Origin of the sequence: Pseudoalteromonas aliena SW19, assembly GCF_014905615.1 — a bacterium.
GTDB lineage: Bacteria > Pseudomonadota > Gammaproteobacteria > Enterobacterales > Alteromonadaceae > Pseudoalteromonas > Pseudoalteromonas aliena.
On the sequence record NZ_AQGU01000025.1, the window covers coordinates 230,687 to 346,029 of the forward strand.

General features: G+C 38.6%; 108 protein-coding genes and 8 pseudogenes (1 of these 116 cut by a window edge). 74 read left to right on the top strand and 42 right to left on the bottom strand.

Features of this window, described 5'->3' with window-relative positions; translation table 11 throughout:
- Window positions 1-23: 23 nt before the first annotated feature.
- The 6 genes from PALI_RS06550 to PALI_RS06575 all read right to left on the bottom strand — a co-directional run bounded on the left by PALI_RS06550 (window position 24) and on the right by PALI_RS06575 (window position 7,540).
- Window positions 24-1,040: an ABC transporter ATP-binding protein gene (locus PALI_RS06550; RefSeq protein WP_193155320.1), complete on the bottom strand. Its 1,017-nt coding sequence runs from the start codon at window positions 1,038-1,040 to the stop codon at window positions 24-26.
- A gap of 14 nt (window positions 1,041-1,054) precedes the next feature.
- Window positions 1,055-2,554, bottom strand: a complete 1,500-nt coding sequence (locus PALI_RS06555) for an ABC transporter permease (protein ID WP_193155321.1) — start codon at window positions 2,552-2,554, stop codon at window positions 1,055-1,057.
- Complete coding sequence (locus PALI_RS06560) at window positions 2,554-3,594, bottom strand: extracellular solute-binding protein (protein WP_193155322.1); 1,041 nt, start codon at window positions 3,592-3,594, stop codon at window positions 2,554-2,556. The genes PALI_RS06555 and PALI_RS06560 overlap by 1 nt, the downstream gene beginning before the upstream one ends.
- The gene (locus tag PALI_RS06565) at window positions 3,595-4,407 is read right to left on the bottom strand and encodes a hypothetical protein (protein ID WP_193155323.1); all 813 of its coding nucleotides are present in this window, start codon (window positions 4,405-4,407) and stop codon (window positions 3,595-3,597) included. It lies immediately after the preceding gene.
- A gap of 603 nt (window positions 4,408-5,010) precedes the next feature.
- Window positions 5,011-6,228, bottom strand: a complete 1,218-nt coding sequence (locus PALI_RS06570) for a M24 family metallopeptidase (protein ID WP_193155324.1) — start codon at window positions 6,226-6,228, stop codon at window positions 5,011-5,013.
- A 64-nt stretch (window positions 6,229-6,292) separates the two neighbouring features.
- On the bottom strand, window positions 6,293-7,540 hold the full coding sequence (locus tag PALI_RS06575) for an NAD(P)/FAD-dependent oxidoreductase (protein WP_193155325.1): 1,248 nt from the start codon (window positions 7,538-7,540) through the stop codon (window positions 6,293-6,295).
- Between the two features lie 243 nt (window positions 7,541-7,783).
- Here PALI_RS06575 and PALI_RS06580 point away from each other — a divergent pair, with 243 nt between their 5' ends.
- The 4 genes from PALI_RS06580 (at window position 7,784) to PALI_RS06595 (ending at window position 11,333) form a co-directional block, all read left to right on the top strand.
- On the top strand, window positions 7,784-8,008 hold the full coding sequence (locus PALI_RS06580; protein WP_193155326.1) for a hypothetical protein: 225 nt from the start codon (window positions 7,784-7,786) through the stop codon (window positions 8,006-8,008).
- Between the two features lie 3 nt (window positions 8,009-8,011).
- Window positions 8,012-9,013: a 4-hydroxyproline epimerase gene (locus PALI_RS06585; protein ID WP_193155327.1), complete on the top strand. Its 1,002-nt coding sequence runs from the start codon at window positions 8,012-8,014 to the stop codon at window positions 9,011-9,013.
- Window positions 9,014-9,026: 13 nt separating this feature from the next.
- Entirely contained in the window at window positions 9,027-10,523 is a 1,497-nt protein-coding gene (locus tag PALI_RS06590) for an aldehyde dehydrogenase (NADP(+)) (RefSeq protein ID WP_193155328.1), read from the top strand.
- A 129-nt stretch (window positions 10,524-10,652) separates the two neighbouring features.
- Complete coding sequence (locus tag PALI_RS06595; protein ID WP_193155329.1) at window positions 10,653-11,333, top strand: GntR family transcriptional regulator; 681 nt, start codon at window positions 10,653-10,655, stop codon at window positions 11,331-11,333.
- Window positions 11,334-11,683: 350 nt separating this feature from the next.
- On the opposite strand, the gene PALI_RS06600 is transcribed toward PALI_RS06595, so the two are convergent.
- Window positions 11,684-12,652: a dihydrodipicolinate synthase family protein gene (locus PALI_RS06600; protein ID WP_193155330.1), complete on the bottom strand. Its 969-nt coding sequence runs from the start codon at window positions 12,650-12,652 to the stop codon at window positions 11,684-11,686.
- Between the two features lie 893 nt (window positions 12,653-13,545).
- Between PALI_RS06600 and PALI_RS20040 the strand changes: the two are divergent.
- The 3 genes and pseudogenes from PALI_RS20040 to PALI_RS06610 all read left to right on the top strand — a co-directional run.
- Window positions 13,546-13,732, top strand: a pseudogene (locus tag PALI_RS20040) (hypothetical protein); the annotation flags it as partial.
- 347 nt (window positions 13,733-14,079) lie between these two features.
- Window positions 14,080-15,024 (top strand): bifunctional Delta(1)-pyrroline-2-carboxylate/Delta(1)-piperideine-2-carboxylate reductase, encoded by a 945-nt coding sequence (gene lhpI, locus PALI_RS06605; protein WP_193155331.1) that lies wholly within the window; start codon window positions 14,080-14,082, stop codon window positions 15,022-15,024.
- Window positions 15,025-15,030: 6 nt separating this feature from the next.
- Window positions 15,031-15,429 carry a hypothetical protein gene (locus PALI_RS06610; RefSeq protein WP_193155332.1) on the top strand — a complete coding sequence of 133 codons (399 nt, stop codon included), beginning with the start codon at window positions 15,031-15,033 and terminating at the stop codon, window positions 15,427-15,429.
- A 57-nt stretch (window positions 15,430-15,486) separates the two neighbouring features.
- Here the strand turns inward: PALI_RS06610 and bioA are convergent, their stop codons facing one another.
- Window positions 15,487-16,785, bottom strand: coding sequence for an adenosylmethionine--8-amino-7-oxononanoate transaminase (gene bioA, locus PALI_RS06615; protein ID WP_193155333.1), 1,299 nt, complete (start codon window positions 16,783-16,785; stop codon window positions 15,487-15,489).
- 94 nt (window positions 16,786-16,879) lie between these two features.
- Here bioA and bioB point away from each other — a divergent pair, with 94 nt between their 5' ends.
- The 6 genes from bioB (at window position 16,880) to htpX (ending at window position 23,458) form a co-directional block, all read left to right on the top strand.
- Window positions 16,880-17,920, top strand: coding sequence for a biotin synthase BioB (gene bioB / locus PALI_RS06620; RefSeq protein WP_188160754.1), 1,041 nt, complete (start codon window positions 16,880-16,882; stop codon window positions 17,918-17,920).
- 14 nt (window positions 17,921-17,934) lie between these two features.
- On the top strand, window positions 17,935-19,092 hold the full coding sequence (locus PALI_RS06625; protein WP_193155334.1) for an aminotransferase class I/II-fold pyridoxal phosphate-dependent enzyme: 1,158 nt from the start codon (window positions 17,935-17,937) through the stop codon (window positions 19,090-19,092).
- Window positions 19,089-19,976 (top strand): methyltransferase domain-containing protein, encoded by an 888-nt coding sequence (locus PALI_RS06630; RefSeq protein ID WP_193155335.1) that lies wholly within the window; start codon window positions 19,089-19,091, stop codon window positions 19,974-19,976. The genes PALI_RS06625 and PALI_RS06630 overlap by 4 nt, the downstream gene beginning before the upstream one ends.
- Before the next feature lie 28 nt (window positions 19,977-20,004).
- Window positions 20,005-20,688 (top strand): dethiobiotin synthase, encoded by a 684-nt coding sequence (gene bioD / locus PALI_RS06635; protein ID WP_193155336.1) that lies wholly within the window; start codon window positions 20,005-20,007, stop codon window positions 20,686-20,688.
- Between the two features lie 121 nt (window positions 20,689-20,809).
- A complete protein-coding gene (locus PALI_RS06640) occupies window positions 20,810-22,381 on the top strand; it encodes an FAD-dependent oxidoreductase (RefSeq protein ID WP_193155337.1) in 1,572 nt (523 codons plus the stop codon).
- Between the two features lie 213 nt (window positions 22,382-22,594).
- The gene (htpX, locus tag PALI_RS06645; RefSeq protein ID WP_193155338.1) at window positions 22,595-23,458 is read left to right on the top strand and encodes a protease HtpX; all 864 of its coding nucleotides are present in this window, start codon (window positions 22,595-22,597) and stop codon (window positions 23,456-23,458) included.
- 88 nt (window positions 23,459-23,546) lie between these two features.
- Here htpX and gloA read toward each other — a convergent pair whose 3' ends face one another.
- Window positions 23,547-24,074, bottom strand: a complete 528-nt coding sequence (gene gloA / locus PALI_RS06650) for a lactoylglutathione lyase (protein ID WP_193155339.1) — start codon at window positions 24,072-24,074, stop codon at window positions 23,547-23,549.
- Between the two features lie 416 nt (window positions 24,075-24,490).
- Between gloA and PALI_RS06655 the strand changes: the two genes are divergently transcribed.
- The 7 genes and pseudogenes from PALI_RS06655 (at window position 24,491) to PALI_RS06680 (ending at window position 28,592) form a co-directional block, all read left to right on the top strand.
- The gene (locus PALI_RS06655) at window positions 24,491-25,363 is read left to right on the top strand and encodes a hypothetical protein (protein ID WP_193155340.1); all 873 of its coding nucleotides are present in this window, start codon (window positions 24,491-24,493) and stop codon (window positions 25,361-25,363) included.
- Window positions 25,364-25,475: 112 nt separating this feature from the next.
- Window positions 25,476-25,760: pseudogene (locus tag PALI_RS20395) on the top strand (hypothetical protein); the annotation flags it as partial.
- A 212-nt stretch (window positions 25,761-25,972) separates the two neighbouring features.
- On the top strand, window positions 25,973-26,323 hold the full coding sequence (locus tag PALI_RS06660; RefSeq protein ID WP_193155341.1) for a hypothetical protein: 351 nt from the start codon (window positions 25,973-25,975) through the stop codon (window positions 26,321-26,323).
- A 364-nt stretch (window positions 26,324-26,687) separates the two neighbouring features.
- A complete protein-coding gene (locus PALI_RS06665) occupies window positions 26,688-27,002 on the top strand; it encodes a CC0125/CC1285 family lipoprotein (protein WP_058548258.1) in 315 nt (104 codons plus the stop codon).
- Window positions 27,003-27,341: 339 nt separating this feature from the next.
- Window positions 27,342-27,788 carry a hypothetical protein gene (locus PALI_RS06670; RefSeq protein WP_193155342.1) on the top strand — a complete coding sequence of 149 codons (447 nt, stop codon included), beginning with the start codon at window positions 27,342-27,344 and terminating at the stop codon, window positions 27,786-27,788.
- Window positions 27,789-27,802: 14 nt separating this feature from the next.
- Window positions 27,803-28,143 (top strand): annotated as a pseudogene (locus tag PALI_RS20400) (transposase); the annotation flags it as partial.
- A gap of 98 nt (window positions 28,144-28,241) precedes the next feature.
- Window positions 28,242-28,592 (top strand): hypothetical protein, encoded by a 351-nt coding sequence (locus PALI_RS06680; protein ID WP_193155343.1) that lies wholly within the window; start codon window positions 28,242-28,244, stop codon window positions 28,590-28,592.
- Between the two features lie 597 nt (window positions 28,593-29,189).
- On the opposite strand, the pseudogene PALI_RS20405 reads toward PALI_RS06680, so the two are convergent.
- Window positions 29,190-30,210, bottom strand: a pseudogene (locus tag PALI_RS20405) (IS110 family RNA-guided transposase).
- A gap of 455 nt (window positions 30,211-30,665) precedes the next feature.
- Between PALI_RS20405 and PALI_RS06690 the strand changes: the two are divergent.
- On the top strand, window positions 30,666-30,938 hold the full coding sequence (locus PALI_RS06690) for a hypothetical protein (protein ID WP_193155344.1): 273 nt from the start codon (window positions 30,666-30,668) through the stop codon (window positions 30,936-30,938).
- 216 nt (window positions 30,939-31,154) lie between these two features.
- On the opposite strand, the gene PALI_RS06695 is transcribed toward PALI_RS06690, so the two are convergent.
- Entirely contained in the window at window positions 31,155-31,757 is a 603-nt protein-coding gene (locus PALI_RS06695) for a thiamine biosynthesis protein ThiC (RefSeq protein ID WP_193155345.1), read from the bottom strand.
- A gap of 352 nt (window positions 31,758-32,109) precedes the next feature.
- On the opposite strand from PALI_RS06695, the pseudogene PALI_RS20055 reads away from it, so the two are divergent.
- The 3 genes and pseudogenes from PALI_RS20055 to PALI_RS06705 form a co-directional block, all read left to right on the top strand.
- Window positions 32,110-32,259 (top strand): annotated as a pseudogene (locus tag PALI_RS20055) (transposase); the annotation flags it as partial.
- A 516-nt stretch (window positions 32,260-32,775) separates the two neighbouring features.
- Window positions 32,776-33,114, top strand: a complete 339-nt coding sequence (locus PALI_RS06700) for a YkvA family protein (protein WP_138586427.1) — start codon at window positions 32,776-32,778, stop codon at window positions 33,112-33,114.
- Window positions 33,115-33,274: 160 nt separating this feature from the next.
- Window positions 33,275-33,427 (top strand): hypothetical protein, encoded by a 153-nt coding sequence (locus tag PALI_RS06705; RefSeq protein WP_167368322.1) that lies wholly within the window; start codon window positions 33,275-33,277, stop codon window positions 33,425-33,427.
- 293 nt (window positions 33,428-33,720) lie between these two features.
- Here PALI_RS06705 and bktB read toward each other — a convergent pair whose 3' ends face one another.
- On the bottom strand, window positions 33,721-34,914 hold the full coding sequence (gene bktB, locus PALI_RS06710; protein WP_193155346.1) for a beta-ketothiolase BktB: 1,194 nt from the start codon (window positions 34,912-34,914) through the stop codon (window positions 33,721-33,723).
- A gap of 514 nt (window positions 34,915-35,428) precedes the next feature.
- Here bktB and PALI_RS06715 point away from each other — a divergent pair.
- The 13 genes from PALI_RS06715 (at window position 35,429) to PALI_RS06775 (ending at window position 48,244) form a co-directional block, all read left to right on the top strand.
- Complete coding sequence (locus tag PALI_RS06715; RefSeq protein WP_193155347.1) at window positions 35,429-36,118, top strand: aspartate/glutamate racemase family protein; 690 nt, start codon at window positions 35,429-35,431, stop codon at window positions 36,116-36,118.
- A 254-nt stretch (window positions 36,119-36,372) separates the two neighbouring features.
- Window positions 36,373-36,714, top strand: coding sequence for a MerR family transcriptional regulator (locus PALI_RS06720; protein WP_138585557.1), 342 nt, complete (start codon window positions 36,373-36,375; stop codon window positions 36,712-36,714).
- A gap of 57 nt (window positions 36,715-36,771) precedes the next feature.
- On the top strand, window positions 36,772-37,632 hold the full coding sequence (locus tag PALI_RS06725) for a PhzF family phenazine biosynthesis protein (RefSeq protein ID WP_193155348.1): 861 nt from the start codon (window positions 36,772-36,774) through the stop codon (window positions 37,630-37,632).
- Window positions 37,633-37,784: 152 nt separating this feature from the next.
- Window positions 37,785-38,321 (top strand): hypothetical protein, encoded by a 537-nt coding sequence (locus PALI_RS06730; protein ID WP_193155349.1) that lies wholly within the window; start codon window positions 37,785-37,787, stop codon window positions 38,319-38,321.
- A gap of 16 nt (window positions 38,322-38,337) precedes the next feature.
- The gene (locus PALI_RS06735) at window positions 38,338-38,586 is read left to right on the top strand and encodes a hypothetical protein (RefSeq protein WP_193155350.1); all 249 of its coding nucleotides are present in this window, start codon (window positions 38,338-38,340) and stop codon (window positions 38,584-38,586) included.
- Window positions 38,587-38,662: 76 nt separating this feature from the next.
- The gene (locus tag PALI_RS06740) at window positions 38,663-38,899 is read left to right on the top strand and encodes a hypothetical protein (RefSeq protein WP_193155351.1); all 237 of its coding nucleotides are present in this window, start codon (window positions 38,663-38,665) and stop codon (window positions 38,897-38,899) included.
- A 225-nt stretch (window positions 38,900-39,124) separates the two neighbouring features.
- Complete coding sequence (locus PALI_RS06745; protein WP_193155352.1) at window positions 39,125-39,784, top strand: NADPH-dependent FMN reductase; 660 nt, start codon at window positions 39,125-39,127, stop codon at window positions 39,782-39,784.
- A gap of 106 nt (window positions 39,785-39,890) precedes the next feature.
- The gene (locus PALI_RS06750; protein WP_193155353.1) at window positions 39,891-40,340 is read left to right on the top strand and encodes a hypothetical protein; all 450 of its coding nucleotides are present in this window, start codon (window positions 39,891-39,893) and stop codon (window positions 40,338-40,340) included.
- A gap of 227 nt (window positions 40,341-40,567) precedes the next feature.
- Window positions 40,568-42,379, top strand: coding sequence for a protein kinase domain-containing protein (locus PALI_RS06755; RefSeq protein WP_077537879.1), 1,812 nt, complete (start codon window positions 40,568-40,570; stop codon window positions 42,377-42,379).
- Between the two features lie 200 nt (window positions 42,380-42,579).
- Window positions 42,580-43,347 (top strand): ABC transporter ATP-binding protein, encoded by a 768-nt coding sequence (locus PALI_RS06760; protein ID WP_226894543.1) that lies wholly within the window; start codon window positions 42,580-42,582, stop codon window positions 43,345-43,347.
- Complete coding sequence (locus PALI_RS06765; RefSeq protein WP_077537880.1) at window positions 43,347-44,795, top strand: ABC transporter permease; 1,449 nt, start codon at window positions 43,347-43,349, stop codon at window positions 44,793-44,795. Before PALI_RS06760 ends, PALI_RS06765 begins: the two co-directional genes overlap by 1 nt.
- Window positions 44,792-46,114, top strand: a complete 1,323-nt coding sequence (locus tag PALI_RS06770) for a DUF3526 domain-containing protein (RefSeq protein ID WP_077537881.1) — start codon at window positions 44,792-44,794, stop codon at window positions 46,112-46,114. Before PALI_RS06765 ends, PALI_RS06770 begins: the two co-directional genes overlap by 4 nt.
- A 15-nt stretch (window positions 46,115-46,129) precedes the next feature.
- Window positions 46,130-48,244, top strand: a complete 2,115-nt coding sequence (locus PALI_RS06775; RefSeq protein ID WP_193155355.1) for a TonB-dependent siderophore receptor — start codon at window positions 46,130-46,132, stop codon at window positions 48,242-48,244.
- 86 nt (window positions 48,245-48,330) lie between these two features.
- Here PALI_RS06775 and msrA read toward each other — a convergent pair whose 3' ends face one another.
- Window positions 48,331-48,930, bottom strand: a complete 600-nt coding sequence (gene msrA / locus PALI_RS06780) for a peptide-methionine (S)-S-oxide reductase MsrA (protein WP_077539014.1) — start codon at window positions 48,928-48,930, stop codon at window positions 48,331-48,333.
- Between the two features lie 150 nt (window positions 48,931-49,080).
- A complete protein-coding gene (locus tag PALI_RS06785; RefSeq protein WP_077537883.1) occupies window positions 49,081-49,284 on the bottom strand; it encodes a hypothetical protein in 204 nt (67 codons plus the stop codon).
- 96 nt (window positions 49,285-49,380) lie between these two features.
- Between PALI_RS06785 and PALI_RS06790 the strand changes: the two genes are divergently transcribed.
- Together PALI_RS06790 and PALI_RS06795 are read left to right on the top strand one after the other, a co-directional pair.
- Window positions 49,381-49,929 carry a GNAT family N-acetyltransferase gene (locus PALI_RS06790; protein WP_193155356.1) on the top strand — a complete coding sequence of 183 codons (549 nt, stop codon included), beginning with the start codon at window positions 49,381-49,383 and terminating at the stop codon, window positions 49,927-49,929.
- A 176-nt stretch (window positions 49,930-50,105) separates the two neighbouring features.
- The gene (locus PALI_RS06795) at window positions 50,106-50,987 is read left to right on the top strand and encodes an alpha/beta hydrolase (protein ID WP_077537885.1); all 882 of its coding nucleotides are present in this window, start codon (window positions 50,106-50,108) and stop codon (window positions 50,985-50,987) included.
- A gap of 261 nt (window positions 50,988-51,248) precedes the next feature.
- On the opposite strand, the gene PALI_RS06800 is transcribed toward PALI_RS06795, so the two are convergent.
- Complete coding sequence (locus tag PALI_RS06800; protein WP_193155357.1) at window positions 51,249-52,457, bottom strand: porin; 1,209 nt, start codon at window positions 52,455-52,457, stop codon at window positions 51,249-51,251.
- A gap of 682 nt (window positions 52,458-53,139) precedes the next feature.
- On the opposite strand from PALI_RS06800, the gene PALI_RS06805 reads away from it, so the two are divergent.
- From PALI_RS06805 to PALI_RS06825, 5 genes are all read left to right on the top strand, one after another.
- Complete coding sequence (locus PALI_RS06805; protein ID WP_077539015.1) at window positions 53,140-54,729, top strand: ABC-F family ATPase; 1,590 nt, start codon at window positions 53,140-53,142, stop codon at window positions 54,727-54,729.
- Window positions 54,730-55,080: 351 nt separating this feature from the next.
- Window positions 55,081-55,563, top strand: a complete 483-nt coding sequence (purE, locus tag PALI_RS06810; protein ID WP_002962540.1) for a 5-(carboxyamino)imidazole ribonucleotide mutase — start codon at window positions 55,081-55,083, stop codon at window positions 55,561-55,563.
- Between the two features lie 2 nt (window positions 55,564-55,565).
- Window positions 55,566-56,714, top strand: a complete 1,149-nt coding sequence (locus tag PALI_RS06815) for a 5-(carboxyamino)imidazole ribonucleotide synthase (RefSeq protein WP_193155894.1) — start codon at window positions 55,566-55,568, stop codon at window positions 56,712-56,714.
- A gap of 145 nt (window positions 56,715-56,859) precedes the next feature.
- Entirely contained in the window at window positions 56,860-58,023 is a 1,164-nt protein-coding gene (locus tag PALI_RS06820; protein WP_193155358.1) for an endonuclease/exonuclease/phosphatase family protein, read from the top strand.
- Between the two features lie 114 nt (window positions 58,024-58,137).
- Window positions 58,138-60,642: a S9 family peptidase gene (locus PALI_RS06825; protein WP_193155359.1), complete on the top strand. Its 2,505-nt coding sequence runs from the start codon at window positions 58,138-58,140 to the stop codon at window positions 60,640-60,642.
- Window positions 60,643-60,726: 84 nt separating this feature from the next.
- Here PALI_RS06825 and rrtA read toward each other — a convergent pair whose 3' ends face one another.
- Window positions 60,727-61,344 (bottom strand): rhombosortase, encoded by a 618-nt coding sequence (gene rrtA, locus PALI_RS06830; protein WP_226894506.1) that lies wholly within the window; start codon window positions 61,342-61,344, stop codon window positions 60,727-60,729.
- Between the two features lie 64 nt (window positions 61,345-61,408).
- Between rrtA and ggt the strand changes: the two genes are divergently transcribed.
- The 3 genes from ggt to PALI_RS06845 all read left to right on the top strand — a co-directional run bounded on the left by ggt (window position 61,409) and on the right by PALI_RS06845 (window position 65,894).
- On the top strand, window positions 61,409-63,181 hold the full coding sequence (ggt, locus tag PALI_RS06835) for a gamma-glutamyltransferase (protein ID WP_193155360.1): 1,773 nt from the start codon (window positions 61,409-61,411) through the stop codon (window positions 63,179-63,181).
- A gap of 139 nt (window positions 63,182-63,320) precedes the next feature.
- A complete protein-coding gene (locus tag PALI_RS06840) occupies window positions 63,321-65,015 on the top strand; it encodes an NAD-dependent malic enzyme (protein WP_193155361.1) in 1,695 nt (564 codons plus the stop codon).
- A 153-nt stretch (window positions 65,016-65,168) separates the two neighbouring features.
- Window positions 65,169-65,894 (top strand): SIMPL domain-containing protein, encoded by a 726-nt coding sequence (locus PALI_RS06845; RefSeq protein WP_138585780.1) that lies wholly within the window; start codon window positions 65,169-65,171, stop codon window positions 65,892-65,894.
- A 2-nt stretch (window positions 65,895-65,896) separates the two neighbouring features.
- Here the strand turns inward: PALI_RS06845 and PALI_RS06850 are convergent, their stop codons facing one another.
- Window positions 65,897-67,249, bottom strand: a complete 1,353-nt coding sequence (locus PALI_RS06850) for a DUF2254 domain-containing protein (protein ID WP_138585779.1) — start codon at window positions 67,247-67,249, stop codon at window positions 65,897-65,899.
- Between the two features lie 153 nt (window positions 67,250-67,402).
- Between PALI_RS06850 and PALI_RS06855 the strand changes: the two genes are divergently transcribed.
- The 4 genes from PALI_RS06855 to PALI_RS06870 all read left to right on the top strand — a co-directional run bounded on the left by PALI_RS06855 (window position 67,403) and on the right by PALI_RS06870 (window position 69,879).
- Entirely contained in the window at window positions 67,403-67,774 is a 372-nt protein-coding gene (locus PALI_RS06855) for an MAPEG family protein (RefSeq protein ID WP_193155362.1), read from the top strand.
- A gap of 14 nt (window positions 67,775-67,788) precedes the next feature.
- Window positions 67,789-68,421 carry a sulfotransferase gene (locus PALI_RS06860; RefSeq protein WP_193155363.1) on the top strand — a complete coding sequence of 211 codons (633 nt, stop codon included), beginning with the start codon at window positions 67,789-67,791 and terminating at the stop codon, window positions 68,419-68,421.
- Between the two features lie 47 nt (window positions 68,422-68,468).
- Window positions 68,469-69,041, top strand: coding sequence for a tRNA-(ms[2]io[6]A)-hydroxylase (gene miaE / locus PALI_RS06865; RefSeq protein WP_193155364.1), 573 nt, complete (start codon window positions 68,469-68,471; stop codon window positions 69,039-69,041).
- A gap of 346 nt (window positions 69,042-69,387) precedes the next feature.
- Window positions 69,388-69,879: a response regulator gene (locus PALI_RS06870; RefSeq protein WP_226894507.1), complete on the top strand. Its 492-nt coding sequence runs from the start codon at window positions 69,388-69,390 to the stop codon at window positions 69,877-69,879.
- A gap of 387 nt (window positions 69,880-70,266) precedes the next feature.
- On the opposite strand, the gene PALI_RS06875 is transcribed toward PALI_RS06870, so the two are convergent.
- Both PALI_RS06875 and PALI_RS06880 read right to left on the bottom strand, forming a co-directional pair.
- Complete coding sequence (locus PALI_RS06875) at window positions 70,267-72,960, bottom strand: ATP-binding protein (RefSeq protein WP_193155365.1); 2,694 nt, start codon at window positions 72,958-72,960, stop codon at window positions 70,267-70,269.
- A gap of 55 nt (window positions 72,961-73,015) precedes the next feature.
- On the bottom strand, window positions 73,016-73,528 hold the full coding sequence (locus PALI_RS06880; RefSeq protein WP_226894508.1) for a hypothetical protein: 513 nt from the start codon (window positions 73,526-73,528) through the stop codon (window positions 73,016-73,018).
- 531 nt (window positions 73,529-74,059) lie between these two features.
- On the opposite strand from PALI_RS06880, the gene PALI_RS06885 reads away from it, so the two are divergent.
- The 7 genes from PALI_RS06885 (at window position 74,060) to PALI_RS06915 (ending at window position 78,408) form a co-directional block, all read left to right on the top strand.
- Complete coding sequence (locus PALI_RS06885) at window positions 74,060-74,398, top strand: hypothetical protein (RefSeq protein WP_193155366.1); 339 nt, start codon at window positions 74,060-74,062, stop codon at window positions 74,396-74,398.
- Between the two features lie 96 nt (window positions 74,399-74,494).
- Window positions 74,495-74,896, top strand: a complete 402-nt coding sequence (locus PALI_RS06890; protein ID WP_193155367.1) for a hypothetical protein — start codon at window positions 74,495-74,497, stop codon at window positions 74,894-74,896.
- An 11-nt stretch (window positions 74,897-74,907) separates the two neighbouring features.
- On the top strand, window positions 74,908-75,096 hold the full coding sequence (locus PALI_RS06895) for a hypothetical protein (protein ID WP_193155368.1): 189 nt from the start codon (window positions 74,908-74,910) through the stop codon (window positions 75,094-75,096).
- 261 nt (window positions 75,097-75,357) lie between these two features.
- Window positions 75,358-75,852 carry a hypothetical protein gene (locus PALI_RS06900; protein WP_193155369.1) on the top strand — a complete coding sequence of 165 codons (495 nt, stop codon included), beginning with the start codon at window positions 75,358-75,360 and terminating at the stop codon, window positions 75,850-75,852.
- A complete protein-coding gene (locus PALI_RS06905) occupies window positions 75,849-76,187 on the top strand; it encodes a hypothetical protein (RefSeq protein ID WP_193155370.1) in 339 nt (112 codons plus the stop codon). The genes PALI_RS06900 and PALI_RS06905 overlap by 4 nt, the downstream gene beginning before the upstream one ends.
- A 288-nt stretch (window positions 76,188-76,475) precedes the next feature.
- Complete coding sequence (locus PALI_RS06910) at window positions 76,476-76,664, top strand: hypothetical protein (protein WP_077537901.1); 189 nt, start codon at window positions 76,476-76,478, stop codon at window positions 76,662-76,664.
- Between the two features lie 274 nt (window positions 76,665-76,938).
- Window positions 76,939-78,408: a DNA/RNA helicase domain-containing protein gene (locus PALI_RS06915; RefSeq protein ID WP_193155371.1), complete on the top strand. Its 1,470-nt coding sequence runs from the start codon at window positions 76,939-76,941 to the stop codon at window positions 78,406-78,408.
- Between the two features lie 128 nt (window positions 78,409-78,536).
- On the opposite strand, the gene PALI_RS06920 is transcribed toward PALI_RS06915, so the two are convergent.
- The gene (locus tag PALI_RS06920; protein ID WP_193155372.1) at window positions 78,537-79,010 is read right to left on the bottom strand and encodes a DUF3653 domain-containing protein; all 474 of its coding nucleotides are present in this window, start codon (window positions 79,008-79,010) and stop codon (window positions 78,537-78,539) included.
- A 407-nt stretch (window positions 79,011-79,417) separates the two neighbouring features.
- On the bottom strand, window positions 79,418-80,377 hold the full coding sequence (locus PALI_RS06925) for a sugar-binding transcriptional regulator (protein ID WP_193155373.1): 960 nt from the start codon (window positions 80,375-80,377) through the stop codon (window positions 79,418-79,420).
- Between the two features lie 374 nt (window positions 80,378-80,751).
- Between PALI_RS06925 and PALI_RS06930 the strand changes: the two genes are divergently transcribed.
- The 5 genes from PALI_RS06930 to PALI_RS06950 are packed head-to-tail and all read left to right on the top strand — an operon-like array spanning window position 80,752 to window position 86,362.
- Window positions 80,752-81,135 (top strand): response regulator, encoded by a 384-nt coding sequence (locus PALI_RS06930; RefSeq protein WP_077537908.1) that lies wholly within the window; start codon window positions 80,752-80,754, stop codon window positions 81,133-81,135.
- Window positions 81,136-81,156: 21 nt separating this feature from the next.
- Window positions 81,157-82,062 carry an AAA family ATPase gene (locus PALI_RS06935; RefSeq protein ID WP_077537909.1) on the top strand — a complete coding sequence of 302 codons (906 nt, stop codon included), beginning with the start codon at window positions 81,157-81,159 and terminating at the stop codon, window positions 82,060-82,062.
- 6 nt (window positions 82,063-82,068) lie between these two features.
- On the top strand, window positions 82,069-83,058 hold the full coding sequence (locus tag PALI_RS06940; protein WP_193155374.1) for a DUF58 domain-containing protein: 990 nt from the start codon (window positions 82,069-82,071) through the stop codon (window positions 83,056-83,058).
- On the top strand, window positions 83,055-85,043 hold the full coding sequence (locus PALI_RS06945; protein ID WP_193155375.1) for a transglutaminase family protein: 1,989 nt from the start codon (window positions 83,055-83,057) through the stop codon (window positions 85,041-85,043). The genes PALI_RS06940 and PALI_RS06945 overlap by 4 nt, the downstream gene beginning before the upstream one ends.
- Window positions 85,040-86,362, top strand: coding sequence for a Na+/H+ antiporter family protein (locus tag PALI_RS06950; protein WP_077537912.1), 1,323 nt, complete (start codon window positions 85,040-85,042; stop codon window positions 86,360-86,362). The genes PALI_RS06945 and PALI_RS06950 overlap by 4 nt, the downstream gene beginning before the upstream one ends.
- 266 nt (window positions 86,363-86,628) lie before the next feature.
- Here the strand turns inward: PALI_RS06950 and PALI_RS06955 are convergent, their stop codons facing one another.
- The 3 genes from PALI_RS06955 to PALI_RS06965 are packed head-to-tail and all read right to left on the bottom strand — an operon-like array spanning window position 86,629 to window position 88,767.
- Window positions 86,629-87,060: an acyl-CoA thioesterase gene (locus tag PALI_RS06955; protein WP_138585269.1), complete on the bottom strand. Its 432-nt coding sequence runs from the start codon at window positions 87,058-87,060 to the stop codon at window positions 86,629-86,631.
- A 5-nt stretch (window positions 87,061-87,065) separates the two neighbouring features.
- Window positions 87,066-87,917 carry a M23 family metallopeptidase gene (locus PALI_RS06960; protein WP_193155376.1) on the bottom strand — a complete coding sequence of 284 codons (852 nt, stop codon included), beginning with the start codon at window positions 87,915-87,917 and terminating at the stop codon, window positions 87,066-87,068.
- Entirely contained in the window at window positions 87,910-88,767 is an 858-nt protein-coding gene (locus PALI_RS06965; RefSeq protein WP_077537915.1) for a 6-carboxytetrahydropterin synthase, read from the bottom strand. Before PALI_RS06965 ends, PALI_RS06960 begins: the two co-directional genes overlap by 8 nt.
- Window positions 88,768-88,970: 203 nt before the next feature.
- Between PALI_RS06965 and fabA the strand changes: the two genes are divergently transcribed.
- Window positions 88,971-89,486, top strand: a complete 516-nt coding sequence (fabA, locus tag PALI_RS06970) for a bifunctional 3-hydroxydecanoyl-ACP dehydratase/trans-2-decenoyl-ACP isomerase (RefSeq protein WP_193155377.1) — start codon at window positions 88,971-88,973, stop codon at window positions 89,484-89,486.
- 96 nt (window positions 89,487-89,582) lie between these two features.
- Here the strand turns inward: fabA and rmf are convergent, their stop codons facing one another.
- Complete coding sequence (gene rmf / locus PALI_RS06975; protein WP_002960897.1) at window positions 89,583-89,753, bottom strand: ribosome modulation factor; 171 nt, start codon at window positions 89,751-89,753, stop codon at window positions 89,583-89,585.
- A 408-nt stretch (window positions 89,754-90,161) separates the two neighbouring features.
- Between rmf and acuR the strand changes: the two genes are divergently transcribed.
- From acuR to PALI_RS06990, 3 genes are all read left to right on the top strand, one after another.
- On the top strand, window positions 90,162-90,797 hold the full coding sequence (acuR, locus tag PALI_RS06980; RefSeq protein ID WP_193155378.1) for an acrylate utilization transcriptional regulator AcuR: 636 nt from the start codon (window positions 90,162-90,164) through the stop codon (window positions 90,795-90,797).
- Between the two features lie 49 nt (window positions 90,798-90,846).
- Complete coding sequence (gene acuI, locus PALI_RS06985; protein ID WP_193155379.1) at window positions 90,847-91,839, top strand: acrylyl-CoA reductase (NADPH); 993 nt, start codon at window positions 90,847-90,849, stop codon at window positions 91,837-91,839.
- A 72-nt stretch (window positions 91,840-91,911) separates the two neighbouring features.
- A complete protein-coding gene (locus PALI_RS06990) occupies window positions 91,912-92,328 on the top strand; it encodes a VF530 family protein (RefSeq protein WP_193155380.1) in 417 nt (138 codons plus the stop codon).
- Window positions 92,329-92,443: 115 nt separating this feature from the next.
- Here the strand turns inward: PALI_RS06990 and PALI_RS06995 are convergent, their stop codons facing one another.
- The 5 genes from PALI_RS06995 to PALI_RS07015 all read right to left on the bottom strand — a co-directional run bounded on the left by PALI_RS06995 (window position 92,444) and on the right by PALI_RS07015 (window position 95,609).
- Window positions 92,444-92,938, bottom strand: coding sequence for a DUF5071 domain-containing protein (locus PALI_RS06995; protein ID WP_193155381.1), 495 nt, complete (start codon window positions 92,936-92,938; stop codon window positions 92,444-92,446).
- A 162-nt stretch (window positions 92,939-93,100) separates the two neighbouring features.
- Complete coding sequence (locus PALI_RS07000) at window positions 93,101-93,667, bottom strand: hemerythrin domain-containing protein (RefSeq protein ID WP_193155382.1); 567 nt, start codon at window positions 93,665-93,667, stop codon at window positions 93,101-93,103.
- Between the two features lie 39 nt (window positions 93,668-93,706).
- Window positions 93,707-94,258, bottom strand: coding sequence for a hypothetical protein (locus PALI_RS07005; protein ID WP_193155383.1), 552 nt, complete (start codon window positions 94,256-94,258; stop codon window positions 93,707-93,709).
- The gene (locus PALI_RS07010) at window positions 94,255-94,932 is read right to left on the bottom strand and encodes a pirin family protein (protein WP_193155384.1); all 678 of its coding nucleotides are present in this window, start codon (window positions 94,930-94,932) and stop codon (window positions 94,255-94,257) included. The genes PALI_RS07005 and PALI_RS07010 overlap by 4 nt, the downstream gene beginning before the upstream one ends.
- 77 nt (window positions 94,933-95,009) lie before the next feature.
- Window positions 95,010-95,609 carry an isochorismatase family protein gene (locus PALI_RS07015; RefSeq protein ID WP_193155385.1) on the bottom strand — a complete coding sequence of 200 codons (600 nt, stop codon included), beginning with the start codon at window positions 95,607-95,609 and terminating at the stop codon, window positions 95,010-95,012.
- Between the two features lie 287 nt (window positions 95,610-95,896).
- Here PALI_RS07015 and PALI_RS07020 point away from each other — a divergent pair, with 287 nt between their 5' ends.
- Both PALI_RS07020 and PALI_RS07025 read left to right on the top strand, forming a co-directional pair.
- A complete protein-coding gene (locus PALI_RS07020) occupies window positions 95,897-96,811 on the top strand; it encodes a LysR substrate-binding domain-containing protein (protein WP_193155386.1) in 915 nt (304 codons plus the stop codon).
- A gap of 183 nt (window positions 96,812-96,994) precedes the next feature.
- Complete coding sequence (locus PALI_RS07025; RefSeq protein WP_193155387.1) at window positions 96,995-97,822, top strand: phytanoyl-CoA dioxygenase family protein; 828 nt, start codon at window positions 96,995-96,997, stop codon at window positions 97,820-97,822.
- Between the two features lie 135 nt (window positions 97,823-97,957).
- On the opposite strand, the gene PALI_RS07030 is transcribed toward PALI_RS07025, so the two are convergent.
- Window positions 97,958-98,275 carry a class I SAM-dependent methyltransferase gene (locus tag PALI_RS07030; RefSeq protein WP_226894509.1) on the bottom strand — a complete coding sequence of 106 codons (318 nt, stop codon included), beginning with the start codon at window positions 98,273-98,275 and terminating at the stop codon, window positions 97,958-97,960.
- A 47-nt stretch (window positions 98,276-98,322) separates the two neighbouring features.
- Between PALI_RS07030 and PALI_RS07035 the strand changes: the two genes are divergently transcribed.
- A protein-coding gene (locus PALI_RS07035; protein ID WP_193155388.1) for an IS3 family transposase occupies window positions 98,323-99,503 on the top strand; the annotation gives its coding sequence in 2 pieces (ribosomal slippage) (window positions 98,323-98,581 and window positions 98,581-99,503; 1,182 coding nt in all).
- A pseudogene (locus PALI_RS07040) lies at window positions 99,503-100,242 on the top strand (transposase); the annotation flags it as partial. The gene PALI_RS07035 and the pseudogene PALI_RS07040, both read left to right, overlap by 1 nt.
- A 34-nt stretch (window positions 100,243-100,276) precedes the next feature.
- On the opposite strand, the gene PALI_RS07045 reads toward PALI_RS07040, so the two are convergent.
- The 4 genes and pseudogenes from PALI_RS07045 to PALI_RS07060 form a co-directional block, all read right to left on the bottom strand.
- The gene (locus PALI_RS07045; RefSeq protein WP_193155390.1) at window positions 100,277-101,044 is read right to left on the bottom strand and encodes a hypothetical protein; all 768 of its coding nucleotides are present in this window, start codon (window positions 101,042-101,044) and stop codon (window positions 100,277-100,279) included.
- Between the two features lie 252 nt (window positions 101,045-101,296).
- Window positions 101,297-102,842 (bottom strand): annotated as a pseudogene (locus tag PALI_RS20410) (transposase).
- A gap of 213 nt (window positions 102,843-103,055) precedes the next feature.
- Window positions 103,056-103,421: a hypothetical protein gene (locus PALI_RS07055; protein ID WP_226894512.1), complete on the bottom strand. Its 366-nt coding sequence runs from the start codon at window positions 103,419-103,421 to the stop codon at window positions 103,056-103,058.
- Window positions 103,422-103,509: 88 nt separating this feature from the next.
- Window positions 103,510-104,871 carry a biosynthetic peptidoglycan transglycosylase gene (locus tag PALI_RS07060; RefSeq protein WP_226894513.1) on the bottom strand — a complete coding sequence of 454 codons (1,362 nt, stop codon included), beginning with the start codon at window positions 104,869-104,871 and terminating at the stop codon, window positions 103,510-103,512.
- A 243-nt stretch (window positions 104,872-105,114) separates the two neighbouring features.
- On the opposite strand from PALI_RS07060, the pseudogene PALI_RS07065 reads away from it, so the two are divergent.
- Window positions 105,115-106,065 (top strand): annotated as a pseudogene (locus tag PALI_RS07065) (integron integrase).
- 244 nt (window positions 106,066-106,309) lie between these two features.
- Here the strand turns inward: PALI_RS07065 and PALI_RS07070 are convergent.
- The 7 genes from PALI_RS07070 to PALI_RS07100 form a co-directional block, all read right to left on the bottom strand.
- Window positions 106,310-107,080 (bottom strand): SDR family oxidoreductase, encoded by a 771-nt coding sequence (locus tag PALI_RS07070; protein WP_193155392.1) that lies wholly within the window; start codon window positions 107,078-107,080, stop codon window positions 106,310-106,312.
- A gap of 9 nt (window positions 107,081-107,089) precedes the next feature.
- Entirely contained in the window at window positions 107,090-107,989 is a 900-nt protein-coding gene (gene mmsB, locus PALI_RS07075; RefSeq protein ID WP_193155393.1) for a 3-hydroxyisobutyrate dehydrogenase, read from the bottom strand.
- A gap of 10 nt (window positions 107,990-107,999) precedes the next feature.
- Window positions 108,000-109,151 (bottom strand): enoyl-CoA hydratase/isomerase family protein, encoded by a 1,152-nt coding sequence (locus tag PALI_RS07080; protein ID WP_193155394.1) that lies wholly within the window; start codon window positions 109,149-109,151, stop codon window positions 108,000-108,002.
- A complete protein-coding gene (locus PALI_RS07085) occupies window positions 109,151-109,942 on the bottom strand; it encodes an enoyl-CoA hydratase (RefSeq protein ID WP_182769636.1) in 792 nt (263 codons plus the stop codon). The genes PALI_RS07080 and PALI_RS07085 overlap by 1 nt, the downstream gene beginning before the upstream one ends.
- A gap of 10 nt (window positions 109,943-109,952) precedes the next feature.
- On the bottom strand, window positions 109,953-111,110 hold the full coding sequence (locus PALI_RS07090) for an acyl-CoA dehydrogenase family protein (protein ID WP_193155395.1): 1,158 nt from the start codon (window positions 111,108-111,110) through the stop codon (window positions 109,953-109,955).
- A 149-nt stretch (window positions 111,111-111,259) separates the two neighbouring features.
- Window positions 111,260-112,750 (bottom strand): CoA-acylating methylmalonate-semialdehyde dehydrogenase, encoded by a 1,491-nt coding sequence (locus tag PALI_RS07095; RefSeq protein WP_193155396.1) that lies wholly within the window; start codon window positions 112,748-112,750, stop codon window positions 111,260-111,262.
- 97 nt (window positions 112,751-112,847) lie between these two features.
- A complete protein-coding gene (locus PALI_RS07100) occupies window positions 112,848-114,029 on the bottom strand; it encodes a thiolase family protein (RefSeq protein ID WP_193155397.1) in 1,182 nt (393 codons plus the stop codon).
- 319 nt (window positions 114,030-114,348) lie between these two features.
- Between PALI_RS07100 and PALI_RS07105 the strand changes: the two genes are divergently transcribed.
- Complete coding sequence (locus PALI_RS07105; RefSeq protein ID WP_077537935.1) at window positions 114,349-114,783, top strand: MerR family transcriptional regulator; 435 nt, start codon at window positions 114,349-114,351, stop codon at window positions 114,781-114,783.
- 46 nt (window positions 114,784-114,829) lie between these two features.
- Window positions 114,830-115,343: the 5' end (the start) of an isovaleryl-CoA dehydrogenase gene (locus PALI_RS07110; RefSeq protein ID WP_077537936.1), read on the top strand. The gene runs 662 nt beyond the window's last position; the window shows 514 of its 1,176 coding nt (coding positions 1-514); its start codon is at window positions 114,830-114,832; its stop codon lies off the right edge, out of view.

The following is a 115,343-nucleotide window of genomic DNA, read 5'->3' on the forward strand; positions in this document are numbered from 1 at the left end:
TTTTTTTATTGCTAGTAATTGTTTTACTGCATACGTTTATACACTGCAAGCGGATGTGATGTACTTAGTGATACATGAACTTGGTCGCCTGGATTAACAACAACCTCATGACTAACACGGCTAGTTACAATGGTAGAGCAGGCCAATTTCACAGCGCATAAGCGGCTACCCCCTTCAAAACGTACCCAAATTACTTCACCATTATTGCCCACACAGCTTTGTACAAGCAGTACATCGTCAGGGCGAAGCAGTACGTCAACATCGCCACTCTCACAATCAACGCCATGAGCAGGTACATTACCAATCGAAGTAGTGGCTTGATGTTGGTTAAATTGGCCGCTAATAAAGCTCGCCTCACCTAAAAAGCGTGCGACAAAGCGACTATTTGGCATGCTAAAGCAGCGCTCAGGTGCATCGATTTGCTGAATTTCTCCGCCTTTTAGAATACCTACGCGATCGCCAACCGACAGCGCCTCTTCTTGGTCGTGTGTTACCCAAATTGCAGGTACGCCAGCGGCTTTAAGTGCGTTTCTGATATCCCAACGAAGCATGTCTTTAAGGGCTGCATCTAAATTAGAAAGTGGCTCGTCAAGTAATACGAAGTCAGGCTGGTGGGCAAGGGTGCGCGCAAGTGCGACGCGCTGCTTTTGTCCGCCAGAAAGCGTTGCTGGTTTTTTATTTCTAAAGTCATCAAGCCCAAGTAGCTTTATCCAATGATCGGCAGGGGCTGTATTCTTTAATCTAAAACAAATATTTTGCTGCACAGATAAGTGCGGAAATAACGCAAAGTCTTGAAATACCATACCAACACTGCGTTTTTCAGGAGGTAGTGTTAATTTGGGTGTCGCACGCCATTTATCCGTGTTTATTTCGCCTTCGCTAATGGGTATAAGACCAGCAAGGGCTTGTAAAATTGTACTTTTACCACAACCTGTAGGGCCTACAAGCATAAGAATTTCGTTTTCACCTAGCGATAGATTTAAATCGCTTACTACACGGTTACTGCCATAATCTATAGACAACTGACTTACAGATAGCATTGTTTTTTAAATCCTTAATGTTCAAACTGGTTGCGTTTTTCACCAGACATCATAATAGCTAAGCCGCAGGCAGATATCACTACTAACAATAATCCAGGAATAGCGGCACGGCCAAAATAGCCTGCCTCGTATACACGCCATAAATAAGTTGAGAGGGTTTCAAAGCCGGTTGGACCAAGTAGTAGGGTAGCTTCTAACTCACGCATTGATTCTAAAAATACCAGTGCAGCACCGGCAATAATACCGCGCATAGTTAAAGGCAGTGTTATGCGAGTAAACGCTTCGCGTGGGCTTGCGCCAAGTACGCGAGCTGATTTTACTAAGCTTGGATCTAAGTGCTCGGTACTTGTTCTGATTGAGCCTACTGCAAGCGGTAAAAATCGCAGCATATAAGCAATAATAAGCAGGCCAAGTGTTTGATACAAAAACGGCAATTGCAAACCACCGTAAACAAGGGCTGTGCCCATTACTATACCCGGGATACCAAAACCAAAGTAAGTGACACGTTCCATTATGCGACCCGCTTTGCCGCTAAGTGCGGCATGTGCAACGGGGATCGCAACGATAACAGCGACAATTGCGGCAATGAGCGAGGCATACGTAGAGTTCCACGCAATGCTAAAATCAAACGAGCTAAAACCATCTCGTGCTAGCCAAAGTGAAAATATAGCCAAAGGCAAGCCAATAGCGAGTAGTAAAATAGGGGCAAACGTAACAAACAGCGCACTTAATTGTAATTTACTTGGAAATAAAATTAACGGGCGACCTTGGCGTTCAGGCGCGGTTTTTATTTGTGATTCAACTAAAAGTAAAAAGCCAACAATCACCATCAGTTGCAGTGAAAGCATGGCAGCACGCCCTAAAGCAAACGCATTGTATTCAACATAAATGACACGGGTAAAGGTATCTAAGCGCATCATGGCAGGTGTGCCAAAATCAGATAAGGTATAAAGCGCGACTAATAATGAGCCTGCTGCAATGCCGTTGACTACGCGCGGTAATATGACTTTAAATACGCTTTGTGTCATCGACATGCCCAGCGTTCGGGCTGCATTAACCATGCTTGCATCTAGGCTAAGTAGGGATGAGCGAGTCGTCATCATCACAAACGGAAAGGTATACAGGGTCATCACAATGGCGGCACCTGTAAGGCCGTACATTGATGGCGTTTCTATCCCTGTTAAGGTATTGATTTCGCCTCCAGGACCAAAGGCGGCATAAAGAGTAAATGCGCCAATATAACTGGGAATTGCTAGCGGCGCTGCAAATATAACAAGCCACAACTTTTTCAACGGTAAATGCACATAGGCACTAACAAATGCTAGCGGCACACCAATTAAAATAGATCCGAGTACCGTTAAACCCATTAACGATAATGTGTTACCTAAGATTTGAAGGTTATGGCTGTCAAACACTGAACTTGTATCGCTCGCAAGCGTAATTAATACATAAACAGGGGTAAGCGTAATAAGCGCTGCTAACAGCGCCATTGGGTAAGAGGTTGGTATTTTCATTACAATACGCCGCTGCTACGCATCAAATCAATAGTAGGGCGTAAATCAGCAAGTTGTGTTAAATCTACTTTGGGTGGAGAAATATTAGCAAGAGACGGTAAACCCTCAGGTTGGGTAATACCATTTACTAACGGAATTTCGTACGCTTCACTGGCTAAGTAACCTTGTACTTCTTTACTTAGTAAGTAACGCATAAAGTTAGTGGCAAGTGGGTCGTTATTAAGCGCTAATACACCCGATGCATTAACTAAACAACCTGCATCATTTTGCGTAAATGCTAAATCTAGCTTGGCATCAGGCTTACCTGATTTTAAACGCAGTGTGTAATAGTGATTAGCAAAACCAATATCTACTTCGCCGCGTTCAACGCCCATAACCACACCTAATTCACCAGCGTACGTTTTAGCACGTTTTTGAATCTTTTTAAGCCACTTAGCGGTTTTGTCGTTGCCTTCTAAAATTCGCATTGCGGTTACAAACGACTGGAAAGAAGCGTAGGCGGGCGCCCAACCAATACTTAAATCGCTGTCGGCAATGTCCATAATGCTTGTTGGAATTTGATCTTTAGTTAAACGCGATGTGTTATATGGCAATGTACGAATACGGCCAGTTACTGGTGCCCACTCTTTATATCTAAATTGTGGTTGTAACTGAGCAGATAAATCACTAGGGATAGGTTGTGCAAGGCCAGCATCGGTTACTAAACCAATCGCGCCTGAGTCAACTGCCCAGAATAAATCAGCGCGGCGAACGCCTGCCTTAGATTCAGCAACTATGGTATTAGCTAAAGCAGCAGTAGGACCTCGGCGTATACCGAGTTTAAAGTCAGGATTTTTTTTCTGGATTGCTTGTAATACGTTTTCATACAACCCCCCTTCGCCACGGCCTAAATAAAGGGTTAACTCGCCTTTAAGCTTTGGTAAATCATCAACAGAAACTGGGTTTGCTATATCAGCGGCTAGTGCACGAGAAAGAGGTAGTGGCAATGAGCCAACCACCCCTAACGCGGCCAAGCCTTGAATAAAGGTCCTACGCTTCACTTAAAATACATCCTTACGCGCTTTTTCGGCTTTTTCTATTAAAACCTTCGCACGGTCTAATTTTGTTTGCATGTCAATTATTACATCGCGTACGTCGTCTACGCTTTTGCTGTTTTTAATAGCTTGTGGCAGTGTCACGTTAAAGTCTTTTTCCAGCACTTCAACCAATTTTGCATCTTGCTCAATAAGAGTTCCTTCCACGCCTTCAAATAGGTGTAGGTAAGTATCATGAACAATTTCAGTGGCTTCGTCTTGTAAACGTTCAGCAAACTTAGCGACTACACGGTCTAACTTGTGCTTGATTTCGTCAATGGTGGCACTTTGTGTCATTTGAGTTGTAGCGGTTGCTTTTACAGTGTCTAGCAAGCCTTTTTGCTGGAATTTTGCAGCAAGCTTAACAGCCCCAAGACCTTGCCACAAGGCTATGTTCATCGCTTTTTGCTGTTTACGAACGTCGTCAGCTGATTGCTTATTATCAATGGCCATTTTTACGCCATAAAGACCCTGCCAAATAGAAGCGTATACTGGTACAAAGTTGGTTTCTATTGCACTGTGAAACTTAACAGACTCCCAATATTCAATTAAATCATCTGTTTTTACCGATTTTGCGCCTTTAGTATCGTAGTCGCTTACCATGGTATCAACTTTGCCTACCATCCATTCTACTTCTTCTGCGTAACTTTTAAGGTTAGCTTGAAGATGATTAACATGCTCCCCAATAGGGCCGTTAGCGAGTACTGGTTGAGCCATAAATGCAGAGGCGAGTAAAAGGCTTACACCTAACGTTTTGGCTGGTTTAAATAATAAATTCATAGCAAGGAGATCCAAAAAAGGTAATTGTAAATGATAGGTATTATCATATCCGTAACGGTCACTAAAATCAACAGACCTAAATCACACCTTATTAGATTTTTACCTTTGTTTATGCGCATTTAACTATGCTGAGGGAATTATTCTATCTGCTCATAGGATTTATAACTTAACCTGAACTCTGGTTAAGAGATTTACTAACGTATTGGATCATGGTGATATTTAAATTTATTTTTCTCTAGCCAGAGATTTTCAGTGAAAACAAGGCGAACTTACGCGTCAATAGCGGGCCTATTGCAAGTAAATTCAACGTAGTTAGCGCTGAAAATAGCTGCTTGAGATAGATTTATTATCCAGAGTTCAGGTTAACTTAGTAAAAGTAAGTATGAGGTAAATATTGAGGTAGTATTATGTAGTAAGTACTGCGCGTAAGATTTACACGCAGTATATAGAGCAAACTTCTTAACCTAAACTTTGGTTGATATATCCACTAACGTATTGAACTATATTAAATTTATTTCTAATCTAAGACTTTTAGTAAATTAAACACCGTTAGCACTTGAAAATAGCTGCTTGGGATAGATTTATTATTCACAGTTTAGATTATTAATTCAAACCAAACGGATCATCGATGCTGTGGCTTGGTTGAGTGAACCACTGTGGGCCTTGGCTCGTCATGTAGAAATGATCTTCTAATCGAACACCAAATTCATCCGGCACAACCAGCATTGGTTCATTACTAAAGCACATACCTTCGCCAAGTGGTGTTTTATTACCACCGACCAAATATGGCCATTCATGGATATCTAAACCAATGCCGTGGCCTGTTCGATGAGGGCAGCCTGGCGTTTGATATTCAGGGCCTAAATCTTGTGACGCTAAGTAGCTACGCGCGGCAATATCAACATTTTCGCAAGGCTCTCCTATTTTAGCCGCTTCAAAAGCCGTAATTTGGGCCGCTTTTTCATACTCCCAAAATGTGCGTTGTCGTGGCGTTGCTTCACCAAAAACGTATGTACGGGTAATATCTGAAATATAGTCATGTACTTTGCAACCGGTATCGATGAGTACCATGTCGCCTTTTTTGAGGTGTTGAGGATCTTTTACGCCATGTGGAAAAGAGGTTGCTACACCAAATAAAACAATGCAAAAGTAGTTACCAGGTGCGCCTACCTTTTGATGAGCTTGTTTTATAAAGTCTTCAACTTCAACAGTGCTAATACCTTCATAAAGTATGCTCGCTGTTGCTTGGTGAACGGCTAATGTCATATCCATAGCGCGTTGCATGAGTGCCAGTTCATTGGCCGATTTGTGCATACGACAATGGGCCGTTACGGGTTGTGCATTAATTAAATTTAGTCCTGTTTGTGCTTTATTAATACCATCAAAAATAAAAAATTGTGCGCTTTCATCAATGCCAATAGTACCGCTTTGGTCTATACCCATTTCACAGAGCATATTTACAAATAAACTGTATGGGCTTTCATGTTCTTGCCAGCCACGGATCGGCCCTTCAATCACTTTAAAGCCGTTTAATGAACCAATCTCAAAATAAGGAGCTATATATTGTACCTCGCCTTTAGCTGGTAGAATTGCACCCACCATACGTTCACTAGCATACCAACGCATCCCCGTAAAATAAGTTAGGTTTGTGCCAGCATTGAGGTAAATGGCATCAATATTATTGGCCTGCATGTAATGCTGAGCTTTTTTAATGCGTTCTAGGTGCTCTTGTGGTTGAATAGGGGTTAAATCGCCAGTCATATTACTTAAACTGGCAAGTGCTTGTTCTTTGGTTTGGATACCAATACCTTTGGTTGTCATAATACTCTCCTCGTTAGTATGGTTATTGTGCTTGTGGTATCTGTGAACTGCAAGCTGCTTGAGTTTAAAATCGACTAATACAATAAGGTTTTAAATCAATTTTTGTGGGTCGTTTTAAACATAAACTAGTGATTAGCTCAGAGGTAATAGCACCTTGTGTTAAACCTAGATGTTGATGGCCAAAAGCAAAAAATAGATTAGGGTGGTAAGGTGCTTCACCTATTACTGGCAATGAATCCGGCAGTGATGGTCGACAGCCCATCCAAATGCTGCTCGGTTGTAACGGAGGTGCTGCATTTTTGAGCATTGCTTTGGCATTTGGTAACAATGCAAGTGCACGTTTGTTATTCATTTCGCGTTCTGTACCAGCAAACTCGACGGTGCCAGCTATGCGCAGTCCTTGACTCATAGGAGTCATGATAAAACTACGCTCCGCTGAAGCAACGGGCCTTGTTAATCCATAATTGCTTGCCAGCATGCAGTGATATCCTCGCTCAGTATCAAGTGGGACTTTATAACCAAATGGCACAATTAGAGGCTTACTCCATGCACCTGCTGCGATAACGACTTTATCAGCAGTAAATGTTTGCTCATTATTACCAAGGGTAAATATTTTCCCAGTTTGCTTTACACTGGTTATTTTTTGTTGACAAAAATTGCCACCTAAAGCACTAAATTGCGCAGCTAAATTTAAACAAAATAGATGCGGATCTACACTATGGGCTACATCCTTAAACAATAACGCATACGTTATTTTTTCTGATAAATTGGGCTCTAATACTTTTACTTCTTCAGCACTTAGTAATTCAACAGCGATGCCCTGATCTAGAAAGTTATTATAAATCGTATTAATTTGGTTAAGTGGTGTTACTTCAAATGTTAGTAAACTGCCTTTTTTAGTTAGCAAGTGTCCTAAGTTGAACTCATTTAGTAAGTTGTCGTATGCGATAATTGCACTCTCATTTAATGCTTTAAGTGCTAACGTGTTGGTTTTATATATTTTATTTCTCATATTTTTAGTGAATAACCAAAACCATGGCAGAGCTTGAATTAGATAACGCCAATCTATTCTTAATGGGCCTAATGGATTAAATAACATACCCGGTAATTTTTTTAATAATGATGAATGCGCGAGTGGAAAAACTTGCTCGGTAGCAAAGTGCCCAGCATTACCTTTTGAGCACCCCTGTGCTAACCCTTTGTCGTCATATAAAGTGACTGCAAAGCCAGCTCGCTGTAAGTTAAGTGCGCAGCAAATGCCAATAATCCCAGCACCAACCACAGCTATTTGTTGTTTTTTTTGAGCTGCCAAAATGTGTAACCTCACTTATACAATGTGCATTAAAACCTATAGGCTATTTTGTTTTAACTATTACTTAATAGTGTGAAATCTTAAAGTCACTTTAATTCTTTATTTTCAGTGCCTTATGATTGCTAATTAGGCTCATTGTAGAACCATACGAAGAGTAAATTAATAAAATGCTAAAATAGAATGTTGATTATTGTATACAATATACATACTATATCAAGTCTAAACATCAATCAGGTGGTTAAAATGACAGTAAATTGGCAAACAGTCTTTGTTGCAGCAAAGACTCAGTTCAATGCAGGTTACTCGATTAATTTTACAGCAGTAGCAAAAACGATCGATGAGCTTATTAATGAGTGTGCTCAGTGTATTATTGGATTGGGAACATTATGCAAGAAAGTAGCTGCCACTGCGTTTTATAACAAAGCGATGGCAAGCCGGGTTGACTTAATTAAATTAAAATTGGGCTAAGTTATGCGCAAAGGGACCTTTTTTTGTATTGACGGTCACACCTGTGGCAATCCAGTTAGGCTTATAACCAGTGGTCATCCACAATTGAGCGGTCTGACGATGAGTGATAAGCGCCAAGACTTTTTAAAAAATCACGATTGGATACGTCAATCTTTGATGTTTGAGCCTCGTGGCCACGATATGATGTCAGGAGGGTTTTTATATCCGCCAACCACAGAAGATGGCGATGCCGCTATTTTATTTGTGGAAACATCAGGGTGCTTACCCATGTGTGGGCACGGCACAATAGGCATTGTCACGTTTGCTTTAGAGCATGGTTTGCTTCATGCAAAAGTGCCGGGGACTCTGTTATTGGACACGCCAGCTGGGCGTGTTCAAATCAATTATGAAATGATTGATGGCAAAGTTCAGTGGGTAAAAATTTATAATGTTCCCGCTTACTTAGCACATCAGTCAATTGTCATTGAAGTGGATGAATTGGGTGAGCTTAATGTGGATATTGCCTATGGAGGTAACTTCTACATTATTGTTGAACCACAAGACAATTTTAAAGGCATTGAACATTTAACTGCTGGGCAAATTTTAAAGTATAGCCCACTGGTGCGAGATGCGATAAACGCGAAAATAAAGTGTACGCACCCGCTTGATCCAACGGTTCAAGGTGCAAGTCATGTTTTATGGACCGGCACACCAAAAAATGCCAATTCAAACGCAGCAAATGCTGTTTTTTATGGTGATAAAGCCATTGATCGGTCGCCATGTGGAACAGGTACAAGTGCCCGTATGGCACAACTATTTGCCAAGGGGCAATTGGCTCAAGGGCAAAGTTTCACTCATGAAAGCTATATCGGTAGCCAATTTATTGGTTGTATTGAAAAAGTAACCGAAATTGCAGGCATAACAGCTATTTTACCAAGTATTCAAGGTTGGTCTAAGGTGACGGGCACAAGCACGATCACAGTGGATGACGACGACCCATATGCATTTGGGTTTCAAGTAATTTAATCAGGAGCAAAGCATGACATTAACAGGACAAAGTTTAGTAGCAGGGCAATGGATCGGTGATTCAGCGAATGGTGAATTTAATGGATTTTCTCCAGCACGTAATGAATCACTGCCAACGCGCTTTTTTAATCTCAGTACCGAAGAGTTAGATGGTGCGACAGAAGCTGCGCAATCGGCATTTTATCAGTATCGTAAAACCAGTTTTACACAACGTGCTGATTTTTTAACGTGCATTGCAGAGCAAATCTTAGCACTTGGTGATGAGTTACTTGAGCAAACCCAGCAAGAGACCAACCTACCACTTGCACGTTTGCAAGGTGAGCGTATGCGCACTGTAAATCAACTTAAGGCTTTTGCCGATGCATTACGCAAAAACCCTGCATCAGCACTGGGTTTAAAAATAGTGGATGAGGCAGAAGCAACAAGAGCACCGCTACCAAAACCACATACAGAACTTAACTATTTACCGCTTGGACCAGTCGCTGTATTTGGTGCTTCTAATTTCCCATATGCTTTTTCAACACTTGGTGGCGATACGGCAGCAGCCCTTGCTGCGGGTTGCCCTGTGATTGTAAAAAATCATACGGCGCACCCAGGTACTGGCGAGTTGATGGCACGTGCGGCGCTTGCTGCTATTAAAAAGTGTGCGATGCCTTTAGGGGTATTTGCGATGGTGCAAAGTAAAGACTATGATATGTCGCATCAGCTAGTTGCTGCACCTGTAATAAAAGCAGTGGGGTTTACCGGATCATTTAATGTTGCCAACAAACTACTAGAAACGATTACGAAGCGTGAAGAGCCAATTCCATTTTATGGTGAATTAGGCAGTATTAACCCACAAGTTATTTTACCCAATAAGGCCATTGAGCACAGCAAAGAAATGGCACAGTCGCTTTGCCAGTCAATGTTGATGGGTAACGGGCAGTTTTGTACCAGCCCAGGGCTTTGGTTAGTGCCAACAGGATGTGATGAACTTGAAGCGCATATTACTGCGTTTATTAATGATGCACCATCAGACACCTTACTCACTCCAGGAATTGTAAAAACGTTTAAACACCAAGTAGAAGAGCGCAGCCAACTTGCACAGGTAAATGTGCTAGGTAAGGGGAAACTTGAGCACGCATTTCATGCCGATGCGCATGTATTTGCTTGTAATGCAGATGATTTTTTAACAACCCCTGCTTTGAATGAAGAAGTATTCGGTCCCGCAGCATTAATTGTGCGCTACGACAGTGAACACCAGCTGATGACGTTAATAAATCAACTTCAAGGGCAACTAACTGCCAGTATTCATGGTACTGAAGCTGATTTAAATAAAGCGGATAGTCTTATCGAAGCGCTACAATATAAAGTGGGCCGCTTGATAAAAAACCAAATGCCAACAGGCGTTGAAGTATGTGCTTCAATGAACCACGGTGGGCCATTCCCAAGCTCAACTGATGTACGAAGTACTTCTGTAGGAACAAATGCAATGTTGCGATTTATGAGACCCATTTGTTATCAGTCATAAAAAATAGATAGGGATGGAAATTTCTTTTGTCCCTATTTATGTTATCTTATAAGGCTTTAATGGCATTGTACCTTGGTTTATTAGCCTAGGTACGTATAATGTATGCTAAATGCAATTTATAGGAATATCATGGCTATTGAGCACAAAACCCGAACTCAGCTCGTTGCAGAAGCTATTCGCGCAAAGATCCTCTCCGGAGAAATTAAAGGAGGAGAGCCACTTCGCCAAGCGGCATTGGCTACGGAGCTAAATGTCAGCCGAATTCCTGTTCGAGAGGCATTATTACAGCTTGAGGCAGAAGGTTTGGTTAACTTTGAGGCGCACAAAGGGGCGACAGCAACAGAACTTTCAGCATCACAAATTGATGAAATTTTTGATATAAGGGCGTTACTTGAAGCTGAGCTACTAAGCCATTCAATAGGCGGTTTAACAGAACAAGATTTAATTGATGCGGAGCTCATTTTAACCGAGCTTGAAAGCGCTATGGATGCGGGGGACACCCATCTCGTAACGGGTGATTTAAATAGCCGCTTTCATGGTAAATTGTATTCACGCGCACAACGCCCACAAACCCTTGAACTTGTTGACATGTATAGTAAAAATTCAGAACGTTATGTACGTATGCATATTTTACTAGCGGGTGGCTTAACAACTGCGCCCGAAGAGCACCGCATATTGTTAGCTCACTGTCGTTCAAAAGATACTAAAAAAGCCTGTGATTTTTTGAAAAAACATATTTTGGGCGCAAAAAACGATATTAAAAAGTTACTACTCAAGTTAGAAGACGAAAAAAGTAGTCCTTCCACATAATAAATCTCGATGATACTTAGGGCGTGTTGATCTTTGTGGGTTGAAATTTGTTCAATCTAGGGGCGATTTAATCGCGGCGTGAGGTTTGTAACCTAGTGGCTCGGTAACTGCTCCTGCGTTACTCTAATGGCCTACATCCCTGTAAGAATAAGTAAAAACCGAGCAATAAAGAGTTAATTGCCCCTAGGTAGAACCCTTCGGGCAGCGCATGTTTGGCATTTATGCTGTGTTATCGCCTATTTATGGGGAGTAACCACATCACATAGGCTCTGCCTTGCTTAAATACCAAACACACTGCTGCAAAATTAATCACGAAAGGTCAACACTCCCTAGCATTATCGAATTAAAAATCAGTCTATTAAATCTAGGATCTCAAGTCTTTCTTTTGCTTTAATATATCGTGTACGGACGTCATCAATTTGCTGTTGAGTCAATTTCTTGCCTAAGGTGCGAAGCCCACCGTCAGCGTCATTATGATGGACTCCAAAAGCAAACTTGAGGTATTCCAAAAGTAACGGTTGTGCATCGAGATAAGATATGGAATTCATCGCCTGAGAAATTTTATTTGCTTCAGCCCACTCTCCATTATTCACATACTCTTGCATAGTTATACTCGCTTTAGGGAATACACAGCCCACACCTGTAATTCCGCCACAAGCTCCAGCAAGTCCCGCATGTACAGTTACGGTGTCAACACCCGCTAAGACTTTTAAATTTTTGTTATCTAGCATCATTGTTTCAATAACTGATACGTCTATTGTTGATATTTTAAGCGCTGTAACTTCAGGAAGAGCTGCAAGCTTTGTCAGGAGAGCCGTTGAGAGCGCATGGTAGCCGGCTGCGTCAGGATTGTTGTAAGGCATTATTGTTATGCCGGCCTCTTTTGCAGCGGCTGCAGCAAGCGCAAAGTACGCATACATTTCATTATCGCAAGGCGCTTCCTTCGTTTTTGGTGGCATCACCATAACGGTATCTACACCAACAGTCGCAAGCTCTGTAACTATTTTGTAAAGCTCTTCTTTCGTTTTTGCAGCTGCACCGCTGATCAATGGAACTTTGTATTCTTGAGCAACACTAGAAAGGGCTTTTAGTAAAGACAGGCGTTGCTCAGAACTGAGATAACTGTTTTCACCCAAAGTACCAGAGCCGACAAGCCCGCCCATTCTGGTTCCACCTTTTCCTTGAGCTTTTAAAATATTCGCAGCGTATTTTTTTGTTGTATCAAGGTCAATTTCAAGGGCTCCAGATTCAGATTCCTTCAGCCATGTAAATACCGCCGGCATAACCGTATTTCGCCAATCTTTACTGTTTTTTTTCATTATACTTCCTCTTATAAATACATATTGTATACATTATACAAATTGATTGTATCAGTTAAAATACTTTCGGCAAGGGTAAAAATAAAGTTAACATGCTAAAGCGCACAGTGGCAAAAGTCTGAGGCAGTAGCCTAAAAATTAGTATGGTTTATAGGTAGGTCATATAGCATTATAATCATGGGTTTTACTTGTGAGGTTAAAGAAAGCTTACTTATTTGCTTGCTCTTTGGGTTGATGAGCTTGTAAATCGTTTTTCACAACATCTCTTGTAATAACGCTTCTGCGTTATGGGCTACAAGGCTCAAAAAATAAAAAAGCATTGAGGCTATTTTTACATTTATTAAGAGTTGTTACTTAAATACTAATGGCTTTTCCTCTCTCTAGGGACGGTTTAATCGCGGCCCGAGGGTGGGCTAAGTAAAAACCGAGCAAAGCTTCCGCGTCCTGCTCACGCCCTTTACCTGCATCCATGTAGGCAACAAAGAGTCAATCGTCCCTAGAAGAACCCAAAGAGCAGCGCATGTTTGGCATTTATGCTGCGTTATCGCCTACTTATGGGGAATAACCACACACTATAGGCGCTGCCTTGCCCAAATACCAAACAGTTAGCTGCAAAATCAATCACGAAGGTCAACACGCCCTAGTTTTAATAAATATGAACAACCTTTCCATTTATCATTTTAAATAATATTGATAAGTCAATTGGCTTATTGCTTCACATTGTCAGAATTTTAATTCTGTTTAAATTAATGTATATTTAATATTGTATGCAATATGTAATAAGTGTATATTTTTATCGCCACTTGTTAGGTGGATAAAAAATCAATGGGAATAAAGGAACATTTTTATGTTTACATATAATAAAAAGCAAATAAATAAAATAGGTACAAACAACGGCTGGTGAAAACGATATGTCTGCTGATGCACTAGGAGGTGACTTTATCGAAAGAGGAGTACGTAGTCGTGAAGAAGATTCTTATACCACTTCATTAGCGTTTTATTTTAATTATTCAATGGCAAGCAACAGATAATCTAGTGCTTAATATGGGCTTGCGTTATAGCCAGTTTGAAAACACTGTTTGAGATGGTCGTGCCTTCGTTGAATGTCTCGTTAGGCGCGCGTATTGAGTTTTAATTTTCCCCTAAAAGGTTGTAAGTTGTTTGAATAATGTGGTTGGTTTTTAGGTAAGTTAACCCTTAAATTTTGATTAGCGGTAGTTATAATTGACACATTACAACCTTAATGCTGAACAGGAAACTGTTCGGCATTTTTATTGGCATATATAGATTAGTTAAAACTTTATTAAAAGTATGCTGTATGCAAAATTGGTTTGTTTCTACTATGGTACATGTCTTAATCGTGTGCTAATGCAATCAATGGTCAAATTGTACTTATACACCGACATTATTTAAATTGGAGTCTAAACATGAAAATAATAAATGCAGAACACATTGATGATGCTCTTAATTTTGAATCATTGCTAATTGCACTACAAAAAGGTTTTGCATCTAACTTTTGCATGCCTAAACGCAATGTATACGAGCTTGAGCCCACTAAGACAAATCGTGATGCCTTTGCTGTATTACCTGCGTGGAATGAACAAGTTATTGGTGTTAAGGCGTTTACTTATTTCCCTAGCAATACACACACAGAATATGACTCGTTATATTCCAAAATTATGTTGTTCTCACGGGATCATGGCGAGCCCTTAGCTTTGGTGGATGGCACGCGCATTACGCTGTGGCGCACCGCAGCCGTATCAGCCTTAGCGAGCCGGTATTTATCCAGAGAAAACAGCAATCACTTAGTTTTTTTTGGTAGTGGTAACTTAGCGTTATACATGGTCAAGGCACATTTAACGGTTCGTAATTTTACTCGGGTGACATTAATTGCACGTAATGTTGAAAAAGTAACGGCATTACAACATTCGCTTGAGCAGGCATTTCCTTATATCGATTTTGTTATGGGTAAAAGTACCGAGGAAGTTATTTTTAGCGCCGATGTGATCAGCTGTGCAACAGGGTCGCCAACGCCTTTATTTAACGGCGCATGGTTAAAACCGGGCACTCATGTTGATCTAATTGGTAATCATCATAGTGAGCAACGTGAATGCGACACGACAACGATTACCCGCAGTCATGTATACGTTGATAGCAGAGTAAATGTGCTAGGCGAGGCTGGCGAGGTGCTGCAACCCATTAAAGAAGGAGTGTTTAGAGCACACGATATTCGCGCTGAGTTATCCGATTTGGCAAAAGTAAATAGCTACGCCCGTTTTAATGAAACAGATATTACGGTATTCAAATCGGTAGGAACGGCGCTGAGCGATTTGATTGCAGCGAATAGCGTTTACCAATCATTAGAAGGTTAATATTTGATGACTAATATGCTATTAATTTTGAGTGTGTGTTTTATTGGTGCTGGTTTACTGCCATTTTTTAGATGGTTGAAATGTAAAATACGCAAACATCATTGGCGAGTATGTGAAATTAGCACAATTACGTCAGTGGTTAATACACGGGTATCACCTTTGGATCTCGTTCAACAGCAGTCAATGCTGGTTAGTTTTCGTTTTAATGGTGATATGCACAGTGTCGTGGTTGACTTAGATGAGCCCTTATTTAACTTATACAAACAAGGGCAGTCGTGTACATTGTTGGTTGATAAAGACAACCCATCGAGGGTCTATAAAAATGCGCTGCTTTGGCAGAACTTTGGTTCTATATGGCTTTTTGCAGGGTTGGCTTTACTTGGTCTAAGTCATTTCATTAACTAGCCTGAACTCTGTAAGGTAGATTTATTATTCAGAGCTTAGATCAATTAACAACAAGCGTTAATACTGCTTGTTGTTAATTGCCTTATAAATAGCATCACACAGTGCTTTAATACTTTCGTCATCACTTATATACGGTGGCATTAAATAAATTAGTTTACCAAAGGGACGTATCCATACGCCTTGCTTTACAAAATAAGCCTGAATTTTAGCAACATCAACATTCCCCGCAGCATCGTTGAGTTCAACAACACCTATTGCGCCTAAAATACGCACATTAGCAACCGCATCTAGTTCACTGCATTTATTAAGTTGTTGTAGTTGGGTATTAATTTGGTTTATTCGGTGTTTCCAGTTTTGCTCAAGTAACAAGTCAATGCTTGCACAGGCCGCTGCACAAGCAAGCGGATTACCCATAAAAGTAGGGCCATGCATTAGAACACCCGCTTCACCTTCGCTTATGCCAATGGCTATTTTATCGCTAGTTATAGTGGCCGATAGCGTCATCGAGCCGCCAGTTAATGCTTTACCAATACACATTATATCGGGCTCTATATTGGCGTGCTCTACAGCAAATAATTTACCTGTACGGCCAAAGCCTGTGGCAATTTCGTCACAAATTAGCAGTACATTATAGTGGGTGCATAATTTACGGACGCAGGCTAAATAATCAGGGTGATAAAAGTTCATACCCCCCGCGTTTTGTACAATAGGCTCAATTATAAAGGCGGCTACTTGGTTGTGGTTTGCTTTAAAGTATTCTTCAAGCTCTCGGGCTTCTGCTTGGTTAAATTTGCTTCCAAACTTACTTACTGGCGCGGGTACAAAAACATGCTCAGGTAAAAAGCCTCTATACAAACTATGCATTGAGTTAACGGGGTCACATACGCTCATAGCTGCAAAGGTGTCGCCATGGTAGCCCTTGTAAGGTGTCATTAGCTTTTGTTTTGTAGTAATACCTTGGCTTAACCAATATTGCAACGCCATTTTTATAGCCACTTCTACGCTAACTGATCCGCTGTCGGCTAAAAACACTCTAGTTAAACTAGGCGGCGTTATATTTACTATTTTTTTGCACAGCTCAACTGCGCTGTTATGCGTAATACCGCCAAACATAATGTGGCTCATATTATTAATTTGCTCAATCATGGCGTTATTTATAACCGGGTGGTTATAGCCATGTATTGCGCTCCACCACGAGGCCATCCCATCGATTAATTGCTCGCCAGTTTCAAGGTGAATAATATTGTGATTGGCATGTGTAACGGGGTATACCGGAATTGGCTTAGTCATAGATGTATATGGATGCCAAATGTGCTCACGATCAAAATCAAGGTCAATCGTATTCTTTTTAGTCATATGTAAACTTTATCTTGCTGGACTTCGTTGACAATGGTACTTCAACTCGTAGACTAAGCCAATATAACCGTCATGAAAAAAATAAGAGAGTATTATGGAACTTGCACCTGTTCGTCACGATTGGACCCACGCTGAAGTTAAAGCATTATTTGAAATGCCATTTAACGATTTACTGTTTAAAGCCGCATCGGTTCACCGTGCTAACTTCAACCCCAATGAAGTGCAAATTTCTACGTTGTTATCAATTAAAACAGGCGCTTGCCCAGAAGACTGTAAGTATTGCCCGCAATCTGGCCATTACCGAACAGATTTAGAACGTGAACGCTTAATAGAAGTAGAAAAAGTAGTAGAGCAAGCGCGCCTTGCAAAACAAAAAGGCGCGACGCGTTTTTGTATGGGGGCTGCATGGTCAGATCCAAAAGACAGAGATATGCCATACATTTCGCAAATGGTTAAAGAAGTAAAAGAGCTAGGGTTAGAGACCTGCATGACGCTGGGTAAACTCACAAACGAAAAAGCCCATGAACTTCGTGACGCAGGGCTTGATTACTACAATCACAACCTCGACACGTCACCTGAGTATTACGAGCAAATTATATCAACCCGTACTTTTCAAGATAGATTAAATACCATTGATCACGTCCGCGATGCCGGTATGAAAGTATGCTCGGGCGGAATAGTCGGTATGGGCGAGCAAGCAAGTGACCGCTTTGGACTACTTATGCAGCTAGCTAATTTGCCACAACAGCCAGAAAGCGTGCCTATTAATATGCTGGTTAAAGTAAAAGGCACACCGCTTGAAAACGCAGATGATTTAGATCATTTTGAATTTATACGTACCATAGCAACAGCGCGTATTATGATGCCACACAGTTATGTACGTTTATCGGCGGGGCGTAACGCAATGAACGAGCAAATGCAATCAATGTGCTTTTTTGCAGGCGCTAACTCAATATTTTATGGTGATAAGCTACTTACCACCGAAAACCCAGACGCTGATGCCGATATGAACCTAATTAAAAAACTAGGCATGAACCCAGAAAAACGTCACGACTATTCAGACGAAGCAGTTGAAGCCTCGCTTTCATCGCAAGTAGCCGACAAAGCAACCTCTGAATTGTTTTACGAAGCGTAGGCTTTTTTATATTTATGCCTTTTGATTTTATAAAAACGCATCTACAGGCTCGCCTGCAAGATGCACTGCTTCGTAAACGCCACGTAGTAGAGTATGCTACAGCGCGTACCATAACGGTTAATGACAAAACCTACCTTAATTTTGCCAGTAACGACTACTTAGGGTTTGGTGACGTGGTTGTTAACCTTAATGACTCCCACGCATTAGGGAGTCACAGCTCTGCATTAGTGACAGGTTATCAGGCGCAACAAAAAGCGCTTGAGCAATACTTATGCGAGCAATTTGGTTATGGCGCAGGCATGTTGTTTAACTCAGGGTTTAGTGCAAATAGCAGCGTAATTAAAGCGTTGTTTCAAGATAAAGCCGCTGCACAAAACAGCGCTATTTTTCAAGATAAGTTAAATCATGCAAGCTTGATTGACGGTGCTTTGCACTCTAACGCGGCTTTAGTGCGTTTTAATCATAACGAAATGAACCACCTACGTTCACGGCTCGAAAAATCAAAAGCGCAAAACAAGCTTATTATAAGCGAAGGCGTGTTTTCGATGGATGGCGATACCGCGCCTCTTAAAGAATTACTCGCACTTGCAAAACAGCACAACGCATGGCTAATGATTGACGACGCACACGGCTTTGGTGCATTAGGCAAAACAGGTTTAGGCAGTTGCGAAGTACTTTTAGAAGAGGGCATTACACTGCCAGATATATTAGTCATTACCTTTGGTAAATCAGTGGCTAGTAGTGGCGCGTGTGTATTAGGCAATAAACAGTTTATTGAATACATGCTGCAGTTTAATCGCGATTATACCTATTCAACCGCTATGTCGCCGCTAATGGCAAACCACACACTTGCGCGTATTAAAAGCATAAAAATAGCTGATGATAAGCGCGATAAGCTAAGTGCAAATATCGCATTATTTAAGCAACTCGCTAACACCCATAATATTGCAGTAATGGAGTCAAACACAGCCATACAACCCATTGTATTAGGCTGCGCTGAGCAAACGTTGCAAGCGGCAGATAAACTTAAACAACAGGGCATTTGGCTCACGGCTATTCGCCCACCCACGGTTGCACATAACACCTCACGTTTACGCATTACTTTAACCGCCGCACATACTGAGCAAGACATAACGCATTTAGTTAAGCATTTAGTAGGTGCAATAGCATGACTGCTCAGCCAGTATTAAAAACAGATTTAATGCAAACACGTAAAGTAAAACCGTGCCTAGTGAGTAGCGAGTTAAATAGAGAGTTAAATAAAGAGTTAACTAGCGAATTGGATAAAGAGCTAAGCAAGGAGCTTAAAAAGTCCACCCAAAGTAAGTTTTCAAAAGCAGCTGAGCATTATAACACCCATGCAAATGTACAAAAACACGCAGCGAGCGATCTATTTAAACTTATAAAACCAGGCTTTAATAAAAATAAGGTATGCGTTGATTTAGGCGCAGGCCCGCTTGTTAATACACATACCTTACAAAGCATGTTTTCAAGCGTTGTGGCAATAGATTTAAGTTTAAACATGCTGCAAAGTAGTGATTTAACCACAGCTAAAATATGCGCCGATATGGATAACTTACCGCTGCAAGCAAATAGTGTTGATGTTATTTACAGTAACTTTGCAGTGCAATGGTCTGCTAATTTTTCGGCTTTAATGCAATCACTTTATAGCATATTAAAACCAGGCGGGCAGGCGTACATAAGCACTGTGGTAGAGGGCTCACTTAATGAAATAAAAACAGCTTTTGCAGCGCTTGATTCAAACAGCCACATAAATACTTTTAATAGTGAATTGTATATAAACCAATCAGTCCAAAATACAGGGTTTACTATTAACAGCGCTAAAAAACGTATTTACACCGATGAATACACAACACCTTTAAAAGCGATTGCTTCAATTAAAGCTATAGGGGCAACTACGCAAAATCATACCAATACGCGCCAAGGGTTACTTACCAAATCGGCGCTTAAAAAAGTATGCAGTGCGTATCCGCTTATAAATAATAAAGCGTGTGTGTCTTATCATGTGGTGCTGTTATCATTAGAAAAACACTAAATAAGCCCAAAGACATTAAAGGCAACGCATGAAAGAATTTTTTATAACAGGCACCGACACCGATGCCGGAAAAACCCACGTTACCAGTTTGCTATTAAAGTTACTTGCCCAACATAAAAAACAAGCTATTGGTTTTAAACCCCTTGCTGCTGGCTGCGAAATGGCATTCGATCAGCTAGTAAACGCCGATGCTCTAATACTAATGGAAAGCGCAACAGTGAGCGCTAAATACGACGTAGTAAATCCGTTTGCGTTTGCACCCCCTATTGCGCCGCACATAGCCGCTGAGAAAGTTGGAGTTAGTATTACTGTAGATAAACTAAGTGATGCTTATAAAAACGTAAAACAACAGGGCGCTGACATTATCCTTACTGAAGGTGCGGGTGGTTGGGCATTACCTATTAATAAAAACGATTATTTATACGACTGGGTTAAAGCAGAGCAAATGCCGGTAATACTTGTTGTAGGCATGAAGCTAGGTTGCTTAAATCATGCGTTACTAACTGCTGCGCATATGCAAAGTATGGGTATAAACTGCGTTGGTTGGATTGCAAACCAAGTAGATAAAAATATGGACGAGTATCAAGCAAACCTTGATTCACTCAAAGCACGTTTACCGTTTCCAATACTTGCCATAAGCCCATACAGCGAGCAAACGCCTAAGTTACAAATATACAAAACCCTACTTAGTACGTTATCTATAAACATTTAAGCGGTTTTAAAATATTTACTTTTTTAGTAAATCTTGAAATAGTCAGCCTTAGTACACATATGAACATTTATAAATATAAAGCTTGCTCAAAGACAATGTTACCAAGGACACGACTAAATATATGACGCACCCATTTATTAAACGCTACGCCCCAAATTCGCACGTAAGTGCAGAGCCAAAAGCGCTAAATAATGGTTTACCTAAAAAACGCGTAGGCATAATAGGTGGGGGAACAGCGGGTGCGACTATAGCTATCAGGCTTGCTGCGTTAGGGTTAGAAACTTACGTATTTGAAAAGAAAAAGTCGTTAATTGATGGCCCGCCAATGTGCCATTTGCATTCAGGTGGCAACTTATATCGCGAAATACCCGACGACGACTGCATAGATTTACTCAAGCAATGTATAGATATTGCGCGCCTTTATCCTCATACCATCGATGTTCGCCCTACAGTATTTGCTGTCCCCAAGCGCGACGACGACTCACCGGAGGATTTATTTCCGCGTTTAGATAAATTAGTAAAAGCCTATAGCGAGCTTGTTGAGCAAGACAGCGCCAACAAAGTGTTAGGTGAGCCAGAGCATTATTATCAGTTATATAGCCGCGAGCAAATGCTAAAGCTTGCTAAGCAAAAACAAGTAGCCAAGCCTACGTCGTTAAATGAGTGGATGATACCCGTGGCTAAGCATTTAGATTTAGATAAGCTAAAGTTTCCGCTCATTGTTGCACAAGAATATGGTTGGAATATATTTCGTTTATCGGCCAGTGCTCAACTGGCCCTTGCACAGTACAAACACGCTCACGTTTTAACAAGCACTAATGTTAAAAATGTATCGCCAGTTATAAATACCAACAATGATAAGCGAATACTTAAGTGGCGCATTGAATACCAATCAGAGCCAAACCTTAATGAACAACCTGATTTGCAAGCCTGTACGCAAATAATTGAAGTAGATTACCTAATTAATGCGTGTGGTTTTCAAACCGGTATTATTGATGACTTGGTTGGGGTAGATGTAAAACGCATGGTTGAATTTAAAGCCTCTTACATTACTCATTGGCAAGGCGCTGGTGGGCAAATACCCGAAATAATTATTTACGGTAACCGTGGTACGCCAGAAGGTATGGCGCAGCTAACGCCTTACCCAAATGGATATTTTCAAATACACGGCATGACCAACGACATTACGCTATTTAATGATGGCTTAGCTGATGCAACACCAATGAGTGCTCAACCTAAACTCCCCGATAAATACCTGCACTATATTAAAGATGGGTGGGACAAAACAGCATTGCAAGCACGTACTCAAACAGCAATAGATTATGTAGCCGAGTTTGTACCCGCGTTTAAAACTGCTAACACACAAAATAATGCCTTGTTTGGCGGGCAACAAATCCCAGGTGATGACGACACTTTGCGCGTAGCCGATGTCAGTTTATATTCGCATATTAGTTATGCTCGGGCCGAAAATGTTAAAGCATCGTCAACGTTAATCGCTGCCGATCAAATAGTGTCTGAGTTTATAAAATTAGGAATAATAAGCAGCGATCCTGCTGTAAACCATCACCGCAGTTCCCACCAATGGTCGTATCTTAAACATAATAGCTGTGAAAATATTGGTGAAGTTGCGCGCATATTGGCAGGTGAACGTGGTTTTCCAATTGATATGGCAGAGCTAAATAACAGCTTGTAATAAACTGATTTATAAAGAAACTTCAGTCTTAAATTTGCTATAAAACCCTTCTTAAAAAAATTATCAATAAACACATAAATAACACTTGTGTTATGACATAGTTTGTCACAGAATAGCGCTAACGTTATGACATAGTGTGTCATAGCGTAGTGATTGCTTTAACCTAATTTATTTTAAGCGTTCGGTGATCAATATTAATTTTGTGAGGACAATATGAAACGTGTATTTTTGTTTTTATTAACTAACCTAGCGGTTATGTTGGTATTAGGTGTAGTGCTTTCAATAATAATGAGTGCGCTGGGTTTAAGCCATCGTAGCCTTGGCGGAATTTTACTTATAGCCACTGTGTTTGGTTTTGGTGGATCGTTTATTTCGTTATTTATGTCGAAATGGATCGCTAAAAAATCAACCGGCGCGCATGTAATTACACAGCCCCGCAACGAAACCGAACATTGGCTTGTACAAACGGTATCTGCGCAAGCAAAAAAAGCAGGTATTAAAATGCCAGAAGTGGCTATTTACGACAGCCCAGAAATGAACGCCTTTGCAACGGGCCCAAGTAAAAACAACTCGTTAGTGGCAGTAAGCACAGGCTTAATGCACAACATGACCAAAGATCAAGCCGAAGCCGTACTTGCCCACGAAGTATCGCACGTGGCTAACGGCGACATGGTAACGCTTACGCTAATACAAGGCGTGGTAAACACCTTTGTAATATTTGCCGCAAAAGTACTGGCTGGCATTGTAGATAACTTTATTAATAGCGATGAAGAAGAGGGCGGCAGTAGCTGGACATACTTCTTATTCGATATGTTATTCCAAGTGCTATTTGGTGTACTAGCAAGCATAGTGGTTGCTAGTTACAGCCGCAAACGTGAGTTTGCAGCCGACAGCGGCGCGGCTAAATTGGTAGGTGCCGATAAAATGCGATCAGCCCTTGAGCGTTTAAAGCAAAATCATCCGTCGCAATTAGAAGGCTCTATGATGGCCTTTGGTATTGCAAGTGGCAAAGGTGTTGCTGAGTTGTTTTCATCTCACCCACCGCTCGATGCACGAATAGACGCACTACGTAAGTAATGTTTTAAGCATTACTTGCTACATACCCAAAGCCTGCTTTTTAGCAGGCTTTTTTTATCCGTAATATTTTAGCAATTGAAAAGAATAATTACTGAGAAAAAATAATTTCAGTAATACCTTCGGCAGACAGTATTTCTATCCAGTAGCCGTCAGGATCTTTAATAAAGGCTAAGCCTTTCATTGAACCATCATCTGGTTTTTTTACAAACTCTACATCGTATTTTGCAAAGCGCTCACAGGCCTCGTAAACATTCGGTACACTAATACCAATGTGGCCAAAGCCTTTTGGTTCTTGGTTACCACTTTGGTATCCCACAAAACTGTTGTCGTTTTCGGTGCCCCAGTTATGGGTAAGCTCAATTAGCGCAGGGCGACGAAACACCCATTCCGCTTTAGTTTTATCATCACCTTCTGGCTGCTCTGGCTCGTAGCCTAAAAAGTAAAGCGTAAACTCCATACCAGGAAAATCATACTTACCTAACAGCTTCATACCTAATACATTTTGGTAAAATTCAAGCGACGGCTTTGGATCCTTAATACGTAACATAGTTTGTTGCATAACAAAGCCTTGAGTAGCCTGCTCAACTTGTTTTGGAGATTCGTTATAGCTAGACATGGTGATCCTTACTGATAATTAAAAAGAGAAAAAGATGATTGTAATTATTGAGTCATCATATCAACAGTAAGATAAATTAAAACCATCCTTATAAGTTTTGTAAAAATAAAAGGGCTCAAAATAAATTTATTGATTGACAATCATAGTTTAAAAGGATGATATGAATCCCCAACAAATGGGATGTGTATATATATACAGTGCTTGTTGTTTTGTCCAATATTATTGATCTCCACCATTTCGGTGTATTTCTGCACTGACTAAAAAAAATTGGCAGTTAACTAATTGTTTACAGGTGGTTAATTGATGGCTAAGATAAATTAATTGTAATATATGGACATTTGCCGGTTTGTAAAACGACAAATGTCGTAGACAAAATTTTTAGCTCATGGGTAGCACCGAGGAGTAAACTATAAAGAATGATATGGAATCCATTAAAGCTTGATGATAACGCACCACTTAATAAGCACGTATTATTCTGGTGGCCAATAATACTGTTTTCGGGGATTGGAATTTATCTTTCGTCTCCAATCTGGTGTTTTTGCATTCCAAAACCAGAGAGTTATGGAAATATTATGGATTTCCTAAAGCTTCCAATTTTTATAGCTAGTATTTCAGTTCCGGTTTCTTTAGTCATTAGTAGATTTCATAGCTCTAAATTAGCCGCAAAATCGAATTTTCTGACTGAAAAAAATATCGCCTTTAATCACTACTTTGATCTTAAGCGACATTTTCAAGAGCATTTGAATAGAGAGTTAGTTGCTATAGATAAGCATAAATGTATTGAAATTATTGATTTTGACACACTCTTTGAGACTATATTTCCAAATAACTCATGGGAACGTACAGACTTAACAAGCTCAATAGATAATGTAATCGAAAAATTTGGTAAGTGGGTTGAGTCTATCGAGCCAAATCTAAGTAACGTCGAAATTAGCGGAAGCACTTCAACAGAAAAACACGATGAGGTAGCTAGAGAATTGGGAATCCCATTGTTAAACGGGGCCTTTAAAATGGCACCGTTGCAATTTAATTGTCAATTTGTAGCCATTGCATGGAGCGATAATGAAAGCCCCCTTATACACGGCATTGAATTACTTTATGACATCACAATGATTTCTGGGCAATTTGCAAAGCTTCCCTCGGTTGAGCTAAAAACACGATTAACTGACAGAATGCATAATGTGATTGAGCTGACGTTTGTGAAAGAGAATGAAGGTATGGATAGATTTGAGAGCATGTTTTCGGTTCTAGTTAAAGATTATGCGGACTCTTTGGAAAAGCATGCGTAGCTAACAAGCGCAAGCAGCCGAAAATTTATTCCGGCACTCGGCATGCAATTAGGATGACACCCTGCCTGGTTTTTACGAAAAAAGTCAACAAAAACAGCATGCAGAGTGCATTTTTATAAATAATGAATCACGCAAAAAGCTGAGCTATATCGATAAAATGAAGGTCAAAATAGACAGCCCGATGGGGCGACGACAGCTGTTTATTAAAAAATGGCAAACGACTTAGTTGTATAGAACCTGCTTTCCTTTTAAATAAAAAGCGCAATATTACCGTCAACAAAGGCATGAATAAACTGACCTTACGGGGTCAAACGAAAGTGAATGCCTTTAGCTTACGCTGCGGCAACTGTATTGCCTTGTTCATAATATAGAAAAGCTACAAAACACGATGCATTAAGAAGGGGAAGCCCTTTTAACCTCAAATAAGCCACTCAACCCCCGTAATTCCTTCCAAAACGGCAATTAAAACAACACCAAACTCCCACTTTATATTCTGCATAAAATACAGTAATCGATTGAATCAAAATAGGAACTCAGCTATGGTTTGTTTATCAAGAAAAACAAATAAAAAAACGAGTTAATCTACAGGCTCGTTAGGATCATATACATATGTTCTGGAAAATTGGCACATCAAAACATTTGGTTGTTTGGTCAGAAAAAGATACTGATAAATGGTGTCATTTTAATCAAAACGGAAATGTTTTTAGGAAATCTATTTCGGGGGTTATTATAAATGCAAGCGGAAAAATTATAGATAAACTAGAAGAATATCGACCGTATTCGGTAAGCGATACATACGGGATTTCACCGCTTTATAATGTCCATGAGAAAAATCTGTATAAAAGTAGTATTAGTCAAACGGGTAGGCATAATCCTGATATTGAGACTGAAATATTGTATACGGAAGTAATACCATGCTCTAAAAGCGATATACCTCTACGATATTTTGAAACCTGTTAGAATGATGTATACAGTGTTGATATTTTAATAAGTCTCGAAGAATCATTATTCATAACAACCCTAACGAAAGTGAATACGCAATGGCAACTGTATTGCCTTGTTCATAATATAGAAAAGCTGCAAACACGATGCGTTAAGAAGGAGAAGTCCTTTTAACCTAAAATAAATCCACTCAAACACCCGTAACCTCTTCCAAAACGTCAATTAAAACAATATCAAACACTTCTTTATATGCTGAGTAAAAGTACAGTAATAGATTGAACCAAAATAGGAACTCAGCTATGATTTGTTTATCAATAAAAACAAATAAAAAAACGAGTTAATCTACAGGCTCGTTAGCATTCAAGTCAGGTTTGGAGAAACAATGAAGTTTATCTTATCAATTACAGGGTTCTTATTATTAGCTGGTTGTGCAACGGGCTATCAGGCACATACATGGTCAGGTGGTTACAAAGATAAAGCGCTAGGCGAAAACCACTATTATGTTGAATATTTAGGTAATGGCACAAACTCCACTGAGACAGTGAACACATACTGGGATATGCGCGCAAAGGAATTATGTCCAAATGGTTACACTGAAGTAACTTCAGAATTGGGCAAAAATAACTCCTTTGCAGCCGGAACTGCTGGTGTTTCATTTGATCACCCTTGGAAAAAAGCGGAAATTAAGTGTAATTAAATGCTAATCGGGTAGCCGGAGGTCTCTAACCTTAAGCCCCCACACCACCCATCATGCGCTTTTTATTAGCAGAAAGTGCAATGGGTGGTTCATCTCCCGTAATGAATATTGATCCAAATATCTCTCGAGAAATTAACGATTACACCCATTTAAAATTTTACACTTTAAGCAGGGACAGTTTTTTAATTCAATTAGCGTGGCTGTCTTGTGTAGTTTTCTATTAATCCTTTTTATAACAATAGCGTTAACGTTTATTTACAATAATAGTGCGTAGATTCTTATAAAAAGAGAAAAGGTCATGTATGATCTCGCGTCCAAAAATCTCGAATCGGTACAAGCATGCCCATTAAAATTAAGTTATTATTTTCATTTTTGCTTTTAGGTTTACTCCCCGCAGGCATAATTTCCGTATTATCTTTATATATATCTGCCCAAGGATTAGAAAAACAAACGTATAACCAGCTTTCATCAATAAGCCATATAAAAAGCAAGCAACTTTACGATTATTTTAAAGGTACAAAAACAGATTTAAACTTATTAATAAAAAATTGGGAAAGCTTATCAAAGCATAACCCTGATCTCTCAATATCAGAGCTTACCACAGTAAATCATACATGGTTTGATGGGTTTATAACGGATAAAGGTTATTATGACTTATTTGTAATTAGCCCAGCGGGCTTTATAGATTACACCGTTGCAAAAGAAGCCGATTATTTGACTAGCCTTAAAACAGGGGCCTATCAAACGTCGGGCCTAGCCACTGTTTTTGCAAAGGAATTAGGATGACACCCATCCTAATTTTACGAAAAAAGTCAACAAAAACAGTATGCAGAGTACAGTTTATAAATAATGAATCACGCAAAAAGATAAGCTACATCGACAAAATGAAGGTCAAATATACAGCCCGACGGGGCGACGACAGCTGTTTATTAAAGAATGGCAAACGACTCGGCTGTTTTGAGCCTACTTTCCTTTAAATAAAAAGCGCAATATTACCGCCAACAAAGGCATGAATAAATTGACCTTACGGGGTCAAGCGAAAGTGAATACGCAATGGCAACAGTATTGCCTTGTTCATAATATAGAAAAACTGCAAAACACGATCAAACACTTCTTGATATGCTGCGTAAAAGTACAGTAATAGATTGAACCAAAATAGGAACTCAGCTATGGTTTGTTTATCAATAAAAACAAATAAAAAACGAGTTAATCTACAGGCTCGTTAGCACTAAAGGGAATATGGATTCTATCTTCAAGAAATTAAGTCAAAACCTTGCTAACGATCGAGTTGAACGGAACTTGAAAACTGTTGGGTTAAACTCTTTAATTGGTTTTTACTATTCAACTTTATTTTTTGGTGCTGTAGCTTTATTTGTTTGGTTTGAGGTAAACGAATTACCACTGACAACGTTACAAGTATTAACTTTAATGCACATTTGCGGCATTGTGGCATATACCAGTACAAAGCTCTTAGGTTTTAAAAGTATTGGGCTTGGTATTTTCTGTTCGTTTGCAGAAAATAAAGCGGCAATTGTATTAGCATTTATATTTTGTGTATTAACTTTATTTTTTAGTTTAATATTATTTTAGTACTAAAGCTCACTTTCCAATGTAGTTAAGTAAGTTGATTCATCGTAGATCGTATGTGTTTTCCAGCACCTAAATAGGATTCGTATCCACTTAAATGCCAATGATCTGATGGTGGTAGTTCTTAATTTAGGATTCGTCAGGGTCACCCATTAGAAAGTTCCGATCAAGCAGGCAGCTGTGTTTTCTTGATCTTTTTATTCAAAAACCAAGTGTTCTTATTATTTAAACTCAATTTAAATATGACTACGCACCTAGTAATGACGTCGATTGGTGCGAATATGCACCTTGGTTTGAATAAAGAACGCCATATGAATTTAGGCAGTTTAATTAAGCATTATTGATGATTAATTAAGGCCCTTGGCTTTCGCCTCAGTCATCGTTTAGTACCAATGTCAGTCCAGTTCTGGCTGTGTTTACACACTGCGCTGTAACAAGTCTGTGGTTTATGCTTACACATAACCAACCCTTTGTGGCTCAAACATTGGGCATATCCAGTATTTAAAATATGAGCGGTTAACGTGCAGGCTCAATCAAATCTAATGGTTTTACCAACCCCATTACTAGCTCAACACGTTAACCTAATTTGTTTTATAGACGCTAAGCAAACGCCTTGTGTTCATCGAATGGTACATTGTCTTTAAGTACGTGATAACACGCTCTTGCGAGCTTATGTACAACCGTTTTAATCGCAACTACCTTGTTTGTTTTAGCCAGTTTTCGTTGATAATATTTTTTAACTGTTGGGTTATAACGAATTGCAAAATTAGCAGCCTCAGTAAAGGCCCACGCTAAATAACGATTACCATTCTTTTGATTCGTAGCGCCTTTTTTCTTTCCATTGCTGTACCTTGCCCCTTTAACACAGCGGCAATACGATGAGAAATTTCCTGGGCTATCAAAACGTTTAATCGTGCCGGTTTCTAACATAATAGTCAGTGCTAAAGTATTCCCAACTCCATCAATACTGGATAGGTTTATAAATTCAGGGGAGAGTGATATTTGTTTTAAAATAGCCCCCTCTATCACATTAATTTGCTGTTGGGCACAGCGTATTAATGAGAGGTTAGAAATGACTGACAGTGCTGTATTCATTGAGCTAAAGTCTGCGTGTACCTGCTCAGTATCAACGCCTTTTCTGATAGCGGCCATTTGTTTTATTTTGTTGCTACTGAGCTTGTATCCAAGGTGTCGCATGTAACAACTTTGCACTGATAATAAATTTTTAGTGGACTGTTGAACAATGTCCATTCGTTTACGCATTAAGTCGCGAACAGCCCTGAGTTCACGGGGGTAAATATATTAGACGTAGCATTTCAGCTAGCCAACGTGCATCACTATGGTCGTCAGCATACTTTAATCCAGAATATTGCTGGATAGCAGCAGGGTTCGCTAAGTGTAGTTTAAATTCTGCATCCATTAATGCATCAACTAACCAATACCAATTAAATGTTGATTCGACAACAAGCCCTGTTAACTTGTCTTTATAAGGGGCTAAAAAAGATAAAATGACAGAAATGTCATTATTTAAACGCTTGCAGCTAAGCGTTTCACCCTGTTCATTAATGATAGCAATAACACTATTATTTGAATGCAAGTCAATTCCACCATATAGTTTCATACTAAGCTCCTCGAGATACTGTTTATGTTTTGGTCAACACAACTGTATCGAAAAACTCAAGGAGCTTTCTATATGATTATCAAATCTTGACTTCATACATCAATTGGTTAAAAGTGTTTGATGTAACCTCTGAAAGCGCAGCGTCTCTTACCCTCTTTGTGAATCGGTCTTGAGAGAGTTCTTTGTATTTCGAACATGGTGGTTGATTTAGTCGTGTAAAAATTGAGACATTTTAAGTGCATATGATGAAAAACTACTACGAGACAACAATTAGCTTTAATAGCATTGAATTTTTGCCATATGTGCTTTTTATAGTTATAAGTTTAATCTTTATTGGGAGGCTCAAAAAATTATACAGTTTATATATTAAACGGTTTTTTAAGTTTAATTTCTTCGTCTTATTTTTTATTTTTATTATTTACAATCTAGTTTCTATAACTTCTTTATATTCAAAAATGCAATATATAGCTAAAATAAAATCGCATGAGAAGAGAGTTGTAACAGGCGAAATTGAAAAATTAGTAGAAAAAGAAGGGGCAAGTCGAACACAGAGTTTTTCAGTGTCAGGAGTATTTTTTAAATATAATAACTATCAAACAGCGCCATATTTTTTTGCAAACCGGAAATATAACGATAAGGTTATTTTTGATGGAGGTTATGTTGAAATACATTATATCCAAGATAACGGCAAAAATTATATTACCAAGTTATTTATAAAAAATGATTGAGCATTTACACCTAAAGAAATCGTCTACCGATATAAACTTTGATTCAATCTATTATTCCCTCTAAAAGCGCAGCGTCTCATATCCTCTTTGTGAATTGGTCTTAAAAAATAAGATGGCTGTCACATTAAACGTAAAACATCGGCGAATTAGCACTCTAATATACGCCGATGTTTATAACTTATTTAAGTAAGCACATTACTTATAAAGTATTAAGCCTTAGTCTGCTTTACGGTAAAGGCTTATTAAACATATTGCTAAAAGTAACGTTGCAATCATGCCTGAAGCGCCAGCAACAGCTGATGGAAGGAATCCATCACGGCCAAAGGTTATTAAAATACCATTGGCTAACATTGCAACTCCGCCAGCTAAGGCTGTAAGTCCGCCAATGGCTTTGCCACCTTTAGCGATAAAAGATAGTCCAAAAACAAGCGCTGCTAATCCCAATAATACTTTTGCTGCGTAGTAAATCATGAATGACAAAGAAACCACGCCACCAATTAAAGGTTGTGCGCCTTCTACGGTACCCGCAACTTTTCCAAATGTTGAAAACAAAGTTAGGCCAATGCTTACCTGAACTATGTTAAGTACTGCGCTAAACGCGATAGCTGACCATCCCAGTTGAGCGTTTTTTGCTTGCACCATGGCAGAACCCGAAAAGGCAACAAGTAAAGTAAAAACGAGTGCTTCTAGTCCCCAAGCAAACTGTCTTGAAAAGCTAATTTGAGCACTGTAAAGGGCAGAAAAAATAGCCTGTGATATCGCTAACACCAACAATAAAGATGCTGTAATTAGGATGGTGCGTTTATTCGTAAATTCCATTTGGACCTCTTATAATTTTATATTTAATGCTTTTAAAAGCTGTAATAGCTCTCATACTTGGGGTATAAGACAGGTAAAGCGAGTTAATTATTTCACGTAAACCTATAAAAGTAATAATTAATAAAAAATAGCCTAAAGCTATGACTTTTTGAATCAAAATTAAATTGGTAAAATCGTTTTGATTCAAGCAATGTGTGCCCTAAAAGCGCAGCGCCTCATACCCTCTTAGTTAATCAACATTTAATTACCAAGAGGGCATTAATTTAGAGTATGTGGTTAAACGGCTTATTACTTAAAACGTTATGATAAAAACGTAAAATGAGACCAGTCACTTAACGCTGTAATAGTTTGTTCTCCAGAAAACTGGTTAAAACTCACCACACAATTTACACGCGTATTTCATGGTGCAGTAGGGCGACCCAGCTCACAAGTAAGCTACTGTGAAAATTTAAACAGAAAACGGCGATTCAATATAAGTAACTGCGAAAAGCTACTAGCATAAAACTTAAATTACTCAGTAGAAAAGTTGAAACTGCATCATGCAGCGTATTTTCATGCGCCTAATTTAGGCTTAAGAGTACAAACAGCTTATTTACTGGATGAAATGAAAGTAACGCATTAGTAAAAGATAAATTTTTAACCTAAAAAGTAAATTTAGTACAACGGTATTATTTATTAATTCAGAGCGCTGTCTGTTTTAGCCGTTAAGAGTGAATCCAAACACGGTAATAAACTTCAACAACTCCTGAAGACCAAGGCCTATTAGAATTATGGTTTGCTGTAATAGGAATGGTACCTATGTATTGGGCACCAACTGAAAGGTATATTGATCAGTGTGTCCATTTAATTTATGTCATTAACGCCATATCAGATGATAAAAGTAAACCAACAATACTTGGCTCAAAAATTGGGACTATAAAAGAGCATCTTCTAATTTGATTACTGATGATTAGGACAGTTTAAAAAAATCAAGCCCTTAAGTGAGAGGTGCTTTCAATCAGAAATGGAGTAATTAAAATTGTCAGATAATAAATTTGAAAAAGAGTTCAGCGAAAATAGTTTTTGGGATAAAACTAAAAACTTTGCGAAGGTTGCAGGAAAAATAGTCCTAGAACCAGCACTAAAGCTATATTACTCAGCTCAAGATTCAGACACACCGATTTGGGCTAAGACTACAGTTTATAGTGGGCTTGGATATTTTATCTCGCCAATAGACGCGATCCCTGATATTACACCTATCATAGGTTATTCTGATGATCTTGGTGTTTTAGTCGCAGCATTTGCGGCTGTAGCTGCTTATATTAAAAGTGAACATGCGATAAAAGCAAAAGAAACATTAAAACAATGGTTTGGATAAATAAAATAAGCTGCTTAAACGGATTTAAAGCAGTTAGCTGCGCTCTTGCCTCGCACATTGTAACCAAAGCGAAAAATTATTAAAAAATAGCGTTGACCAAATAGATTATATAGCTCGCCGAGCTGAAATTATTGCAACAGCAGCGCATGAACAAAGTAGCATGTCTGAAGAAATTGCGCATAGTATTGATTCAATTAAACAAGCTGCTATTGATAACGCGGCTGGTGCTGATCAGGTATCCGCTGCGAGTATGGAGCTAGATCAACTTAGTAAACAGCTACAAAAAATAACTAATGGCTTCAGGTTACGGTAGTAACATAGGGTAAGATAAAGCATCATTTTTTTAGGCTTTATTGTTGAATATAGCTTATACCAATTTCGCAATAATGCTTAATTAATGTGATGGATAAACCAGTCGCTAACGGTGTTAAAAATTCCTGATATACAAGTGAGTAGCGGACCGATAAATAAACTGTGGGGCATTAAGCCCCGCAGGAGAGGGTTGTACTGAGAGATGAGAGTAATAATGTAATTAACGGCATGTTTGTTTAATATCTTATTTTCTTATAAATGTTTTTATAAATTAATCAAACAACAATTTCGCAGTCAAAGCACTTCAAAAATGGCTGCAATACCTTGTCCGCCACCAATACACATGGTGACCAAACCGTATTTACCATTAATACGTTTAAGTTCGTAAAGGCACTTGGTAGATAAAATAGCGCCTGTTGCGCCAACAGGGTGACCTAAAGCAATTGCGCCGCCATTTGGATTTACTTTGTGTTCAGGAAAATTTAGCTCGTGTGCTACGCACAACGCTTGTACGGCAAAGGCTTCATTTGACTCAATCACATCCATATCGTCGATTGTTAACCCTGTTTTTTCCAATACCTGTTTTACAGCTGGGATAGGCCCTGTTCCCATTAATGCGGGGGCCACACCAGCTCTTGCATAACCGACTAATCTTCCCAGAGGCTTTAAGCCTTGCTTTTGCGCTTTTTGTTCTGACATAAGTACCAACATTGCCGCTGCATCGTTAATACCGGATGATGTTGCTGCTGTTACTGTGCCATTTTGTTTAAAATAGGGTGGTAAGGTCGATAGTTTTTTTACCGTTGTATCAGCGCGAACATGCTCGTCAGTATCAAAAATGTGGACGCTATTTCTTGATTTGATTTCTATAGCAATAATTTGTTCTTTAAAATGCCCTGCGATAATAGCTTTCGACGCTTTATGATGGCTTTGGGCTGCGTAGGTGTCTTGTTGCGCACGAGTAATATTATACTTTTCTGCAATGTTTTCAGCCGTTATTCCCATTGGGTTATTATCCCACGGATCTTGTAATGTGGTGGTTAATTCATCCACCATGATACTATTACCCATTTTTTTGCCCCACCGGTTACTTTCTAAGGTATAACCAGAGCTGCTCATGCTTTCTGCTCCGCCTGCTAAAGCTGCATCTACATCGCCTAATTGGATTTGCTGGGCTGCTTGTATAATGGCTTCTAAACCCGAGCCACATAGTCGGTTGAGTGTCACTGCGTGACTGCTGATAGGTAATCCTGCGTCTAAGCCAATAACTCTCGATAGATAAGCATCTTTAGGGCCATTATGTATTACTTTACCTACTACACATGAGCCGATCTGAACGGGTGACAGTTTGGCTCTTAAAATGGCTTCTTTTGCGCAAAGTGTGCCAAGTTCGGCAGGGGTGAAATTTTTTAGACTGCCACCAAAACCACCTATAGCGGTGCGTACTGCGCTTAATATAACTACGCTATTGTTATTAAATTTTGCCATTATTTTCTCTTATTATATTTAACCTGAACTCCGGGTAATAAATCTATCTCTAGCAGCTATTTTCAGCGCTAACTGCGTCGAATTTACTTGCAATAGGCCCGCTATTGAGGCGTAAATTCGCCTTGTTTCCACTGAAAATCTCTGGCTAGAGAAAATAAACTTAAATATCACCATGATTCAATACGTTAGTAAATCTCTTACCCAGAGTTCAGGTTATTTAAGCTTCTACGGGCTCTGTTATGAATGAAGCTGTTAAACAACAAAGGTTTGCAATTCAACTTCATTCATCAAAACATAATTTATCAATAAACGAAAGCAACAGGCGTAAAGTTGTTATCTGTTTATGAAAAGACTTGGTAGTGGATGAATGTATTTTAAAAATTCTTAAACCAGATAAACCACATTTTAAACAATTGGTTACACTTAACAGTATATAAAAACGTTATGTAATAGACAATTAATTGGCTAACTACTAGGATAAACCAACTGCAATACTATATGTGTTAGGCACTGTATGAAAACAATTGGTCTTTTAGGTGGCATGAGTTGGGAAAGTTCTGCCGGATATTATAAAGTGATAAATGAAGGCGTTAAGGAGTCACTTGGCGGCTTACACTCAGCTAAAATTGTCATGTATAGCGTTGATTTTGATCAAATCGAAAAACTCCAACACAAAGGTGATTGGAATGGAACTTCGGATATACTTTGCGCAGCGGCAAAAAATGTCGAACGTGCAGGTGCTGATTTTTTATTAATTTGCACAAATACGATGTATAAAGTTGCTCCCCAAATTCAGGAAAGTATAACTATCCCTTTGATCCATATCGCTGATGCAACAGCAGAAACACTTATTAAAATGGGAGTGAAAACCGTTGGTTTACTTGGTACTGCTTTTACTATGGAGCAAGATTTTTATAAAAGTCGGTTAAAAGAAAAACACGGTTTGTCGGTCTTAATTCCAGAAAAATCAGATAGGACTATTGTTCATAATGTTATTTATAAAGAGCTTTGTTTAGGGCGCGCTCTTACATCATCTAAAGCTGAATATTTAAGAATAATTGATGCCCTTGCTGAGCAAGGAGCGGAGGCCGTCATATTAGGGTGTACTGAAATCGGTATGCTAATTAAACAAGAAGATACGCATATTAGGCTTTTAGATACGACGTACGAACATGCGCGAAAAGCAGTTGATTTGGCAATTTAATGTGCTACTAGTGATATCAACTTGTATAAATATTTAAGCAATTTAATGGATTTAATTACTCTGTATCATCGGCGTAATTTTTCATCATTAAATAAACCCATATACAAGCAGATTGTTACGAACTCAGGATTTAGCTATAAAGATTAAAATGGGAATTGGTTTACGATTTATACATTATCTTGAAATATTATATAGCTCTTAAATTTTTAGAGCTAGGTTAAGCGGTGCAGTTAGTCAGCTAAAGGTTTAATAATATGAAAATAGGTACGCTTAGTAGTAAAACAGGCTTTGGTATTCATACAATTAGATATTATGAAAAACAAGGTCTTATCAAAAAGCCTGAAAAAGATGAAAGCGGCCATCGATCATATGACTTAATGGATGTAGACGTGCTTAATTGGGTTTCTTGCATGAAAAACTCTGGCATGTCTTTGAGTGAGATAAAAAAATACACCAAAGCATTTTATGAAAACGAGCACATGCTCTGCGTAGCATTTCTTGAAGAGCATCTAGGTAAATTACAAATACAGAAAAATAATATTGACCACTATATTGAAGTAACAAAAAATAAAATTTATAGGTTCAAAAATGCTTGACCTAGAGTGTAGTCTACATTGCTAAGCTCACTTTAATATTCATAGAAGGAACAAACAATGAAAGTTGAAGTAGCAATCGTGAATGCATTTACCGACGGTGGAAAAGGGGGTAACCCTGCTGGGGTTGTAATTAATGCAGACTCTTTAAACGAGTCACAAAAACTCGCTGTAGCAAAAAAAGTAGGTTTATCTGAAACGGCTTTTGTATCAAAGTCCAAAATTGCAGATTTTAAGCTTGATTTTTACACCCCAAAAAAGCAAATAGCTCATTGCGGGCATGCAACTATTGCAACTTTTAGTTATTTGTCGCAGCTTGGATCATTACAAAATTCAATGACTTCCAAAGAAACCATCGATGGAAGAAGAGATATTCAAGTTAATGGTGATTTTTCCTATATGGAACAGTTAGCCCCTAAGTATATTAGCGTGATAGAAAAAAATGCAGTTCTGGAAGCACTTGGTATTTCATCAGATATTACTCTCTCAGATCCAATGATAGTAAATACAGGAAATGCATTTATGCTTGTTGGTGTAACAAGTAGAGAAGCTCTTGATGGTTTATGTCCAAACCATGAAATCATTAAAGAAATCTCTGAAAAATATGGTCTTGTTGGTTTCTATGTTTTTACTCTTGAGGCTAATATTCTGGGGAGAGATGCTTCAACAAGAATGTTTGCTCCTCTTTATGGAATTACAGAAGAAGCTGCAACGGGTATGGCTGCCGGACCGCTTGCTTGTTTTCTGCATGACATTCTTAAATTTAGGCAAACTGAATTTAAAATAGAGCAGGGGTATTCTATGCTCCAACCTTCACCAAGTTGTATCGAGGTTTTATTAAAAGTAGAGAACTGTGCAATAAACTACCTGTTAGCTGACGGTGTTGGTGTCGTATCTAACCGTATGCATGTTGAAATTTGAAAATATACATATTTTATGGCTTTAGCATTTTACTAAAGCTATTTAGACTAACCTACCTTTAGAAATAATCGTCAAGGTGGGGGAACTTATCAATTGAATATGTATAATCGATACCATTCATTTTATAAAAATAGATCGTTGGGATAAAATAAATGCAGATCAAAAATATCACGCTTATTGCCTCACTATTTGTAGTGATAACAGGCTGTAGCAATATTCCTCAAGCGGCAATTGATGTAAATAAACAAGTGTCTGTTGGGATAAACGCCTTAGGTGAAAACGGTGTTGAAATGGTTAAGGCTTGGGAGCTATCTGCGTACAGTATGCTTGATGAAAAATGGTCAAAAGTGTATGCAAAGGCGAATGAGAGCTACCGCTCTAAAAAAAGTATTGCACAAAACGCGGTATTAACAGCGCAACAGCAAGAGGGCGTGGCTGGTTTATCTGCTCTGATCAGGGATGAGGTAAGATCTAAAATTAATGCTAAAGCAAATAGTATGAAAAGTATAATTATGTCAAACACCAAAAATACTATTGCCGCAAATGAAAGTATTACTAATCTATTAATAAGTGCTAATGCGATTGTTAATTTTCAACAATCAGCCGTTAAGGAAGTTGGGAAGATAATTCCAATTCCCCCTGCTATAAGCACATTTATAAATGACTCATTAAACACTGCTGGACTTTAAATAAAGGGATATGAGCATGAGCTTAAATGATATAAGAAATGAATTTAATGCTGATATTTCCAGCATTGCAAATGAGCTCACTAACTCATTGCCGCTTTCAACGCCACAATTACGCAAAGCCTTTTCGGATGACGATCTCAAAGAGTTACATGTTTTATTGACAGAAGTAAACGAAGCAACATCTGAAGACGAAAAAGTTATGAAAATAGCGAACAATGCAGAAATAGCATTTAAGCTGTTAAAAAGACTTGGAGTTGGACTGTGATATAGATTACAGCCTTGCTAAATTATTTTTCAATAAACTACGGATGTTTTATATTAATGCGAATTAAGGAAATAGTATGAGTGTATTTGTAGAGATTTTTACTTGGTTACTTGTTGATACCATTTTAGGCTTTTTATTTTATTCTACGGGCTGTGTGGTATTGAAAGTAGTTACTTTTGGGCAGTTTAAAAATGATATTAAAGATTCTGCCTCGTTTAAGGTGAGCAAAGCTAAAACGGTTAACTTGATCTGTTTATTAGGTGCTTGTTTTTATGTTGCACTCATTACCTTAATGGCTTATTTAAGTCATTAGGTGCTAACTTATTGTATTTGCGAAAGCTGTATTTCAGTATATTGCTTTCGCTCAAACTTTAACTTAAACATTGAAGAATAAATCTATTTTAAAGTGTTTATCTTAGAACGAAGTGCGTTGAATCTATTTGTAATAGACTTGCTTTATACGCTTGATTTACCTTGTTTTAACTGAAAATACCTAATGAAAATTTAGATCTCGATCATAGAAATAAAGGATGTTTATATGAAGTTTTTAGTTTTTTTAGGCAGTGCGCGCGACAGTACTCCACCAAAACCAGCACGTCTTGGCTCTAGAGTTTCTAGCGCATGTATGGAGTGTTTAAAAGAGCACTTTGGTGAGCATGAGTTCGAACTAATAGATGTATTAGATTTTCCAAACGAAAGCATATTTAAACCACATTTTGCCTACGCTAAAAGTAATGCGCCAGAACCGCTCGCATTATTGGCAGATAAAATTGAAGTGGCCGATGGCTACATTATGATCAGCCCCGAATATAACCACAGTATGAGTCCAGCGCTTGCCGATTTACTTAATCACTTTGGCAGCTCACTGTTCTCATATAAACCTAGTGCTATTGTTACTTATTCTGCAGGGCAATGGGGTGGGGTAAGAGCTGCGGTCACTTTGCGAACTTTTTTATCTGAGCTCGGGTGTTTACCGGTTTCTGCGATGATCCATGTACCCAAAGCACAAGATGTGTTTAATGAGGATGGAAAGCCAATCGCAGGGCAAGATAGATCGTCTTGGTTTAATTATTTTTCACGTACGTTTAGTCAATTAACGTGGTGGGCGCAAGCAGCTAAACAACATGCAGAGGTGGTAAATCCACAAAGTACGTTAAAAAGCTTTAAAACAGATCCTTCTCAGCGTAATGCTCCTTAACTGGTTGTAAATATTTGGTTCTCTTATAGAAACAATGATGCATACAGTGGTATTATTAATGCCATTACATTCTTATTAACACAAAAAGAAGCAAGGAAATTGTATCTTGAAGTATATAACTCTTTTCAGCGTATTAGCGCTTAGTGCGTGTAGTGCTGTTCCTAATAAAAGTGAAGTAAGTCAGCGTTCCACTACAAATATGGACCTTATAGCTTTAACCGAGCAAAGTGCACCAAAAGGAGTTGTTGGTACTTACCTGTTTCACATTAAAGCGGCAGGGGCTCAGGGTAATTGGTTGTATTTAAATACAGAAACAGATTACCGCGATAGACGTTCAATTACGATATCAATAAAGCCAAATGTAGCAGCAGAGCTTGAAAGTAAATACGGACAACCTGTAGAAACCTTTTTTATTGATAAAACAATAGAAGTAACAGGCGAAGCTAAACGAGTAACTATCGATTTTATGAGTCGCGGTAGAGCAACTAATAAATATTATTATCAAACGCACATAAATGTATCATCACTTAAGCATCTTCGTATTATTGAAAGTTAGTAAAATAACAATCAACTGTATTTATATACAGTTGATTGTAAAAGCTTACTTTTAGCTAAGTAAGCTTTAGCGTTAACGTTTACAATTAATTCTCTGCTGTAAATTTAACCGCGAAGGATAAACACGGCGCTACTTTATTCAACGATTTAAAAACTCCTATTCAAGCTATTGTAATCTCATTACATAAAACTAATAATTGGTTAGTTTTATAAACTTGAGTGCCCGCATTGAAAGCCAAAGAAATCCGCAATTTTTATATCAACGAAGAGCAATCTGTCTATTTGCTTTCACACCGCGATGCTAAAAAACATCGTCAATGGCTTAATATCTGTATTAAGCAGTTAACGCTACTGGGCTATAAAAACGTTGAAATGATTGGGTCGGGTGCGTTTGGTTTTGTGTTTGCAGGGGATGACGGTAACAGCTTACCTTGGGTATTTAAGTTTTCGCGTATTACGCTTGCACAGAGTGTACGAGATCGGCTTGAAGATGAAGCGTATATGCTTTCGCAAATTAATAACCCGTTAGTGCCAACCTTTTATGCATTTGAGCGTATCAAAAAACAAGGGATTTTAATGATGGCAAGGGCCATTGGTGAAGATCTTGAAAAAGTATCGCTTAAAACTGGGCGCTTCAGCGCGGCGCAAATAATGGCATTAGCGGTTAGGTTACGTAATGTATTAATTGATTTGCGAAGTCATAAAAATGGAGTAAGTCCGCAGCCTATAGTCCATGGTGATGTAAAACCTTCAAACCTTGTATGGGATAAAAATACCAATGCGTTGTCGTTAGTTGATTGGGGCAGCTCTGTGTTTGCGCAGGTTGATAGTGATGGTAATCCAGTTGCTAGTAACTTTATGGATTTAATGTCGGGCGACTTAAGTACCACTAATGCGCGTATGGGCGATGTTTACTTTATTGGTGAAGCACAAATGTCGGGTGAGCAATCATCCCCTCGCTTTGATGAACAAGGTGTAGCCGCTACTTTGTATGCACTTGCATCAGCGCAGTCGTGCCGTTTTGGCGCTCAAGCAATACCTGCAAGCAGTTTAGGATTACCAAAAGAGCTAGCTAAAGTTATTGATGGCATGCTTTGTAAAAATAAAGCGATACGCGATAGCGCTGGCGATTACTTTATGCGCAATATTACCACTATGGCTAAAGTTTATTTACCTACCCTTGAAAAAAATCGAAAAAAAGCGGCCATACCATTTTGGTATGGCCGAGAAGAACAGCCTGACACGGTTGTATATAGTTCACGTAAACAGTTTTTACGCCAGGCCGATCATAATCAGCAGTTGCTTGACGTAAACGATGCTCAACTCGATCGTTACTATAAAGAATTTCTATTTGATACTGGCGATACAGAAAAAGCATTTTTAGCTTCAATTAGCCGACTGGCTAAATACCCCGCTGTGGGTGGGCTTAGTTTTCATTGGAAAGATGATTCGCTGTTTGTTGAATCATCTTTAATTATACATGACCAGTCTTTAGGCGATGCCTTTAGCGATGCTATAAATAATACGGTGATGCTTGCCCAAGCAATTAATCAAAAAGGGTTATTTAAGTGCTGCTTATTTGATGCACGTAAAACGATTCAGTTAGAGCGCGATGGGACTGGTGCATTTAAATTTGATAGCCTACCTGAACTTGATTACGAAGTCGTTAGTATGAAAGCTAACGAAATAACACGGCCACACTCGTACTTTGAAGATGGTAAAGATCCTGACGAGCAATTACAATTACCCAAAAAAGTTATTAAATGTGTATTTGAGCTTAACCAGATCCACCACACAGGGTGTATTATTTTTGAAGCACTGCCCGACAGAATGAAGATTCACCACTACTACCGACTACTTGATGAAACAAAAGAAGTTGAGTTTAAGCGTTTGCTTAATAAGCTAATGCAATATGCCGTCAATATTACTGATGTTGGTGTCGCAGGATTTATGAAACTACCTTATAAAAATACCCGTGAATTTAGTTTATGTAAGCAACAAGAAGATCATTATTTTCCTAAAAACCCTAAACTTATATAAAAAGTACTTTAAAGTTCATCCACACGTTTTTTACGTTGTATAACCCACAAAGATTATCTCGGTACCTTGCGTTAATAAACTCACTGCAACAATTGGTATGTTATATTGTTGCAATTAAGATTTGTTATAGTATAACATATTGCATTCAAAAATGATCATAATAGAGTGTGAGTGTGACTGCAGTTAATAAAATAACATCAATTGAATTACAAACCGTTAAACCACAAGTTAGCACTACCCAAATAGATAAAGCGCAATCTATCATTGAGGTAAGCTCGCTAAATTTTAGTATTAAAAACAAAGTTATTTTAAAGGACTTAAATTTTACCGTGAACAAAGGTGAAATTTATGCACTACTTGGTGGCAACGGTGCGGGTAAATCAACCACTTTGAAAACGTTACTTGGTTTTAATAAACCAACTGATGGCTCGGTAAAGGTTGCGGGTAAAGAGGTAACACAAGCACTTGACTTTGTGCGAGGTAAAACCGCATATTTGCCCGAATCGGCAACCTTATATCCGCATTTAACAGCGCGCGAAAACGTTGAATATTTTTTATCACTTGCTGACATAAAAAAAACAGACGAGCAAATCAATGCTGCCTTTATTCGTGTTGATTTGCAGCAAGATGCGTGGGATCGCCACATGCAAACTTACTCAAAAGGCATGAGGCAAAAAACGGCAATTGCACTTGCCATCCTGCGTGAAGCACCAATATTTTTACTTGATGAGCCTACTTCAGGCTTAGATCCAGTTGCCATTGATGAGTTTAATCAACTTGTGCGTGAGCTTGCATTAACGGGGGCGACTATTTTAATGGTTACGCACGATGTATACGGCGCATGTCAAGTGGCTAATCGTATTGGTTTATTAAGTGCCGGTGAGCTGGTGGGCGAATTTGACGCACCACAAAATGGCCGTATTGATACCGAGCAAGTTCATGCCGCATTTGCGCAAAGAGGCGCTTAATGAGTATTAATAACTTTTCAAAGGTGGTTATTGTTGCAAAGGATGAATGGCGCTATTGGCTTCGCTCAAAACTTGCAATGACCGTACTTGCCATTGGTCTAGTGCTTACGCTTGCGTCGGTAATTGTGACCGCAATTACTATGATGGAGCTAAGCCATACTCGGCACGAACTGCAAACAAGCGCTGAGCAAAGCTTTGTTGATCAGCCTGACCGCCACCCGCACAGAATGGTGCATTATGGGCATTATGCATTTAGAGCGCCTTCGCCACTGAGCACACTCGACCCAGGTATTGATGCCTACACGGGTAACTCAATATTTTTAGAGGGGCACAGACAAAATAGCGCGATGTTTGCAGATAGCCGCCAAGGAACTGCTCTTACTAAATTAGGCAGTTTAACGCCTGCGTTTATTGTACAAACACTCGCACCGTTATTACTAATATTAATTGGTTATAGCGCAATTAGCCGTGAACGTGAGTCGCAAACGTTATCTTACTTGTTATCGCAAGGTACATCGGGCGCAACACTCATTGCAGGTAAAGGGCTTGCGTTAATATCTGTTGTAGGATTAATTTTAATTCCGCTTACGGTATCGGCTTTATTTACACTTGACTCAGGTGAAGGCTTACTTGCTGTAGCAAGCTTTGTGTTTGGCTACGCTTTATATTTAACTGTGTGGGTGCTGCTTATTTTATTGGCATCAAGCCTATTTAGTAAAAACAGTAGCAGCTTTACAGCTCTCGCATTTGTATGGATTTTACTGTGTATTGTAATGCCACGTGTAGCTAGTACAACAGCTTCAACGGCTATACCATCAACAGGTAAAATAGAAACCGACTTTGCCGTAAAAGCCGAACTTAGAAAACTAGGTGACGGGCACAACACAAACGACCCTGCATTTAAGCAATTTAAACAATCACTCCTTAATAAATACAACGTGAGCAGTATTGATGAGCTACCTGTTAATTTTAGAGGGCTAGTGGCAAGCGAATCTGAGGCTAAACTCACGAGCGTACTCAATAAGTTTGCTGAGCAGCGTATGCAAGCTGAGCTTAAACAAACGAAGATATCGCGTTATTTTGGCTGGGTATCACCTATGGTGGCAATTCGGTCATTATCGATGATTGTAGTGGGTACAAGTATTGAAACGCATCATCGTTTTTTACGTGAAACCGAGCAGCTGCGCTTTGATTTTGTACAAGGGCTAAATAAAGTTCATGTAGAAAAGCTTAGCTACCAAGATGACATGAACCGAAATGCCAATACTGCAGCAACCCAAAAAGCACGTGTTAGTGCTCAAAACTGGCAAGTACTGCAAGATTTTACCTTTAATGTAGACACCCCAGAAGTAAGAACTCAGCGAAGCATACCTGCTTTTTTACAGCTACTACTTTGGATTGCAGTATTGTTAGGCAGTATTAAATTTGTAGGGAGGCGCTTGTTATGAGTTACCCATTAAAACAGCTAGCGCGTGAATGGCGTTTTTTACTTGGTCAAAAATACTTAGTGGTATTACTGGTGTGTACGTTTGTAATGTCGGGATTTGCAATTTATAGCGGGCTTAGTGAAGTAACACAGCAAAAGCAAACTATTGAGCGCTTAAAAGCCGCCGATTTAACAGACTTAACTAACGTACAGCATAAGTACGACGATGCAGGTTCGCTTGCTTATTACAGTTTTCATTTAACGTATTCATCCCCTTCAAATTTAGCATTTGCAGCTTTGGGCGAGCGCGATATTTACCCGTGGAAACATCGCTTAAACTTACTTGCGCTAGAGGGGCAAATATACGAAAGCGATGCACAAAATGCGGAGCTTGCTCAGGCAGGTAAAATTGATTTTGTATTTGTATTAAGCGCTTTAGCGCCATTGGTGATTATTTTATTATTTCATGATTTATTTGCTAGTGAGCGCACCAGCGGCAGGCACGATTTACTGGTAACTACCGCTAAATCTTATTTTTCGCTGTGGGGCGCACGTATAGCGGTAAGGTTTATAGCGGTAATAGTGTGTTTAATGCTGCCATTTTATATAGGTGCACTTCTTAGCCGCTCAGTACTGGGTGATGTTGGCTTTATTACTTTTATATGTGTTATTTACTTGGCTTTTTGGACGTTCTTGAGTGTGTGGTGGGGCAAAAATGCCACTAGTGCGCCACGTGTTGCATCAACCTTAATAGGCTTTTGGGCATTAGTTGCTTTTATTATTCCTATTTTAGGTGATTTAGCGATAAACAAGGCGGTACATTCGCCTAAAGGTGGCGACATTGTGCTAACTCAGCGTGAAGCTGTTAACGGGGCATGGGACATACCAAAGCAAATTACGATGGATGCCTTTGTAGCAAACCACCCCCAGTGGACAAACTACACCGCCATGCAAAGTGAGTTTGAATGGAAATGGTACTACGCATTTCAGCAAGTGGGCGATGAAAAAGCGGCGAAGCTATCACACGCTTACCAAGATGCGGCTCGTAAAAAGTATTCATTAGCAGGATTTGTATCGTGGCTATCACCGCCATTATTACTTCAACGTGGTTTAACACGCATGGCTAAAACAGATGCCGTAGCGGCATTTAGGTATGAATCGCAAATGCGTGGATTTCATAAAAGCTTACGGACGTTTTACTACCCTTGGTTATTTGTAAAAGGTAACCCAACTAAAGCCGCGCTTGAAAATATGCCAAGCTTTAGCAAAACCATACTTAATGAACAAAAAATGCTAAGCAATGTAGACGCTCAGCCAAAACAAAATTTATCAGCTAACTAATCAACAAGGTTTATCATGAATACCAATAAAAAAGGGCTCAAGCTCACTTATATTAGTGCCTGCTTAGCAAGTATGTTTGCAAGCCACGCTATTGCAGCTAATGAGAACAATAGTACTGAAAACAGTACTGAAGAGTTTTTCGAGCGTTTAGCGGTTACTGGCTCTCGTCAAGCATACCAAGGTGATTTTAGACCTTTAGAAACCCCACAATCAGAACTGAAAATAGATTTAGAAGCACTCGAAAATGCAGGCGCAATAGATTTAAACCAAGCACTTGATTTATCTGCTTCGGTTGCGCGTCAAAATAACTTTGGTGGGCTTTGGAATAGCTTTGCACTACGTGGTTTTGTAGGCGATGAAAACTTACCAAGCAATTACCTTGTTAATGGTTTTAATGCTGGGCGTGGTTTTGGTGGCTCACGTGATTTGTCGGGTATTGAATCGGTTGAGGTGTTAAAAGGTCCACGAGCTGCGCTATTTGGTCGTGGAGAGCCTGGTGGTACAGTAAATCTTGTTACTAAACGCCCAACATTTGATACAAGTGGCGAGCTAAAGCTAAGCGTAGGCAGCTTTGATACCTACCGTGCTGATGTAGATTACACCACGCCCCTTAACGACGACGTAGCTATTAGACTGGTCGGTTTTTATGAAGACGCAAAAAGCTTTCGCGATACCATAGAAACAACTAAAAAGGGCTTTAGTCCTTCTATTACGTGGAACATTAATGACAACAGCCAACTAATTTATGAACTTGAATATAGCAATCAAGAGGTCCCGTTTGATAGAGGTGTATTAGCAATAGATGGCAAGCTTGGCCTAATACCAGAAAGCCGCTTTTTAGGTGAGCCAGGCGATGGACCGATAGAAGCAAACGTACTTGGCCATCAATTAGAGTTTGTTCATGACTTTAATGATAATTGGAGTGTATTACTGGGCGCAAACTATCGTGATACATCGCTTGAAGGTTTTGCAACCGAAACAGGCTTTGGTGGTGTAGTAGAAAATGGCAAAGTAAATCGTTTTAGACGCTACCGTGATTACGACGCTACATACCAAGTATACCGCGCAGAAGTAACCGGTAATTTAGAGGTTGCTGGATTAAATCACCGCTTAATAATTGGTGTTGATTCTGATAAGTTCGAAAATAATCAATTTGTTCTGCGTGTACGTGGCGATCAGTATATAAATGTTTTTAACCCAGTGTATGGAGCGTATGAGTTACCTACACCAACAGCCAATACCGACAAGGTAGAAATACAAGAGTCGTTAGGTATATTCATACAAGACCAAATAAGCCTAACCGATAAGCTTGATATTCGCGTTGGTGCACGTTTTGATGACTACGAACAAACACTTAATAACCGCTTAGCTGATACTCAATCTAAACAAAGCGAATCGCGTGTTAGCCCGCAGTTTGGTGTTGTGTATGAGGCGAGTGAGTTTGTCTCTGTTTATGCGGCTTATGGTGAAAACTTTAGACCTTTATCGGGTACTGATTTAAACGGAGATGGGTTTGAGCCAAATCAATCTACGTCATCTGAGCTTGGTGTTAAGTTTACTTTAAACGATGGCGCGCTGTTTGGCACCATTGCTGTATTTAAAGTAGAGCAAGACAATATGCTGGTAGTTGACGATCCCACTGCATTTACTTTTGCTGCAATTGGCGAAGCGCAAAGCAAAGGCTTTGAAATTGATTTAAACGGTGAGCTAACTGATGGCGTAAGCCTATGGTTATCGTATGCGTATGTTGATGCAACTATTGAAAACTCATTTTTTGATGCGAACTTTGGTTATACAGTAGAAGCGGGAAGCTCTTTATTAAATATTCCTGAGCATCAATTTAGTTTACAACTAGTTAAATCGTCTGAGTTATATGGTAAAGCCGTTAAATTTGGTGGAGGCTTGGTTTATGTAGGCTCACGAAACGGCTTTTTTGGTACCGATTTTGAGCTGCCAAGTTACACAACAGCACGTGCATTTATTAATTATGATGTCACTGATAATATTGGTTTACGGGCTGAGGTTGATAACTTATTCGATGAGACGTATTACACAAACTCGTTTGCAGATGCATGGGTTCAACCAGGTACGCCAAGGACTGTACGTTTATCTGCTACGTACAACTTTTAACTAACAGGTAAGCATTAACAATAAAAAGGCTGCTTAATAAAAGCAGCCTTTAGTGTATTAAAATAGATATTAAAATTTATAATCGGTTAGTGCGTAGCTCTGTCGCCCCAAATATCTTCTAAACGACTATCACGTCCACAACGCCAGCGATAGGTGTTGTATCGGATTGGGTTGTTTTTGTAATAATCTTGATGAAAGCTTTCTTTTCCTTTAATAGGGTAAAAGGTACTTGCGTTTAGTATTGGTGTAACCACCGTTTGATTAGGAAACTCGGCAACTACTGCTGCTTTTGTTTTTTCAGCTAATTTACGTTGTTCGTCGTTTTCAACAAATATAGCACTTAAGTAGCTAGGGCCTTTATCGCAAAATTGCCCTTTAGCATCAAAGGGATCAATATTAACCCAGAAATGATCAAGTATACCTTGGTAACTGACTATTGCTGGATCGTAAGTGATTTCTACGGCCTCGTAATGGCCTTTATGGTTACCATTGTATGTCGGGTTTTTAAGTTTGCCGCCAGTAAAACCCGATATTACATCAGTAACCCCTGGCAGTTTTTCAAAGTCACTTTCCATACACCAAAAGCAACCTCCAGCTAAAACGGCTTTTTCTGTATTAGCTGCATGAGCAAGTGATGCATAAAACAGCACAGATGATGTTAAAACTAGGCCTAATATTTTTTTCATAAAATCTCGCATCGATATGATGAATGTTTAAAGCATAATAAATAGACCTGAAATAGTTTAAAGGTCTTTCATATTAAATTTATACGGGGCTTTAAACTGTAAAGGCCGCTTTATGATAAATAAAACAGCCTTTTACTTTTTATCATAAAACTAACTATTTTGCGTTTCACGAGCTAACTGGTTTGGCAAAAGTTGCTCTATTATTTCCCGTGCTGGGAGTGTATAGCGGGTGCCATTAAACATTACAGAGGTAAATTCATTAATATTAGTGATCCCAGTTAAGGTCCAACCTTCACCGCGCTCTGGACAAAAAACAGTGGTCGTTGGTTGTATTACTTTAAATTCGTCACTCATGGAAAAAGGCTCTCAATATAATGCTTGTTAATGGGATATGGTAAGTTAATAATGTACTTCCATAAAGCGCTATTTCAACTGACTAGCTAAAAATAAATGTTTAAAACTTTAAAATTACCACGCGTTACACTGCGTTTGATCACCCATAAACATGCTGGTGGGTTGTTTACTATTTTAAATAATCCGCTCGTTGCTCAATTTAACGATTATAAAACTCCGCTCAGTAAAGATAATATTAAACAGTTAATACAAGATGATATAAGCGCATACTACGAGGGTGAAGTTATCCGCCTTGCAATTGAACATAATATTAATACGTGTTTTATTGGTACTTGTGGTCTGTATAAAATAGGGGACAAAATCAATAGTGCGTTTATAGGGTTCGAACTTGCCCCAAATTATTGGCAACAAGGATTAATGAGCGAAGCGCTAGTCGGTTTTATAAATACCTTACCAAATACATTGCAAATTTATGAACTTTTTGCCGAAGTTAATATAAAAAATATACGTTCACATAAACTTTTGACTAAGCTAGGGTTTACACCTAACTTTAATGCCGATTTATTGCCAAGCAGAATAAAAACAATAACCAGTAACAACGGTGAACTTTGGTATAAAAAAATAAATGAGCAAGGTAAGCAGTGATATCGATATTAAGGTGTTTTTTTATTCGTGTTGCGGGCTTCTATTGAGCCTGTTTGTTGCTAGGGCGTGTTTATTAGGGCTGAGCATACACTTGTAAAATAACACTGTTAAGTTTAAGTAGGTTGAGATACGGTAACTTATAATGTGTAACCAGAAAACATATAAAGGAATGCCGTATGGCTATAAAAATAACAAAACACTACATTGTAAATTTAAGTTTAGCCGTGGTTATATTTGCTTTGGGCGTATTTGCTATACGTTATTATAATCATTATGTATCGGCTTATACGGATGTAACCATTAATTCTAAAGTGCTTAATGAGTCGCGTAAGGTATTTATTAGACTACCGACTAATTACGATGCAAATAAAGCGTATCCGTTAATAATTAAAACGGACGGTAATTTTAACTTAGAAACTTGGGATCAAGCACTTACCAAACAAGCTAAAAAAGAAAAAGGGGATAAAGCTATATTAGTGTCTATTCCAAATTTATTTTTTACCTTTACACGTAATCGTGATTTAGTGCCTCCTTATGCGCGACAAGATGTAAATACAGAGGCACGTTTGGCACTTGAAGCAATTTCAGAGCCCAATGGTGAAGCCGATAAGTTTTTACAGTTTATTGAAACCGAGTTACTGCCATATTTATCTGCAAATTATAAGCTTACAAATAATCGTGTATTGAGTGGTTTTTCAGCAGGAGGGAGTTTTGTGCTTTATACACTGCATACTAAACCTGAGCTGTTTAATGGTTACTTTGCATTTAGCCCCGCAGCTTGGTACGACGATATGACCGTGGTTAAAAAGCTAGATACATTTTTAGATACACAATCTGATAAAATTAACTCGCCAACCTATTTGTATTTATCTGTTGGCAGTGCAGAGCATCCACTAATGCTAAAGGCATTTAATAATCTAGAGCAAGCCTTAACGGCTAATCCTAATAGTACGCTCGTATGGGAAAGTGCCGTAAATCTTGGAGCTGAACACTCAGACAACCCATCTCTTAGCGTTGCAAATGCGTTGAGAGGTTACAATCATTTTATAAAACATTAAAACTGTATATAAACTCAGTTTATTTCAGGTGATAAAAGGTCAGGTAAACATTGAGTTATAAAGATTAAAGCAGAGTATAAACACATAAAAAGAACACATCATACTATGCTTTGTTAGATGCATTCTTAACAACGGGGAAGATTTGGTCTTAAAAGCTAGCATAGTATGAGTATCGTTTTCACTTTACTCGAATAGGAGCTAATTAGTATAGGATATGCTTAGCTAATTAAGCATATCCTATACGCTTAAATACGCTGAATTTTAAAGTGTATATCTAAAACCAATAGCAATACCATCGTCTTCAGATTGTTCCATCAAAGCTTGTTGCTCTTTGTTAGTGCTTTCAAAATCACCAAAATCTTTTCGAGCTTCTATATAAGCAATTGTGTCCGTGTCAATAAAGTAATGTAGGCCAATTACAGCAAATTGGCGTTTAAACACATCATTTGGATCGGCATTAAAGTTTGGTTGAATTACATAGTCATCGCCTGCATCAAATACGTTATACGCAATAAAAGAGCGTAGATCGTTGTTAAATCGATAAGATGCGAATGTCTCTACACCAATAGCGTCTTTAATCAAACGGCCTAAGTTGTCGGTATCGTGATTTTCGTTTTTATTAATATTAGCGGCAACGTATAAACCAAGTGCATCAATATCACCCCATGTAATACCTGCGCCATAAATTAAATCTTCAACAGAGCGGGTCGTGCCATCGCCAAAAGTAAGATCAAATTCACCACGGTTTACACCTGCACTAAGTGTTAACATGTTAGTTACCTTGTAGGTCACTGCACCGCCCAATGTAGAATTAAACTCGACCTTTTGCGCCGCGCTATCACCTGACTCCCATAAACTTTGGCAACCAGATTCAGAAATATTAGTCACGTCACACGTATAAAATTCGCTATTTTTTAACTGCGCTTGCAAGGTAAAATTAACGTTTTTGTAGCTGTTACGGTATTGGACTAACTTGTCGCCACGACCCGTACCATTAACCGCGCCGTCGTCTTTATTATAAGTGTAAACGCCAGCCGCATTGCCATCCCAAACAAAACTGTAATTGGTGTTATAAACAACCTCGTACCACGCACCCCATTGTTTACCTATGGTAATTTGGCCATATTTTTCGTGTAATAGGCCTGCGTAGCCCAAGCGATTGTATAAAAACTCATCTTGAATAGATTCAAAGCGGTTGTTGTAAACTATGTCGCTACTGCCAACAGGGTTTATACCCCATTCTACAAGTGCCAGTGCCATCCAATCATTTTTAAGTTTACGCTCAAAGTTAAAGTTAATACGTGATGTACCATTAACAACTTCAGTTTGATCTTGGGTATGGATCACACGAACATCTATATAGCCACCTGCATTAACAGAGTTGGTTTCGTCCTTGTATAACTCAACTGCTGACACAGCCGGAGCGACTACAAAACTTGCACTAAGTAGTGATGCTAATCTTTTGTTCATTAAGTATTTCCTTGTGTGTGAACGACGCTTTTTAACAAAGTTAAATTTAAGAAGTTGCAGACTAACAAAGCAATAAATACGTCAAAAGTGAAAAATACTCATTAACAAAATCATATAAAAGAATAGCTATTCACACACGGTTAACTTTGCACTTGAAGTGTGAGTTATGTTTGTTTATTTAGGATAAAAAGTAGGGAAATGGGGCTAGGAAAGTTTAAAAATACTAAGGACTAATTTGAAATTTTTTCACGTTGTTCAAAAAACAACATGTAGAGCAAATACTTTAAAGTACTTAGATTTCATGAATATAGCTTATAAACTAAAGTAAGAATAACGAAATGCGTTAAATTAACCTAAAATTTGGTTAAGAGGTTTACTCACATTTTAGGGCGAGTTGTTCTTTACTGATTAAAATTGCAGCAGCATGCTTTATGTTTAGGTAATGCAGAGCCTATGTAATGTAGTTATTCCCCATAAATAGGCGATAACGTAGTTAGCGTTAAAAATCACTGTCAATTTACATTTTTAAGAATAAAAACAAGCCACCAGCAAAGCAATGTTCTACGCATTTTAAAAAGGCTTTAACGCCTTGTATTGTCATAATCTTTGATAGAAAAAAAAGCCAATTTGGTATAAACTGCGCGCAATTTAAATACATCATTACTCCTTGGAGGGTAGCGCTATTATTAGTACAGCTAATGTCACCATGCAATTTGGTGCTAAACCATTATTTGAAAATATCTCAGCAAAATTTGGCGACGGAAACCGTTACGGTTTGATCGGTGCAAATGGTTGTGGTAAATCAACATTTATGAAGATTTTAAGTGGTGAGCTTGAAGCTTCTGCAGGTAATGTAAGTACTGATCCAAATGAACGCGTTGCTAAGCTAAACCAAGACCAGTTTGCCTACGAAGAATACTCTGTTATCGACACTGTGATTATGGGTCATAAAGAGTTATGGCAAATTAAACAAGAACGTGACCGTATTTATAGTTTGCCAGAAATGAGCGAAGAAGACGGCATGAAAGTGGCCGATCTTGAAACTGAGTTTGCTGAAATGGATGGTTATTCTGCAGAATCTAAAGCAGGGGAACTATTATTAGGCGTAGGCATTGGTACTGAACAGCATTATGGACCGATGTCAGAAATTGCACCAGGTTTCAAGCTTCGAGTGTTGCTTGCGCAAGTGTTGTTTTCAAATCCAGACATAATGCTTCTTGATGAACCAACTAATAACTTGGATATTTATACCATCAAGTGGCTAGAAGACGTGTTGAATCAACGCAACTGTACCATGATCATTATCTCGCATGACCGTCACTTTTTAAACTCTGTGTGCACCCACATGGCTGATATCGACTACGGCGAGCTGCGTATTTACCCAGGTAACTACGACGAGTACATGTTTGCAGCAACACAAGCACGCGAGCAGCTACTGAGCGAAAATGCCAAAAAGAAAAACCAAATTGCTGAGCTCCAACAGTTCGTTTCTCGTTTCTCTGCTAACGCATCGAAAGCTAAGCAAGCAACATCACGTGCTAAACGTATCGACAAAATTCAGTTAGACGAAGTTAAAGCATCATCACGTCAAACACCGTTTATCCGTTTTGATCAAGAAAAACAGTTATTCCGTAACGCACTCGAAATGACAAACTTAACGCAAGGTTTTGACGACAATACATTGTTCTCTAATCTTGAAGGTTTAGTTGAAGTTGGCGAACGTATTGCTATTATTGGTGAAAATGGTGTGGGTAAAACAACATTGCTTAATACGTTAGCAGGGCGCTTAGCACCAAAAGCCGGTGAGTTTAAGTTTTCTGAAAATGCCAACATTGGTTACTACGCACAAGATCACGCTGACGAATTTGCAACCGACATGAACTTATTTCAATGGATGGAGCAATGGCAGCAAGAAGGTGACGACGAACAAGTGGTTCGTAGCTTCTTAGGTCGTATGTTGTTTTCGCAAAACGATATTAAAAAATCAGTAAAAGTAATCTCAGGTGGTGAACAAGGCCGCATGTTGTTTGGTAAAATTATGATGCATAAACCAAACATATTGCTAATGGATGAGCCAACCAACCACATGGATATGGAATCTATTGAAGCGCTTAACTTAGCCCTTGAAGCTTACGAAGGTACACTGATGTTTGTGTCGCACGACCGTCAATTTGTATCATCGGTAGCTACCCGTATTTGGGAAATTAAAGACGGTAAAGTTATCGACTTTAGAGGTAACTACGCAGAATACCTAGCGAGTAAAGACGCTTAATTAGCTATTTAACCTGAACTCTGGATAATAAACCTATCTTGAGCCGCTATTTTCAGCGCTAACTGCGTTGAATTTACTTGCAATAGGCAAGCTATTGACGCGTAAATTCGCCTTGTTTTCACTGAAAATCTCTGGCTAGAGAAGATAAATTTAAATATCACGATGATTCAATACGTTAGTAAATCTCTTAACCAGAGTTCAGGTTATCTACCCATTAATTCTAAAAAGCCATGTTTAAACATGGCTTTTTTGTTTTTGTGAGTCGCAATTAATATGGCTTTGGGTATAATACCCGCCTAAAATCGGACATAAGTCCGCTATTTTTTTAAAATACATTACTGAGGAGTATTTATGACTGTTGGCATTATTATGGGTTCTAAATCAGATTGGCCAACCATGGAACATGCAGCCCTTATGCTAGAACACTTTGGCATTAAGTACGAAACAAAAGTCGTGTCTGCACACCGCACTCCTCAACTTCTAGCCGACTACGCAAGCTCAGCCGCAGAACGTGGTATTAAAGTAATTATAGCGGGCGCTGGCGGCGCAGCACATTTACCGGGTATGGCAGCAGCATTCACATCGCTTCCTGTACTTGGCGTGCCGGTAAAATCAAAAGCATTAAATGGTGTTGATTCACTTTTATCTATTTGCCAAATGCCTAAAGGCGTTGCTGTAGGCACACTTGCTATTGGCGAACCTGGCGCTGCAAATGCAGGTTTATTAGCTGCACAAATTTTAGGATGTCAAAATCCAGAAATTTTTGCAAAAATTGAAGCGTTTCGTAAAGCTCAAACCGACACTATATTAGCTAATCCAAATCCTGCAGAGTAATGATGAATATTTTAATATTAGGTGCAGGGCAACTTGCACGTATGATGAGTCTTGCCGGCGCACCGCTAAATTTAAACGTAGTGGCGTACGATGTAGCTAGCAAGCAAATTAAGCACCCGTTAACAGGCGAGGTTTATGCCACGTCGCTTGAGCAAGCGATATTAAACGCTGATGCAATTACGGCAGAGTTTGAGCATATTCCTGATGACGTACTCACACTTTGCTGTAACAGCAATAAGTTTTACCCAGGTAAAGCCGCGATTAAAACCGGTGGCGATCGCTCGCTTGAAAAAGCATTACTTGATAAAACAGGTGTTGCGTGTGCACCGTATCAATTAATTACCGAAAAAGCACATCTTGAAAACGCTGTTAAAACTCTAGGTAAGCCACTGGTTATTAAAACATGCCAAGCAGGTTACGATGGTAAAGGGCAATGGCGTTTAAAATCGGATAATCAAATAGAGCAAATTTGGTCAGAAATGGCTGATTTTATAGCAACAGGTACGCAGCAAACACCGCACACTATTATTGCTGAAAAAATGATCCCGTTTGATCGCGAAGTGTCGATTATTGGTGCGCGCGATAAACACGGTAATGTGGCTATTTATCCGCTAACCGAGAATGAGCACACTAATGGTGTGTTAACGCTCTCTATTGCTGGTAAAAATAACAAAAACCTTGAAGCGCAGGCTAACGATGCATTTACAAAAATAGCAAACGAGCTTAACTACGTTGGCGTATTGGCTATAGAGTTTTTTGATGTACAAGGCACGTTACTTGTTAACGAAATTGCCCCACGTGTTCATAACTCAGGCCATTGGACACAGCAAGGTTGTCATTGCTCGCAGTTTGAAAACCATATGCGCGCTGTTGCAGGTTTACCTCTAGGTAACACCGAACTTAAACAAATCACCGCGATGATAAATGTTTTAGGCCAAGCAAGTATTCCATTCGATGTTTTAAAAGTCTCTGATGTTACAAGCCATTGGTACGGTAAAACTGCAAAGCAAGGACGTAAAATGGGTCATATAAATGTATCTGCTGCAAGCATGAATGATCTTGCAGATAAGTTGGGGGAGCTTAGCGATTTTTTGCCAGAGCAAGAATATCCTGGCATTTTAAAAGCTGCCGCACAGTTAATCTTGCACTAAACGTTATACCAATTGCATGAAATTAGTATTATGCACAACTTAAAAATGCTGAGCTTGCTCGGCATTTTTAAAATTTAAAAAAGCACAAATTCCTTCGTTTATGAAATAATAGCTAAGACCATTATTTTATAAGTGAAATCACGACATGAAAATCAAAGCAATTTATAGCGCACTGCTTGTTGCAGCTACTTTTAGTACACATTCTTTTGCTGCAGACACCTTACGCGTGGCGACTTTTAATGTGAGTATGGATGCCACTAATCACACCGCTAAAGATCAGCCAATTAAAAGTGATGCATTAGTTAATGCACTTAAATCAAATAACCAACAGATTAAAAACATCGCTGAAATTATTCAACGTGTTCGCCCTGATATTGTTTTGCTTAATGAATTTGATTATATCCCTAAAGAGCAAGGTGTTGAGTATTTCAATAAACATTACCTCAACGTTAGCCAGCAAAAACAAGACGCAATCAACTATGCTTATTCTTACATAGCGCCAGTAAATACGGGATTAGCCACCGAATTTGATTTAGATAACGATGGCAAAAAAAATGCAGTGATGGGGGATGCACAAGGCTTTGGTTTTTTTGAAGGGCATTACGGTATGGCGCTCCTTTCAAAATACCCAATTGATTTTGAAAAAATAAGAACGCTGCAAACCTTTAAATATAAAGATATGCCAAACGCGCAAATGCCGGTTATGCCAAAAACAGCTGAAAATTGGTATAACAAACAAGAGTGGGAGGCGCTTAGGCTCAGCTCAAAATCGTTTTGGGATTTACCAATCAACGTTAACAATAAGACTGTGCATATATTAGCGTCCCACCCAACACCACCAGTATTTGACGGCGAAGAAGATCGTAATGGTAAACGTAACCATGATGAAATAAGGTTAATTGCCGATTACGTAACAAACGCAAATTACATTTATGACGATAACGGCCAAAAAGGTGGATTAAAAGCACAGTCTCGTTTTGTGATTTTAGGCGATTTAAATGCATCCCCTGAAGGCGATAAAGCACGTGTTATGACAACTGATTTACTTCTTAAAAATTCACTTATTAACGCCAGTTTTGTGCCAAAAAGTGAAGGCGCAAAGGAGCAGTATAAAGAGTCTTATGCACAAAATTACACCGCTAACTGGCAGGCCCGTGTCGATTACGTTCTACCATCAAACTATGGTTTAAGCGTTAAAAGCGGAGGCGTGTTTTGGCCTACTAAAACAAGCGAGCAGTATCGCTTAATTAAAGATAGAAACGCATCAAGTGATCACCGACTGGTGTGGCTCGACTTAATTGTTGAATAAGTTTGAGTAAACTGAGCTTTACCCTGTTTAATCGTTATTTATCTTAAAAAATTGCAATAACTTGAGTGCTTCTGCTTAAATACGGCCTAATTATAATAACCGTATAGAAGCACTATGATTTTTAATTTTTCTTCATCTAAAACGTTAGTGGCCTTAGCTGTTGCTTCAAGTATTGTGCTTGCAGGTTGTAGCGCGACGGCTAACACCTCTTCATCACAGCAAAATGCGTTACCAGCAACCAAGGTTGCTGCGGTTGTAAACACACCAGCCGATACAGGATCGCAAAACATTACGTTAGAACAAGCAATGGCTCACCCTGATTGGATGGGTAATCAGCCAGAAAACGCGTTTTGGTCAGCCGATTCAACAACCGTTATTTATGCTCAAAAAGAGCGAGGTAGCACACTCAGAGATTTTTATAGCCAAGCAATTACTAGCCAAACAGCACAGCAAGTGGCACTTAATAAGCTGCACATGCTAGGCGCTAAAAATGCCGTTTACTCAAAAGATAAATCACTTCAAGCCTATACTTTTAAAGGCAATGTGTTTGTTAAAAACATTAAAACAAACACCATTAAGCAAATTACACAAACATCAGCGGCTGAGTCTAAACCACAATTTTTAAATGATGGTACATTGGCATATCGCCAAGGTAATGTATTTTTTAAAGCCGACTTAGTAACGGGTTTAACCTCTGAACTTGCTAACTTAAAGCTAGTAAACAAACCAGAGGGCGTAACAGAGCCCAGTACGTACATTGCTAAAGAGCAGCATAAATTGATTAAATTTGTTGCACTTGAGCAAAAAAACAAAAAAGACAGGCAAGCTCGTAATGAATTGTTAAATGAGCAAAATACGTCAATTGCTAATACGGCTTATTATTTAGGTGATGGAAATACCGTTGCTGAAGTGCAGCTTTCGCCCAATGGTGATGCGTTATTAGTTGTTGTGCAAAAGCAAACAGGGTGGCGCAGTGATGGCGATATTATGCCAAACTACATCACTGATGATGCTACTATCGACCCTAAAAAAGCGCGCCGTCGTGTAGCTGATGCAAAAGAAGAAACGTCAGAGCTTGTATACATTAATTTAAAAGATAAAAGCCAAAAGTCGCTTTCGTTTGATACGTTGCCAGGCTTTGATGAAGACGTTTTAGCCTCAGTAAAAAAAGAAAACTATGCACGGGAAGGCAAAACATACACATCTAAAAAAGCCCCGCGTGGCATAAATCTTATTATGGATTGGGGATTTGAGCAAAGCCCAATCGTGTGGAATGACGACGGCTCACACGTCGCTATTATGCTTGAAGCGTGGGATAACAAAGACCGCTGGCTTGCAACTGTTGATTTTGAAAATAATACATTAGTTTCGCAGCATCGCTTGCATGATGATGCATGGATAGCTTACGCATTTAATGATTTTGGTTGGTTACATAATTCAAACACGCTTTACTACTTATCGGAAGAGTCGGGTTACAGCCAACTTTATAAAAAGCCACTAAATGGTAAAGCAACCGCGCTTACACAAGGCCAATTTGAGGTTTCGAACTTAACGCTTACACGCGACGACAGCGCAATCTATTATAAAGCAAATGTTGAGCATCCAGGTCTGTACGAAATTTATCGCGTTAACCCACAAACGGGTAACAGCGAGCAAATTACCGATTTAAACGGGATGACTGACTACACATTAAGCCCAGATGAAAGCCAGTTACTGCTTAAGCACTCTACGATTACCATGCCTAATGAGCTTTACGTTGCTGATGCTAAAGCAAATACACAAGCAACACGTTTAACGCATACTGTGTCGGATGAATTTTTATCGAAAAAGCTAACTGCACCAAAAATTGTTGCTGTGCCTTCGAGTCATACTTCACAACCCATATACGCCAAAGTGTACTACCCAGCTGATTATGTAGAGGGCGAAGTCGGTAAAAACCGTAAAGCGGTTATTTTTAACCACGGCGCGGGTTATTTACAAAACTCACACATGGGATTTTCGGTTTATTTTCGTGAGTTTATGTTCCATTCATTACTAGCAGACGAAGGTTATATAGTAATGGATATGGATTACCGCGCATCTAAAGGTTACGGACGTGATTGGCGTACTGCAATTTATCGTCAAATGGGAACTCCCGAAACACAAGATTTGGCTGACGGCGTAAAATGGATGGCGAAAAATGCCAACGTTGATATTAAGGCTGTGGGAACTTATGGCGGCTCATACGGCGGCTTTATGACCTTTATGGCGCTATTTACAGCCCCTGAATTGTTTCAATCAGGTGCAGCACTGCGACCAGTAACCGATTGGGCGCATTACAATACGGGTTACACCGCTAATATTCTAAATCACCCAGATGTTGATCCTATTGCGTATGAGCGCAGCTCACCAATTTACTACGCTGAAGGTTTAAACAAGCGCTTATTGATCAATGCGCCAATGGTTGACGATAACGTATTTTTTCAAGATTCAGTGCGTTTAGTACAGCGTTTAATTGAGCTTGAAAAAGAAAACTTTGAAACAGCAATATTTCCTGTTGAACCGCATGGTTTTGTGCAGCCTTCAAGTTGGTTAGACGAATACCGCCGTATTCATAAGTTATTTAAAGAAACGCTTTAATCTTTAACCCTTAAAGTATAAAAACAAAAACGCCGCATTAGTTAACTAATGCGGCGTTTTTATTGGGTTGAACAAAATCTAACTTTATTTTTTCTTTTTAAAGATTTCTATAGCCAATGGGATGGCAAGCAGAGTCCCGCCAATAACACCAATTAAATGCGCGTCAACGGCCACCGTCGAGTCAATTAGTTTTTCTATATCGGTACTTGGGCCACTAAATTGCTCAAACGCTATTTTTATCCATACACCTATAAACAATAAATAACCCGATTTTAGTCCTACGGTTATATCTTTAACAGCGCCCCAAATAATTACACCATGCAGTAGAGCACTTAATCCGGTGTAAATATGTATGCCAGGGCAAAACCAATACACACCTAAACCACACCACAGTGCCAGCGCACTTGTATTAAAAGCGTAGCGAGTAGGTGATGTGTATTCGCCATGCAGCAACCAAATTAATAAAATACCGCTGGCATTTAATCCCAAGTGTGCCCAGTTAGCATGAACAAACTGGCTGGTAAATATACGCCATAATTCACCTTGGTTGACAAGCTCACGGTTAAATTCTAGTAAATTATTTAAATCAAATGCAGCAAAAGTGGTGCTAAAAAGCAGCAAAATTATAGGCGGTAATAAATAGCGAGGCTGCAGTGGTAAATTAAGCATTTTATTGTCATTTTTTAGTATAAATTTTTGCATATTGTGCCCGTTTAACTTTAAGATGCCAATTATCTTATCGTCATTAAGTGTTTTTAGACTTTTTATGCATTTTAAACTTAACTCATTATTAGCCATTACGCTGTGCGCAGTAACACTGCCTTCTTTTGCACAGCAAGTAATTGAAACTCGCGAGCCAGAAGCCGCAACAGGGCTTATTCATAAACAAGAGGTGACAGGTAACAAGTATATGCTTGCAGCTGCAAACCCATATGCTTCACGCGCAGGTCAGCAAATTTTAGCGCAAGGCGGCAGTGCCATAGACGCCGCTATTACCACGCAGCTTGTACTTACTTTGGTTGAGCCGCAATCATCAGGCATTGGTGGTGGTACATTTATGTTGTACTACAACAAAGCAAACAACAAGCTGACTAGTTTTGATGGTCGTGAAACAGCACCAGCAAACGCAGACGACACGCTGTTTTTAGATAAACACGGCAAAGCGGTAAAATGGATTGAAGCCGTAGTAGGCGGGCGCTCTGTGGGCGTTCCTGGTATTTTACATGCCTTTGCAAGCGCGCATAAGCAATACGGAACACTCCCATGGAGTGAGTTATTTAAACCAGCCATTGAACTTGCTGAGCAAGGCTTTGTTGTATCGCCGCGTTTACACGGCTTATTAGCACGTCAGTTAAACCCAGGCGTAATGAGTATGCCAGTAATAAATGAGTACTTTTACCCTAATGGTAAATTGATTGCAGCGGGTACGCTTAAACAAAACCAACCACTGGCTGATTTATACAAAGACATCGCAAAGCAGGGTATTGATGCATTTTATAAAGGCGATAATGCTAAAAAAATGGTTAAGGCGGTACAAAATTCCTCCATAGCGCCTGGCAAACTCAGTGTACAAGATTTAGCCGCTTACAAAAGTAAAGAACGCGATGCTGTGTGTATTCAATACCGTGCGTACAATGTATGTTCAATGGCACCACCAAGCAGTGGCGGTGTAGCTGTATTACAAATGCTAGGCTTGCTTGAACATAAAAATATGAGCGCGTTTAAGCCAAATGATGAAAAAGCGATTCATTATTTTAGTCAAGCTTCACGCATAGCATTTGCCGATCGCGATATGTATATGGGCGATCCAGATTTCACTCAAGTACCCACTAAAGAATTGCTAGATAAAGACTACATTGCTTCTCGTGCTAAATTAATCACTGATACAGATCAGCCAGCAGTGGCCGGTGATCCAGTTGATTATTTAAGCTATGCAGCGGATGATTCTTACGAGTTACCCTCTACTTCGCACGTATCGATTGTTGATAGTAAAGGCAATGCAGTGTCGATGACCAGCTCAATAGAAATGGCATTTGGCTCTACGGTGATGGTTAACGGATTTATTTTAAATAACCAACTCACTGACTTTTCACTTTCACCGCGTAAAAATGGCAAGCTTGTAGCAAACCGAGTAGAGGCAGGTAAACGCCCGCGTAGCTCTATGTCACCGGTAATGGTATTTAATAAAGATGGCAGTTTACGTTTAGTGGTGGGTTCACCTGGTGGCAGTCGTATTATAGATTACGTAGCACAAGTAGTTGTAGGTGTTATTGACTGGAATTTATCAGCCCAAGGGGCCATTAACTTACCGCGCACAACAAACCGTAACGATTACACCAGCCTTGAAAAAGGCACCGCCCTTGAAGCCATTGCACCTTTACTTACTAAGCGCGGTCATAATGTGCGTGTACTCGATCTAAACTCGGGTTTACATGCCGTTGAAGTTAAAAACAACAAATTATATGGCGGCGCAGATCCTCGCCGTGAAGGGGTCGCGTTATCTGATTTAACTGATAAAAACGCCACTATTAAATTTTAATTTATGTATAATACAAGCACGAGTAAAGCTCGTGTTTGTATATTCTCAATGGTCTGACAAGTTCCATACTCATTGCAATTTTACCTTTAACAATGATAATGGCAGATCATAACTTAAGACTTCGTTAAAGCCTGGAAATATGACAACAAATACTGATCCAAATTACCTTTATATTCATCATGCTGGCCCTGGCCTAATTGAAACACCGCTATTAAATAAAGGCAGTGCCTTTAGTAAAAAAGAACGCGAAAACTTCAACCTTGCTGGCTTGTTACCTCCTCGCTTTGAAACAATAGAAGAGCAAGTAGAGCGTTGTTATCAGCAGTACTCAAGCTTTACCGACAATCTCAATAAGCACATATACTTACGTGCGATTCAAGATAATAACGAAACACTTTACTACCGTTTAGTGCGCGATCATCTTGAAGAAATGATGCCTATTATTTACACCCCTACAGTGGGTGACGCCTGTGAAAAATTCTCAGATATATACCGCAGCGCACGTGGCTTATTTATTTCATATGAAGATCGCTTTCAAATTGATGACATTTTACGCAATGCAACAAAAGGCAAAGTAAAAGTCATTGTTGTTACCGATGGTGAGCGTATTTTAGGCCTTGGCGATCAAGGTATTGGCGGCATGGGTATCCCAATCGGCAAATTATCACTTTACACTGCGTGTGGTGGCATTAGTCCAGCGTACACATTACCTGTAATGCTTGATGTGGGTACTAATAACGAAAAACTGTTAAACGACCCAATGTACATGGGCGCACGTCACAAGCGTATTGCTCAAGATGAGTACGATGAGTTTTTAGATTTATTTATTAAAGCCGTTAAGCGCCGCTGGCCAAATGTATTACTGCAGTTTGAAGATTTTGCACAGCCAAATGCAATGCCATTATTAAAACGTTACCGCGATGAAATTTGTAGCTTTAATGATGATATTCAAGGCACTGCGGCTGTAACAGTCGGGTCTTTACTTGCAGCATGTCGTGTTAAAAATTCAACGCTAAGCCAACAAAAAGTAGTGTTTGTTGGTGCGGGCTCTGCCGGCTGTGGTATTGCTGAGCAAATAATTAGCCAAATGGTGTTTGAAGGCATCACTGAAGCTCAAGCACGTAGCCAAGTATTTATGGTCGACCGCTTTGGTTTATTATCAGAGGGTATGCAAGGTTTACGTGATTTTCAACAAGCACTCGCGCAACCGCAAGGCTCGCTAAGTGAGTGGACTTACAGTGGCGAATACGCATCATTACTTGATGTAATGCACTGTGCACAACCAGATATTTTAATTGGTGTTTCAGGCCAACCTGGTTTATTCACTGAACAAGTAATACGCGCAATGCACGCAAATTGTGAGCAGCCAATTATTTTTCCATTAAGTAACCCATCTAAACAGGTAGAAGCTCACCCAGAAGATGTTATTAAATGGACAGACGGTAAAGCACTTGTAGCAACAGGCAGCCCGTTTGCACCGGTTGAATACAACGGCGAAACGTTCCCAATCCCACAATGCAATAACAGTTATATTTTCCCTGGTATTGGTCTAGGCGTTATAGCGGCTAAAGCAACACGTATTACAGATGAAATGCTAAGTGTGTCTAGCGAAATGCTTGCTGAGTCGTCTCCTCGTGCTAATACGGGTGTTGGCAGTTTATTACCAGCGCTAACAGAAATAGAAACATTGAGTAAGCGAATTGCATTTGCCATAGCTAAAAAAGCAATCGAAGAGGGCGTCGCTCTTGAGATTTCTGATGATGCATTATGGGCAGCCATTGATAAAAACTACTGGTTACCTAAATACCGTAACTACAAGCGCAGCAGTATTTAATTGCACCTATACGTAATTTAACGTGCAACTTGTTGTAACGTTAGTTACAACACTTAACAAAAAACAGGCAATTGCCTGTTTTTTTGTGCTTGTTCATCGCTAATTAACCACGTAGGCTCTTTAATAGGATCAACTAAATTAAAGGATCGACTTATGAAAACTCTGACTTTCGTTTTAGGCACCGCGTTGACTTTAAGCGCACTGAGCTTTAACACACTCGCAGCGGCAACTCCCGACGCTCCTCATATTTATGTAAAAGGCGAAGCCACACTTACTACAATGCCAGATTACGTACAAATTAGTGTGGGTATTACCGAAATTGATAAAGACTTAATTGCGGCTAAAAACAAAACTGATTTAACTATGGCTAAGGCCATTAAACTTGTTAAAGAAATGGGTGTTTTGCAGGGCGATATAAACGCAGGGCAAATTTCAATAAACCGCGATAATCAATACAACCGCACAACAGGTAATCAAGACTTTAAAGGGTTTAGAGTTGCCCGTACCTTAACCGTAAAACTTAGCGATATAAATAAATACCCTAAGTTACTACAAAGTTTAGTTAATAATGGGATTAACGAAATTAATCAAACGCAGTTTTTAGCAAGTAATTACAACGAGCTACATAAAAAAGCTCAAAAACTGGCAATAAAAGATGCGCGTGATGCTGCAAAAGAGTTTAGTGAAGATTATGGGGTTGACTTAAAAGGCTTATATTCTGCATCCCTTAGCCCATTGAACGTACAGTCGCAACCATACATGCGCGCCGAGAAAGTGATGATGGCAGATAGCGCACCAAGTAACTACGTACCGGATGCCTATCATGCGGGAGAAATTAAAGTAACGGCTTCAAGCTACGCTGTGTACTACATAGATTAAATTTACTTTTGGTGGTGCTCAAAACGCGCCACCAATTCTTTACCTTGCTCTTCACTGATACGGGTGATTGCATTTAACATATTAGTAATTTCACGTCTGTCGTACGCATTAGTAACATGCTCATTTATGTCATCCACAATCGCATTTAAGTAGTTAAATAGACTATTTCGTGCGTCCGTATATTGGTGCGCTACAAACAAAATATTTTTAAACGCCTCAAGTACATTCGTCATTACGTACGCGTCGCCCTTTGCATAATTTCTAAGTGGTGTAAAGTTGTCGTGTAGCAGTTCATCAAAACTGGTTTCGTGTGAATACAACAATGGGCCGCTCTCGCTGTGCTTAAATGAGTAATTAATATCGTTAATTGAAAGTCGTTGAATAAGTAAAATACTAAGCATATCAATCGATTTAACCGCAGTACCTGGATCGTTTATACCTGGGCTCATTGCTTTAACTGCAATTTCTGATATTTGCGTTAAACCATAACGATAATGATCACTTATGTACTCTTCAATATAAAAAATAAAGCAGTCTAAAATTTTATTTATGAGTGCTTCGTTGTTTGATATATCTTTATTACACTTTAAAAATGGGTAGCCTTTAACGGTAAAATAGCCTTGGTTAACAGAAATATACACTTTTATATTTTCCTCTGCCAAAATGGCACACAGCTTGTCGGTATGCACGCCTTTATAATACCCCTCGGTTTTACTGCTTATAGATTGCCATTGCTCAAAGTCAGGAAAGTTTTCTACGGGGTTGTCTTGCTGCCTTTGTATAATGGCTTTTATTTCTCTTTTAGTTTGGCTAAACAACCCATTTAACACATTATCAACCTGAATGGCGCGAGAAATTGAATGGATAAAAAATACAAATAACCCTAACGAGATTAAACCAAACACAAGCGCAAATAATACGCCGATTGATGGGATCGCAGTATTGCCACCATCAAGCTTGTTAATATTGATGAGCATAATAATAGAATAAATTATACTGCCTAAATAAAACCCTAATACCATTTGATGTGATTTACGAGTAATAAGGCCAGGTACAACACGGGGCGATAAACTCGCACTGGCCGAGTTTAAAACAACCATAACCATCGAAAAACTAAACACCGTAAGTGAAATAATACTGCCCGCTAAGGTACTTAAAATAGTACGCGCGTTTTCGGCGCTATCAACAAGTATCACAGAGATAAACGACTTTAACTGTTCAACTGGGGCTAAATATTCAACCGACATGGTAATAATAGCAAATACCAAAAAGGCAACAGAAAGAAGTGAAGGGTAAAAGCCAATACTGTTGATCATTTCACGATAACTATTAGCTACTTTGCGAGGTACAAACATAAAATCCTTGTGTATTTTTCTACTTACTTAATACCCTTAGCTTAGCATAGGCATTTAGTAAACTTCTGATAATGCTGCTCAAATTTATATGTTATTATCACGTCCACAATAATAGAGCGCATGCTTATGCGATAAAAATAACAGGAAAACGCCGTGATCATTTCAACTTATGCTGCATTACTTGCATTCTTTTACATTTATTTGAGCTTTAACGTAATAAAAGTGCGCCGCGCAGAACAAATATCGTTAGGTGATAACGGTAATACAACGCTGCAGCGTGCTGTGCGTGCCCATGCAAACTTTATGGAATACGTACCACTTGCTTTAATACTGCTTTTTTTAGCAGAGTACCAAGGGCTTGCAAGCCATTACTGCCACATATTAGGCGGTGCTTTATTGATCGGACGTGTGTTTCAAAATTTAGGCATAGTAGAAAAAAGCCTGAAATATCGCCAAATTGGTACTATTGCAACATTCTTAGTCATAGTTGTTAGTGCCTTTGTATTACTAATGACACGTGGCTAATTAAAGAAAAGTTAATGAGCAAAATATTTATAATAGGTTTACCGCGTACCGGCACAACCAGTGTGTGCCATGCACTTTTAGAACTTGGCATTACAACCGCGCATACCGCGTATACTAATGCCTGTTTTGAAAATGCCACCGCCATTGCCGACACCCCAATTTTTAATGACTTTAAAACGCTTGATACTCATTATCCTCATTCTAAATTTATCTATTTAGAACGAGAGCTTACAGCCTGGGTTCCTTCAATAAAACAACTTTTAACGCGTATGCACACTAATTTAACCCGTACAGACGGGGGCTTTAATATCCATATAAAACGCTGTTATTTAAATACCTTTAGTGAATTATCACTGCATAACATTAACGACAATAACTATTTAACAAACTGTTACAACACGCACTTTAATAGTGCTCAAACATATTTTAAAAATCGTCAGCAAGACTTTTTATTTATTGATATAGCAAAGCCACACAGTTACAAACAGCTGTGTAATTTTTTGGCACTTAAAAGTGATAAAACTGATTTTGAAAAAATGAATATGGGCGGTAAAGTCACCGCATGGAATGATATTAAGCACCCGTTAAAAGTAGAATCTACGGCCAAAGGGCGCATAGATAAATTACTGCCTTACAAGATTTTTTAAATCAAATACGGTAAAATCGCCGCATTATTATTTAAGTTGTATAGAAGATGTTTGAATTAAAATACCACACACCATATGCATGGACCGAGGTTGTCCTTGCTGACTTTAATACTTTTTTACAAGATCACGCCGCTGCAGAAAAAAAAGCATCAGGGATGGCCATGTCTATGTTGTCGCATTACCCAGATAAGCGAAAATTGGTAAAAGCCATGACAGATCTAGCGCTTGAAGAAATGATTCATTTTAAAGAAGTGCTTAAAATTTTAATGGAACGCGACGTAAACTTAGGTGACGACAAAAAAGATCCATACATTAAACAAATCCGCGGCTTATTTAGAAACGGTCGTGATGAATTTTTAATGGATAGATTACTCGTTGGTGGTGTAATTGAAGCACGCGGCCATGAACGCTTTTCTTTAGTTGCCCAAGCCTTGCCAGAAGGAAAAGAAAAAGAGTTTTATGCTGCTATTGCTGCCTCAGAAGAAAAGCATAAAAACTTATTTGTCGAACTGGCTTACGAATATTTCGACAAAGAAGACGTTAATATTCGCCTAGAAGAATTACTAGTAGCTGAAGCAAAAATTTGCCAAAGCATTCCATTTACACCAGCCTTACATTAACTTACTTAATGAATACGCTTTTGTTTGTGCAAACTCAAACTTGTAATAATTGATACTAACGCCATATTATAGGGACAACTTATTTGCATATGGCGTTGCATTTTGCGAATTATATTTGTAATAGTGCAGATACTTTATTATCTTATTAATAAATATTAATATTTTAAGCAAAAACTTTGGCTTAAAAATTGCTGAAATACTCCTGAAGTTAAACGTTAGATGTTTTACCACTAAGTACTCCTAACTATGTTGGTGAGCTTATTAACTGTTCAGTCGAATATTGGGAGCAAATACTATTTCAGCCATCAAACACTTGCATAAAAAAACCATCAATTCCACGGCTTTAGTGATCCCGCTGATTAGCCCCCCTATAAATAATGTTTTTGAGCTTGTAACAACAACACCTAAAACTAAAAAAACGCCAACTAACATGGTTGATATTGCAACAAAGTTTAAACACTCTGTGCAAAAAAAAACTCACAATATACTTTTAGTTGATGACGACCCTTTAGTTGAAATTGTGATTAGAGCGATGCTTGCAGAGCATAATTTTAATATTGATTTTGCGCCAAGTGCTATTGAAGCCATGCTAATGGTTTCCCAAGGCAATTACGATATTATTTTAATGGATATTGTTATGCCTGAGTTTACAGGCACTGATGCCATGCTAAAACTGAAAAAACACATCAACCCAGCTTCAACAAAAATTATTGCGCATACTGCAAATAAAGATGGAGTCAGTGATAGTGAATACCTCAACCTAGGTTTTGATAGCGTTTTATTAAAACCAGTGAAGCAAAGTGTATTAATCGAAATGATTAAATCGCTGTTAACATAAAGAAAATATGGAAGTAGGGCAGTTACCTCCTTAGTTAAAGCAAAGCGTAGGGTCTATTGACCTTTCAGGGTTGAATTTGTTCAATCTAGGGGCTATTTAAAAGCTACTCAATGCGCTTTTTTATTCCCATATTTATGCCTAAATTCATCAGGCATTTTAGTTTAATCATTACCAATGGCTTTAATGAATAAAAACGCCATCGTTGCGTTTACTAAAATTCATAAAACATGCACGAAATAATAATTTTTTAAATGTGCGGAGACTTCCCCCTTGATCAAAACTTGGCAACACTGACGGATTAGTTAAGCGTCAGGCTTTTCCCCACTTACCTCGGTGCTAATAAAGGTGTTGGCTGCTGTTTCGCTACCAAAGCGAACATTTCTAAAGTTAGATAAATTGCGCATTTTTAGTTCTGCTCTGAATAGGCTTAGGTTGTAATATTATGGGGAACTGGGCAACCACTTTCGTGCCTTTTCTACTAGAAGAACGTTTAATAGGTTGCTTATATTCTTTGGCTATACTATTGATAACATAATAACCAAGGCCAAAATTTACAGAGCGAGTGAGTATTGATAAGCCTTTGCCATTGTCAATTATTTGCAATATTAATTTGTCACCCACTTTATTTAGGTGCACAGTGATCTTAGTCGCACTTGCATGTTTAAATACATTCTCAACAGCATGATATAAAACCGCGTATATATCACATTGCAGTTGCTTGGTAAGAACATCTTTACCTAGCGTCACATTAAATTCAGAGTCAATACCATCCCTTGATAAACATTTAACATGAAGCATATCGATAGCTGTAGCCAAGTCGTTATGGCCTAAACTTGCATGACTATTTGCAATAGGATTTAAAATATCGTGTGCTTTTTTAAGCTTAACTAATCCATCACACAGCCTAGTTTCATTCCCATTACATAAATCAATGCCGTTTGCTAAGTTAATGGCAGCAACGCTTAAACCTTCGCGCTGCAATTGTGTTTGGTGTGATTTAAAAACACGATGAAAACTCTGTAACCAAAAGAAAATAAAGCCAGTAATGCATATAATCAGCCCAATGGCTATAAAGGCATAAAACCACATTGCACTATTTGAGCTATACCATGCTCCACTCACATCAAAACTAAATGACTGTGGTTTACTCCAAACAGCTCCATCGACTCTGCTTCTATATTCAAGAGTATAAGCATCAGGATTTAGCTTGTTTAATTGAATTAGTGGGGTAGGGATATCGTGCCATTCACTCATATTTAAGCGGTATTGATAATTAATATGATCATTTAATGTATAGATGTAATTAGTTAAAGCTATATCGAGCCAAGCAGAGTTATTAACCTTTAATGTTTCAGGGTTTAGATAAGTTTTAGTGTTTGTTTGAATGTAACTAATACCGCTATTTGGTACGATTTCATGCCTCTTTCTTTTTACTCTTATTACACCTTGATTGCTGACCGCAACAATTTTATCGCTAATACTTAAAATTCCATTTGGTGTAAAAGAATGATCGCCAGTACCTTCTAAAAGGTTAGTGTACGCATCATCTAAACTAAACTTATGAATACCATGATTGGTAGATAAATACAGCTCCTGGCTTAATGAATGTAATTCATTAATGTATAGAGGGCTAACAACTGAGTCCCACTTACCATTAACCTTTTTAAATAAACCATTCCCATAAGTTGCGGCAAAAAGCGTATTACCTAACAATTGCACATCAGCTACAGGTGCATATTTTTCAAGTTCAATCGATGCATCACCACGATCGTTGAAAGATATTAATCCTTTTTCATTTGCTATGTAGAGTTTACCCTTAAGCTTTTTAGTTGCCCAAACAATCTCATGCGGTAAGAACTTATTGATATACCCAGAATCAATTTGAGAAAGATCCGAACTAAATATTTGCACACCTTCATCATTAGTTGATAAGTAAATTTGTTTATCAATAATGGCTAGGTTAATCACATAACCTTTAAAAAACTGTGTCACAACCTCAGTATTTAGGTCAATAACATAAGCACCTAAATTAGTTGTAACTAATACGGTACCGCTTTCTTGCTGTAATGCCGTGACAGAGAAACCAAGTTTTGATATTTGCTGATTTAAATTATTAAGTGCTGAATATTTGCCATCTGAATATGCATAGAGTCCGTCATCAGTACCTACCCAAGTTTTATCATTCACTGTTGCAATAACATTATAAATAGAAGCAGCCGTAAGGCGATCGAGCCTAACCTTTGATGAAACAACCTCAAAGTGACTAACATCTAATGCCCATAGGTTCTGCTCATCATCAACAAACAAGTCTTTATAAGCTTGTGGCCTTGGGTTTATGCTTTTTTGTAATACCGATAATTGATTTATTTCAGCTTGATTTATAGAACCTCGGTCAACATAATACAAAAAATAAGGAGGTGAAAAACGTAGATGTCTTGCACTTGTAATTTCGTCATTAACAATTTTCACGTCGTTTAAATATGAATATGAAGTCATATGATCATTTAAAAAATAAACTACACCATAAGGTGTTGCAACAAGCTCCCCCTTATTAACATCTGTATTATCTATTAATCGCGTACTACTGGCATTAATAACATAAACACCGTCATTTGCCATAACATAGCCGTGGTTAGCTGATGCAGATACATCAAACATTTTTGTTTTTTTACTTAGCGGTTTAATAACTTCTAATGTTTCTAGATCAAGTAAAGCTAATTGCTCTCTCCCTAACATAAATAAATGCGTATTATTAGCGGCCAATTTAATTGCAGTAATATCACTAAGCTTTGTTGCTTCAAGCGTGTTTAAGTTAAATTGCCATACGTCTTTCTCTTTATACGCTATATACAAAAAGCCTGGTGATTGAAAAATAACATCACTGGTCCAGCGCCTAGGTAAATCAGAAAACGTTGATAAGTTAAGATAATGACTACCATCAAAACGATAGACACCATCATGCGAAGAAAAATATATATTCTTGTTATTATCTTGGGTAGCAGCGTTCAAATGTTGCATGTTAAACGCAAAACATTTAAAACTACCCAACATAAATAAGAGTAAAAATATTAACTTTTTCATAATGGTGTCCATCTTATTATTGCCAATTAATTGGCTTACACTATTCCTAGTGGGCTTATTGCGACACTGTAGGTATATGGTCTCTAGAGCCGCAATATGGCTTTACAATTGGCATCGTTACTTCTAAATCATCTGATGTTAATGAGCTTGTTTGGTAATTTAACGTTTTTGTAACGCTTTTTGGTATCGCACTTTTATACCAATTTTCATGTGCATTTTCAGGAGGGGTCACAACTAAGAATGTTGGTTTACGAGGGTCGCTTGCATTCACTTTAGTATTCCAGCTATGCAGAACTTGATCCCCAGCAGCATTGCCATACATACTCGCAAATGCTGTCGCAAGTAAATGCGCACCTGCATCACTAGTAATGATCATCGCCGTTTTAGAAAAATCACTACCACAATCAAAACTCATATCAACGTTAAGCATTGAGTTATCTGGCAGTAAAATATCTGCACTCATATATTGAATAACAGCACGATCTTTAAGTGGCTCTGATGCACTTACCATAGTTGTTGATAGTGCTAAACACGTTAGACAAGCTAACGTTAATGATTTTTTTAACATATTAAGTTTCCATTCTTTAGGCCATATACAACGTGCTTTTTGCAATAGTATTAACATAGACTTTATTCATATCATGCTTAAAAGCTTTTTGAATAAGCATCGGTCTTAACTTATTACAAATTTTAAGTACACGTTCTACAGGCAAATTTTTAGTTAAATGTAACTCCTCTCAAACTTTCTCAACCAACGTATTTACTGCCAATAAATCAGCAGCAACAAGTGTCAGTTGAATATCTTTCGAGGATACGCGATTAATTACAGCAGAGTTAATAACATCTAAAGCAAATAGTGCTTTGTTACTTTTAACTTCAAGTATTTTACTTAAATGCTAAAAAACGCTGAAATCAATACCAACAATAGTAGTGTCAAACGTATAGGTCAGTAAACGTCTTTTTATATTACATTTATTTTAGGTAAGTATATTCATGTCCCATTAATTTATCATCAAAGTAAAAAGTGGACTTATGCCATATAAATTAGGCGCAACAATTTTGCCTAAGCTGAACTCTGGTTAAGAGATTCGCTAACATATTGAACATAGAAAAAAGCGATGAGGAGTTTTTAACGCCGGCGTTTGGGTTTCGTGCCGCGTATAAATTATTGATGACATACAAAAATAAGTACAACGCATACACGCTTGAGACTATTTTAAATCGTTGGGCACCCGCAAACGGTGAACACAACGGCCAAACGTACGTTAACCTCACACAAAACTACATTAAGTACGTGGGACAACGATTAGGTATTACGGCATATGATGCGATACCCGAGCACCTCTCCCCCGAACTGATGCTCGCCATGTCAGATTTTGAAGGCGCAAAAGGGGCGTTTAATCTTCACCAAGCCCGTGAGGGAGTAACACTCGCATGATAAACAAAACATGGTTAATCACAGCGGTAGCAGGGGCATTAATAGGGGCCTTTGCTGTGTATCAAGTGAAGAAACACACCAAAGGGATTTTAGACGATGACTAAAGCAAACCCTTTTTTTAGTTGGCTGGGTGGCATTTTTGCCCCCCTCACCACGTACATAGAATATCGCGGTAAAATCAAAAAGGCCGAGCATGATAGAGAGCTGGCCGTCATCACAGGGCAAACAAAACTTGTTCAGTCGGGCGTTGATAATAACCACAACTGGGAAATGCAAAGTTTAAAGGATAAAGACAAAACCTTACGGCTCTTTAGTTACTCCATGTTTACCGCGCCCATTTTAATAACAGTTATTTCGCCAGGACATGGCGCTGAAATTTTTAAAAACCTAGAAGGTGTCCCGCCTTGGTTAATTCAAACATGGATAGCCATAAACGGCGGCGTGTGGGGGCATTGCGAGCTTAAAAAACGTCGTACCGCAGTTTATAACGTTAGTTAAGAGGGCTAAAAATGGATAGCTTAAGCCTTAACTTAAAAGACTTTATTTTTATCATTATGCAGATAATTATTATAACAATAGTCGTTGTTACCAATAGAACCCACATTGGTTTTTTACAAAACCAAAATGAAGATTTAAAAGAATGCATCAAAGAAATGCAAAAAATCATCACAGCGCTACGTGTTAAAGTCGGTATTTAACACGTAGCGCCCACGCTATAAAAACAACGTTACCTGTAATATCTCATAGTCGTACTATAAGAAAACGTTCCTCTCTTCCCATCCTAAAAAAGCCTGTCCCTAGAATCATATTTATAATTGGCAATAACTTACTATATTTGCTATTAATACATACTCATAAAATAAGGACATTTTCGCGTAATAATAGAGGGAGTGTTCTCTGATTAGGCTCTTAAATGCCAATTACTAGTTTTTCAATTATCTCATTAAAAGGAAATTAATATGTCAATAGTTTTAACAAAAGGTCAATTTACAACTTTAGGTCCTGAAGATGTTTGGAAAATTTATAATAATTTACATGGGCTGTTTAGAGGTGGAGCAAATACTAAAACTCCAAAATTAGTGAGGGCTGATGGACCAAGAAGAAAAGACTTGGATATTCGGGTTGATCCTAACACTAAACTAGAAACAGTTTATCCAAACCCAATTAAAGGCTTGTCTTTTGCTGATAGTGTAGAAACACTAGCAGATAAAGATTTGGAAGGCCAAGTTTGGTTTATTCCAAAAGGAACAATAATACCAGGTAATTTAGTTTTTAATGTGAAGGATTATGATCATCCTTTACTTAATGTATCTAAACCGATGAGCGTATTAGATTTAACTGTTCTTCTTACAGAACTTGCTTCATTGATGAAACCATGTGATATAAAAATTGGGCGTAATGGGAAAATTATAGAGAAGTTCCCTGGAGCATTATCAAAGGTGTCTAACGGATGATTAAACGTGATGTAGTAATGCCAATTGAGCTAATTCAAGAAATAGCTCAGATAGTGCATAAAGAAAATTATTTAATTTTGAAAGAGGCTTTTCCAAGTGTTGAAATGCAAGGATCTGTTTTCCTAAGTCAAGAAGAGGCTGAAGCCCTAGTTGATTTAGCCGTTATTGAAAAGAAAAAGGCTCGACTTAGATTTCCATATTATGATGACGAACATCCTTTATATAATGAAAATCATGAAGATAGTTTTGATGATATTCAAATGGGTATTTATGAAAAGACTCTTTATTACGTAGAATCTGCTTTCAAAAAAAATAGTTTCAAGCATTTGTTATAAGGCATTTAATATTGCGGCGTTTAAGCATAAGGGATCCTATGAACATTTATTTATTCGTTTATCATGCAATACCAACTAAAGGTTCGTTAGAGTTTGGAAAAGTAGGTGGCGCTCATATAGAAATTATTGCAAAGGGTAGTTATGAGTAAGTACTCTCTTTTAAAAACTTAGAAGGGGTCCCGCCTTGGTTAATTCAAACATGGATAGCCATTAACGGGGGCGTGTGGGGCATTGCGAGTTTAAAAAACGTCGTACCGCAGTTTATCACCTTGGTTAAGAGGGCTAAAAATGGATAGCTTAAGCCTAAACTTAAAAGACTTTATTTTTATCATTATGCAGATAATTATTATAACAACAGTCGTTGTTACCAATAGAACCCACATTGGTTTTTTACAAAACCAAAATGAAGATTTAAAAGAATGCATTAAAGAAATGCAGAAAATCATCACCGCGCTACGTGTTAAAGTCGGCATTTAACACGTAGCGCCTACGCTATTTAAATCAATGTTACCTGTAATATCTCATAGTCGTACTATGCGGACACTTTCCTCTTTTTCTCATCCTAAAACAGCCTGTCCCTAGAACCATACTTATAATTGGCAATAACTTACTGAATCTGCTATTAATAGAAACTCATAAATAAGAGTATTTAGTTGCCAATTGCTCTCTCTATGCGCATTTATTTATTAAATGACGAATATTGAGTTATCACCGTTAAATTCACAAATTTCAATCTCTAGGTATGTAATCAATGAAAAGTATCAACATAATATCTCTTGTTCAAGCTCACCAAAGTCTTGAACCTGTTGAATATGGCGAGTATATCAAACATTACGGTATAGATATAAAAAATAACGAAGTTGAAGACCTTAAACATTTCGTTTTGAAAATGTATGAAATATTAACTTTTTTGAATATATTTAATGATTTTTACGTGGGGTATAAAATTCAACATATTAGCAAAGAATTCGATTTGCTAAGGTTTGGTAGTAACTACATTATAAATGTAGAGCTGAAAAATAGCAGTACGCCAGATAAAGTCAAAAAGCAGTTAACAAGAAATAAATATTATTTGAGCCATATTAAAAAAGTTGTACATAATTTTACTTACGTAGTGCAAACGAATACCTTGTATAAACTTGATGGGAAAAGTGAGTTGGAAGTGGTTGATTTTTCACTGCTGACACAGTTACTGACCAATCAAAATTTGATGAAGTTTGATAACCCTGATGTTTTTTTTAACCCATCCGACTACTTGGTTTCTCCTTTTAATTCAACGGAGAAATTCATTCATGATCAGTATTTTCTTACCAACCAACAAGAAGACATTAGAAATCAAGTATTCAGTAAAATCAATAAAGGTACAACAGAATTCATTTCAGTTAATGGTGGGCCTGGGACGGGAAAAACACTTTTAACGTATGATATCGTAAAGCGTATTAAAAACACTAAGAATACGGCAATCGTACATTGTGGACTATTAAACGAAGGGCATAATAAACTAAACAAACTAGGGTGGAACATTATCCCGATTAAAAACTTTAGAAATTATGACTTGTCGAATATAGATTTGGTAGTGATTGATGAAGCGCAAAGAATATATGTTAACCAACTAGAGCAACTAGTGATAGATGCTAAATCTAGTAATACCTCATGTGTATTTTCTTATGATAAGCAACAAACATTATCATCTAGGGAACGACTTGCTGATATTGAAAGTAAAATTGATGCCATAAGTGGAATCGTAAAATTTAAATTATCAGATAAAATTAGGACCAACAAGGAGATTGCTAGTTTTATTAAGGTCCTCTTTAATAGCAGGAGAACTGATGTTGCTTTTGAAGATTGCGGTAATGTTGACTTTGACTATTTCACTGATGCAAACACTGTTAAGAATTATATTCGCTTAATAAGTAATGAAGGGTGGGAAGTTCTCAAATTAACCCCATCACAATATGATAAAGAACATCATGAGTCATATTCAGATATTGATAGTAAAAATTCACATACAGTGATTGGCCAAGAGTTTGATAATGTCGCGGTAGTTATTGATGAATACTTCTCTTACAACGAAAATGGAAAGTTAAGTTACAAATCAAAAACATACTATGATTCAGTTAAAATGCTTTTTCAAAATATTACTCGAACTAGAAAAAGATTAAAGCTAATAATCATTGGAAACAAACAAGTGCTGAATAGATGTTTGAATATTTTAAACTAGGTATGAAAGGCAACTAACAAGCACTTTAAACGGAACAAAAACAGCGTCAATCTATAGTTATAGCAATTACCAATAGGGTACTTGCTATAACTTTTATATTAGTAAGATTTAGAAATCATTTAACAGCTTTAGGCTGTTTTTTTATCTCCGTATTTCAACACAATATCTTTGAGCGTAAATTGCTCACTCATTTTAATTAAATCATTGCCAATGGTTTTTAGCGTATCACTGGCTGCAACCAATTCATGTAAGTGGTCAATTTTATGCTGTAGGGCGTTTACATGGCTTTCATTGTAGCGTGCTGCACGTTGTAAAAATTCTATTTTGTTTATGTAGTCAGGTTCGTAGCGTTTTCCGTGAGGTGTCCACAAATAACCTTCACGGCAAATATAAAACCCATCCCAATTTTTATGAAAGCTCATCCCACCGTTTATTCGTTGTTCAAGCATTAGCACCGCACGTGGACAAGGCTTGTCTGTACTTATCCAGCGCTCTAAGGTTCGCTCAGTATTAATAAGTAAAAACTCCATAACAGCGCGTTTGTCTAATTTATCAAAGTTCATAAAGCCAGCACGAAACAATAAATTTTTAAATGTACTCATAAAAATGTGATCCATAAAATAATAACCCGAGAGGATTCTCAGGGGCGCTCATTGTGTTATCGCTTACTGATTTTTAAAGGGATCATCATAGATAAGCGTGTTTTTATAAATAAATATGTAATTTTCCATTCTTTTTTTAGATTGCTATATTTATTTTTTACGATTTAACCGAACACACAAGAGAAATAGAAAACATATAAAAATGAGGCTTAGGGGAGGTAAATTACCCACATAAAACCTCCCACATCCTATTTAACATAATATAAATTATAGGTAGTTAACGCATATATAATAAGAGCGCTTAAATGCGCCCTCGCTATGTCCAATACTAGACGGTATCGGACATTAAGTGGTTCTATATTACAATACAAACATTACTAATACGGATACTTTATTTATCCAGTTGTTCAATCAATACTTAGTAAACGCTCAGCTGTATATTCGTTAGTAATTAATCCACTGATCATGTTTGACCTTACTGCGCCCAAAATGGCTAATACTTTTTCTTCGCCAGCAGCTATCGCATAAATCTGTTTGTTAGCATTTGTTTTTAATGGCGTACTTGCTACACGCTGATTAACTGTGCAATCTAAAAGCTTACCGTTTTTATCAAACACCCAACTAATCATTTCGCCAATAGCACCAAGATCTTGTAATTCTGTAAGTTCTTGCGCATCAATAAAACCATCTATATGTAACGGCGATTTTTCACCTAAGCTACCAATACCAACAAATGTTACATCGGCGTCTTTAGCGAGTTTTAAATTGCCGGTTATATTTTGCTGTGCGTGTAATTGCTCTTTTTCTTCAATGCTTCTTGGTAAAACTGGCAATGGCATTGGATAATGTTTTGCATTGGTATGTTCGGCCATTCTTACTACAACATCATAAGGTGAAGCCGAACCATCCAAAGCCATATTACCCAGCATTGCTACAATTTTATGTTGCGGACAATCAACGGTTCTTAGTTCATCTACACATGCACGTAAAACTCGGCCGGTTCCCATTGCAACGACTTTAGGTTGTTCTGATTTTAAATGACGTTCTATTTCTGCCGCGCCAGCTTGAGCTAAACCTAATGTAGATGAAGGCTCAGACGGATCGCTCGGCACAACTTCACACGAATCTAACCCAAAACGGCTTTTTAATTTTTCGGCCAAATCCATACATTTTGCAATAGGATGATCGAGCCTAACTTTTATTAATCCTTGGCTAACTGATAATGCGACCATTCTTTGTGCTGATTGGCGAGATACATTTAGCTTTTTAGCTATTTCATCTTGTGTTTTACCGCCAACATAATACAGCCACCCTGCTCTGGCTGCATCATCGAGCTTTCTAATTTCTGTATTTGATAGCTTTACCACGTAAACCTCTTAGAATAGAAAGAAAACTAAGTCTTTATTTTCATTACATAATTTTAATTCTATGTGCTGCTATATAAATTTTTTAGTATCTAATTATCAATAACGTTTTTGTTATTTACAGTTGTAAATATACCATTCCTTAATAAAAAACACCTAGGTTTCATATGATTATGTAATTAAAATAAGGTGCTATTTAAGGTAATTTAAAGTTCGTAGGAGGTATAAATGCAGGTAATCCTTTAAAAATAAGCTGTTGGTCAAACCTATGAACAGTTTATTTTTTAGTGTTTTTTAAGCAACGTTCTTGAGCTTATGATGGGGTTAGCTTAGTATTAAAGCACTTAGATGTATTCAAAAATAGAAGTAACCTACATATGGAATTTGTTCGCCCGCTTGAGCCTATACTCATCATTGACGATGTAAAAGAAATACGTGATTATCTAAACCAAATTCTAACCGAGTTAGGTTATGAAGATATTTTAGAAAGCGTAGATTTTAGCTCAGCAAAACCGGTTATTGATGAAAAGTCCCCTAATGTTATCTTTTTAGATGTTGATTTACCGGACTCTGATGGCACCGATATTTTAGAATTTATAAATTTAACTTACCCGCAGGCACACGTTGTAATGTGCTCTGGCCATAACAGTTTTGAAAACGTACAAAACACGTGGGAGCTGGGTGCAAAAGGATTTATTGCAAAACCATTTAACGCAAAAAAAGTAGACACCGTAATGAAGCGGCTCGAACTTATAGACTAGTTGGTATATAAAAAGGTTAGCATGCGCAGTATTGTAACAACAATTATAGACGATTTATCGAGTGTTATATTTGGTAAACAACAACAGATTAAATTGGCACTTACTTGTTTGCTTAGCGAAGGCCATTTACTAATAGAAGATTTACCCGGTATGGGTAAAACAACGCTCTCGCATGCTTTAGCGGCTGTGCTTGGTTTATCGTATCAGCGAATACAATTTACTAGCGACTTACTACCCGCCGATATCCTAGGTACTAATGTATTTAATGCACGCGAGCATAGCTTTACGTTTCATAAAGGACCTATTTTTAGCCAAGTTGTTTTAGCTGATGAAATAAATCGAGCAGGCCCTAAAACACAAAGCGCATTACTTGAGGCAATGGAAGAGCAACAAGTTACTGTTGATGGTAAAAAGTATACGCTGCCCAACCCATTTTTTGTTATTGCAACACAAAACCCTCTTTATCAATCAGGTACTTATCCCCTTCCTGAATCCCAATTAGATCGTTTTTTAATGCGTATTAGCTTGGGATTTCCGCCAAAAGAGGCGGAAAAACGTTTAATTTTAAATATGCAAAAGCGTGATTATACTCAATTACCACAACGTATTGATCAGCAACAATTAGCGCAGATTCAAACACACATTCAGCAAATAACTTTAAGTTCACCAGTTGTTGACTATATCATTGAGCTTGTTAATTTTACGCGAAGTAGCAATGCTTTTGCAGCGGCGCTTTCACCAAGAGCAAGTATGGCGCTTGCTAAAGCGGCAAAGTCGTGGGCATTTATAGATGGCCGCGATTTTGTATTACCTGAAGATGTTCAAGCTGTATTTACGAGTGTGTGTCAACATCGCTTAGGGCTGCATAATGAGTCGGGTGAATCGCAAGTTAACGATATTTTAAAAGCAGTGTCGGTTCCGGTATAAAATTTTATGCCAAAAAAATCGATTAAGCGCCCTACTTTATACACCTCATTTAAACGTGCTGTTTTTAATAAACTTTTGAAAAGTAAGCATTTAAAAAATTCAATTACGCTTGAACATAACACTATTTATGTTTTACCGTCGTCTCTTGGTTGGTACTTTATTGTTGTCGCTATTTTAAACTTTGTGATGGGTATTAATTATCAAAATAATTTAATTTTAATAATGTCCTACCTTATGTTTGTAGTAATAGTAATAGCTATTTTAATGGGTTATAGCAACGTAAGAGGCTTAACAGTCACATTTAAAAATGTGTTTTCGAGTTTTGCAGCGCAAACACCCAGCGCACAATTTATTTTACAAAGTACACATGCGTGCCAGTCAATATCGCTTATTTATCAGGATATTACTCAAACTTATTGTCACCTTGATGAAATAAATAACACCGCCGTTACTGCAACGCTTAATTTACCTTATGAGCAACGTGGACGTTATGCTTTTCAGCGTATTAAAATTGCTAGTAACTACCCTTTTGGTTTAGTAACTGTTTGGAGTTACGTTCAACCTCAAGCAACTGTATTTGTCTATCCATCGCTAGAAAAAGTACACAGTGATGCACATGTTAGTTCACTTGATGAACAGGCCGATAATGGCAAAGTAAAAAAACTCGGAAGTGAAGAGTTTGAACATTTAGTTATTCATCAGCCAGAGATGGGGCTAAATAGAGTATCTTGGAAACACTATGCTAAAACTCAACAGTTATTGGTAAAAGAATTTGTTGATTTTAAAACAGCAAATGCTTTGTTTGATTTTAATTTAATGACAGGCGGCACTGAACAGCGCTTAAGCCAATTGTGTTTTTTAGTCTGTGAAGCCACAGAGCAAAACAGCTCTTTTATGTTAAAACTGCCAAATAAATCGATAGAAATAAACACAGGTCAACAACACAAGCAGCAGTGTTTAGAATGCTTAAGTACTTATGATGGCGATGTATTATGAATAACATCAAAAATGAAAAAATAGTTAACTTTTCATTGTGCTTTATCTACGCCTTTTTAATTGTGTTTTTTATTGCACATTTACCCATTGCATTTGTGAGTGTGCTAGCTACGTTATCTGTATGGAATTTTGTAATCGCCTTTAGAAACACTAAAAAGCCCAATGCATGGCTTGCAAATATATTGGCTGGCTCTTCTCTAGTTGTAATGATTTACAGTGTTGGAATGTCCGATACGGTTATATTATTTGTTGCTATGTTACTGCTTTCTAGTATTTTTAAATTGCTACAAGCTAAAACAAAAAAGCATTATCATATTATTATCACCCTTACTTTTTTCTCTCTCTCGTCTGCGTATTTATTTAACCAAAGTATAATAACAACCTTAGTTATAAGTGGTTTGTTTATACTAAACTTTGCTGTACTTGGGTTATTAGAGTCAAAGCACAACTTAAAAATGGTTTCAAAACAAAGTAGTAAACTATTTTTAATGGCATTGCCGCTGGCAATATTTTTACTCTTATTTTTACCTAAAATCCCTGCATTTTGGCAGTTGCCAGGGCCAAAGCTAGCCAAAACAGGGCTTTCTGAGCAGGTAGACCCCTTTGATATTGCAAAGCTTTCTAATTCTGACGAATTAGTTTTTAGAGCTACATTTAATCAACAAGCCCCCAGTTCCCCTTATTATTGGCGAGCTATTGTGCATGACGAATTTAATGGCAATGCGTGGCTTATGTCTGACTATTTAAAATATAATAATCAATCTAACAACAGCTCAAGCGTTACAAACAATACCCAAAAGCTGGCGAACTATACGATTATTGCAGAGCCTGCTACCCAAAAATGGTTATACGGATTGGCCTATTCAATGAGTAATAGCAAAAACGTAAACAACAGTTTGCTTGGTGTATTACGTAAAAAAAATTATCAGGCCAAAAGTTTACAATACAATGTCAGCAGCTTTGACTTTGAAAGTACTGCGCTTGAGCCGTTTGAAAAAAAACGCTATACGTATCTTGCTCACAAACAAAATAGCCAAGCCTCTGAATTAGCTAATGGTTTAATGCAGCATGTTAATTCAGATCGTGATTTCTATAATGCCTTGTTACAGTATTTTGTAGAAAAAGAGTTTAAATACACACTTACGCCTTCCCCTATGAGTGGTGATAATACAATTGATCAGTTTTTATTTGAAAACAAACGTGGCTTTTGTGGGCACTATGCTAGCGCCGCTGCGTATATTTTTAGAGATGCAGGCATACCTGCTCGTGTAGTAAGTGGTTATTTAGGCGGTGAATTAAATCAAGATAATAATACGCTAACAGTTCGTCAGTACGACGCGCATGCGTGGGTAGAAGTATATTTAGAAAACGAAGGTTGGGTTATTTTTGATGCAACCGCCGTTGTTGCCCCCGAACGATTAAATGGATCTCTTTCACAAAACGATGAACTTAATGATGAGTTTAAAAGTAATCTTGATTTTGGTTTAGTCAGGTTAAGTAACTTTGCTGCTATTAATTGGTTAAGACTCGAGATTGAAAATCTAGATTATAAATGGTCTAGCTGGGTTTTAGGGTTTGATGACGAAAAGCAAAGTGACTTTTTAAAATCATTTTTTGGTAGTAAAAATAGTTGGCTGGTGCCTCTAATGGTGCTTTTAATCGCTGGTTTTAGCTTTGCAGGCTATTTTGTTTATTTAAATTGGCCGCAAAAAAGTAAAACAAAACCCCCTCCTATCGTCAAAGAGTACCTTGATATTTTACGCTGGGCGCAAAAAAATAAAGTTATTGCACCTGAGCACTTAACGCCAAACCAGCAACTTGAATATATTTCGCAAAAAAAACCTGAAGTTGGGCTATTAATCATCGAATTTAGTCAGTTATTTAACCAAGTACGTTATGCTAAAACGCCATTTACAAAAGAGCGTAAAACTCAGGCTAAAGATCTGATAAAATTAATTAAAAGCACAAATAAGAGAAAAATATGAATGCGGTTGTTATAGGCGTTATTTTAATGCTGGGGCTTACTTTAGTCCGCGTAAATGTCATAGTGGCAATGACACTCAGTGCCCTTGTAGCAGGTTTAACTGCAGGCTTAGATTTAAAAGAAAGCCTAGATGCATTTAATTCCGGTTTGTCGGCCGGCGCTGAAATTGCTTTAAGTTATGCCATGCTAGGTGCATTTGCTGTAGCAATTTCTAAATCGGGTTTAACGCGAATTTTAGCTGCTAAATTACTTGCTAAGGTTAATGCTAAAGATAGCGGCAGTGAAACTGTACTGAGTTATTTTATATTATTAATTATTTTAGCCTGCGCCGTATCATCGCAAAACTTGGTACCTGTACACATTGCGTTTATACCTATTCTTATTCCTCCATTACTTGTGGTATTTAATAAACTTCGATTAGACCGCCGTGCCATTGCATGTATTTTAACGTTTGGTTTGGCCACATCCTACATGGTTTTACCTTATGGCTTTGGCGGTATTTATTTGTATTCGATTTTGCATAAAAATCTAGTCGATAACGGCTTAAGCATAGTTAATACCCAAGTACCGATGGCAATGATTATACCCGCTATTGGTATGTTTATAGGTTTACTTATTGCGGTATTTTTTACCTATCGTAAACGCCGCGATTACAAACAACAGTCGCTTACAACTGAGAGTAAATCAGTGGCTGTCGAGAATCCTAAAAAAGTGATGCTAGTTGGCTTATTTGCAGTGCTCGCCTCTTTAGTTGCACAAAACGTAAGTGGCTCAATGATTTTAGGCGGCTTAGTCGGCGTAATGATTTTTAGCGTATTTGGTGTTGTTAAATGGGAAGAAAATGGCGACGTATTTAGCAAAGGCGTTGCAATGATGGCAATGATTGGTTTTATTATGATATCAGCACAGGGTTTTGCATCGGTTATGCAAGCCACTGGCGATGTGGAGAGCTTAGTAAATAGTACCGCTACTTTATTTGACGGAAATAAGCCCATAGCTGCAGCCGTTATTTTACTTGTTGGATTACTGATCACAATGGGCATTGGTAGTTCATTTTCAACAGTGCCTATTATTGCTGCCTTGTTTGTACCTTTGTGTTTAGAGCTGGGTTTTTCAGTAATGGCCACTGCCGCTCTTGTCGGTACCGCCGGCGCACTAGGTGATGCAGGCTCCCCTGCGTCAGATTCAACACTTGGCCCAACATCAGGTTTAAATGCCGATGGGCAGCACGACCATATTTGGGATTCGGTTGTACCGACCTTTGTGCACTTTAATATACCGTTACTAATATTTGGTTGGATAGCGGCAATGGTGCTTTAAGTGGTATTGATGTAAATATTAGTGCGTTTAATTGAGGCTCTATTTGAGAAAAGGTATGTTTAAAGCATACCTTTTCACTACTAACAGTTCTCAGCCCTATCAATTAATAGCTTTCTATTCTGATTACTTTAGTCGTTAATATTAACATCGCTGTTGAGATTATATTTAGTATAAATTAGTATGATGTGTTCTTTTTTGGTTTTTTATATAAGCACCTTAATTGGTGCTTATATAATTTTATTTTATCATGTATTTAAAGCTCTAAATTACTCAAAACCATAGATCATTTTATCGCACACTACCGGTGTCGGTCTGTGATTATCATCCACTGCAACAAACGTAAAGCTACCACTAATGGCTGAATGCTTGTCGTCTTTATGCATTGTTTCTAGCAATATATCTACATCTACCTTTAAGCTGGTATTTCCTACATGTACGACTTTAGCGATTAACTCTGCAAAAGTACCTGCTGGTATTGCCTCTTTAAAATCGACCCTATCAGATGAAATAGTTACCAAAGGTTTACGACAAAAACGAGTCGCTGCTATAAATGCAACCTCATCCATCCATGCCAGTGCATCACCACCAAATAATGTATTGTGATGGTTAGTACGCCCAGGAAATACGGTTTTTGTTACTGATGTGGTTGAATCTTTAATACGCTGTGCAATTATTGCATCGCGATTTATGTCAGTCATAAATTCTACTTTTTGTTTGCTAATGTGTCTTGCATTAATAATGCAGGATCAAGGCGTTCGCCTTTCCAGTTAAAACGCCAATCTAAGTGAGGGCCAGTAACACGGCCGGTTGCACCAATTTCAGCTACTTTATTGCCTTGTTCAATTTTGTCACCCACTTTTACATCAAGCTTACTCAAATGTATGTATGTGGAGGTAATGCCGTGGCCATGATCTAAAATTAATGTACCGCCTGAGTAATATAAATCAGGCTCAGCAAATACCACCGTACCGCTAATTGGTGCATACACAGGTGAACCAGTTTTATTTGCAATGTCTAAACCAAAGTGCGGACGACGAGGCTCACCATTAAAATAACGCTGACTGCCATAAACACCCGATATACGCCCTTCTGCAGGCTTTAACACAGGGTCTAAAAAGTACAGTAAATCAGAGTTTACTTCTCTCGCTTTTCGTACAGCCACCGCTTCGCGGCTTATACGGGCGCTAACTTTTTTAGGCGGAGATACATATTTTTTGGCTACGCCGGTAATTTTATCAATTTTATAGTCGCGCTTAGTAATAGCTATCGGATGAGAATGCAATTTACCCCTGTTATCTACCCATTTTAAAGTATGAGTAGTATCAGCGTCACGACCAAAACCAAACACAAAATCACCTTGTGCCGATAGTTTTAAATTTTCACCATTTAGGCTAACTGACTTTGCGTTTTCAAGCTTACCGGTAACTAAACCGCCTTGTGTTAAATGCCCTTTTAGCTCAAGCGCCATAGCACTAAAGCTAGCAGAGGCAACAAGCGCCATAGCACTAAAGCTAGCAGAGGCAACAAGCGCTGTTGCTAAAAGTGTTTTAAACATAACTAATTGACCCTTTTCCGACACCTTCATAAGCGGTCACTTTTACAGCTTTTTCAGGATATTGGGCTTTAATTTGGCCAGCTACATGTTCAGCAATACATTCTACAGTGGTATCTACTGGTAAAATGTCGCAACGAGACTCGCTAATAGCCATTTCAAAATAGCCTTGTGCCGATGTATAAGCAAAACATACATCATCCACTTTGGCTGTAATGTGTTTTAAATCAGGTGCGTTAATTTGATCTTCACTGGTGGCTAGATAAATATCTTGCCACTTTAAAGACCATTCTTTTTGTAAGCGCGGCATAGAAATACCATCAAGGCTTATGCCTATTTGAGAGCGATGCCCATGAATAATACGCTGGCAATTACCGTCATGCTTTTTAAGGCCATGGCTATAATGATAATAGAAGCTTTGGCTATGCTCAGGCTTAAGAGACAACTCAATTTTTTCAATGTTATCTGGCAGCTTTGGTAAAATTGTGGCAACTAAAAAATCAGTCACCGATTCAACCGTTACTTCGTCTGCGTTAATCATGCAATAAGCTTGATGAGGAGCGCTCATCGCTAAGTGGTTGTTTTCACCAAATGTGCAGTCGAGTGTTTTATGCTCATCAAACGCAGACACTGTGCCATTAAGGCCTGTAGGAATTGCTAAACGGTGATCGATACACTCATCTATAATGCCTTTAATTTGCTTTTTAACTAAACCAAAGTCTAAAACCATAGACTCTTTGTTAAGTTTACCGTGCAAAGTTAAATCAACAATCCAGCTCTCGCCAACGGCGCCGCGTTTGTTACATAAGTAAGAAAAATCAATCACAGTTAGTGAGTTAACAAAAAGGATCATAAACTTCCTTTAGACTGGTTATAAGACAGCGCTAATTATAATGATTTCTGATTGTAATTGCGCGGTTTTATAGAGCAAAAACCAATCGAGTTGTTTGATTGATGATTTAATGCGCAATATTTTGATTTTTTAACTGCTCCGAGTTGTTTAGCGTACAAGTGTACGCTAAAGTACTTGGCAATTTCTAAGCGAAGATAAGTGTTATGGAACCTAAAAATAGCTATACAAAAGAAGAGTTGATCCTGTGTGGTCAAGGTGAAATGTTTGGTGAAGGTAACTGCCGTTTACCAAGCGACAACATGTTAATGATGGATCGCATTACCTCTATTACTGCTGATGGCGGTATTCATGGTAAAGGCGAAATTATTGCTGAGCTTGATATTGATCCTAGCCTTTGGTTTTTTGATTGCCATTTTAAAGGCGATCCAGTAATGCCAGGCTGTTTAGGCTTAGATGCTATGTGGCAACTGGTTGGCTTTTACTTAGGTTGGTCTGGTGGACCAGGTCTTGGCCGTGCGCTAGGTGTAGGTGAAGTTAAATTTACTGGCCAAATTTTACCAACTAATAAAAAAGTAACTTACCGCCTTGTAATGAAACGCGTTATTAAACGTAAATTATTTATGGGTGTTGCTGATGGCACTGTAGAAGTCGATGGCCGAGTAATTTACGAAGCTAAAGATTTAAAAGTGGGCTTGTTCCAAGACACTAGCGCGTTTTAAATGACTCAACTTAAACTGTTTAGGTTGTAAATTTAGTGCACAAACAAAAAGGCCTCCAACGTGGAGGCCTTTTTGCTTAAATTCGACTATAGATTATTATGTTTTGTACATGTTGCGATTTTCTATCGCCTCACGCCAACCACCTAACCACTCCGATTTGGGATCTACTTGTTGATAAGGGCATAGCTCCTTTGAGCGACCTGCTAAGCCTGCTTTAAAACCTTGAGAATGAGCTCTTTCTAGACGATCTCTTTTCTGTCTCTTCATCGGTAATATCCTCACCTTTTTATTTATATATTGTGTAGCATTAGTGAAATCTACATTTAATGAATAGTTAATAAAAATGTAAAATTCAAATCATAAAAGCAATTAAAGTGTTTGACTTTAACTAAGCTGCTGATGCAAAAATGAATTAACATTTAAAAAAGTAAGTGGTCATACAACATTTAATTTGACCGGTTTTATGCGAAATAAAATACGACTTAATAATCGCTAAAATGTACTTAAGTACATAAATTACGACTCGTGTGTTTTGAGTAAGTTCCAAATAAAAATGTAATCGTGACACTTTTATTGCAATTATTTCTGATTATCGATTTATTGCAATGTGAACTTTTTTTAAACAATTTAACTTTATACTTGATTATTTAAAGTCGATCGGTCTAATATAAGTTCATGAATAAAAATACATCAATACCTGTACGCCGTGGTCGCCCACCTAAAATAGCCAGAGATAACGCCGATACTAAAGCGTTACTTATTCGCACGGGCCTAGAAACCCTAACCGAATTTGGTTTTAGCGCTACAGGGCTAGATACCATTTTAAAAAAAGCAGCGGTGCCGAAAGGCTCTTTTTATCACTACTTTAAAAGTAAAGAAGCCTACGGTATTGCATTGGTCGATGCATACGACAGTTATTTTATTGCCAAGCTTACCCATTATTTACAGCAAGAAGATGTCCCCCCACTTGAGCGAATTGTTAATTTTACCCAAAGTGCGATTAAAGGGATGAAAAAATACGATTACAAACGAGGCTGTTTAGTCGGCAATTTAAATCAAGAACTCAATCACTTGAGTGATGAGTTTAAAACCAGATTAATGCAAAGCTACACCACATGGCAAAATCATGTAGAAGAATGCTTAAATCAAGCGAAGCAACAAGGCACTATTGCAAACAGCGTAAATACACACCTAATGAGCGCATATTTTTGGATAGGCTGGGAAGGCGCAGTTATGCGTGCCAAGCTCACAAAATCAAATACCCCACTTACTTTATATACAGAAATGTTTTTACGCGCATTATTAACCTAATGCGTTTTTATTTGCCAGTTAAAAGACGATCGGTCTAAAAGGATATCCCATGAATAAGCCAATTAAAGCCATTGTTATTAATAAAGAAGATAATAACTACAGCGCCTTATTATCTACTATCGAACATAGTGATTTACCAAACGAAAACGTATCTATAAACGTTCTATACAGCACGCTTAATTATAAAGATGGTTTAGCGATTACAGGTAAAGGGCCGGTAGTACGAAGCTTCCCAATGGTGCCCGGTATCGACTTAGTGGGTATTGTTACAAATTCTACCAGCGATGAATTTAAAAACGGCGATAACGTAATTTTAAACGGTTTTGGCGTGGGTGAAAAACATTGGGGCGGACTTGCACAAAAAGCAGCACTTAATAGCGACTGGTTAATCCCCTTACCTGCCGGGATCTCCCCAAAACAAGCTATGCAAATAGGCACTGCAGGATATACCGCCATGCTAAGCGTGATAGCGCTCGAAAAACAAGGTATTACGCCAGAGTCTGGCGAAATACTGGTAACAGGTGCTAATGGTGGCGTAGGCAGCTTTGCTATTTATTTACTAAATCAACTTGGTTACAACGTAACCGCTGCAACAGGACGGTTAGATCAAAGCGAGTATTTAAAAGAGCTAGGTGCAACACAAATCATTAGCCGCGATGAGTTCTCGACCCCTAGTAAACCATTACAAAAAGAGCGTTTTGCTGCAGCGATAGATTCTGTCGGTAGCCACACACTTGCAAACATTTGTGCTTCATTAAAATATGGTGGTGTAGTTACAGCGTGCGGACTTGCACAAGGTATGGATTTACCTGCCTCAGTTGCACCTTTTATTTTACGTGGTGTATCACTTATTGGTATTGATAGCGTAATGCGCCCTAAAGCAGATAGAATCGAGGCATGGGATCATTTAGCTAAATTAGTAAACGCTGATTATTTAGATAAAATTTCGACTGAAATAACGCTAGAACAGGTAATTGATAACGCAGAGCGACTTATGGAAGGTAAAATTAGAGGTCGCGTTGTAGTTAATTGCCAAAGTTGAGCTATTTGCACTGTTAAAGCCTCCTTATTAAATTTATAATACAATTTATATTTTAATAACGAGGTAACACCTATGAGCAACCAAGAACTTTTCAGTAATAACCCACTGCAAGGCGTAAAATTAGAACAAGTGGTTGAAGAGCTGGTTGAACAATACGGGTGGGAACTCCTGCACGCTTATTTACAACTTAACTGTTTTAAAAATAACCCCGATATAAAATCTGCGGTGAAATTTTTACGTAAAACACAGTGGGCACAAGAGAAAGTAGATAATTTTTACCTATACCGTCTTAAAAATTTGCCTAAGCCTGACGATGTTCAATATGAACTCCCCCCACGTGACCGTGTTATCCCAGCGGATCATAAACCTAGTGAACCGTGTGAACTTAGTTTTGTTGATGCGAAGCGAATTATAGAAAAGAAAGAAACTAAACAACGTGCTCGCGATCGTAAACAACGCTCTAATTCTAGTAACCCTTGGGGTAACTAAAATAGTTTCAGCTTAATGTTATTAGAACTGCTGTAGTTTACAGCACTCTAATAACACTAAATTCATTCTCACTCTGTCTATTTATTATGATAATCATACTATTGCAAATAAAAGTTTAGAGTTTATGTTCAGCTAAAGGAAGTGAATAGAGAGCCCTATTTGCAGCCTCAAGTGTTTCTTTTATCCAGATGTTATATACAAACAGATTTCTCTTTGCTATCTGCGCTATTTCGTCGGCTGGGATCAGTTCTCTATCTGTTAAAACACGTATTGCTTCAAAATCACATTCATCGGAGCCTGTTGCTGATGCCCATTTTTTTAAATCGTTTACGCATTCATTCAATGTTTCATCGTCGTAGCAGGAAATTATTTGAATAATAAGGGAATATCTCCAGTCATTGTCGGCTTTATTTGCTGCAACAAGTACCCTTTCGACTTCATTTTTGCCAAGCTTTATAAAATATTGATATATTGGGCCAGCAATAGGCCAATTAGGATCGCATGTCCAAGATAATAACTCGTCTAGGTATTCCGTGTTTTGCGGATAACCTATAGTAATAATTTCATCTACTGCCGCTTGATCCCCTTTATCTAATATTTTATTAGTCATTTGTATTCCTTTTTATATGCTTGATTATTCAGCTGTATGACAAAATAGCATTTAGCTAAATAGTTATATGCGTTAATAGGGCAACTATTTAAGCTCTTCATCATAAATATATAGAAAATAACTACAAGCACGAACCACTAAATTAGCGTCAAATCAAAGAACCTAATATTTAAGAAAGATAGGAATAATAATTTCCTCTTCATCATACAAATGTTGAGTTAAAATTAGATCAACTGTTTCAGCTCTTTGATAAAGCTTACCAATGGTAGAATAGCTAAAACCCATTAATAAACTCTGATTAAGAGATATTTTGAGTTCAAATAATGCCGTTGACAAGCGTTTATGATCATTCTCTAATAAGTCTATACCTGCAGCTAACTTTGGCTCAATCTTTTTAAACCCAGGAAAATAAGAGTGATCTTCAATTAAGTGATGACGTTCAGCATTTTCAAATAATTGATAACATAGCGCTTCAATTTTCTTCAATTCAGATCTTATTGTAAACTGTGCTATCTGACTTTCTAACAATGATTTTAAAGCTTTTAATATTTGAGATGACGTGTACATCAACCCTTCGTGATAATGAATAAAAAACTGAGCTTTGCCATGGTATTTAGGGTGAAAATGCCATTTTCCTCTTTCAATATTAATGAGTGATTTTTTAATCAACAAAGGCAGTTCCCGACGTTTAGTGACATCAAAATCAGCCTGTGTAAAGTCAATTGACATCTTGCAAGTTCTATAATGTGGTATGGCAACCGTTAATGGCTAAAATAACCATCTACCAAATAATTTAACGAGTAGTGGCATAATAAAAAGTACCATTATAGGAACAATTAAAGTCAATGAGGTCAACGTTATTACAACAGAAGTATCAATGAATGAGGCAACTATACCTGGAATAAAATGTACTGGTAGCGAAAGACCCAATATGGTCATTAGTATCATTTTTAATGGTGACATTTTCTGCCCCGCTTCATTTTGACTGCTACCTAGTAAAATATCCATACCATGATGCTGATAGTGCTCATATTCTGGGACAATATCACTAAACTCTATGCACTTAGCAAGCCACTGTGCACGTTCATTTGATGCCATCCATTGCTCAAGATTTAAAAAATTATCGAATCGAAAAATACAAATATAGTGTAGTTTATTCTCATCTAGTGGTTTTATTACGTCGGTACCAATAAAACCACTAAACAATTGACAAGCTTTCTCTATTCCTTCGAGCCAGCACTGAAAAACAGCTTGTTTTTCTGGCCTAACATTGTGTCGAACAATAACAGTTACTTGTTTGTTATTATTGGTAATTGTCATATGATTTCCTTGATGAGAATGATCATAGTATCTTCTTTAATATCCAGCTGTAAGCTATCGCCTTTTACTAAATCCCCCTCAGTAATCATTTCACCATTCGCAGAGCCACTGCCTTTTGTTATATACATAAGAAAAGGTTGCTGAATATTAACTTTTTTACCCGCAGCTAAATAACCCACATCAATTAGCGTCCGGCTGCTAAATGTGTCATCGTTGCTCGAATCTCCTCCATAAACTCGCATCATGCCTTCATTAGGAAGCTCATAAAACTTATAGTCTGCACAAGCGCCTGCTTTTTCAGGTAATACCCATAGCTGTATCATCCTATTTTTAGTTTTATCCGGATTTATTTCATTATGAGAAAACCCTTGCCCGCCAGCACGCTGTACTTGTACTTGCCCTGCTTCTAATGATTGACCGTGCTCAAGCGACCCTTCATGACTAACACGCCCTTTAACCATAACAGAAATAACATCCACTTCTTTATGGCTATGCATAGTGGTATCACCTAAGGGATTAAACTGCGCATCTGCTAAATAAATGAAACGCCCAATTCCTTGCCAAGTTCCAGGATTAGATCGTCCTGAAAAGGCGCTATTATCCATTACTAATCGATGTTCTTTAAGACCTGCAAAGCCACCAAGTTTTAAATCATCACGATGTAAAATTTTCATTTTCGACCTCTTTATATTTAATTAAATTAGAAAGGCACAAAATAAGCTCTTTATATTTTATGCCTTAAAATAATAGCTTAATTTTCTTCAGCTATTGCAGCATATAGCTCACCTAACACTTCCATTACTGCTGGACCTGCTCCTGTTGACCAGTCTTCGACTAGCTCAGACAAGATCTGAATGGTACTTGCTACATAGGCCCCTGACTGTCTTATTCGATCTAAAGCAATATCATCACCTACTTTAGTACCTGACCCTGAAGCGTCTGCCACTACCTGAACTTCGTAACCTTCTTCAATTGCACTTAATGCTGGATACAGTACACAAACCTCGGTTAATAACCCTGACATGATCAAGTTTTTTCTACCTGTTTGTTTAACAGCATCATTGAAATCTGGATCTGCCATACAATCAACTGTTCCCAGTCTTTTAACACGCGCTGCAAAAGCGTCTGGAATAATACGCTCAAGCTCAGGAAATAAAGAACCCTGAGCATCGGCTTCCATGCTGCTTGTTAATACAACCGGCATACCTAGTGCTGCAGCTGCCTTAGCAAGTGCCAGTGTATTTCGCTTCATTACTTCTACAGGCCCAGAATTCATCCAACCCGCAGTCCCTACTTGATGATCAATTAAAAGCATTACCGCATTGTCTGAGTTATATCTTTTATGTGCCATTATTTCTCTCCATCTACTATCGTTATTGTTTACATTAGTAGCTAGATTAGACTGATTATATACAGAGATAAATAGCCTATAATGAGACTAATTGTTTCATTAATGGAACAATCAAAGCTCATTAATTTATTACGTACTGCAGTTAAAAAATAATGCCGGTTAAGTAAAATAAGGATTGGCATTACTAATATATTTATAACACGCTCTAAAGCAAAAAAATGATGGGTTATTGTGCATCAATAAAAATGGAGTAATATAGATGATAATCTCACTTATGAAACAATCGTATGACCAATTATAATGATATGTCACTATTTGCTCATGTAGTTGATGCTGGCAGCTTTACTGCGGCGGCTGAATTAACTCAAATACCTAAATCAACAATCAGTCGTCGCATAGCAGATCTTGAAACATCATTGAGTGCTCACTTATTAGAGCGAACCACAAGAAGGCTCAGACTCACAGAAGTAGGCAGCATATACTATCAATATTGTCGACGGATCATCGAAGAAGCCGAATCGGCTGAAATTTCTGTGAGTCAGTTTATAGGCGAGCCTAAAGGTACTTTACGAATAAATACATCTGTAACTATCGGTCAACATTTAGTTGGCCCATTACTCGCTGAGTTTTTGCAAGCTTACCCCGATATTAATATTCAGTTATTAACGACAAATAGGTTGGTTAATTTAATAGACGAGGGCTTTGATCTTGCTATACGCGTCGGCGAACTTGCTGACTCTTCCCTTATTTCTAAATATTTAGGTTCTACTCAACTTAAGTGTTACGCCAGTACTAAATATGTTAAAGATATGGGACAGCCTGAATCACCAGGAGATCTTATTAATTATAAGTGCATTACAATGAGTAACAATCTTCAATCAAACAATTGGATCTTGGAAGGCCATGAAAAAGAGACTGTAAATATACCTATAAACAATAAAGTTGTGGTCTATGATTTTACTATTGCCAGAGAGCTGGTCTTTAAAAATACTGGTATAGCAATGTTGCCCAATTATTTAGTAAAAGATGAGCCATACTCTTCAAGTATACAAACTGTTTTAAACTATTGGAGTAGTCCAAATATAGAGCTACATGCCATATATCCAAGTCGAAAAGGTATGACGCCAAAATTAAGGGTATTTTTAGATTTCATAGCGACGAAATTTAGAATGGAAAGCTTATTTAACAAAAATTCAGGTTAAAAGATCTACGAGTATTATAATACATTGATTAAATGTAGTGTTTTAACTGTTAGTAGTTGATGTTAATGTAACTCTCAAAACTTTTTTATTTAGTTTTAGTAAGCTAAACTTAGAAATAATGGCTAAGCGAAGATTATCCTTCTAATAAGTATAGGTATTTGTAACTAAAAGGAAATTTTTAATATGCAATCTAACTTGGTATCAGAACAGTTTAAACAGCAAGGCTTTGTATTAATTAAACAATTAATTGAACCTAGTACAATTGCTAAACTTAAAAATTATTGTCAATACTTAGATGATGAGGCAAAGTCACACTACTTTTTAGGACAATCACTCGATAATATTGCCATCACCCAAAATGCGGATACCCCATATATATCGCGTATCAATTCACTCTTTCTGTTTAAACCTCAATTCGCTTGCTTATTAGCACATACTAAACTCATGAATTACGTTGAAGCTTTAATTGGTGAACCCGCTTTACCGACCTATGAATCAATTGTAATTAAGCATTCACAAGATACGCACGGTTTTGATTGGCACCGTGATATGCCCGTAAGTACGCAAACACCAATTATAACTGTAGGTATATATTTAGATGACGCAAAAGCAGAACATGGGGCTTTAAAGGTGATCCCTCGCTCTCATTGTAGCCCATTAAGTGTGTGCGATATAAAACGCCAGTTAACAAATTCGGAGTTAAAGAGCTTAGATGTTACAGCCTGTGCAGGAGACGTAATAATACATCATGTAAATACAGTTCATTCATCAGCAAGGCAGGAAGCCCAAGCAATACGCAGAACTATATACTTTGAATTTAGGGCTTTATCGCACCTTACCAATAATCCGATATTTCCAAATGAATGGATTAAAAAGCGCCAAGCACTCATGAAGAACATACAAACACTCAGCGCAAAACACCTTCAACATGATATACAGCTACCCAGTGATTTTTATGAAACGCAAATACAAATGGAGGCGGCAGAATATTGTATCGAGTTTACCAAATGAGTACTCTGTTTATATTTGCGCATTTATGCTGCGTTATCGCCTATTTATGGGGAACAACACCATAGGCTCTGCCTTGCCTAAATACCAAACGTCTGCTGCAAATTAAACCACTAAAGTTATTGTCACTTGTTTTTATTAAACGTGATTAAATAACAGTTCAGCATAACGTGTCATTGGTACATTTATTATTCTTTGTAACGCGATTGCTTTATCAAATAATTCATCTTTACTCAATGAAGGTATATTATTGTTAAATGCAAAAATAATTTTATTACCACCTTCTATCATAAAACTAAGAATGTGTCCTTCAAACTCTTTATCAAGCAATTGGTCAAACTTCTCTCGTTGTCCAACTTTCGTATGGCAAATATTGAGTACGAGAACGCCATCAAAAGTAAGCGCATTTTTACAATCACGTAAGTATGTAGTGGTACAGTGATTTTGGCCACCCATTAAGAAAGAAATGTTATGCTAATAAGCATACAAATTTGGGTGAAAAAATGACGAAATTAAAACGCGCAACGTATTCAGCGGCAATCAAATTAGAAACAGCTCAGCTTGTAGTCGACCAAGGCTATACACAAGAAGAAGCGGCCAAAGCGATGGGGGTGGGTAAATCAACCGTCAGTAAGTGGGTTACTCAATTAAAGCTAGAACGCAATGGCCAGACACCCACAGCGTCACCAATGACGCCCGAACAAATTGAAATCCGCGAACTTAAAAAACAAATCCAACGCATTGAATTAGAAAAGGATATATTAAAAAAGGCTACCGCTCTCTTGATGTCCGACTCCCTGAACAATTCTCATTAATTGAGAAATTGAATCAACGAGAGCGTTATCCAATTAGTGTGCTATGCAGCGTATTCAATGTGCATCGCAGCAGCTATAAATACTGGGCCATACGCGATACAACGCCGACACCTGAGCAAGTAAGGTTAGAGGCTGAAGTAAAAGCAATACATGCGATGAGTGGTGGTTCAGCAGGTGCACGGACAATCGCAGCGATAGCAACGAACAATGATTTTGAATTGAGCCGTTATCGTGCAGCTAAGCTAATGGTTAAATTAAAGCTTGAAAGCTGCCAAGTACCTCAACATTCATATAAACGCGGTGGTAATGAACACCTTGAAATCCCAAATCTGCTTGATAGACAGTTTGATGTTGTTGAACCAGATACCGTGTGGTGCGGTGATGTGACGTATATTTGGACAGGCAATCGCTGGGCTTATTTAGCCGTCGTTATTGATTTATTTGCACGTAAAGTGGTTGGCTGGGCAATGTCGTTGTCGCCAGATACTAATTTAACGCTAAAAGCGCTTGAACTCACATATGAAAGCAGAGGGAAACCGACAGGACTCATGTTCCATTCAGACCAAGGTAGCCATTATACAAGTTTAAAATATCGCCAACGTTTATGGCGCTATAAAATGACACAAAGTATGAGTAGACGTGGAAATTGTTGGGATAATGCGCCAATGGAGCGATTTTTTAGAAGTTTTAAGACAGAATGGATGCCAAAGGTTGGATATGGAAACTTTATAGACTCTAAATATAGCGTGAGCGATTACATAAATGGATATTACAACAATGTTAGGCCGCATCATTATAATGCCGGTTTAGCGCCAAATGAATCTGAGGTTAGATATCAAGATTCTAAAACTGTGGCCAAAATTAGTTGACCACTACATATTGCGCTTTTTATTTAAAGGAAAGCAGGCTCAAAACAGTCGACTTCTTTAATCAACATAATTCCCGCTATCCACTCATTAATGAAAAGCGGATAAAAGAAATAAAGGATGCAGAAATACTCACCGATGATATGGCGGTGATCACGCCAAACTTATTGCTTATTGAATGCCTCGTTCCGCAACTTAAACAGCTGATGTTGGCAATAACACGATTTGATGATGAAATTAAAACACTTTATAAGCAACATGCAGATCGCGCTATTTTTGATAGTTTACCAGGTGCAGGCCCACAATTAGCACCTCGACTATTAGCCGCTATGGGGTCAAATCGTGACCGCTATAAGTGCGCCGCTGACATACAAAAATACGCAGGCATTGCCCCTGTTACCGAACGCAGTGGCAAAAAGGAATGGATACACTGGCGGTACTCATGCACTAAATTTTTAAGGCAAACATTTGTGGAATGGGCAGGATTATCTGTACGTTATTCATTTTGGGCTAAAGCATCGTTACTTGGCCACGATAGTTGGCAGCAAGAAGCCAAAGGAAAACCCCATAATACCATCATCAGATCATTGGCATTTAAGTGGATACGAATCCTATTTAGGTGCTGGAAAACACATACGCCCTACGATGAATCAACTTACTTTAACTGCATTGAAAAGTAAGGGCTGCATTGAAAAGTAAGGGATCACCGCTGTTAAAATTTGCGGTGGAAAGTGAGCTTTAGCACTTGCTGCCCACCTCAGGGCGTGTTGTTAGCTTTAATTTTTTATGGGAAATGAATAAACTTCAATCTGACTAAGTTCATTGTTGGGTACAATACTTAAATTGTTAGGAAAATCATAAACGCCAAATTGCGAATCTTTCTCTCTAAAAATAACTAAGCGTCCTTCTTTTAATTGCTCTTGAGAATCAATTCCTGGTATCACAAAGCCCCCATTAGAATTAATCTCAAACGATTCAGAGTTTTTAACAGAATGGAGAATATAAAGGCCTTCTTTTTGATCTAACATGTAAAAGGCAGATATGTAATTTAATGGATTTATATCCTTATTAAAAGAAACTGTTCCTTTAATTGCATACTTTTCACCAATTTTTTCAATTGTGATATTTTCGATATTATTTACAGCCCTAGCTGCTGAAAGGGGCAATAAGTATCTATTATTTGTTATGTCTCCAATAAATCCTTTTAGTGGAGACATAACAGATGCATATATTGCTATTAGTATTAAAAATGTGAAGGTATATACAATACCATCCCCTGTTGAAGTTTCACTGTTTAAGCGGTATAGCTTTATCCCATTCCAAAGCACTAAAAAAATTCCCACTAAAATCATTACAAAAATAGAATAAACAAGTATAGCCACTATAAATTCTGGGCCACTAAATCCAACCCCTGTAACTTCACTCAAAAAAGGTCCAGCCACAAATGTGGCAACAGAGACCCCCAAAATAGTTGCTATATCAGCAAAAGTAGCTAATTTTGAAAGTGGTGATGCCTCTTCAAACTCTTTTATTACATTTTTCAATTTTTGTCCTTAATTCTATTAAACATATGCCAAATTCTGATATTTAAAGCTAACGAGCCTGTAGATTAACTCGTTTTTTTATTTATTTTTATTGATAAACAAACCATAGCTGAGTTCCTATTTTGATTCAATCGATTACTGTATTTTATGCAGAATATAAAGTGGGAGTTTGGTATTGTTTTAACTGGCGTTTTGGAAGGATTTACGGGTGTTTCAGTGGCTTTATTTTGGCTTGAAAGGGGTTGCCTCTCTTTAATGCATTGTGTTTTGTAGCTTTTCTATATTATGAACAAGGCAATACAATTGCCATTGCGCATTCACTTTCGCTTGACCCCGTAAGGTCAATTTATTCATCCCTTTATTCACTGTAATGTTCCCGAACACCGGCTCAATACAGCCGAGCCGTTTGCTGTATTGTCGTCGTCCGATTGGGCTGTCTATTTTAACTTTCATTTTATCGATATAGCTTAGCTTTTTGCGTGATTCATTATTTATAAACTGCACCTGTCGCCCCGTTTTAATGGGTGGCTTTCGCATGCATTGTTGTTGTAGTGGGCAGGTTTTACAGTCTCTTAAATAACCACAGAATCGCGTGTATTGCTGGTTATGGCTGTTTACATTGACCCCGCTTCGCCACATGGTATTGCCAGCAGGGCAGCGGCATGTTTGCGTTGCCTCATCATAATGAAAATCGTCTGAGGTAAATAATCGTGGCTTGCCTTTACTGCGTTTTAGTCGACGCTTTTCTTGCTCTGTTTCGTATGTTTCGCTGTCTTTAAACAGCGGATTTCGTTTTCTAAATTGGTTATCCGCAATGTAGGTATCGAACCCACTTTTCGCCATATATTCAAGGTTCACTTCGCTGTTAAACCCACTGTCTGCGGTGAATTTAAAATTTAATCGTGTACTCGTCTTTGGGTTTGTCAGTGTTTAATTTATCGAGCTGTTGTTTTAATTGCTTAACAGCTGGCTGTAGAGTTTGTTGCTCACCCACTGAGCCCCACGCTTGTGCTTGCAGGATGATTTGGTGTTTATCGTCATTAATCGCGATGCCGTTGTAGCCTTGAATTGTCCCTTTTGACGTGGTCATTTTCGCACTATCTGGATCAGTGATATTACTTTTAACAGGCTTGCCTTTACTGCCTATTTTTTCTTTGTGAGTGGCTAAGAACTCGGTAATTTTACCTGCACTTTTATCTAGCTTTTCTTTTTGTTTTAAATCCTGAGTTATCAATTCTTCGCCCAGCCCATCTTGTGATTGGTGGCGTTCAATAATACGTTTGCTTGCGCGTTCTAGTTTTGCTTTTTTGCGACCTAACTCATCGAATGTGCCACTCCACTCTTTACTCGCATTGGACTTTAATTTACACCCATCAATGGCAAACATGTTACGGCCTATCAAGCCTTCTTCATCACATATCATCAGCACTTGCGTAAAAAGCGGCTCAATCTGTTCATGCATTTTAGCCACAAAACCCGCTATAGATGTGTAATGCGGCTGGATATCACCCGACACACTCATAAATAAAATATTATGCTCGCAAGCCTTTGCAATCCGACGGCTACTGATCAAACCATGTGCATAGCCCAGTAAAATAATCTTTAGCATTACCGAAGGTGGATACGCCGCCGCGCCCGTTTTGTCATTGTTGTACCACGCGTCAAATCCCGATAAATCGAGTTTATTTTCGACAATATAACAAAGGGCATACTCAAAAGTGCCAGGCAGAATTTGCTCAGCGAAATTGATAGGAATGAATTTATTTTGACAGGATAAGTCAGGCTTGTAGTTAGCCATAACAGTTTACCGTGGGTGAATAATATCTATTAGATCACAGCGAACAGATGGATTCAAGGTTAAAAAGCAATCAATTTGAAATAGTAGAATACGTTCCTAAAAAGAGTAATTCTACAGCCTCAACGCCCGCAGCAACAGTGAAAGAAAGTGGCGACCGCTTTGCGGCTCTTTGCAAAGCGGGTGACGCTTACTGGAATCTGCTGCCTGCGTTTGTTAGCGAATACTTTCATAGACACTTGGAGCCTCCCAGGCCAAAACATTAACGCAGTAATTACAACCAACAATAAAGAATTCGATTAAGTCAGAATTGCTAGACGAAAGGAACCCCTTTCGGTTCCTCTCTTGATCAAGCCAGCCACTACAAGATATTTTGTATAGCCAGCCATTATTTGTTGAGCATGACGGCCAGAACTCAAGCAAGTCACCCTCATCTAAAACACGGAAGCCAGCAGGGCTATCAAAAGAAAGGTCAATCCGCTGGCCGTCAATCTGTACGGTAACCACTAAAGTCTCAATATCAAAATCAATATTGATAATTTCAATACTCTCATCCTGATCTAGGGGAGACTCAAGCGCCACACACTCCATCAACTTCTCCAATATAATTTCGTATCGCTAACGCCAGCATAAAGCGCGTGAGGAACGAACGTCGATTTTTATGCTTTTGTTAAGCATTTATTACGCCCTCAGATAATTTAAGCAATTCAGCTTGATCCGCTATTATTTTCCTATTTTCAACAGCCTCACTATATAACTCAACAAGGTTTATTATATCATCAGCGCTCATTAATCCCTGTTCTTTTGCAGACAGTACTGTTTCAATAATTTTATTAACGAGCAATTTAGACCTAATATTACTAACCCTTTCTATAAGAAAAAAAGCTTGCGCGTTACTAGGACTGCATTCAACTTCGTCCCAGAAGTGTTCCATAGCTTCGATAACCCCAAACTGTCGACGTTCGAAGCGCACTGAGGAAATATAAATATCGAGAATTAGATCCTTGCTGAATACACTTGTAATCCAAGGAGCCAATGCTAGCTCAATAAATTTCCGCCGCTTTGTCTTACTTAAATTTGTAATGAAGAGCGTTCGAGTGAGCTGCTGGACAATAGTTGAACCTCCAGATCGAGGCTTTATTTTAATTACACCCAATAGGCTTCTCGCAAGCGACTTATAACTAATACCAGAGTGGCTATAGAAGTCTTTATCTTCTATAAAAATGAGAAATTTCTTTATGTTCTTAGTAGAAACTTTAAGTCTATCAGTCTCGTAAACTGCTAATTTTGCACGATAAACAATGTACTCAATGTTTTCAGTTAATGGCAACCCTATAATCCGAGATATAAACTTGTAAAATAAAAGTCTCGATGTTTCATGCGTATCAAGCAAGGATGAACGATAGATCATCATTGCAAGGGCAGACCAAGTAAATCCCATTAACAAAATAAAGATAGAGTTAAATTCAGATGAGAAAACACTGGGGTTTTGTTTTATAAAGTAGGCACTTAAAAACAACACTACAGAGCTGGAAATAATGGAAATAATCCAGAATGGGTACGCAGCATATGTCAGCCACCCGGGAAACAACCTTAAGGCAAGGGGTTGATCCGCTCCTTCGACTCTCCAGTTGGGCAAAAGAAGCTGGATATTTCCGTAGCTTAATCCTAACATCCGCCTCAAAATAATGACTTTTCTTCCTGAAAATATTATTGCCCGCTGCCGGTCAGAAAAATACTTTAGACTGATGAAAGAAAAGCTACTAATTATAGATAATAGAATTAATGAAATAATATATGGGGGGATAATTCCATTAAAAACAGTAATTAGTTGACTTGATGAACCAACCAATAACGAACCTAATGCTGCAGATGAGACAAGCGTTACATTTGATGCATTTAGGAAAACTCGTTCTTCTGACTCTAGATTTTTAGCTGCAACCTTATACTCTTCCAAAGCTATATCGCGATCATCAAAATGGTAAGTAGGAAAATGCTGCCGCCACCCTTTTTTATAGTCTTCTTCGATCAACGTTCGATTTCCATTATATTGCTTAACAATTTTATAGTGCGCTCATCGCGCATATATCTGCCAATGTCACGCTCATGTATTCAATAATTCTTTTTTAACAAATAACTTAACACATTGCTATATATAATTTTTTATTAGCACTCAAACTCTCAATAAAAGACAAAATGCGCTCGTCGCTCATTTTCTTGAATATGGGTGCAGCACAACTGTACTGTATATAAATACAGTATTATTAATGGTAATATGAAAACACGTTCTCCATTTTTAAATTATATAGCCGATTATATGTTGGTACGTCAGTATTCATTACGCACCGTAGATACTTACCTAAGATGGATTGCATCTTATATCCATTTTCATAATAAACGCCATCCCGCCTCAATGGGAGACATTATCGTATTCGCCTGAAAGCTTCTATGCACATTCAATATTTTTGCGACTGCACTCAATTCATTGTCATTTTTATACAAGCACATAATAAAAAACGAACTTTCATTAAATTTAAATTTTGCCCGTAGTAAAAAACAAGCAAAGCTCCCTGTCGTGATGACCCCAGAGGAAGTTAAAATGTTGATGGCTCATTTAAATAAGCGCTATTATTTAATTGCAGCCCTTATGTATGGAAGTGGTTTAAGAGTAATGGAAGCGGTGCAATTAAGGGTGAAAGATATTGATTTTGATTATAAATGTATTCAAGTATGGAATGGCAAAGGAAATAAACATCGTATTGTAACGCTCGCTACAGAGCTGATCTCTATGCTGAGAACTCAAATTTTAAACGTTGATGACTACCTAAAGCTTGATTTAAATAACACTAAATATGCCGGCGCGTGGATGCCATATGCCTTAACAAAAAAATATCCTTCAGCCGCAAAAACACTAGCATGGCAGTATTTATTTCCTTCTCATATGTTAAGTTCAGATCCTCAAAGTGGTGAAATAAGGCGACATCATTTTCATCACTCTTGTATTAGAAAAGAGGTTAAAAAAGCCGTCCAAAAATCAGGGTTAACAAAAATAATAACACCTCATACATTAAGGCACTCTTTTGCTACTCATCTACTGCAAAATGGCGCTGATATACGCACAGTACAAACACAACTAGGTCACAGCGACGTGCGTACCACACAAATATATACCCATGTACTACAACAAGGTGCTAATGGTGTTGTTAGCCCTTTTTCAAGATTATAAATATCTCAGTAACAAGGCAAAAATTTAGTTATATTGTTTGTCTATATGAGAAGTTTTTAACGCAGTTAATTAGAACGCTAAAATGTTCTACGCTTTAATTCAACGGGTATCCTACTCATGTTTTACAACAAAAATGCCAACGCCGTTATTAGTCCTTTTTCAAGATTATAAATCTCCTTATTTAAACAAAAAAGCACAGCCCACAACAGCCATGCTTTTTAAATCAACCTTAATCCCGCCTGTTTTACAAACGAATACCGCCGTCTATTTCAACCACGCGACCGGTAAAAAAATCGTTTTCGATTATGTATTGTGCAGTATGGGCAATTTCGTCGCTTTCGCCTAAGCGCCCTACGGGTGTTACTGCAAGCATACGCTGTTTCGCTTCGGGCTTCATGGCGTCGGTCATGGCGGTGCTTATAACACCTGGTGCAATAGCGCCTACACGTATACCAAATCGACCAAGTTCTTTAGCCCATGTGGTGGTAAGTGCCACCACGCCTGCTTTTGATGCTGCGTAGTTTGTTTGGCCTATGTTACCTGCTCGCGCTACGCTCGACATATTAACTATAACGCCGCCTTTGCCTGATTCAATCATGTGGCTTGCCGCTTCCCGCCCTGCTAAAAACACACCGGTCAGGTTTACATCAATCACTGATTGAAATTGCTCAAGAGACATTTTTTTAACGACTTTACCGTCTTTTGCCTTTATAAACATGCCGTCGCGTAAAATACCGGCGTTGTTTATAAGCACACCAATGTGGCCAAAATCGCTGTTAATAGTATTAAATACGTTTTCTACTTCGCTCTCATTTGTTACGTTTGCGGCATACCCTTTAATGCTGCCAGTGACACCCTCAAGTTGCGTTAACTGCTCGCATGCGGTGTTTAATAAGTCTTGTGCCATATCTATTAAAGCAATGTTTGCGCCCATAAGTGCAAACTTTTGCGCCATTGCAAAGCCTAAACCTTGTGCGCCACCGGTTATTACTACCGTGTTATTTTTAATTTCCACGCGTTGCTCCTACTTAGAAAACAGTTTAAAAATGGCACTAAAGTCATCACTACCCGCACCTTGGTGCTGTAGCATAGTGTATAAATTTTTAGCCATTGAACCCATTGGGGTTGATGAATTACTTTGCTGCGCGGCTTCCATGGCAAGGCCTAAATCTTTAGCCATTAAATCAACCATAAAGCCTGGTTTGTAATCGTTACTAGCCGGTGCGGTATCCATTACACCTGGGCAAGGATTGTAAAGCTCAAGCGTCCAGTTACGGCCCGAACTTGCGATCATAATGTCGCTAAGTACTTTAGGATCGAGGCCGTTGTTAATACCCATTTGCAGTGCTTCGCTGGTGCCTGCCATTAAAATGCTAAGTAGCATGTTATTACATATTTTTGCTACTTGTCCTGCGCCAATATCGCCTGCATGAAATATGTTTTTACCCATATCACTCAGCACTGTATGTGCTTTATCGAACGCGGCTTTTTCGCCGCCTACAATAAAAGTAAGTGTGCCTGCAGTTGCGCCTGCAACTCCGCCCGATACTGGTGCATCTACAAAGCTTATGCCTTGTTTACCAAGTGCGCTGCCTACAATACGTGCTGATTTTGCATCTATTGTTGAGCAATCAATTACTAATGTATTTTTGCTCAGCACGTTAATTAAACCGCTGTCGCCGTTATTACCCAAGTATAGGGATTTAACATGTTTGCCCGCAGGTAACATGCTAATAAGTACGTCAGCATTTGTTGCGCACTGCTTTGCATCAACTGCGGCTTTTGCGCCTTTGCTTGCAAGTTCATTTACGACCGACTGGTTTAAATCGAACACACTCACAGTATGTCCAGCTTTAATTAAGTTAGCCGCCATTGGGCCGCCCATATTGCCTAAGCCGATAAAACCGATATTGAGTTTAGTCATCGTCTTTCCTTTATTTGTGTATTGGCGTGTCTAAGCCATTGAGTGGTTGGTTTTCGCCAAAACGATTAACAAAAAAGCTGTCTATTATTGTTTGTGGTACATCACTTAATGTTTTGTATTGCCAATTAGGTGCGCCGTCTTTATCTATTAATAGCGCTCTTACACCTTCTTGAAATTCACCTACTTCGCCAGCGCGAACCGACATACCTAGCTCCATTTTAAAACACGCTAATAAGCTTTTGCCTTTACTTGTTTTTAATTGCTCACTAACGAGTGCACAACTTAGTGGGCATCCGTGTTTAAGTGATTTTTGAGCGCGCTGTAGCCACTTATCATCAGTGGTTAGCCCTAAAATATAATCAACTTGCTCCTGCAAGGTTGTAAATTCACCCAGCTTTTGAATCGTTTTTAAATTAGCTTTTATATTGCCTTTTGGCATACGCGCAGATTGGTTGTCTAAATCGGTTAATAACTTAGTTAAACGCTCATGATTTAAACTTGCGGTTTTGCCCCACTTTGCAGTTAAAATTTGCGTAAGCATGGAATCATATTTAGTGCTGTCGATAAAGTGATCGGCAAGTGATACAAAACGCGCGTCGTCGCAGTTAATTGATGCCGACGTTAACCCTAAAAATAGCCCCACGTTTTGTGGCATTTTATGTAAAAAGTAACTGCCGCCTACATCTGGGTATAAACCTATGGTTTGCTCTGGCATGGCAATGCGAGATGTTTCGGTTACAACGCGGTGGCTAGCACCGGCCATTAACCCTAAACCGCCGCCCATCACTATACCGTTACCCCAAACAAGGATTGGTTTATCAAAGGTATGAATAAGGTAATCAAGCTTGTACTCAAGCGTAAAAAACTCTTCAACTAAGCTTGTTGGTTTACCTTGCGCCATTGCATGATGAAGGCTTACAACATCGCCGCCTGCACAAAATGCTTTATCGCCTGCGCCTTTTAACAACACCATTGCAATAGCATCATCGTCTTGCCAAGCTCGCAATTGCGGCTCAAGTAATTTGATCATCTCAAAATTAAGTGCATTTAAGGCTTTTGGCGCATTGAGTGTAATAAGCCCAATTAAACTGCCGTTTTCTGCGGTTGCGGTTTCAAATACCACGGGCTCATCGGCGCTATTTAATAATGTTAAAGCACTCATTAGCCATTTACCCAGTTAGCGCGGCGTTTTTCTAAAAAGGCATTTACGCCCTCTTGTTGATCTTCGGTATCAAATAAACCAACAAATAACTCGCGCTCAAGAGGCAATACACTTGCCATTGGTTGATGGCGCCCTTTTTGAATCAATGTTTTACACGCTGCAACTGAGGTAGGGCTTTGATCGGCTACTTGGTTGGCCAGTTTTAATGCGGCCGCAAAGCTTTCACCCTGTGGTACTACTTCTTCTACTAAGCCAATTTGCAGAGCTTTATCAGCTTTTAGGCGCTCGCCGCATAAAATCATGCGTTTTGCCCAGCCTTCGCCAACTAGCCATGCTAAATTTTGTGTGCCACCCGCACACGGTAACAACCCTACTTTAGCTTCAGGGAGCGCCATTTGTGCTTGCTCTTCCGCTATACGTACGTCGCACGCAAGGGCAACTTCTAGCCCGCCACCCATTGCATAGCCGTTAATGGCTGCAACCGACACGCCTCTAAAATTAGTAAGCGCTTCAAACGCTTCACCAAATACACGCGACATATCGGCGGCTACGCCTTTATCGCCACCAGCAAATACGTTTAGGTCGGCACCTGCGCTAAAAAACTTCTCGCCTTCACCAGTCAGTACTAATGCATAAATATTTTTATTATTATTAAGCTCATTAACGGTATTTTTTAAATCAACTAGGGTGTCTTTTGTCCAGGTATTTGCTGGCGGGTTAGACATAGTTAAAATAGCAACATGACCTTCGGTTGTAAGTTCAATACTCGGATTAGATTTAGATTCTGACATACATTGCTCCTTATAAAACGTCGCTTGCAGACTCAGCCAAAATACGGCGCGCTATAATCACACGCATAATTTCGTTAGTGCCCTCTAAAATTTGATGAACGCGTACATCACGTACATGGCGCTCAAGCGGGTATTCTTTTATATAACCGTAACCACCATGAATTTGCAGTGCGTCGTTACACACAGTAAAGCCAACATCGGTAGCAAAACGTTTAGCCATGGCGCAGTAAGTGGTTTTTTCAACGTCGTTATTATCAAGTTTAAATGCAGCAAGCCTGACCATTTGGCGCGCAGCTACAAGCTCGGTGTTCATATCGGCAATTTTAAATTGCAATGCTTGAAACGCAGCCAATGGCTTACCAAATTGTGTGCGTTCTTTTAAATATTCGCGGGCGGTATTGAGTGCTGCCTGTGCTGTACCAATTGAACATGTTGCAATGTTTATCCTGCCGCCATCAAGACCTTGCATCGCAAATTTAAAGCCTTCGCCCTCAGCACCTAATAAGTTGTGCGCAGGAATGCGGACATCTTCAAAGCTAATTAGGCGTGTAGGTTGTGCGTTCCAACCCATTTTTTCCTCAGCTTTGCCGTATTCAACACCTTTTGCATCGGCAGGCACTACAAATGCAGAAATACCCGCTGCGCCTTCGCCGCCTGTACGTGCCATTACCACTAATACTTCGGTTTCGCCAGCGCCCGATATAAACATTTTTGAGCCGTTAATAACGTACTCATCGCCCTCAAGCACGGCTTTTGTTTTAAGTGACGCGGCATCTGAACCCGAGCCTGGCTCTGTTAAACAGTAGGAGGCAAGTAGCTCACCCATGACTAATTGCTCTACGTACTTGTCTTTAACTGCATCGGTACCAAAGCTTGCTACCATCCACGTGGCCATATTATGAATGGTTAACATGGCCGTAGTTGCTGTGCAGCCCATAGCAAGCTGTTCAAAAATGATACTCGAATCTAAACGTGATAAACCAAGGCCGCCGGCATCCTCTGGCGTGTATAAACCACAAAAGCCAAGCTCACCCGCTGCTTTAATCGTGTCTTTAGGGAAAATATGCTCGCGATCCCATTTTGCTGCATAGGGTGCAAGTTCCGACTCGGCAAATTGGCGTGCTGTTTGCGCAAAGGCTTGTTGATCTTCTGATAAGTTAAAGTCCATGTTAGACCTCTTTAATTGTGTAAGTTGTGTTGTTAGCGTTTCCCGTTACGGGAGTCGTTCGTGACGAGCGGCGAAGACTTATGTGTGTTGTGTGTGAAGTAGCCTTCGCGCCCATCTTTTTTATTATTAGTTATTCGTTTTAATCATGATTACTTTAAGTTAATGCTCATGTTTGGACCCGACGCAATATCGTCTTCAAACCAACGTGAGGTAATCGTTTTAGTTTCTGTGTAAAAACGAATACCTTGTTTACCGTAGGTGTGTGTATCGCCGTAAAACGAGCCTTTCCAACCAGTGAACGAAAAGAACGGCAGTGGCACCGGAATTGGCACATTAATACCGACTTGGCCTACTTCAATTTCGTGTTGGAATTTACGAGCCACTGCGCCGCTTGACGTAAATAACGAGGTACCATTACCGTAAGGACTGTCGTTAATAAGGGCGATTGCCTCATCAAGCGTGTCTACAAACATACACGCCAGTACGGGGCCAAATATTTCTTCTTTGTATAAATCCATCTCTTTGGTTACATCGGTAAATAACGTTGGGCCAACCCAGTTACCTTGCTCATACCCTTCAACCGTAAAGTCAGAACCATCAATTAAACAGGTAGCGCCTTGCTCTTTACCACCAGCAATGAGTGATAAAATACGTGCTTTTGCTGCTTTTGATGTTTGCGGCCCGTATGCCGCATTTGCATCATCCCACACGCCTGGGCGTACATTTTCAAAGCCTGCTTTAATTTCATCTACCCACTGACTTGCTTGGCCTACAAATACAGCAACCGAAATACCCATACAGCGCTGACCCGCAGCGCCGACTGATGCGCCTACTAGGTTGTTAACAACGTGCGATTTACTTGCATCAGGCATAATAACCATGTGGTTTTTAGCGCCAACACACGCTTGCACGCGTTTTAGGTTTTGTGTGCCTTTAGAATAAATATAAGCACCTACACCACACGAGCCAACAAACGAAATAGCACGTACGGCTTTATCTTCTAATAGGCGGTCTACTTGTGGTTTTGTACCGTGAACAACTTGTAATACGCCTTTTGGTGCGCCGGCTTCAATAAATAGCTCTGCTAAGCGCATCGGTGTAAGTGGATCTTGCTCAGACGGTTTTAAAATAAAGGTGTTACCACACACAATAGCCAGCGGGAACATCCAAAGGGGGATCATTGCAGGGAAGTTAAATGGTGTTACGCCCGCACATACACCAAGTGGCTGCATGTAAGAATACGTATCGATTTTGCGCGCTACGTTTTCCATTGTTTCACCCATCATTAATGATGGAGCATTCGCTGCTTGTTCTACTACTTCAATACCGCGCCACACATCGCCTTTTGCATCTTCAAATGTTTTACCCAATTCGTGGCAAATAATGGTAGCAAGCTCATCGTGGTGTTCTTTTAATAGCGCCGCGTACTTCATCATAATGCGAGCACGTTCAGTAATGGGTACGTCTTTCCATGCTTTAAACGTCTCAGAGGCTGAGGCAATTGCCGCGTCCATTTCTGACTCGGTGGTACATGGCACTTGTGCAAGTACTTCTTGAGTTGCAGGGTTTATCACATCGATAAGCTCTTTTGATACTGATTGAATAAATTCGCCGTCTATAAGTAGTGGAACTTGGTGCATGGTTAAATCCTATTGTGTCAGTGTGTTTGTTTTTATTTTAAAAAACGCAGCTTTATTATTGATTTTGGTGCTGCGTATTTTAGTGTTTAAATATTACTTAGTATGCCTCAACAGCCATTGCAACTGCTTCACCGCCACCAATACATAAAGAAGCAATGCCTTTTTTAAGGCCACGGTTTTTAAGGGCATGAATAAGTGTGACTAAAATGCGCGCGCCGCTTGCACCAATTGGGTGACCCAATGCACACGCGCCGCCATTGACGTTTACTTTGCTTGCATCAAGTTTTAACTCGTTAATAGCCAGCATAGTTACCATGGCAAATGCTTCGTTAATTTCCCAAAGGTCAACATCGTTTACAGCCCAACCTGCTTTTTCAAGCACGCTATTCATCGCCCCTACTGGCGCTACGGTAAACTCGCTTGGTTTTTGAGAATGCGTACTGTGCGCCACAATTTTACAAAGCGGTGTTAAGCCCTGCTCTTTTGCTTTTGATTCGCTCATTAATATAAGCGCTGCGCCACCGTCTGAAATTGACGATGAATTAGCCGCTGTAATGGTGCCGTCTTTTTTAAACGCTGCACGTAAGCTTGGTATTTTTTCAGGGCGGGCATTACCAGGTTGCTCATCAATCGATACTGTTACATCACCTTTGCGTGTTTGCATCGTATGCGGGGCAACTTCGTTATCAAAACTGCCGTTTTGTATTGCCGCTTTTGCTTTACTTAGTGAGCCTAACGCAAATGCATCCATTTGCTCACGACCAATGCCATATTCGTCGGCGGTGTCTTGTGCAAAACAACCCATTGCTTTGTTGTCGTAGGCGTCTTCAAGGCCATCGCTCATCATGTGATCTTTTATTTCACCGTGACCCATGCGCATTCCGCCACGCGCTTTTGGAATAAAGTACGGTGCGTTTGTCATGCTTTCCATGCCACCAGCAATAGCTGATTGTATAGAGCCCGCTTTAATTAAATCGTTTGCAAGCATGGCCGCTTTTAAACCAGAGCCACATACCTTGTTAATTGTTGTAGCACCTGTGCTAAGTGCAAGCCCTGCTTTTAACATTGCTTGGCGTGCAGGTGCTTGCCCAAGGCCTGCGGGTAATACACAGCCCATAATAACTTCGTCTATTGCATCATTAGCTAAACCAGTTTGTGCGAGTACACTTGCAATGGCGGTAGCGCCAAGCTCGGTAGACTGCGCATCACTTAACGCTCCCATAAATCCACCCATTGGGGTGCGTTTTGCTGCTACAATTACCACTGATTCTAAAGTCATAACTAACTCCGTTGTATTTATATGCAAATAGTTGTTAGTATATTTGCTCTATTCATTTATTATTCGATTACCCTACACAATACTAACGTTTACGCCAACGTCAACTAAAAACAGTTTAATTTTTAGTTTTAAAAGTGTAAACATTATTCTCCAGCAGTAAGAGCGCACCGAACAAATAAAAACAAGTCATTGAATATTAACAATATGACTTACCATTTAATACTCGAACTCCTTAATAAATAGTTTCAAATCACGCCAAGCTTTACCTTTACGTAAACTTCACTTATATTGGGGTTATTCGAATGAGGTAAATACAGCTATGAAATCAGATAATCAAACAAACTTTGCAAGTTCAGCCAACCTGCCAGCCAGTAATGAACAAACATTCAGCATTAGCGAACTTGCTAAAGAATTTGACATTACCACCCGTTCTATTCGTTTTTACGAAGATCAAGGGCTCGTTACACCTGAGCGAAACGGACAAACCCGTATTTATTCAAAGCGCGATAAAGTGCGTTTAAAACTAATATTACGCGGTAAACGCCTTGGCTTTACATTGGCCGAAACGGGCCGTTTGTTTGAACTGTACGACGCAGATAAATCAAGCGCAAAACAGTTAGTTACTATGCTCGACTTAATTGCAGAGAAAAAATCAGATCTATCACAACAAATGGACGACATTAAAGTTGTTCTGATGGAATTAGTAACAGCGGAGCGCCGCTGCAGAGACACACTTAACAAAATAGACGAGTAGCCTATTTTAAGAATAACAACACACTGACGACACACAGGAATGAATCATGAGCACTATTTCACTATATAAAGAAATGAACTTTGGCCTTGGCGAAACTGCCGATATGATCCGCGACCACGTAAATAGTTTTGCAAGTCAGGAGATTGCCCCGCTTGCTGAAAAAACGGATTTAGATAACGCTTTTCCAAATCAACTTTGGACACAAATGGGCGAAATGGGCGTACTGGGTATGACCGTATCTGAAGAACTTGGCGGCGCAGGGTTAGGTTACTTAGAACATGTTATTGCTATGGAAGAAATTAGCCGTGCCAGTGCCTCTATAGGTTTAAGCTATGGCGCGCATTCAAACCTGTGTGTTAATCAAATTAACCGTAACGGCACACAAGCTCAAAAAGAAAAATACTTACCTAAGCTTATTAGTGGTGAGCACATTGGTGCCCTTGCAATGAGCGAACCTAATGCGGGCTCTGACGTGGTATCGATGAAACTCAAAGCCGAGAAAAAAGGCGATAAGTACATTTTAAACGGTAATAAAATGTGGATCACCAATGGTCCTGACG

Coding starts and splice junctions, on each gene's coding strand:
- PALI_RS06550 (WP_193155320.1), bottom strand. CDS start 1,040: ATGCTATCTGTAAGTCAGTTGTCTATAGATTATGGCAGTAACCGTGTA.
- PALI_RS06555 (WP_193155321.1), bottom strand. CDS start 2,554: ATGAAAATACCAACCTCTTACCCAATGGCGCTGTTAGCAGCGCTTATT.
- PALI_RS06565 (WP_193155323.1), bottom strand. CDS start 4,407: ATGAATTTATTATTTAAACCAGCCAAAACGTTAGGTGTAAGCCTTTTA.
- PALI_RS06570 (WP_193155324.1), bottom strand. CDS start 6,228: ATGACAACCAAAGGTATTGGTATCCAAACCAAAGAACAAGCACTTGCC.
- PALI_RS06580 (WP_193155326.1), top strand. CDS start 7,784: ATGACAGTAAATTGGCAAACAGTCTTTGTTGCAGCAAAGACTCAGTTC.
- PALI_RS06585 (WP_193155327.1), top strand. CDS start 8,012: ATGCGCAAAGGGACCTTTTTTTGTATTGACGGTCACACCTGTGGCAAT.
- PALI_RS06590 (WP_193155328.1), top strand. CDS start 9,027: ATGACATTAACAGGACAAAGTTTAGTAGCAGGGCAATGGATCGGTGAT.
- PALI_RS06595 (WP_193155329.1), top strand. CDS start 10,653: ATGGCTATTGAGCACAAAACCCGAACTCAGCTCGTTGCAGAAGCTATT.
- PALI_RS06600 (WP_193155330.1), bottom strand. CDS start 12,652: ATGAAAAAAAACAGTAAAGATTGGCGAAATACGGTTATGCCGGCGGTA.
- lhpI (WP_193155331.1), top strand. CDS start 14,080: ATGAAAATAATAAATGCAGAACACATTGATGATGCTCTTAATTTTGAA.
- PALI_RS06610 (WP_193155332.1), top strand. CDS start 15,031: ATGACTAATATGCTATTAATTTTGAGTGTGTGTTTTATTGGTGCTGGT.
- bioA (WP_193155333.1), bottom strand. CDS start 16,785: ATGACTAAAAAGAATACGATTGACCTTGATTTTGATCGTGAGCACATT.
- bioB (WP_188160754.1), top strand. CDS start 16,880: ATGGAACTTGCACCTGTTCGTCACGATTGGACCCACGCTGAAGTTAAA.
- PALI_RS06625 (WP_193155334.1), top strand. CDS start 17,935: ATGCCTTTTGATTTTATAAAAACGCATCTACAGGCTCGCCTGCAAGAT.
- PALI_RS06630 (WP_193155335.1), top strand. CDS start 19,089: ATGACTGCTCAGCCAGTATTAAAAACAGATTTAATGCAAACACGTAAA.
- bioD (WP_193155336.1), top strand. CDS start 20,005: ATGAAAGAATTTTTTATAACAGGCACCGACACCGATGCCGGAAAAACC.
- PALI_RS06640 (WP_193155337.1), top strand. CDS start 20,810: ATGACGCACCCATTTATTAAACGCTACGCCCCAAATTCGCACGTAAGT.
- htpX (WP_193155338.1), top strand. CDS start 22,595: ATGAAACGTGTATTTTTGTTTTTATTAACTAACCTAGCGGTTATGTTG.
- gloA (WP_193155339.1), bottom strand. CDS start 24,074: ATGTCTAGCTATAACGAATCTCCAAAACAAGTTGAGCAGGCTACTCAA.
- PALI_RS06655 (WP_193155340.1), top strand. CDS start 24,491: ATGATATGGAATCCATTAAAGCTTGATGATAACGCACCACTTAATAAG.
- PALI_RS06660 (WP_193155341.1), top strand. CDS start 25,973: ATGTTCTGGAAAATTGGCACATCAAAACATTTGGTTGTTTGGTCAGAA.
- PALI_RS06665 (WP_058548258.1), top strand. CDS start 26,688: ATGAAGTTTATCTTATCAATTACAGGGTTCTTATTATTAGCTGGTTGT.
- PALI_RS06670 (WP_193155342.1), top strand. CDS start 27,342: ATGCCCATTAAAATTAAGTTATTATTTTCATTTTTGCTTTTAGGTTTA.
- PALI_RS06680 (WP_193155343.1), top strand. CDS start 28,242: ATGGATTCTATCTTCAAGAAATTAAGTCAAAACCTTGCTAACGATCGA.
- PALI_RS06690 (WP_193155344.1), top strand. CDS start 30,666: ATGCAATATATAGCTAAAATAAAATCGCATGAGAAGAGAGTTGTAACA.
- PALI_RS06695 (WP_193155345.1), bottom strand. CDS start 31,757: ATGGAATTTACGAATAAACGCACCATCCTAATTACAGCATCTTTATTG.
- PALI_RS06705 (WP_167368322.1), top strand. CDS start 33,275: ATGTCTGAAGAAATTGCGCATAGTATTGATTCAATTAAACAAGCTGCT.
- bktB (WP_193155346.1), bottom strand. CDS start 34,914: ATGGCAAAATTTAATAACAATAGCGTAGTTATATTAAGCGCAGTACGC.
- PALI_RS06715 (WP_193155347.1), top strand. CDS start 35,429: ATGAAAACAATTGGTCTTTTAGGTGGCATGAGTTGGGAAAGTTCTGCC.
- PALI_RS06720 (WP_138585557.1), top strand. CDS start 36,373: ATGAAAATAGGTACGCTTAGTAGTAAAACAGGCTTTGGTATTCATACA.
- PALI_RS06725 (WP_193155348.1), top strand. CDS start 36,772: ATGAAAGTTGAAGTAGCAATCGTGAATGCATTTACCGACGGTGGAAAA.
- PALI_RS06730 (WP_193155349.1), top strand. CDS start 37,785: ATGCAGATCAAAAATATCACGCTTATTGCCTCACTATTTGTAGTGATA.
- PALI_RS06735 (WP_193155350.1), top strand. CDS start 38,338: ATGAGCTTAAATGATATAAGAAATGAATTTAATGCTGATATTTCCAGC.
- PALI_RS06740 (WP_193155351.1), top strand. CDS start 38,663: ATGAGTGTATTTGTAGAGATTTTTACTTGGTTACTTGTTGATACCATT.
- PALI_RS06745 (WP_193155352.1), top strand. CDS start 39,125: ATGAAGTTTTTAGTTTTTTTAGGCAGTGCGCGCGACAGTACTCCACCA.
- PALI_RS06765 (WP_077537880.1), top strand. CDS start 43,347: ATGAGTATTAATAACTTTTCAAAGGTGGTTATTGTTGCAAAGGATGAA.
- PALI_RS06770 (WP_077537881.1), top strand. CDS start 44,792: ATGAGTTACCCATTAAAACAGCTAGCGCGTGAATGGCGTTTTTTACTT.
- PALI_RS06775 (WP_193155355.1), top strand. CDS start 46,130: ATGAATACCAATAAAAAAGGGCTCAAGCTCACTTATATTAGTGCCTGC.
- msrA (WP_077539014.1), bottom strand. CDS start 48,930: ATGAAAAAAATATTAGGCCTAGTTTTAACATCATCTGTGCTGTTTTAT.
- PALI_RS06785 (WP_077537883.1), bottom strand. CDS start 49,284: ATGAGTGACGAATTTAAAGTAATACAACCAACGACCACTGTTTTTTGT.
- PALI_RS06790 (WP_193155356.1), top strand. CDS start 49,381: ATGTTTAAAACTTTAAAATTACCACGCGTTACACTGCGTTTGATCACC.
- PALI_RS06795 (WP_077537885.1), top strand. CDS start 50,106: ATGGCTATAAAAATAACAAAACACTACATTGTAAATTTAAGTTTAGCC.
- PALI_RS06800 (WP_193155357.1), bottom strand. CDS start 52,457: ATGAACAAAAGATTAGCATCACTACTTAGTGCAAGTTTTGTAGTCGCT.
- purE (WP_002962540.1), top strand. CDS start 55,081: ATGACTGTTGGCATTATTATGGGTTCTAAATCAGATTGGCCAACCATG.
- PALI_RS06815 (WP_193155894.1), top strand. CDS start 55,566: ATGAATATTTTAATATTAGGTGCAGGGCAACTTGCACGTATGATGAGT.
- PALI_RS06820 (WP_193155358.1), top strand. CDS start 56,860: ATGAAAATCAAAGCAATTTATAGCGCACTGCTTGTTGCAGCTACTTTT.
- PALI_RS06825 (WP_193155359.1), top strand. CDS start 58,138: ATGATTTTTAATTTTTCTTCATCTAAAACGTTAGTGGCCTTAGCTGTT.
- rrtA (WP_226894506.1), bottom strand. CDS start 61,344: ATGCAAAAATTTATACTAAAAAATGACAATAAAATGCTTAATTTACCA.
- ggt (WP_193155360.1), top strand. CDS start 61,409: ATGCATTTTAAACTTAACTCATTATTAGCCATTACGCTGTGCGCAGTA.
- PALI_RS06840 (WP_193155361.1), top strand. CDS start 63,321: ATGACAACAAATACTGATCCAAATTACCTTTATATTCATCATGCTGGC.
- PALI_RS06845 (WP_138585780.1), top strand. CDS start 65,169: ATGAAAACTCTGACTTTCGTTTTAGGCACCGCGTTGACTTTAAGCGCA.
- PALI_RS06850 (WP_138585779.1), bottom strand. CDS start 67,249: ATGTTTGTACCTCGCAAAGTAGCTAATAGTTATCGTGAAATGATCAAC.
- PALI_RS06860 (WP_193155363.1), top strand. CDS start 67,789: ATGAGCAAAATATTTATAATAGGTTTACCGCGTACCGGCACAACCAGT.
- miaE (WP_193155364.1), top strand. CDS start 68,469: ATGTTTGAATTAAAATACCACACACCATATGCATGGACCGAGGTTGTC.
- PALI_RS06875 (WP_193155365.1), bottom strand. CDS start 72,960: ATGAAAAAGTTAATATTTTTACTCTTATTTATGTTGGGTAGTTTTAAA.
- PALI_RS06880 (WP_226894508.1), bottom strand. CDS start 73,528: ATGTTAAAAAAATCATTAACGTTAGCTTGTCTAACGTGTTTAGCACTA.
- PALI_RS06890 (WP_193155367.1), top strand. CDS start 74,495: ATGACTAAAGCAAACCCTTTTTTTAGTTGGCTGGGTGGCATTTTTGCC.
- PALI_RS06895 (WP_193155368.1), top strand. CDS start 74,908: ATGGATAGCTTAAGCCTTAACTTAAAAGACTTTATTTTTATCATTATG.
- PALI_RS06900 (WP_193155369.1), top strand. CDS start 75,358: ATGTCAATAGTTTTAACAAAAGGTCAATTTACAACTTTAGGTCCTGAA.
- PALI_RS06905 (WP_193155370.1), top strand. CDS start 75,849: ATGATTAAACGTGATGTAGTAATGCCAATTGAGCTAATTCAAGAAATA.
- PALI_RS06910 (WP_077537901.1), top strand. CDS start 76,476: ATGGATAGCTTAAGCCTAAACTTAAAAGACTTTATTTTTATCATTATG.
- PALI_RS06915 (WP_193155371.1), top strand. CDS start 76,939: ATGAAAAGTATCAACATAATATCTCTTGTTCAAGCTCACCAAAGTCTT.
- PALI_RS06920 (WP_193155372.1), bottom strand. CDS start 79,010: ATGAGTACATTTAAAAATTTATTGTTTCGTGCTGGCTTTATGAACTTT.
- PALI_RS06930 (WP_077537908.1), top strand. CDS start 80,752: ATGGAATTTGTTCGCCCGCTTGAGCCTATACTCATCATTGACGATGTA.
- PALI_RS06935 (WP_077537909.1), top strand. CDS start 81,157: ATGCGCAGTATTGTAACAACAATTATAGACGATTTATCGAGTGTTATA.
- PALI_RS06940 (WP_193155374.1), top strand. CDS start 82,069: ATGCCAAAAAAATCGATTAAGCGCCCTACTTTATACACCTCATTTAAA.
- PALI_RS06945 (WP_193155375.1), top strand. CDS start 83,055: ATGAATAACATCAAAAATGAAAAAATAGTTAACTTTTCATTGTGCTTT.
- PALI_RS06950 (WP_077537912.1), top strand. CDS start 85,040: ATGAATGCGGTTGTTATAGGCGTTATTTTAATGCTGGGGCTTACTTTA.
- PALI_RS06955 (WP_138585269.1), bottom strand. CDS start 87,060: ATGACTGACATAAATCGCGATGCAATAATTGCACAGCGTATTAAAGAT.
- PALI_RS06960 (WP_193155376.1), bottom strand. CDS start 87,917: ATGTTTAAAACACTTTTAGCAACAGCGCTTGTTGCCTCTGCTAGCTTT.
- PALI_RS06965 (WP_077537915.1), bottom strand. CDS start 88,767: ATGATCCTTTTTGTTAACTCACTAACTGTGATTGATTTTTCTTACTTA.
- fabA (WP_193155377.1), top strand. CDS start 88,971: ATGGAACCTAAAAATAGCTATACAAAAGAAGAGTTGATCCTGTGTGGT.
- rmf (WP_002960897.1), bottom strand. CDS start 89,753: ATGAAGAGACAGAAAAGAGATCGTCTAGAAAGAGCTCATTCTCAAGGT.
- acuR (WP_193155378.1), top strand. CDS start 90,162: ATGAATAAAAATACATCAATACCTGTACGCCGTGGTCGCCCACCTAAA.
- acuI (WP_193155379.1), top strand. CDS start 90,847: ATGAATAAGCCAATTAAAGCCATTGTTATTAATAAAGAAGATAATAAC.
- PALI_RS06990 (WP_193155380.1), top strand. CDS start 91,912: ATGAGCAACCAAGAACTTTTCAGTAATAACCCACTGCAAGGCGTAAAA.
- PALI_RS06995 (WP_193155381.1), bottom strand. CDS start 92,938: ATGACTAATAAAATATTAGATAAAGGGGATCAAGCGGCAGTAGATGAA.
- PALI_RS07000 (WP_193155382.1), bottom strand. CDS start 93,667: ATGTCAATTGACTTTACACAGGCTGATTTTGATGTCACTAAACGTCGG.
- PALI_RS07005 (WP_193155383.1), bottom strand. CDS start 94,258: ATGACAATTACCAATAATAACAAACAAGTAACTGTTATTGTTCGACAC.
- PALI_RS07010 (WP_193155384.1), bottom strand. CDS start 94,932: ATGAAAATTTTACATCGTGATGATTTAAAACTTGGTGGCTTTGCAGGT.
- PALI_RS07015 (WP_193155385.1), bottom strand. CDS start 95,609: ATGGCACATAAAAGATATAACTCAGACAATGCGGTAATGCTTTTAATT.
- PALI_RS07020 (WP_193155386.1), top strand. CDS start 95,897: ATGACCAATTATAATGATATGTCACTATTTGCTCATGTAGTTGATGCT.
- PALI_RS07025 (WP_193155387.1), top strand. CDS start 96,995: ATGCAATCTAACTTGGTATCAGAACAGTTTAAACAGCAAGGCTTTGTA.
- PALI_RS07030 (WP_226894509.1), bottom strand. CDS start 98,275: ATGGGTGGCCAAAATCACTGTACCACTACATACTTACGTGATTGTAAA.
- mmsB (WP_193155393.1), bottom strand. CDS start 107,989: ATGACTAAACTCAATATCGGTTTTATCGGCTTAGGCAATATGGGCGGC.
- PALI_RS07080 (WP_193155394.1), bottom strand. CDS start 109,151: ATGAGTGCTTTAACATTATTAAATAGCGCCGATGAGCCCGTGGTATTT.
- PALI_RS07085 (WP_182769636.1), bottom strand. CDS start 109,942: ATGTCAGAATCTAAATCTAATCCGAGTATTGAACTTACAACCGAAGGT.
- PALI_RS07090 (WP_193155395.1), bottom strand. CDS start 111,110: ATGGACTTTAACTTATCAGAAGATCAACAAGCCTTTGCGCAAACAGCA.
- PALI_RS07095 (WP_193155396.1), bottom strand. CDS start 112,750: ATGCACCAAGTTCCACTACTTATAGACGGCGAATTTATTCAATCAGTA.
- PALI_RS07100 (WP_193155397.1), bottom strand. CDS start 114,029: ATGACTTTAGAATCAGTGGTAATTGTAGCAGCAAAACGCACCCCAATG.
- PALI_RS07105 (WP_077537935.1), top strand. CDS start 114,349: ATGAAATCAGATAATCAAACAAACTTTGCAAGTTCAGCCAACCTGCCA.